This window comes from Micromonospora sp. SH-82 (assembly GCF_051132485.1).
Classification (GTDB): Bacteria; Actinomycetota; Actinomycetes; order Mycobacteriales; family Micromonosporaceae; genus Micromonospora.
In genome coordinates this window covers 1,252,365-1,367,707 of record NZ_CP148049.1, presented here as the reverse complement: position 1 = coordinate 1,367,707, position 115,343 = coordinate 1,252,365, and the positions used below count along the sequence as shown (strand labels likewise).

Genomic DNA, 115,343 nt, shown 5'->3' with positions numbered 1-115,343 from the left:
ACGCTCTCCGGGTCCGCGAAGAGCAGCGTCCACTGCCGGACCATCTCCTCGAAGCTGGGTCCCAGCACGGCGCTGAGGTATCGGCGCTGCGACCGCCGCCACACGTCGGCTCCACGGCGCTGCTCCAGAGCGGTCCAGGCGGGTCGCATCACTGCCTGATAGAAGGTGACGAGCGGCTCTGCGATGCGATACCGGCTCCGCCCACTGCGCAGGGGGTCGGGCTCGCGGACGAGCAGACCCGCGTCTTCCAGCACGGTGAGCGGGTGTTGCAGGTCGGTCGACTTGCGCCCGATGTAACCCGCGATGCCACCCCGGGTCGCGTTCCCCTCCGCCACCGCAGCCAACACGGAGTGGTAGAGGCTGGTGTCGCGCAGGTCGGGATCCTCGGCCAGCAGGTACCGCGCTTCTCGAAACAGCGGACGGGCGGGGTTGAGCACCGCCCGAACCACCCAGTCGTCGAAGTCGGCCGGGCCGGTCGGGGCGTCGTCCTGAACGTACTCCCGCCGGTAGGCCGGGGTGCCGCCCACGATCGCGAAGACCTGGACGGCCAGCGTGGGATCGCTGAGGCCCCAGAACTGCGCCGCCGCACGATAGTTGAGGGGCTGGACCGGCAGTTCCAGGCCGGCTCGCCCACGTAGCGGTGCCGAGCCGGCCAGCAACCCACCCATGAAGGACATCGCCGAACCGCAGAGCAGCAAGCGGGTCCTGGACTGCGTACGCTCGGGGCGGCCAGGGGTCAACGCGTGCTGGATCACCGACGGCAGGTCCCGAACGGCCCCGACCAGGTACGGAAACTCGTCGATCGCCACGGTGACCGGGCGGTCACGGCCGAGGGCGAGCAGAGCGTCCACCGCCGCCGCCCAGTCCGGCAGGTGCACCGGCCCCGGCGCTTCGGTGTACCGACCGATCGCCTCGCCGAGCCGCCGCAGCGACTCGGTACCGGTGGCCTCGGTGGCACCGAAGTAGAACCCGTCCGTGACCCGGGCAAGCTCGTACAGTAGGAGGGTCTTGCCCTGACGGCGACGGCCGCTCACCACGCCGAGGGTGGCACCGGCCCGGTCGTCGGCCACGAACCGGCTCAGCTCGGACCACTCCACGTCGCGGTCGAAGATTCCTGTCGGCTTGGACCAGCTCACGACGGCACCCCTTTCGTATAACTACACTTCTTATAAGTGTAGTTATACGAACTGCGTCGAGGGTGGCCGTCGCGTCAGAGGCCGCCGTAGGAGTGCAGGCCCTCGAAGAAGATGTTCACGCCGAACAGGTTCATCAGCATGGTGAGGAAGCCGAGGACGGCCAACCAGGTGGCCACGTTCCGCTTGACGCTCGGGGTGGCCCGGGCGTGCAGGTAACCGGCATACACCACCCAGGAGATGAAGGACCAGACCTCCTTGGGGTCCCAGCCCCACGGCCGACCCCAGGCCGCCTCGGCCCAGATCGCCCCGGCGATCACCGCGAAGGTGAAGATCGGAAAAGCGAAGGCGTGCAGGCCGAAGGTGAGCCGTTCCAGGCCGGCAGCCGCCGGGAGTCGCTTCGCCATCGTGTACGGGAAGCTGCGTCTGCCCTGCTCGTACCCGTTGCGCATGAGGAACGCGACGGCCGGTACCGCGCCGAGGAGGAAGATCCCGGAGGCGAAGACGACTGTGGAGACGTGCACGATGAACCAGTACGAGTTGAGCGCCGGCACCAGGGGCACGATCGGTACGTAGAGCACCAGCTCGGCGGTGGCCAGCAGCAACACCTGGACCAGGGTGAGGAACAGACCGAGCCGACGTAGCGACGGGACCTTCCACAGCACCACGAGCCAGGCGGCCACCCCGATGAACGAGACGGTCAGGACGAACTCGTACAGGTTGCCCCAGGGCATCCGGTTCGCGGCGATCCCCCGGGTGACCAGCGCGGCAAGGTGGAGCAGTGCGCCGAGTCCGGTGACGAGGACGGCGATCCGACCGGCCAGCCGGGCCCGGTTCCCCGGTGCCTTCGCACCGGTCGCCCCCGCACCACCGGACGCCGCACCACCGGACGCCGTTCCAGCACCGGAAGCCGCCCCGGCACCGACCCCGACCAGTTCCCGGGCGGGAGTGGCGGCCCGGGACATCGTCCGGGTGTTGCCGAGGGCGTACTCGACGGCGTGGGCGATCATCGCGACCAGGTACACCAGGATCGCGATCGACACCACCTGATCGGAGAGCGCGGACATCACTCGGTCCCTTCTCGCGTCCGGGGCGGATCCTGATCGACCCGACCCGCACCGGGGTCCTTCCCGCCGTCCCCGATCACCTTGACGAGCTGCGCGAACTCGTCGGCGAACCCGGGCTGATCGGTACGCGGTAGACCACCGGCCTCGACCAAGCTACTACTGCCTGTCGGAGATCCACTCGTGGGGGCCGCACCGACCCTGAAGAACACCCGGCGGCGACGACCGAAGAGCGAACCGAGCAGGCCGACAAGGAGCACCGTGCTGCTCACCAGCGTCATCGTCGCCCCGGGGTCGTGCCGGACGGAGAGGGTGATGTAGCGCCGGGTGCCGAGGAACTCCACTGTCGTACCGTCGTCGAGGGTCCACGACTCACCGGGGCGCATCAGCTTGGCCTCGCCGAGCTGCTCCAGTCTCCCGTTGGTGACCTGACGCTGGTCGAGCTGGTAGATCGAGCCGGGGATACCCGCGTCCAGACCGAGGTTCCCCCGGTACGGGATCAGCAGGACCGCCGGGTTGCGCTCCATCGGGTACTCGGAGCGGACGTACGGCGGCTCCTGCGGAGCCGTCGGCAGGTAGATCCCCTCGAAGGCGACCTGGAGGTCCGGATTGCGCTCCCCGGTCACCGGGTCGACGTTGACGTCCGGGAAGGCCGCCAGCCCCTCGCTGGTCAGCCCCATGTCTCCGGTGGTCAGGAACGGCACGATGCTGGTCTGGGCCCGCCCGTTGCGGTCGGTGTACTTGATGATCGGCGCGTACCCGTGGCCGAGCAGGTAGACGCTGGCCCCGTCGAGGCGCAGCGGGGAGTTCACCGAGAAGTCCGCGGTGCGCACCTCCCGGCCGGGCTCCTCGGCGCTCACCCGCGCGTTGAAGAACTCCGGCTGGCCGGACTCCGTGAACCGGGCCTGGAACTCGTCGAGGGTCAGGCAGAACCCGGGCAGGTCGGCGTCGGTCACCCGGGGTCCCAGGTCGGTCTCGGCGTACTGCTGTCGGGTGTTGCAGAACGCCTTGTCCTCGCCGGCCACCAGCAGACGGTTGCCGCTCCAGCCGTACCAGGAGCTGAGGGCGAAAGTGATCAGTACCGCGACAAGGGAGAAGTGGAACAGCAGGTTGCCGCTCTCCTTCACGTACCCCTTCTCGGCGGAGACCTCGTCGCCACGGACCGCGACCCGCCAGCGCTGCTTGCGCAGGGTCGCGGCGATGGCCTCGACCCCCCCGGCGGGAGCGGCGAAGACGGTGTGCGCGGGCAGCCGGTCCAGCCGCCTCGGTGCGGCGGGCGGCTTCGCCCGCAACGCCCGGACGTGGTCGCGCAGGCGGGGCACGATGCAGCCCACCAGGGAGGTGAACAGCAGGAGGTAGATCGCGGAGAACCAGATCGAGCCGAACGCGTCGAAGGCACCGATGCGGTCCAGCACCGGAGCCAGATCCGGGTACGTGGCGTAGTAGTCCCGGACGTCCTCCGGGTTGACGCCCCACTGGGGCAGCACCGACCCGGGGATGGCGGCCACCGCGAGCAGGAACAGCAGGACCAGCGCGGTACGCATGCTGGTCAACTGCCGCCACGAGTTACGCAGCAGCGCCACCACGGGGTTGGCCCGCCGCCGGGGTCCCGGGGGCGAGTCGCTCGTCCGGTCCTGCACGGCGGTCATCAGATGCTCACCTCACCCACCCCGACGGTGGTCTGCAACCAGATCACGAAGTTCTGCCAGCCACCTGTCACCAGGGCCAGACCGATCAGGATCAGCAGGGCGCCACCGGCCCGGGTGACCCACCGGCTGTTGCGGCGGATCGCCTTGAACACCCCGAGCAGACGCTGGAAGCCCAGCCCGAAGATCACGAACGGCAACCCCAGCCCCACGCAGTACGCCACCGCCAGCACCACCGCCCGGTCGGTCTGTCCGCCGACCGCGCCCATCCCGAGCACCGCCCCGAGGGTGGGTCCGACACAGGGTACCCAGCTCAGCGCGAAGACCGCCCCGAAGACCGGGGCACCCAGCAGACCGGCCGAGGGAAGTTTGGTGATCCGGAACTCCCGTTGCAGGCCCGGTACGACCCCGAGGTACCCGAGACCGAGCACGACGATCAACGACCCGACGACGATCTCCACGATCCGGTCGTACTCGAAGAGCAGCCGGCCCGCCGAGGAGACCACCACCGCCGTGGAGACGAACACGACGGTGAACCCGGCGATGAACAGCAGGGTCCCGGCGAGGACCCGACCCTTGACAGCCGCCGCCCGCCGCTCGCCGCCGGGCCGCTCGTCGCCGGGCCGCTCGTCTGGCCGCTCGTCGACGGGCCGCTCGTCCAGAGCGACACCCCCCGTCGTCGTCCCGGCTGCCGTTGTCGCCCCCGCTGCCGCCGCCGCCGTCGGTCCGGTGCGAGGAGGGCGGCCCCTACCTGCCGGGCGGCCTTCCAGGTCGGCCCCGGCCAGGCCGGTGACGTACGAGAGGTAACCAGGCACGAGCGGGAGGATGCACGGGGAGAGGAAGCTGACCAGCCCGGCGAGCGCCGCCGCCCCGATCGCCAGCAGCAGGGGGCCGTTCTGGGCGAGTTCCCGGAACGTCTCGCCCATCAGCGGGGACCGGCCATCGCGGCCTGCTCGGCGACGACCTTCTCCACTGCGGGCTGCAGCCGCTCCTGGGTGACCGCCATCCGGATCACCGTGGCGATCCGACCCTCCCGGTCCAGGACGAAGGTGGCCGGGATGCTGTTCGGCGCGATGTCGAAGCGCAGCGCCAGGCGGCTCGCCGGGTCGAACACGCTCGGGTAGGTGACCTTGTAGGTCTCCTCGAAGGCGATCGCCTTGTCCCGGTCGTCCTGCACGTTGATGCCGAGGAAGGCCACCCCGGAGTCCCGGGTCGCCTGGTACGTGTTCTCCAGGTCGTCGGCCTCGGCCCGGCACGGGTTGCACCAGGAGCCCCAGAAGTTGACCACGACGACCTGTCCCCGCGCGTCGGCCAGGTCGTACGCGGTCCCGTCGAGCAGTTCACCGGTCACCTCCGGCACCGTCGAGCGCTCCTCGGGGGCGCACTCGATGATGCCGTCGGTGTTGACGCAGCGCTCCTCGCCCCGCTCGGCGGAGCAGCCGACGAGCCCCGCCGAGACCGTCACGGCAGCCAGCAGCCCGGTGATCCACCTGCGGGCTCGCATCATCAGGCGCCCTTTGCCGTCCGGGCTGTCGAGGACATGGCGATCAGGTGCGCGGCCGGTTCGGTGTACCCGACCCCCACCACCTTGGCGCCGTCGAAGTGGAACGAGGTGAGGCTGGCCAGGGCGCACTGCCGGCGACGGGGGTCGTGCCAGAGTCGCTTGCGCTCGACGTACCGGCGCAGGGTCCAGATGGGCAGCTGGTGGGAGACCAGCACCGCCTCCCGCCCCTCGGCGGCGACCCGGGCGGCGTGCAGGGCGGCGAACATCCGCTCCGCGATGACCATGTACGCCTCGCCCCAGGAGGGGGTCACCGGGTCGCGCAGCACCCACCAGTTGCGGGGGTCGCGGAACGACCCGTCGCCGGGGGAGACCCGCTTGCCCTCGAACCAGTTGGCGCTCTCGATCAGCCGCTCGTCGACCCCGACCGGCAGCCCGAACTGCGCGGCGATCGGCTCGGCGGTCTGCTGGGCGCGCTCCAGCGGGCTGGCCACCACGTGCACGACGTCCCGCTCGGCGAGGCCCTCGGCCGCCGCCTTGGCCATCTGCACGCCCAGCTCGGAGAGGCGGAAGCCGGGCAGCCGGCCGTAGAGGATCTGGGCCGGGTTGTGCACCTCGCCGTGCCGGAGCACGTGGACGACCGTACTGCTCACCGCTACCTACCCCCCGGAGCCTGCCGCTGCCGCTGCCGTCGCCGCCGCCGGGAGCGCCCCGGCGATCTGGTCCAAAGCGGCCTCGTCGAGCGCCGCCGATACGAACCACGCCTCGAACGCGCTCGGCGGGAGATACACCCCGGCGGCGAGCATGGCGTGGAAGAACGCCTTGAACGCCGGCACCTGCTGGGTGCGGGCGGTGTCGTAGTCCACGACGTCGGCGTCGGTGAAGAAGATCGAGAACATGTTCCCGGCCGACGAGAGCCGGTGGGGCACCCCGGCGGCGGCGAGCGCGTCGGTGGCGAGCCTGCTCACGGTGGCTGCCGTCTCGTCCAGCCGACGGTAGAGCGCGTCGTCGGCGAGCCGGAGGGTGGCCAGGCCGGCCGCGCAGGCCAGCGGGTTACCGGAGAGGGTGCCGGCCTGGTAGACCGGGCCGGCCGGGGCGAGCTTCGACATCACGTCGGCCCGTCCGCCGAAGGCCGCAGCGGGGAGGCCACCCCCCATGACCTTCCCGTACGTCCACAGGTCGGCGTCGCAGGGGTCGACCCCGTGCCAACCGGCGCGGGACACCCGGAACCCGGTCATCACCTCGTCGACGACGAGGAGGGCGCCGTGCGCGTGGGCGATCCGGGCGAGGGACTGGTTGAACCCGTCGCGGGGTGCGACAACGCCCATGTTGCCGGCGGCGGCCTCGGTGATGATCGCCGCGATCTGCTGCCCCTCGGCGGCGAAGACCGCCTCCACCGCGGCGATGTCGTTGTACGGCAGCACGATGGTGTCCCCGGCCGCCGCGCCGGTCACCCCGGGCGAGTCGGGCAGGCCGAAGGTGGCCACGCCCGAGCCGGCGGCGGCGAGGAGTCCGTCGGAGTGACCGTGGTAGCAACCGGCGAACTTGATGATCTTGGACCGGCCGGTGAACCCCCGGGCCAGCCGCAGCGCCGACATGGTCGCCTCGGTGCCCGAGTTGACCAACCGGACCTGCTCGACCGGGGTCCGGTCGACGATCTCGGCCGCCAACTCGACCTCACCGGGGGTCGGCGCACCGAAGCTGGTGCCCCGGGTCGCGGCGGCCTGCACCGCCGCCACCACCTCCGGGTGGGCGTGACCGAGCACCAGGGGACCCCAGGAACAGACCAGGTCGACGTAGCGCCGGTCGTCGGCGTCGTACAGCCAGGGGCCCTCCCCCCGGACCATGAAGCGCGGGGTGCCGCCGACGGCGTGGAAGGCGCGCACAGGCGAGTTCACCCCGCCCGGCACCAGGGCTCGGGCGCGGTCGAACAGGGCCTCGGAGGCCGGCGCGTCGGCCGGGTAGCGGCCGGATCCGGCGGGAAACATCTGCGTCACGATGACGCCATTGTGTCAGCGTCGGAGAGCGAATCGGCAGGCACCCCGCATCGAGGTGCCCAGGCTCACCCCGAAGACACCGCTTCCCACCTGGTCAACGGCGAGCAACGGCGACACGGGCCGGTCGTCGGCGGGAGGATCGTCGCCCGGTCTCACCCACGTATCCGCCTCGTCGGGCCGGAGCCGACAGACCGCGCTAGGCTGGCCGGGTGGATCGTGCCGAACTGTCCATCACGCTACACCGGATCGGGGACGAAGCAGTCCTTCGCCTCTCCGGTGAGATCGACATGCTCACGGCCACCCAGTTGTCGACAGTCGTGAACGAGGTCCTCACCGAGCCGCCGCCGCGCATCGTCCTCGACCTCGGCGGGGTCACCTTCTGCGACTCGCAGGGACTGGGCACCCTGGTCGTCCTGAGCCGCAAGGCCAGTCACGCGCAGAGCCTCCTGGTCCTCACCAACGTGGGTGACTTCCTGATCCGGGTCCTGGACATCACCGGCCTCCGCTCCGCCCTGATGATCCGCAACAACCAGTCCACGTCCTGACCCCACCGGCGCGGGCCGGGGTCAGGGGGTGGGTCCCCAGCGGGCCTGTTCGAGGAGTTCCACGGCGCGGGTACGAGCCTCGGGGGTGGTCCCGCGCAGCAGGGTGGTGGCCTCGTCGACGGCGTCGGTGAGGGTGCGCCACTGGGCCTCGCGCTCGCGGACCAGATCCGACTGGGCGGCGAGTTGCCGGGTCTTCACCCACAGCTCGACGAAGACCGAGACCTTGGCCCGCAGGACCCACGGGTCGAACGGCTTGGTGAGGTAGTCCACCGCCCCGGCGGCGTACCCGCGCAGGGCGAGCTGCGCGTCCCGGTCGGCGGCGGTCAGGAAGATGATCGGTACGTGCCGGGTCCGCTCCCGCCGCTTGATGTGACCGGCGGTCTCGAACCCGTCCATGTCGGGCATCTGGGCGTCGAGCAGGATCACCGCGAAGTCGTCGACGAGCAGTTGCTTCAGCGCCGCCTCCCCGCTCTCCACCGCCACCGACTGCACCGGCAGCCCCTGGAGGATCGCCTCCAGTGCCATCAGGTTCTCCCGGCGGTCATCGACCAGCAGCGCCTTCGCCATCTGGGTCACGAACTCTCCTTGCTACCTCGGCTACTGCTGCTGATCCAGTTCGACATCAGCTCGATCAACTGGTCCAGGTCCACCGGCTTGGTGATGTAGTCGCTGCCACCGGCGGCGAGCGCCGACTCACGGTCCCCCGGCATGGCCTTCGCCGTCAGGAAGACCACCGGCAGGTCGGCGAAGCGGTGGTTGCGTCGGATCTGCCGGGTGGTCTCGTAACCGTCCTGGTCCGGCATCATGGCATCCATCAGCACGATGTCCACCTCCGGATGCTCCGCAAGGACCCGGACGCCGTCCGCCCCGTTGTCCGAGTACAACACGGTCATCCCGTGCAGCTCCAGGGCACTGGTCAGGGCGAAGACGTTCCGGACGTCGTCGTCGACGATGAGGACCGTCGCCCCGTCCAACTGCCGGGTGGCCGGGGTCTCCGGTGCCGGCGGCAACTCCAACGTCGGCATCAGCAGCGACGACGGCAGCCCGGCCCGTGACGGTGACGGCGGCAGCGGGGCCACCACCGCGTCCGGTGCCAGGACGTCCGGCACGAAGAGGGTGAAGGTCGACCCCTGCCCCGGCGCCGAACTCACGGTGATGGTGCCGCCGAGCAGGCGGGCCAGGTCCCGGCTGATCGACAACCCGAGGCCGGTCCCGCCGTAGCGGCGACTCGTGGTCCCGTCGGCCTGCTGGAACGCCTCGAAGATGAGCGACAGCTTGTCGTCGGAGATGCCGATCCCGGTGTCGATCACGGTGAACGCGATCACCTGCTGGGCGTTGGTCAACGCCGGCACGTCGAAGATCGCGTTCTCCGCGGCGGGCCCGATCCGGAGGGTCACCGCCCCGTGGTCGGTGAACTTGACGGCGTTCGACAGCAGGTTGCGCAGGATCTGCTGGAGCCGCTGCGCGTCGGTGACCAGCGCCGACGGCAGCTCCTTGGCGAGGCGTACCTGGAGGTCGAGGCCCTTGTCGTGGGCCTGGGGAGCGAAGGCCTGCTCGACGTAACCGCGGATCTCGGCGAACTGGATCTCGCTCGGCTCGACGTCCATCCGTCCCGCCTCGATCTTGGACAGGTCGAGGATGTCGTCGATCAGACGCAGCAGGTCCGACCCGGACCCGTGGATGGTCCGGGCGAACTCGATCTGCTTGGCGGTCAGGTTCCGCTCCGAGTTCTCCATCAACAGCCGCGCCAGCAGCAGCAGCGAGTTCAGCGGCGTACGCAGCTCGTGGCTCATGTTGGCCAGGAACTCCGACTTGTACGCCGACGCCCGGGTGAGCTCCTTGGCCTTGTCCTCCAGCCCGAGCCGGGCCAGCTCGATCTCCCGGTTCTGCGTCTCGATGTTGGCCTTCTGCTCGCTGAGCAGCTTCGCCTTCTCCTCCAGTTCGGCGTTCGTACGCTGGAGTTCGGCCGACTGTTCCTGCAGCTCGTGGGCCAGGCGCTGGGACTGGGCGAGCAACTCCTCCGTACGCCGGTTGGCCTGGATGGTGTTGACGGCGATGCCGATGGTGGCCACCAACCGCTCCAGGAACGACAGGTGCAGCTCGGAGAAGGGGCTGACGCTGGCGAACTCGATCACGCCCAGCAGCTCCCCCTCGAAGAGGACCGGGAGCACCACCAGGTCGGCCGGGGGCGTCTCGGCCAGACCGGAGCGGAGCATCAGCCGCCCGTCCGGGACCGCGCCGACCCGGATCGTCCGGCGGGACAGGGCGGTCTGTCCGACCAGTCCCTCGCCGGGACCGAAGGTGACGTCGTGCCCCCGGGAGACGTACCCGTAGGAGGCGGTGAGCCGCAGACGGGTCGACCCGTCGGGGGTGTCGGCCAGGAAGAACGCGCCGAGCTGCGCGTCTACCAGCGGGGTGACCTCCATCATGATCATGCGGCAGACCTCACCGAGGTCGCGCTGCCCCTGGAGGAGCCCGCCGATGCGGGCCAGGTTGGAGTCGAGCCAGCCCTGCTCGGCGTTCTTGTGGGTCGTCTCCCGGAGGGTGACGATCATCTGGTTGATGTTGTCCTTCAGCTCGGCGACCTCGCCCTGGGCCTTGACGGCGATCCGCTGGGTCAGGTCCCCCCGGGTCACCGAGGTCGACACCCGGGAGATCGCCCGCAGCTGGGTGGTCAGGGTGGAGGCGAGCTGGTTGACGTTCTCGGTGAGGTCCCGCCAGGTGCCCGAGACCCCCTTCACCTGGGCCTGACCGCCGAGCTTGCCCTCGATTCCGACCTCTCGGGCGACCCGGGTCACCTCGTCGGCGAACGACGACAACTGGTCGACCATCGTGTTGACGGTGTTCTTCAGCTCCAGGATCTCGCCCTGGGCGTCGACGGTGATCTTCTGCGACAGGTCACCCTTCGCCACCGCCGTGGTGACCGAGGCGATGTTCCGGACCTGCGACGTCAGGTTCGACGCCATCGAGTTCACGTTGTCGGTCAGGTCCCGCCACGTACCCGAGACGCCCTTGACCTGGGCCTGACCACCCAACTTGCCCTCGGTGCCCACCTCCCGGGCCACCCGGGTCACCTCGTCGGCGAACGACGAGAGCTGGTCGACCATGGTGTTCACGGTCGACTTCAGCTCCAGGATCTCGCCCCGGGCATCCACGGTGATCTTCTGCGACAGGTCACCCTTCGCCACGGCGGTGGAGACCTGGGCGATGTTGCGGACCTGGGCGGTCAGGTTCGACGCCATCGAGTTCACGTTGTCGGTCAGGTCCCGCCAGGTGCCGGCGACGCCCTTGACCTGGGCCTGACCACCGAGCTTGCCCTCGGTGCCCACCTCTCGGGCGACCCGGGTCACCTCGTCGGCGAACGACGACAACTGGTCCACCATCGTGTTGACGGTGTTCTTCAACTCCAGGATCTCGCCCCGGGCGTCCACGGTGATCTTCTGCGACAGGTCACCCTTCGCCACCGCCGTGGTGACCGAGGCGATGTTCCGCACCTGCGACGTCAGGTTCGACGCCATCGAGTTCACGTTGTCGGTCAGGTCCCGCCACGTACCCGAGACGCCCTTGACCTGCGCCTGACCACCCAACTTGCCCTCGGTACCGACCTCCCGGGCCACCCGGGTCACCTCGTCGGCGAACGACGACAACTGGTCCACCATCGTGTTGACGGTGTTCTTCAACTCCAGGATCTCGCCCCGGGCATCCACGGTGATCTTCTGCGACAGGTCACCCTTGGCCACCGCAGTGGAGACCTGGGAGATGTTGCGGACCTGGCTCGTCAGGTTCCCGGCGAGCTGGTTGACGTTCTCGGTGAGGTCCCGCCAGGTGCCCGAGACTCCCCGGACCTGGGCCTGACCACCCAACTTGCCCTCGGTGCCCACCTCCCGGGCCACCCGGGTCACCTCGTCGGCGAACGACGACAACTGGTCCACCATCGTGTTGACGGTGTCCTTGAGTTCCAGGATCTCGCCCTGCGCGGCGACGGTGATCTTCTGCGACAGGTCACCCCGGGCCACCGCGGTGGAGACCTGGGCGATGTTACGGACCTGGGCGGTCAGGTTCGACGCCATCGAGTTGACGCTGTCGGTCAGGTCCTTCCAGGTCCCGGCGACGTTCGGCACCTCCGCCTGGCCGCCGAGCTTGCCCTCGGTGCCCACCTCCCGGGCCACCCTGGTCACCTGCTCGGCGAAGAGCCGCAGCGTGTCGGTGAGCGAGTTGAAGGTGTGCGCGAGTTCGGCGACCTCACCCCTGGCCGACACGGTGATCTTCTGCGACAGGTCACCCTTCGCCACCGCCGTGGCCACCTGTGAGATGGACCGCACCTGGTGGGTCAGGTTCGACGCCATCGTGTTCACCGAGTCGGTGAGGTCCTTCCAGGTGCCGGCCGCACCGCGTACGTCGGCCTGGCCGCCCAGCTCACCCTCCGTGCCCACCTCCCGGGCCACCCGGGTCACCTCGCTGGAGAACGAGGAGAGCTGGTCGACCATGGTGTTGACGGTCCGGCCGATCCGCAGGTACTCCCCGCGCAGTGGACGGCCGTCCATCTCCAACGCCATGTGCTGGGAGAGGTCCCCGTCGGCCACCGCCACGATCACCCGGGCGATCTCCGTCGTCGGCCGCCCCAGGTCGTCGATGAGGGAGTTGACAGCCCGTTGCCCCTCGACCCAGGCGCCCTCCAACCCCTCCTCGTCCAGCCGCTCGGTGAGCCGACCGTCCCGACCGACGACCCGACTGATCCGCCGCAGGTCGAGGTGCTGCCGCTCCTGAAGCGCCACCACCTCGTTGAACGCGTCGACGACCTCACCGGCGGCACCCGAACGGCGGGACAGCCGCACCTTCAGGTCGCCGTGACGGACCCGCCGCAGCGCCGCCGCCAACTCGTCGAGCACCGCGTCACGCTCCGGAGCGGAGTCCGGGGCGACGGGCTGTTTCGCCGTGGTCATCATTCCTCGCAAAGCTCGGGACTTCGGGCGGAGGCCGGCACGCCGACCCATCCCATCATTGTGCCCGTGACCGCGCCCACGCCATCCGACCTGCCCGGCCGCCACGCTGACCACGGCCCTCCGACGAGAACCGGCGGGGTGGATCCAACAGAGATCAGCTTGGCACCCCGGCGTCCGCCGGGCAGGATATGAGAGATGTCAGCGGAGGCGGGGGCCGCAGAGGACGGGGGCCCGGACGAGCACGTCCGACGGGTCCGGCTGCCCGCAGACCGGCGTACCCCGGCTGCGGCCCGGGCACTGGTCAGGTCGGTCCTCACCGAGGCCGACCTCGACGGGCTGGTCAACGAGGCGCTGCTGCTGACCACCGAACTCTCCACGAACGCTGTCGAGCATGCCGGCACCGACCTGGACATCGAGGTCGTCGCGGACGACGTCGGGCTGACGGTGACGGTGTCGGACTTCGCCTCCGGGCCCGTCGACGAACTCATCGTCGGGGTCCGCAACGACACCACCGAGATCAACGAGGTGTCGGAACGCGGCCGGGGCCTGCTGCTGGTGGACCACTTCGCCAGCCGATGGGGCACCACGTACCTCCCGACCGGGAAGGGGGTCTGGTTCCGGCTCGAACGCGCCGGCAGCCCCCGGTCGGGCGGACACCGGCCGGAGGCCCCCTCCGCCGCCCCCCGTGTGACGACCTCCGAGGGGTCGACCCCCAGCGCCGCCGCCATGAGCGAGCTGATGCAGACCATGCCCGACCCGTACTCCGACGACCCGCTGCCCGAGTTCGCCACCGACCTGCTCGGCCGGGTGGGCGAGATGATCGGGGCGGCCGGTGGGATGGTCCACCTGGACCGGGGCGACGGGCAGGGTTCCCAGGTGCTCGCCCGGTACGGCCGCCACCCCCGATCCGGGCAGGACCTGCTCCGGGTGCCGTTGGCGGTGCACCGGCCGTACGTCGGGGAGTTGGAGCTGGACGCGGCGCCCTCCGGGTACGCCCGCCCCCTGGCCGTGCTCGCCGCCGAACGGCTCTCGCTGCACCTGGAGAACGACAGGCTGCGCCGGGCCGACGTCCGCCGACGGGCCTGGCTGACCTTCCTCGCCGAGGCGAGCGAACTCCTCGCCCACTCCCTCGACGTGGAACTGACGATGGCGCTCATCCCCCAGCTGGTGGTGCCCAGGTTGGGTCAGTGGTGCGCGGTGCACACCACAGACGAGTGGGGCCGGTTGAAGCTCGCCGCCGCCAGTCACGCCGACGAGTCGGTCCTTCCGCAGCTGCACCAGGTGTTGCGGGAGACCGGGCCGGAGTCGATCCAGGCCCGGCTGAAGGAGGCCACCCGCAACGGCTCGCAGGTCCCGCTCAGCGCGCCGACCGAGGGCTTCGCCGTGCCGCTGATCGCCCGGGGCCAGCGCCTCGGCACCCTGGCCGTGGGGCGGCACCAGCGGCACCGGCACGACCCGGACGAGGTCGCCGTGCTGGAGGACGTCGCCCGGCGGGCGGCCCTGGCGATCGAGAACGCCCGGATCCACGCCGAACGCCGCCGGATCGCCCAGGCGCTCCAGCAGTCACTGCTGCCGCCGACGCTCCCGGTGGTGGACGGGATCGGCTTCGCCGCCGAGTACGTCCCCACCGGCGACGACGCCGACGTCGGGGGCGACTTCTACGACGTCCTGCCGTTGCCGGACGGAGGATGGCTCGTCGTGATCGGCGACGTCTCCGGCAAGGGGGTGCAGGCGGCGACGGTGACCGGACTGGTCCGGGACGTCATCCGGGTGCTGGTCGGCGACGGCAAGCCCCTGCCGGAGGTGCTGTCCCGGCTCAACGAGACGCTCGTCGACAGGGGCGGTGGCAGGTACTGCACCCTCGCCCTGGCGTCGATCGGGCCGGGCGACGGCGATCGGCTCGACGTCTCGCTGCACCTGGCGGGACACGACCGGCCGGTGCTGTTGCAGGCTGACAGCGGGGCGGCCTTCATCGGCACCACGGGCACCGCGCTGGGGCTGCTCGACTCGATCACCTCCCCCACGACGGAGCTCTCCCTCGCCCCCGGCGACTCGCTGATCTTCTTCACCGACGGGGTCACCGAGCGGCGTCGCGGCCGGGAGCTGTTCGGGGCGGACCGGCTCCGCGACGCCGCCGCCCCACTGGCCGGCTACTCCGCCGACGTGGTGGCCGCCCGACTGCGAGCCACCACGATCAACTTCTCGGTGGAGGCACCCCGCGACGACATCGCCATCCTGGTGCTCCGAAACGACGCCATCTGACCGGCAGCGACGTGACCACCGGGTCAGTGGCCGCCGGGCAGACGACCGGGGGCGAGTCGGCGGGCCGGGTCGATCCGCTCCTTGATCTCGCCGAGCCGGGACAGGCCGGGCAGGCCGCCCCACAGGTCGACCAGCTCACGGATTCCGGACGGTGCCGCCACCACCACGCACGTGCCCTCCCGCAGCAGGAGCAACCGACGGAGCACCTCGACGACCGAGACCACCCGTTCGGCGGCGACGAAGGGGCTCGGTAGGACGGCGTACACCACCCCGGCGGCCACCGATCCCCGGATCGGCACCGGGGTCCGCAGGTGGTCGACGAAGGCGTACATCGCGGAACTCAGGTGTCGGGGCTCGGCTTCGATCCGCAACACCACGTCGCCGGCGCCGAAGGGGTACCGCCCCCACCAGCGCGGCGCGGTCGGGCTCGTCGTCACCCGGCCGCCCAGGACCCGGCGCAGTCTCCGCACCCGGTCGTCGACGTCGGCCCGCTCCCCCTCGACCAGCACCACCAGGCTGCCCGCGCCGAGGACGGTCCGACCGGCCACCGAGGGGTGTTCGGCGTTGACGAACTGGCTCAGCTCCGCGCCGCCGGCCAGGTCCAGCTCGATCGCCGACTCTCCCACGTCTGCGGCCCGCACCTCACCGACCAGGTCGGACACCTCAAGGGGGTTGGCCACCGGCCGGGCGACGTAGATCTGGGTCTCCGGAAGGGGTTGGGTCCGCAGGGTGGCCTGCACCACCAGCCCGAGCCCGCCGTTGGAACCGCAGAGCAGGCCCAACTGTTCACCGGCGTCGGTCGGCCACCCACCGGTGTCGGCGTTCGACCAGGCGGAGTCGACGCGGACGTCGGGCGGCAGGTTGGTGGTCGTCGGACGGGAGCGGTGTGCTCCGCGCCCAGGGCCGCCGACGTCGGTGCGGACGACCCGCAGGACCCCGTCCGGGTTGAGGTGACGCAGCTCGGTCACCTGGTCGGCGGGGCCGCCGTAGCGCAGCCGGAGCGGACCGGCCTCGCCGGCGGCGAGCACCCCGCCGAGGGTGGCACCCGTCGACGGCGGATCGAACGACAGCCGTTGGCCGGTCCGGGCCAACCGGTCCTGGATCGAGCGGAACGGGGTGCCCGCACCGACCTCGATCTCCGAGGGGTTTTCACGATGATGACCGAAACCGGCGAGCCGGCCGGTGTCCAACACGATGTCGACCCGGGCCGGAGTGGATCCCCAGTCGATTTTGGTTCCGGCGCCGCGCGGCACCACGCTCAGTTCACACTCGGCGGCGAGGCGGAGGACCTCCGTCGCCGCCGACACGTCACCGGGTGCCGCCACCCAGTGGCCCAACCCGCCCGCGACCTCGTCCGCCGCCCCGGCAAGGCGGGCGAAGGACTGACCGCAGATGTCCCCGAGCCGATCGGCCACCTTCGCGGACAGCGACCGCCCCATCGACGAACTCGTTGCTCCCGACATGCCGGTCATCGTACAGGTGTACGAAGGTTGATGACGAACCGTATCGATCTCATGACTGAAAGCACCCCCACTGGGTTCACGTCACACCACCACCGTCGTCCACTGTGACCGATCGATGCCCCCGGCGCGACCCCGCAACCGGCGGCAGAACCCCCGGTGATCCGGAATCGGACGACGGATCGTCGGACACCCGACGACTGCCGACCGTGATCGGGGAGTCACCCGCCGGTGGCCGTCGTGCGCGGAAACCGGTGGGACCGGCCGGTAACGTGACGCCGTGACCACCGAGATCCCCGTACCCGTCGCCAAGCGGGTACCCACCGAACGCACCCACCACGGCGACACCGTCGTCGACGAGTACGCCTGGCTCACCGCCAAGGACGACCCGGACACCGTCGCCTACCTGAAGGCCGAGAACGCCTTCGCCGAGGCGCGCACCGCCCACCTGGACGGGCTACGGACGGAACTGTTCGAGGAGACCCGCCTGCGGACCCAGGAGACCGACCTGTCGGTGCCCACCCGCAAGGGCGGCCACTGGTACTACACCCGCACCGTCGAGGGTCAGCAGTACGGCGTGCAGTGCCGCCGGGCGGTCCGCGACGGCGAGACCGAACCGCCGGTGAGCGTCGACGGCGCCCCGCTCGACGGTGAGGAGGTGCTGCTCGACGGCAACGTCCTCGCCGAGGGGCAGGACTTCTTCGCCCTCGGGGCCTTCGACGTCAGCCCGGACGGCCGGTGGCTGGCGTACTCCACGGACTTCTCCGGGGACGAGCGGTTCACCCTGCGGGTGAAGGACCTGGCCACCGGCGAGGTGCTCGCCGACGAGATCCCCGGCACCTTCTACGGCACGGCCTGGTCGGCGGACGCCTCGGTGCTGTTCTACGTCACGGTGGACGAGGCGTGGCGGCCGGACCGGGTCTGGCGGCACGTGATCGGCACCCCTGCCGACCAGGACGTGGTGGTCCACGCCGAGGCCGACGAACGGTTCTGGGTGGGGGTCGAGCTGACCCGCTCGGAGCGGTTCGTCCTGATCGACATCCACAGCAAGATCACCAGTGAGGTGCTGGTGATCCCGGCGGGGAACCCGACCGGCGAGCCGGCCGTCGTCGCCCCGCGCCGACAGGGCGTCGAGTACTCGGTCGAGCACCACGGGCACCGGTTCCTGATCCTGCACAACGACGGGGCTGAGGACTTCGCCCTGGCGTACACCTCGGCGGACGCGCCGGGCGACTGGACGCCGCTGATCGAGCACACCCCCGGCACCCGACTGGAGTCGGTCGACGCGTTCGACAACCACCTGGTGGTCTCGTTGCGCAGCAACGGACTGACCGGGCTCCGGGTGCTCCCGGCGGGCACCTCCGACTCGTACGACATCGACTTCCCGGAGCCGATCTACAGCGTCGGGCTGGACAGCAACCCGGAGTACCGCACCGGCAGCGTCAGGCTGCGCTACTCCTCGCTGGTCACCCCGGACTCCGTCTACGACTACGACCTGGTCACCCGGGCGACGGTGCTGCGTCGACGCAAGCCGGTCCGTCCCGGCCCGGACGGACGGGAGTTCGACCCGGCCGCGTACGAGCAGCACCGCGACTGGGCGGTCGCCGACGACGGCACCCGGATCCCGATCTCCCTGGTCTGCAAGGCGGGTACCCCACGGGACGGCTCCGCCCCGTGCGTCGTCTACGGGTACGGCTCGTACGAGGCGAGCATGGATCCCTGGTTCTCGATCACCCGGCTCTCCCTGCTGGACCGGGGGGTCGTCTTCGCCGTCGCGCACATCCGGGGCGGGGGTGAACTGGGCCGCCGCTGGTACGAGGAGGGCAAGCTCCTGGCCAAGCGGAACACCTTCACCGACTTCGTCGCCTGTGCCCGGCACCTGGTCGGGGCCGGGTGGACGAGCACCGACCGGCTGGTGGCCAGGGGCGGCTCGGCCGGCGGCCTGCTGATGGGGGCGGTGGCCAACCTGGCCCCGGACGCGTTCGCCGGGATCGTCGCCCAGGTGCCGTTCGTGGACGCGCTGAACACGATCCTCGACCCCTCGCTGCCGTTGACGGTGACCGAGTGGGAGGAGTGGGGCAACCCGCTGGCCGACCCCGAGGTGTACGCGTACATGAAGTCGTACACGCCGTACGAGAACGTCGCCTCGGTGGACTATCCCCCGATCCTGGCGGTGACCAGCCTCAACGACACCCGGGTCTTCTACCACGAGCCCGCCAAGTGGATCGCCCGACTGCGGGCCACCGCCCCGCAGGGCGACTACCTGCTCAAGACCGAGATGGGGGCCGGTCACGGCGGCCCCAGCGGCCGGTACGACGCCTGGAAGGAGGAGGCGTTCGTCAACGCCTGGACCCTGGACCGGCTCGCCGCGAAGTAGGGGACCGTCTTTGCGGGCAAGCTACTCCCCACCGACGCCGATCCACTGCTCGGGACCACGGACACCGCCGGGCTGCGCCCGGCGGTGTCCACCCGGGATGAGGTGTCGGCCACGGATGGAGCGAGGCCTGACCTCACGGGGATACCCGGACGGTCAGGGACGCGGCCCAGCCTGGCGCTGCATCCCCGTGGAGGTCCCGGCGGCCGCCGCAGTCGCCGACCCCGACGGGCCCGAGTCCCGTCGAACGGGATTCAGCGCCATCTCCACGTCGTTCAGCATCGCCGCCGCCTTGGCCTGCTCCTTCTTGTCGAGATATCCCTCGTAGCTGTTCACGGCCACGGTGGCGAGGCCGGCCGCCGCTGCCACCCCCTTGTGTTCTTCGAAGATGTTCAAGACGTTGACCCCCATCACGCCGAGGTGGCCGGCGTTGAGCGCCATCCGCTCCTTGTCTTCCGCTCGCCATGCCTTGTAGAGCCCGTCCAGGGCCGTCGCCCCCGTCAGGGCCGTGCCGGCCACCTGCATCGGCTTGTTGTCGACAAGTGCCCCGATGGTGGCGAGCACGTTGCCGCCCGTCTCGATCCTGGCCGGCTTCGACGGAAGATACTGGCTGACCTTCGCCTTGAAATCGGCGAAGTTCTTGAAGCCCGCCTGCCAGGCGCTGGTGTCGAGCTCCTCTCCGGACGGTCGGCGGGTCGGGGGCACCTCGACGGGCCGGCTGTCGCGGCGGACCGGCGCCCCCCCGGGGGTGACCATGCCCTGTCTCGTCGCAGCGCGCTGAAGCTCCTCGCCGTCGTACCCGTATAGGGCTTCCTCCCCTGGCATAAAGAAGGTCTTCCGTCGCTTCAGGCCGGGCGTGGGATCGGCTTGATACGACGACGCGGCAACGGCCGCGAGTGAGGGCAGATCCGGCACGACGCCACTTGATCCGTCACGACGATGCAGACCGCGGGGATCCGCCGCGAACCTCATATCCGGCAAGCTCTGCATCATGGTCGGATCCGTCGACTGCTCAGAGTCCCCCGACCCCGCTCGTCGAGGGAAGGTCTCCCCATGACGGAGAGGCGGGTTGCCCGAGTCCATGGTGTCCGGCTCGGCGGTGAAACGCGTGTTCTGCACTGATGCTCCTCGTCAGGTCGACGCCCTCGGTGGCCCCGAACGGCGGTCACCAGCCAGCCACCACCGACGCGGTGGCGAATCTCCTGGTGACAGCATCACTACGGATGGCTACCCGATCGGTTCATCCAGAACCCCGAAAAAACGCATCAGACCGGACGGCAATCTCACACGAAGAGTTCGGTCACGCACCTATAGTCACAGTGACCAGGCAGAATGCCGCCCGGCAAGGCAACGAAGGCGGTCGAATGCCGAGCGCTCGGCGCAGGGCGGTAGCGGGTCAGCGGCGGCGCAGGGCCACGACTGCGACGTCGTCGTGGATCTCCGGCGGGGCCAGCTCGACCAGGAGGCGCTGACAGAAGGCGTCCAGGTCGTCGTCGACGACCGTCGCGGCGGCGGCGAGGGCGGCCATCCCCTCGTCGATGGTGGCGTCCCGGCGTTCGATCAGCCCGTCGGTGTAGAGCACCAGCGTCGACCCCCGGGGCAGGTCGAACTCCAGGTCGTCGGGGCGGGGGGCACGGACCCCGAGCAGCGGGGCGGAGTGCTCGACGTAGTCGACCTTGCCGTCGAGGCTGATCAGGGCCGGCAGGTGCCCGGCGCTGGCCAGCCGGACCCGACCGGTCCCCGGGTGCAGCAGCAGGATGCAGAGGGTGGCCAACTCGGCCGGGAGCAGCTCCCGCATCAACTCGTTGACCAGGTGCAGGATCTGGCTCGGCTGGTGCCCCTCCACCGCGTACGCCCGCACCGCGTGACGCAGCTCGGCCATCACCGTCGCCGCGTGCAGGGAGTGCCCGGAGACGTCACCGATGGCCATCAGGAGGTGCCCGTCGAGCATCACCAGCTCGTAGAAGTCGCCGCCGACCTCGGTCTGGGCGCTCGCCGGCTCGTACCGCACGGCGAGGTCCAGTCCCGCGATCTCGGGGATCCGGCGGGGCAGGAGGCTGCGTTGCAGGGTGACGGCGATCCGGTGTTCCTCGTCGAAGGAGCGCTGCGCCTCGACCGCCGCCGCCACCGCCTGGGCCAGCTGCACCAGCACCGGGGTCCCCCGGGTCTGGGTGGCGGTGGGCACCACCACGTAGAGCGGGGCGCGGTCCTCACGGAGCCGGGCCGCGGCGACTGTGACAGTCTCCCCGGCGGGCCACTCGACCAGCCCCCACCGCTCGGGGCCGACCACCTCGACAGTGGATCCGGTCGGTACGCCGGTGTCGTCAACGATCCACGGGACGACCGACACCTCGGCGTCCGCCCCGGCGCTGATCCCGGCCAGGCAGTCGCCGTCGGAGGACTCGGCCACCACGGCGACCGGGCACTTGAAGATCCGCGCGGCACCGGCCGCCGCCGCCTGCAGCAGCTGGGCGAAGGTCGGCGCGGCGTGCACGGCGACCGAGGTGTCGGCCAGGAGGGTGAGCCGTTCGGCGAGCAGCTCCGCCCGCTGCCGTGCCTGGTAGTAGCGCAGGACAGCGTGGGCGGTGGCGACGAGTTCCTCAGGCTCGATCGGCTCGGCCAGGTAGGCGTCGGCCCCCCGGGTCAGCCCCCGTGCCCGGTCCACCACGTCCACGGCGTGCGCCGACACGTGGATCACCGGCATCGCGGGGTGGTCGGCCTTGATCCGTTCGCAGACCTCGAACCCGTCCAGGTCGGGCAGGCGTACGTCGAGCACCACCAGGTCGATCGGATCCCGGGCGACCCGTTCCAGCGCATCGGTGCCGGTCTCCGCCTCGACGACGTGGAAACCGGCCCGGGTCAACCAGCTGACCAGGAGGTAGCGCTTGGTCTGGCTGTCGTCGACCACCAGGATGGTCGCCGGTGCGCCGTCCACCGTCACGCTCCGCCCGCGGGCAGCACGACCGTGAAGCGGCTGCCACGGCCCGACTCGCTGGACAGTTCGAGGGTGCCGCCGAGCAGGGTCACCAACCGCCTGGCGTACGGCAGACCGAGCCCTGTCCCGTTGAACCGCGAGGTTCCGGGGACCTGGTAGAACTCCTCGAAGATCCGCTCGTGCAGCTCCGGTGCGATGCCGACACCGGTGTCGGTGACCGACAACTCCCAGCGGCCGTCCCGCCCCTCTGCCCGCATCCGTACCTCACCCTGCTCGGTGAACTTGAGCGCGTTGTGCAACAGGTTACGCAGCACCTGGGCCAGCAACACCTCATCCGTTCGGACGACCGACGGCTGGGGCGGTTCCTCGACCGTCAGGGCCACCTCGGGGCGGGTGGCCAGCGCCCGTACCGTGCCCCGGAGCTGACCGAAGAGCACCCGCAGGTCGACCTCGGACCAGTTCGGCTCGATCCGGCCGGACTCCGCCTTGGCCAGGTCGAGCAGTTCGTTGACCAGGGAGAGCAGGTCAGCCGCGGAGGACCTGATCAGATCGACCTGTCGGGTCTGCTCGGTGGTGAGCGGATCGGAGCCGGAGTCGGCGAGCAGCCGCCCCAGCCCGATGATGGCGGTGACCGGGGCGCGCAGCTCGTGGCTGACGTTGGCCAGGAACCGGCTCTTGGACTCGCTCGCCGCCCGCAGCTGGGCGGACTTCTCGTCCAGCTCGGCGTAGAGCGCGACCACGCCCTGGTTGGTCGCCTCCAGCTCCTCGGTGAGCTGGTTGTAGAGGGCCATCACCCCCCGGTTGGTCGTCTCCAGCTCCTCGTTGAGCACTGCCAGCTCGTCACGCTGGCTGCGGACCTCGTCGAGGGCGGCGATCAACTGGTCGTTCTGGGTGGTGAGCTCCTCCAGGGCGGTGCCGGGGGCAGCGTGTTCCAGCTCGCTGCGAAGCTCGGCGAGGCGCTGCGGGTCCGGCTCGGAGGCGCTCGCAGGGGCACGTCGGGACATTCTCACGACGGTAACCTCACCAACTGTCGTCACGCTCAGGACGTCGACCAGCCGGGCCACCGCCCCCGACTGCGGCTGGTAGACCCCGTCGGGCAGCGGCCGGACCGGAGCCAGGTCGATCTGGAGCGAGAACCGGCCGTCCGGGTGACCCACCGTGGCGAAGGTGACGTCGGCCCCGCCGCAGCAGGCGAGCAGGTCCCGGGCGACCTCGCTGAGGGCGGTGGCGATCCGGACCTGGTCCTGGTGGTCCAGGCCGACGGCGGCCGCCACCTCCCGGCCCCGCTGGCGGACCAGGAAGATGTCGTGCTCCACCCGCAGGGTCAGGCGCAGCAGGGCGTTCCCCGCCTCGTCGGTCACGACCAGCTCCGCGCGACCAGGACGCACGCGTCGTCGCGTCGGACCCCGGCGTCGCGGAGCAGGGTGGCGGCCACCACGGTCGGGGCCCGCGACGCCAGCCCCGGATAGTCGTCCAGGGACCAACGGTCGACCACGCCGTCGCTGTGCATCACCAACGAGGCGCCCCGCTCGAACGGGTAGTCGTACTCCCGCACCGTCGGGCGCTGGTGTCCGGCGATCCCGGGCAGCGACACCAGACCACGGCGTCGACCGCCCTCCACCGCCACGGTGGCGGTGATGTTGCCGAGCCCGGCGTACCGGAGCGTCCCGGCCTCCGGGTCGAGTTCGGCGACTGCCAGTGCGGCCCCCCGGGTGTGCGACATCGACCGGTGCAGGTGCTGCACCACCACGCCCGGGGACGCGGCCGGGGCGGTCCGGAAGGCGGTGAGCGCTGCGTCGCTGGCGGCCGAGGCGAGCGGGCCGTGGCCGAGCCCGTCGCAGACCAGCACCTGGTGTCGTCCTTCGAAGACCCGGACGGCGTACGCGTCACCGCTGACCGATTCGCCGCTCAACGGTCGGGTGATCCCGTCCGCCCAGGTCGGCAGCGGAGCGGTCGTCGGCCAGACCTGGACGGCGAAGACGGTGCCCCGGCCGGTCCGGGAGTACCCGTCGGACCAGCTCGCCTGCCTGACGATGGCCCCGAGGCCGATACCGAGCGTGCCGGTGGTGGAGTGACCGTCCCGGGAGGAGACCGTCAGGTCGGCCATGCCCGGTCCGGTGTCGACAGCCACCAGTTCCACACCGGCCTGCCCGGCGCTGCGTACCGGACGCAGCAGCAGACTGCCCTCGTCGGCGTGCTTGACCAGGTTGCTGGTCAGCTCGGCGGCGACGATGGCCAGGTCGGCGGTACGGGTGTCACCGAGTCGGAGCTGGTCGCCGAGGCGTTCGGCGGCCCGGCGGACCGCGCTGGCCGCGCTGCTGCTCTCCACCCGGAACCAGATCCCCCGGTCGGGGACCACGTCCGGGTTCACCTCGACCACTTGGTCACGGTGATCCGGGTGCCCTGTCCCACTGCGGTGTCGATGTCGAACTCGTCCACCAGGCGTCGGGCACCGCTGAGCCCGAGACCGAGCCCGCCACCGGTGGTGTAGCCGTCGGTGAGGGCCAGGTCCAGGTCGGGGATGCCGGGTCCGGAGTCGGCGAAGACGATCCGTACGCCCTGCCGCCGACCGTTGTCGGCGGTCCGTACCTCGACGGTGCCGCCTCCGCCGTAGACGAGGGTGTTGCGGGCCAGCTCACTGGCGGCGGTGACCAGTTTGGTCTGGTCGACGAGGGAGAGCTTGACCGCCACCGCGACGGTACGCACCAACTGGCGGACCCGGACCACGTCCTCGTCGGCGCGGACCGCCTGGGTCTGCGGCTGCCCCAGGTCGACGCCGATGGTCATCGTGATGCCGTCGTCTCGCCGTCGGGGCCGGTGTCGTCGACGAACCAGTCGCGGTCGGCTCGGGCGGCGATGAGTTCCATGCCGCGCTCGACGTTGAGGGCGGTCCGGATGCCGTTGAGGGACAGGCCCAGTTCGACGAGGGTGATGGCGACGGCGGGCCGCATCCCGACCACCACCGTCTCGGCGTCCAGCACCTTGGAGATCGAGGCGATGGTGGAGAGCATCCGGCCGACGAACGAGTCGACGATGTCCAGGGCGGTGATGTCGATGAGCACCCCGTGGGTGCCGGTGGCGACGATCCGCTCGGCCAGGTCCTCCTGGAGCTGGACGGCTGTCTGGTCGGACATGTCCAGCTGGATCGAGACCAGCAGGATGTCGCCGATCTTGAGGATCGGTACCCGATCCATCAGGACTCCCTGCGCGCCCGACGGGCGGTCTCGACCCCGGTGAGCCGGAGCACGTGCCGCAGGGCGTCGGCCAGGCTCGCCTTGGTGGCGATGTCGCCGAACTCGATGCCGAGGGCGACGATGGTCTGCGCGATCTGCGGACGGATGCCGGAGATGATGCAGTCAGCGCCCATCAGCCGGGCGGCCACCACGGTCTTGAGGACGTGCTGGGCGACCTGGGTGTCGACGGCCGGTACGCCGGTGATGTCGATGATCGCGTACGGGGAGCCGGTGTCGACCAGGGTCTGGAGCAGCCGTTCCATCACCACCTGGGCGCGGGCCGAGTCCAGGGTGCCGACCAGCGGCACCGCGACGACGCCCTCCCAGAGCTTGACCACCGGGGTGGAGAGTTCGAGGAGCTGTTCGGCCTGGTCGGCGATGAGGCTTTCCCGGGTCCGCACATAGCTCTCGAAGGTGAACAGCCCCATCTGGTCGATGAGCCGGGAGTAGGCGACCCAGTCGCGCAGTGCGTCCGAGGCGTTGTCGATCTCCATCACCTCGAGCAGGACGTCCTTGAGGGCGAAGACGCCGACAGCGGTCTCGGTGGCGGAGAAGCCCTGCCGGGCCCAGCCCCGGGACAGCTCGGACAGCTCGGCGCGCAGCTCACCGGCGCGCTGGTCCTCCAGGTCGACGAGCCCCTGATCACCGAGGTTGATCATGCTACGGTGCAGGTCCTGGACGTGCCGGAGCAGTTCGGCCTGGCTGAGCCGACCCTGCAGGTGGGCAGCCACGGCCTCGGTCCACCGCTGCGTGATCCGCTCGGCGTGATCCCGGAGCAGGCCGATCAGTCGGCTGCTCTCCTCGGCGGTCAGCGCCATGGTTTCCTCCTTGACCTGGACCGGCCGGACTCTATCACCGGCACGGCGTCAACTAGTTGCCGCACGGCAAAGAAATGATCAGCGCCATCGTTGCGCGGCTCCGGCTCTGCATACCCCACTGCGGTGGGATACCGTTCCCCCGATAACAGGAGGTCTTCGAATGTCCTTGACGGTGCACACGGAACAGCGCGGCGACGTGGTCGTCGTGTCGGTCGCGGGCGAGCTGGACATGGCGACGGCACCGCAGTTGCAGGACCAGATCACCGACCTGCTCGACAAGGGCCGTAGCCGCCTGGTGTTCGACCTGGCGGAGGTGTCGTTCTGCGACTCGACCGGGCTGTCCGTCTTCGTCCGCGCCAAGAACAGCTGTGACGAGGCCGGCGGCGTGGTCAGGCTGGCCGCCCCGCAGCGCGGAGTGCTGCGCATCCTGGAGGTCAGCGGCCTGGTCGAGGTGCTGCACACCTACCCGACAGTCGAGCAGGCGGTGGCCGGCGACCCCACGCCGACCTCCTCCTGAATCCCGTCACTCACCGCTCGTCCTCGATGAATCGGGGACGAGCGATCGCTGTACCCGCTGCCGTCTGGACGGCCAGGGCGACCAGCAGGACACCGATCGGCGCGGTCCACGCCCCGGTCGCCTCGTAGAAGACCCCGACCAGCAGCGGGCCGAGGGCACCGATCACGTATCCGATGCTCTGCGCGAACGCGGAGAGCGCGACGGTGCCGTCGGCGGTCCGGGCCCGGAGCCCGATGGTGGTCAGGATCAACGGGAACGCGCCGTGCCCGACGGCGAGCAGCGCCACCCAGAGCAGTGCCCCGCCGCGCGGGGCGAGGGCCATGCCCAGGTAGGAGATCGCCGAGGCGGCGGTCAGCGCGAACACCAACGGGTTCAGGCTCCGCATCCGACCGGCCAGGGTGGGCATCAGCAGCGCCACCGGCACCCCGAGCGCTGTCAACCCGGCGAGTAGCAGCCCGGCGTCCTGGGGCCGGAATCCGGCGTCCCGGAAGAGCTGTGGCAGCCAGCCCATCACCGCGTACCCGCTCAACGACTGCGCCCCGAAGTACACGGCCATCGCCCACCCGAGGCGGGTCCGTTGGGGGCGTACCCGGATCCGGGTCACCGGGGACGTCCGGGTGGTGCCGCGTCGGGCGGCCCGGGCCCGCAGTGCCAGCGGCACCCACGGGAGCACCGCCAGGGCGGCCAGGACGGCCCAGACTCCCAGCCCGGCCCGCCAGGACCCGAAGGCGTGCGCGATCGGCACCGCCGAGGCGCTCGCCACCGTCGTGCCGATGGCGAGCGCCATCGTGTACGCCCCGGTGACCGCCCCGGTCCGGTGCGGGAAGTACTGCTTGACGAGCATCGGCAACAGGATGTTCGCCACGGCGATGCCGGCCAGGGCCAGTGCGCTGGTGACGACGAAGAACACCACCGAGTCGGTGACCACCCGCAGCGCCTGACCGACGGCGAGCGCGATCATCGCGACGACGAGCACCCGGGCCGGGGCGAACCGTCGGACCAGCCACGGGGAGAGGGCGCCGACCCCGGCGAAGGCGATGGTGGGCAGGGTGGTGATCAACCCGGCCATCGCCCCGGACAGGGCCAGGCCGGTGCGGACCTCGTCGAGGAGGGCGCCGAGGCTGGTCACCGCCGCCCGCAGGTTCGCCGCGACGAGCAGCATCCCGGCCAGGACCAACAGCCCGCCGGTGACCGGTGAGCGGGGTGGACCGGTCCGGGTCTCCGGCGGCGCGTCGGGGACGTCGGGGAGGGTCGCCGCGGCGAGCGCGGCGGCGCCGTCCGGGCCGGCAGGCACGGTCGTTGGCGGGGTCATGACCTCGAACCTACAATCATGGGATGAATTTCAGACGGGAGGTGTAACCAGTGACACCGTCGACCGGTTCCGCCGACGCCCCGCCGGCCGCCCCCACCACGCCGCCCGTCGCCGTGCCCCCGCGTGGGCGTCGGGTGGCCGAGACCATCGCCTCGCTCCGGGAACGGATCCTGGAGGGGCAGTGGCCGGTGGGCGGTCGGATCCCGACCGAACCCCAGCTCGTCTCCGCACTCGGCGTCGGGCGCAACACCGTCCGGGAGGCGGTCCGCGCCCTGGTGCACGCCGGGGTGCTGGAGTGCCGACAGGGTTCCGGCACGTACGTGGTCTCCACCGACGAACTGGCACCGGTGGTGGCCCGACGCATCGACTCCGACCGGATCGACGAGGTGGTGGAGGTCCGCCGGGCCTTCGAGGTGGAGGCGGCACGGCTCGCGGCGCTACGGCGTACCGCTGAGGATCTCGCCGCGTTGGACGCGGCGCTGGCCGACCGGGAGGCCGCGTGGCACGGCGGCCGGGTGGCGGAGTTCGTGGAGGCCGACGCCGCGCTGCACACCGCCGTGGTCACCGCCGCCCACAACGGCATGCTCGCCGAGTTGTACGCCTCGCTCGGTGCCGCCCTGCGTCGCACGATCGCCCGGACCATGGGCGAGGAGCTGACCCCCGACCGGTACGTCGACCACTGCCGACTCGTCGAGGCGATCCGGGCGGGCGATCCCGTCCGGGCGGCCCGGGAGGCCGGTGCGTACCTGGAGCCTCCGCCGGGAGGATAGGTTGCCCCCGATGGAAGACCGGTTACCACGGGAGTATCGATGCTCAAGGGCTTCAAAGACTTCATCATGCGCGGCAACGTCGTCGACCTGGCGGTCGGCATCGTCATCGGGGCCGCGTTCACAGCCGTGGTCACCCAGCTGACCGAATCCTTCCTCAAGCCGCTGATCGCACTGGTCAGCGTCTTGATCACCGGAAGTGACGAGGGGTTCGAAGGTGCCGCCTGGACGGTACGCAACGTCCCGTTCGACTGGGTGAGCTTCATCAACGCGCTGATCACCTTCGTGCTCACCGCGGCGGCGCTCTACTTCCTGGTCGTGTTCCCGATGAACAAGCTGGCCGAACGGCGGCAGCGGGGTGAGGAGCCGCCCCCGGCGGCACCCAGCGAGGAGGTCAAGCTGCTCACCGAGATCCGGGACGCCCTGGTGGCCGCCGGTCGGACCACCCCGGCGCAGCAGCGGGGGGCGCTCGACGACGTGTTGGGGCGTGACCCGGAGCCGCCCGCCCAGCGCTGAACGGATCCGTACGCACATCGGCCCCTGCGGGAATCCCGCAGGGGCCGACTCCTTTCGTACACATGTTCGATAGGGTGCTCCCATGGAGCAGCGGAAGCACTGGTGGAACGGCAAGTGGGGGCGGCTCGCCCGACGGGACGTCTTCCTCCGGGTGGACGCCGACCACTGGTACGTGGAACAGCGGGCCGGTGGCGCCGAGGGGGTGTCCCGCTTCTACGAGCACACCGGCCCCGACGAGGCGGAGGAGACGGTCCGTGCCCTGCTCGACGGGACGGACACCTGGCGGGAGCTGTCCCCACGTCCCTCCGGTGCCCCGACGCCGTCCGGCGACAGCTGACGACGGGGTCGACCCCGGGCTTTTCCGCCCCGCACCGGACAGGCGTTCGTCGACGCACCGGACAGGCGCACCGGACGGCGTTCGGCACCGCACCGGACAGGCGCACCGGACGGCGTTTAGCGACGCACCGGACAGGGAACCGGCCGAGCATGAGCCAGCAGGACACCGAGCAGCAGGCGCCCCTCTCCCGGGTCACCACCGGCATGTGGGTGGTCGACTCCACCGGCACCGAGATCGGCACCGTCGATCTGGTCCAGCGCGGCGACCCGAACGCGGTGACGGTGCAGGGCACGCCGAACGCCGACCCGGGGAGCAGCCTCGACGAGCTGATCGAGTCGACGGCGGTCGAGGAGCCGGACGTCCCGGCCGACCTGGCCGCGCGACTCCTGCACAGCGGCTACCTCAAGGTCGCCACCGAACTGGTGCCCACCGGGGCGGTGTACGTCCTCGCCGACCGGATCGACGCCGTCGCCGAGGGCCGGGTGCGGCTCACCGTTCCCGCCGCAGACCTCCCTGCGGAGGAGTGACCACCCCGCCCGAGGCATCCGACCCGACAGCCGGCTGCACGGCTCCGACAGCCGGTGCGGTGGCCTGCCCGGGCGTGACGGCCCCGCCGGAGCCGTCAGGCCCGGCGGGCGGTGCCGGGCGGCGGCGGAACAGCAGGAGCATGAGCCAACCGGCGAGCAGCCCCCAGAAGGCGCCGCCGACACCCAGGAGGGTCACCCCGGCGGCGGTGACGACGAAGGTGACCACCGCGGCCTCCCGGGAGTCCGGTTCGGCGACCGCCGACGAGATCGCGGTGGCCAGGGCGGCGAGCAGGGCCAGGCCCGCGACCGCCTCGATCAGCACCGGGGGCGAGAGCGCGACCAGGGCGGTGGCCAGCCCGGCCCCCAGTCCGAGCACTGCCAGTCCGGCTCCGGCCGTCACCGAGGCGATCCACCGGCGGTCGGGGTCGGGGTGGGCGTCCGGGCCGGCGGCGAGGGCGGCGCTGATGGCGGCGAGGTTCACCGCGTGTCCACCGGCGGGGGCGACGGCCAGGGAGGCCAGGCCGGTGGCGCGCAACGCGGCCCCGAAGGGCGGACGGTAGCCGTAGCCGACCAGCACCGCCATCCCGGGGACGTTCTGCGCCGCCATGGTGACCAGGAACAGCGGCAGGGCGAGCCCGACCACCGCCGGGACCGTCAGGGCGGGGGCGGTCACCTCGAACACCGGCCACACCCGCAGCCCTCCGGCCGCCCCGGCCCCGGGGGCGGTGAGCGCGATGGCCACCACCGCCACGGCCAGCGCGGCGGGAACCGCCCACCGTCGGGCGTACCGGTGCAGGACCACCCAGGTGAGCACGACGGGGGCGGCGAGGGCCGGCTCCTCGACGAGCGCCCGTACCGGCGCGGTGCACAGCGGTAGGAGGACCCCGGCGAGCATCGCCGCCGCGATGGGCCGGGGGATGGCCTCGACGGCCCGGCTCAGGGCCGGGAAGAGGCCGGCGGCCACGATGAGCGCCCCGGAGACCAGGAAGGCACCGACCGCCACCGGCCAACCGCCCGGGATCGGGCCGGTGGCGACCAGGAGCGCCGCGCCCGGGGTGGACCAGGCGACACTGATCGGGATCCGGTGTCGGAGCCCGAGCCAGGCGGCGGTCAGCCCGGAGCCGACGCAGAGCACCAGCAGGCCGGAGGCGGCCTGGGCGTCGGTGGCACCGACCGCCTTCAACCCGGCCAGCACCACTGTGAACGAGCTGGCGAACCCGACCAGGGCGGTCACCACCCCGGCCACCAGCGGCTGCGTCCGTCCGGCCATGACCACCCTCCCCACCACCGTTCCGTTTACGGAACGACGCCGTGTAGCACCATAGCGGCATGGACCAGCCGCCACCACAGCGCCGTCGGCCCCTCGACCCCGCCGCCGACGAGGTGGGCCAACGGGTACGCGCGCTGCGCGAGGAACGGGGCCTCTCCCTGTCCCACCTGGCCCGCGCCGCCGGGGTGGGCAAGGCGACCCTCTCCGGGCTGGAGAACGGCACCCGCAACCCCACCCTGGAGACGCTCTACGCGATCACCGCCCAGTTGGGCGTACCGCTGACCGCAGTCCTCTCCGGCCCCGCCACCGAACCCGAGGTACGCGGCGCCGCCGTCACCGCCACCCTCCTGGAGGTCTTCACCGACAGCGACGCGACGTACGAGCTGTACCGGCTGCGGATCGCCCCCGGCCCCGGGCAGCTCTCCCCGGCACACCAGCACGGGGTCACCGAACACGTCACCGTCTTCAGTGGAGTGTTACGCGCCGGACCTGTGCAGGAACCCGCCACCGCAGCCGCAGGAGGACATCTGCGCTGGACATCCGACGTACCGCACAGCTACGAGGCGATCGGTGACGAGGAGGTCCAGGCGAGCCTTCTGCTGCGGTATCCCACAAAAACCGACCGACGGCGGTAGTGCGTGGAGACGACGGACGAGGTTCTTGGCAAGCTTGACCCCATGACGCTGATCCTCCGCTCGGCCATCATCAACGACGTCGGCCTGGTCCGGACGAACAACGAGGACTCCGCCCTCGCCGGAGACCGCCTGGTCGCAGTGGCCGACGGGATGGGCGGGCTGCCCGCCGGGGAACTGGCCAGTGAGATCGTCATCCGGATCCTCGACGAACTGACACCCCCGACCGGCCCCACCGAGGCCGCCGACTCCCTGGCCGCCGTGGTCAGCACCGCCAACCAGCGCATCCGGGCCGCCATCACCGCCGACCCGGCCCGCGAGGGCATGGGTACGACACTGACCGCCGCCCTGCTCGCCGGGGACACGCTGGTGCTGGCCCAGGTCGGCGACTCCCGGTGCTACCTGCTGCGCGACCACGAACTGACCCAGCTCACCCGGGACGACACCTTCGTGCAGGCGCTCGTCGACCAGGGGGCGCTCACCCGCGCCCAGGCCCGGCAGCACCCCCAGCGGTCCCTGGTGACCCGGGCGGTCCAGGGCGCCGACGCCCCACCCGCGATCGGCACCCTCACCGTGTACGAGGCGGACCGCCTCCTGCTGTGCAGCGACGGTCTCTCCGACTACGTCGACGACGAGGCGATCCTCGCCGCCCTGGGGACGTACTGCGACCGTCAGCACTGCGGCGAGCAGTTGGTGAAGCTGGCCCACCAGGCCGGTGCCCCGGACAACGTCACGGTGGTGGTCACCGACGTCACCACCGCCTGACCCGCCGAAGTCCCCCGAGCCCACTCCACGACCTTGGTCAATCCAGTTGCACCCCTGCTCAGGTGCGCTTTGATGAGCTGATGACCATCCGTCGGGTGACCGCAGACGACTACACGAACACCAGCTTCCCCCTGCTGACGTACGCCTTCTACCGCTCCCCGGTGCCGGCCGGGCGGGCGGACGAGCAACCGACAGCACCCGCGTACCTCACCGGAAACCGGACACTGGTCGCCGAGGAGGACGGCGAGACCCTCGCCACCGCCAGCGCCATCCCGATGCGGCAGAACCTGCACGGCACCGTACGCCCGACGGCCGGTGTCGCCGGGGTGACGACCCACCCGCTGGCCCGACGCCGGGGACTCGTACGCACCCTGCTCCACCAGCTCCTCGACGAGATGCGCGACGAGGGACACCAACTGAGCGCGCTCTACCCGTTCCGCCCCTCCTTCTACGCCAGGTTCGGCTACACCGGGCTGCCCGCCCCGCGTACCGTCACCTTCTCCCCCGCGAACCTCGGACCGCTGCTGCGCGCGGACCTCCCCGGCGAGGTGACCTGGACCCGGATCGGGGCCGGATACCCGGCCTACCAGGAGTTCCTCGACAGGTACCTGCACCACCGGCACGGCTTCGCCGTCTTCCCCGAATACCGGGCGGTCCGGTTCCGCGACGACGACGACCGGTGGCTGGCCGCCGCCCGGGTCGACGGACACACCGTCGGGACCCTCACCTACCGGATCGACGGCCACGGCGGCGACCTCGTCGGCGACGAACTCCTGACCACCGACGCGTACGGGCGGGCGCTGCTGTTGCAGTTCCTCTCCCGGCACGTCGACCAGGTGGCCCGGACCAGCGTCCGGGTCCCCCCGGACGAGCTGCCCGAACTCTGGCTCACCGACCTCGACGTCCAGATCGAGGCGAAGGCCGCCGGACCGGACTGCGCCGCCCCGATGGCCCGCCTGCTCACCCTCGACGCCCTGACCGGGCTGCCCGCCGGGCCGGGCCGGGTCCGGATCGAGCTGACCGGGGACCGGTGGCTCGCCGGTGAGCACCTCCTCGACGGAGGCTCCGGCACCCTGGAGGTCACCCCGGCCAAGGGTCCGGTGTTGCCGGTCGGTGGTTCGTCGACGGCTGCCGGTGGTTCGGGGACGCCGGTGGCGACGCTGACCGCCGCCGGGCTCTCCGCCCTCGCCTACGGGGTCCTCGACCCGGTGGAGGTGCAGCTCAACGGCCTGGGGACGGTACCTGTCGACGCCGCCGAGCAGCTCCGCCGGATCTTCCCGCGCGCCCACCCGTACCTCTGCGCCGACTTCTGACCCGACAACCGCCCGGACCGGCGGTCAGTAGGGGTTCGTCTGTCCGGCGAGCCGCCCCCGGAGCACACCGAGGGGGCGGCCCGCCAAGCCGGACCCGCCCGACATCGGCGGGCTCCCGGTGTGCCGCCGGTACGCCATCCCGGTGAACAGCTCCTTCAACGCGCTCACCGAATCCACTGTCGGGTGCCACCCCAACTCCCGCTCGGCCCGCTCACTGGACATCAGGGGTGCGTTCAACGCCAGCTCCAGCCACCCGGCGTCCACCGGTTGCAGCCGGGCCCGCCAGCTCAACGCGGCGGCGGCCCGCAGCACCGGGGCGGCCACCGGCACCGTCCACCCGTGGAAGTGCCGGGCCACCAGCTCCGGGGTCAACACCGGATCGGCGGCGAGGTTCACCGCCCCACGGACGTCCGAGAAGACCGATCGGGCGTACGCGTCGGCCACGTCGTCGGCGTGCACCGCCTGCATCCGCAGCCGACGATGGGTCGGCACCAACGGCAGCCGGCCGTGCCGGAGCAGCCGCACCGGCACCAGCGGCCCGAGGAAGTACCTGGTCAACTGGGTCGCGGCGGCGGCCTGGAAAATCAAACCGGGACGCAACCGGACCACCCGCAACCCCGGGTGCTCCCGCTCCAACCGATCCAGCAACGCCTCCACCTCGGCCTTGTCCCGGCTGTACGACGACCCGGGCACCCCCGTCGCCGGCCACCGCTCGCTGACCGGCCGGTCCTTCGGCCCCGGGGCGTACGCCCCCACCGACGAGGCGTACACCAGCGACGGCACCCCGGCCCGGACCACCGCCTCGAACACCGCCCGGCTCCCCGCCACATTCGTCCGGTGCAGCATCCGCTGGTCGTGGCTGGGCTGGATCTGCCAGGCCAGGTGCACCACCGCCCCCGCCCCGGCGAACACCTCGGTCAGCCGCTCCACAGCGCCCGGAGCCCCCACGTCACAGGAGTGCCACCGCACCTTGTCGTACGGCTCCCCCGCATCTTCGTCCGGCACCCGACGGGCCACCCCCACCAGCTCGGCCCCCGCCTCCCGACCCAGCCGCCGCAGAATGGCCGTGCCGGAGTTCCCGCTCGCCCCCACCACCACGATCCGCATGAACGGTCCCGTACCCACGGATTCCGCCCCCAACCCCCGCCCCGGGCAGGGCCGACGGGCTCAGCGGTGGGAAGCCGGAAGGCCTCGCTGGTGGAGTTCCGGTAGCCTGAGCGCGCGGGCCGCTAGCTCAATGGCAGAGCTGTGGACTTTTAATCCATAGGTTCAGGGTTCGAGTCCCTGGCGGCCCACTCTTCCCCACTTCGGCGGGCTGTCCGAGCCATGATCCCGGCCCGTACAGCAGCGAAGTACAGCGTCGGGCAGGTGCGAGGCGATACCCACCTACCTGAGGTACGGTTTTCTGTACTCGCCCTGGAGGTTGTCGTGCGGACCGTGAACTTCACCCAACTACGGCAGAACCTGGCCGCCGAACTCGACAGCGTCATCAACGACGCCGAGGAGGTGGTGGTGACCCGCTCCGGCCACGAACCGGTGGTGATCGTGTCGCTGGCCGAGTACGAGTCGATGAAGGAGACCGAGTACCTCCTGCGCAGCCCGAGCAACGCCGCCGCCCTGCGCCGCTCGATCGCGGAGCTTGAGCAGGGCGACGCGGCCGAGCGGGAGCTGACCGACCCGGACGCCGGGCGGAACGCCACATGAGGCTGGTCTTCACCCCGACGGCGTGGAGCCAGTACCTCAGCCACACCGACCGCAAGCTGGTCAAGCGCATCAACGAGCTGATCGCGGACGTGATGCGCAACGGGTACGAAGGCATCGGCAAGCCGGAGCCCCTGCGGGGAGAACTGTCCGGCTTCTGGTCCCGACGGATCGACCGCGAACACCGGCTGGTGTACCGGATCACCAAGGACGATGTCGAGATCGTCGCCTGCCGCTACCACTACGGCGACCGATAGCGGACCGGGTTACAGCAGCAGCGTTCTGCGGTCATCGGCCGAGGGTGCGGCCGAGGCGCTTGAGGGCGTCGCGGGTGGCCGCGGAGGAGACCACCGTGGCAGCTCCCAGCGTTGCGATCCGACTACCCAAGGTGTTCAGGCCGACAGCCTAGAGCGACCCGTGCCCGCTGGTCGACCCGTCCCATGTCACCGTGACATGACCGCTGGCCATGGAACCGAACCCACCTCCGACGGGATCGCCGGTGCATGTCCTTCGATGCCGACAACCCACCCGTCGAACCGCCCACCGGATGCCAACACCGCCTGCTGTGGCGACTGGCCCGCGCTCTCTGGGAGGCGCACCGACCCGACAGCGCCGGCTTCTGCGTGATCGCCGGCTGCTGGCACACCAACCAACGCGACCCCTGCCGCCTGGCCCAACTCGCCCAGGAAGGGATGCGCACTGCCTGCGGCGAACCCACCACCGCCTCCCCACCCTGGATCGCCCTCACCCGGGAACGCCTGGCAGCCGGAGACATCGACCCCAGAGACGCCGTCGCCGAAGCCCTCTGGCACCACCGCCACCCGGCGGTGACCCGGTGGGAGCCCTCTACACCTCGGCCGCCTTCCGGGAATACGCCCAAGCCCAGGTCGACCACGCTGACATCCTGCTCACCAAACACGCCGAAGCCACCCTGAGCCTGTGCCACTGCGGCCGACTCCACCCCTGCGACGAACGCCGACACTGGCTGGAGATGCGTACCCACTTCCGGCAGTTCCTCGGCCGGGATCAGTACAGCAGCGAAGTACAGCAACCCCACCCACCGAACCCGACCCGGAACCACCCCAGCCGCCCGGACGACCTCGGATGAGAACCGATCCGGCCGGTACGCCGGTAATCCATAGGTTCAGGGTTCGAGTCCCTGGCGGCCCACCGACCGCACCATTGTGCGAACCGGTGGTTGTTCATCATGAGTGCCCCCGTCCGGGTTGGGCGGGGGCATCGTCGTGTCGGTGGGGATCTTGAAGACGGGGACGACGCCTTGGTCGGTGAGTCGGACCTCGGCGATGAGGGTCTCGATGGCGGCTTTGCGTTCGGCGGTGGTGCCGCTGGTCATGATTGCGGTGAGGTGGTCCCGGATTCGGGTAATGGTGCCCGGTGGCGGGGCTGTGGGCTGGGTGGTGAGGTCGGTTTCGAGTTCGGCGTGGCGGGTGTGGAGTTGGGTGAGTCGGTGGCGGAGGTCGCGGATGCGGGGCCCGGCGGTGGTGTCGTCCATGGTGCCGTTCTCGAAGGCGGTGTGGTAGCGGGCGATCGCGGCTTCGGTGGTGGTGATCTGGTTGGCGACGGCGGTGAGTTCCGTGGCGCGGTCGGCGGTGGTGGTGTCGCGGTGGAGGCGGGCGCGTTCGATGGTGGCGGTGAGGACGGGTTCGGCGGTGGCGTAGAAGTCGTGGAGGGCTCGCATGATCATCTGGTCGAGGTCGTCGGCGGGTAGCCGGGGTGCCGTGCAGGTGGCGTGTTTGCCGTACCGGGTGCGGGTGAAGCAGGTGTAGTAGCGGTAGCAGCGTGTCCGGCCGTTGGCGGACGTGCCGATGTACCGCTGTCCGCACTGCGGACATGTCATCAGGCCGGTGAGGTAGTAGTCCGAGTCGGACATGGCGCGTTGGGTCTGGGCGTCACCTCGGGCGGTGGCGATGTCCTGGGCGCGTTGGAAGGTGTCACGGTCGATGAGCGCGTGATGGGCGTCGGGGACGTAGACGTCACGGTAGGCGATGTCCCCGACGTAGGCGGGGTTGTCCAGGATCCGGTTGATGGTGTGTCCGGACCACTTCTTGCCGGTGCGGTTGGGGACGCCGCGGGTGTTGAGGGTGGTGGCGATGGCGCGGGTGCCCTGACGGTCGCGGGTGTAGAGGCGGTAGATGTCCCGGAGGATGGGTGCCTCGTCGGGGTGGGGGACGAGGTGGTGGGTGTCGGGGTCGACGGTGTAGCCGTAGGGGCGGGTGCCGCCGGCCCATTTTCCTTTGCTGGCTTTCGCGGTCATGCCACTTTTCACTCGGTCGATGATGATGTTGCGTTCGAATTCGGCGAACACGGCGAGGAGTTGGAGCATCATGCGGCCGAATGGGCCGCCGGTGTCGATGGGTTCGGTGGCGGAGGAGAATCGGACATCCGAGGTTTCGAGGATGGTGACGAGGTCGAGGAGGTCGGTGACGCTGCGGCTGAATCTGTCGAGTCGGTAGACGAGCAGGACGTCGTAGAGGCCGGCTTTCGCGGCGTGGAGTGCCTTCTTGAGTCCGGGGCGTTCGGTGGTGGCGCCGGAGGCGTCGTCCTCGTGTTCGGCCACGATGGTCCAGCCGGGCTGGGATGAGACGTACTTTTCGAGGGCGGCGCGTTGGGCGTCGAGGGAGAAGGGCTGGTGTTCGTCGTCGGTGGAGCGGCGGACGTAGATGCAGACCCGGCGGGGGCCGGCCGGTCGTTCGGTGTCGGTGGTGGGGTGCGCACGTCGGCCGCGTCGTCGGGGTGGGGTGGAAGGTGTGGCTGCCATGCGGTGGGGATCCCTTCGAGGTAGAGGGCCGGTGCCGCTGGCGACCTGGGCCGCCGGCGGTCCGGACGGCTACGGGGTGAGGTCGGGGTGGTCGCTGAGGAAGTGGTTGAGGAGGACGGCGAGAGCTTCGGCGGCGTTGTCGAGGTCGGTCGGGGTCATGGGTATGGTGTCGATCCGCGCGATAACCATCGGGATCTCTTTTGGCTTTCTGTGGGTGCGTTCGGGTTTCGCGCCACTATTGGTGGTGGCACCGGGGTGCGGTTCGTCAGGATAGCTCCGGATGGCGTTTTCGCGGGGCGTGTGAGCCACGGTCCTCCGAAAAGCAGGCAAGCCAACTGGGGTTGGAGTCCTTTGTTCATTCGTCTTCCTTTCCTGGACGGGTCTGGCACTGTCTCTGACAGTTGCCGAGAGCCTGCCGGCCGGATGTAGGGCGGCGGACGGTAGCTCCGGGAACTGTCAGAGGCGAGGGGCGGTTCTGTCAGTGGATGTCATCGGACGGCAGAGTTGGACCGACAGCCGCTGACAGTTCTGACAGGAGCACTGGACGTCGTGGCGGGGAGAGGACCGCTGTTCTGGACACGGCGTCTGCGGTGTTCAGGACAGCGGGTGGGTACCCGCGCCGGTCATGTCGTCGTGACGCTGGTGTCGGGCGGGGCGAGGTCGGCTAGGCGGAGGGGCGGGCCGGGGTGGCGGTGCCGCCACCACACCGCCTGTGCCGGGCGTGTATCCGTGTCGTCGTGGTGCACGGTGGTGGCCACCGGGTAGCGGATGCCGGCGGCGGAGAGCTGCTGGTGCAGGTGGCGTTCCCGGGCGGCCGAGTGCAGGGAGAACAGCACCGGCCAGACGTGGCCGGTGGCGTGGGCGAGTTCGTGGTAGCCGTCCAGCTTGTCGACCAGCCGGGATAGGGGGCGCTCGGTGCCGGTGTCGTACTCCAGGAAGAACGGCACCTTCCGGTCCCCGTCGAACCAGATGCCGTGACCGTCCGGCCGGGCTCTCGGCGTATGGGCGAAGGCGGTGACGCTGTCGCCGGGTTCGGCGAAGGCACCGGTCTGCTGGCAGCGGCTCGCCGGCCACCAGCGCACGAGTTGGGTGTCGGGGTGGGAGCGGGCGTGGGCGGCGAGGTCGGCGAAGAAGCCGTTGACGCCGAGCAGGTGGGGCAGGTTCGCCCGTCGGGTGAGATGCCAGCGCCGCCTGCGGGCCTGGTCCTTACGCGGTGGTTCCTCGCCGCGCTGGGCGGCGACGACTTCGACGCCGAGTTGGGTCAGGACGTAGTGATAGGGGTAGGAGCCGCCGTCCGGCTTCTGCGGCCGGAACCGGTCGGTCACCTGAAGCTTCTGGGAGAGGACGCGGAGGCGTTCCTGGGCGTAGTCGACCGAGGGGAACAGGGCGTGGGCGATCTGGAAGGAGGTAAGGACCCCGTGGTCGGCGAGCCACCCGAGTAGGACGAGGTCACGGGTGGTGAGCTGGGACTGGATCCGCAGTACCGGATCAGCCATCCGCCACCGCCGATCCCCGGGGGAGAGACCCGTCCGAAGGGTCAGTCGCAGCACGGCGGTGACCGCTGACAGCGGGGGTGACCTGGGCTGTGAGAGGAGGCAGGGGGTCCGTTCGGGGGTCCTGGTGAAGCGGGACGGGAAGCAGGAGACCCGGCCGGACCGGCAGCGGGAGGTCAAGCCCGGATCCGTCAGCGTGGAACGTCGAGGGTGTGGTGACCGCCAGCGGCGGTGGCGAGGTTCGATGCGTGATCAGGATGGACTCCAAGTCGATGAGAGGAACTTCTGTGTGGCGGTCGGGACGTCGGCCGGCATCGCGGGCGCCCCGACGTGGGCATGCGCGTACGCGCCGGGTGACGCCCGGGCGGGCGGATCTCGACATGCGCGGAGAGACCAGGTGTCACTGTGGAGGTTTCAAGGAACAACCCAGCTCGGGAAGAACGGGGCCGGATTCGGGCAGCGGCGGTCGCGGCGACCTGACCAGCAGGCCGCCGTTCGACGGGAACGGGAAAGCGGCGGAGCCGAGCGCACGAGGGCGGCGGCGACGATCTTTACGGCGTCATCGACGTCGCGGAAAGTCGTCAGCGGGGACTCGCCACGACAGTCGCAGAACAGCAGCTTCTGCCGTGGACAGCGGCTCAACTCGCCGGCGTACGGTCCTTCATCAGCGGTCCTCCCATCACTCAACGCCCTCCCAGGCCAGGAACAGCGTCTGACGGTGCCACGAACGACGACAGGCGCCACCCGACGGTGCCGCCCACGCCATCACGCGACCGAAGCAATCGGGTCGCGCGGGGAAACGCCTATCCAGTACGCCCCGGCAACACACCCCGGGTCAACCCTCTTGCAGGTAACGATTAAATCACGAGACTTGACGGACGGGTCTCTCCGTGCTTCTGAGTCCACCTCCGCTGTTCCGGAGGGTCCCAGATCCTCCTGCGTCCGCCAGAAGCGGGTGTCGTTCCTTGTGGACCGGGACGGAGGCGGCGAAGGTCGTGAGGGTGCAGAGATGGGATCCGCTGAAGGAACACCAACTGCTGTTGTTGCGCCGGATCGGCGAGGGGGACGACCTCAGCGGCCCCGACGGGGTGGACCAGCGCCTCTCGGCCCGGGCACTTCAGACCCGTCGACTCGTTGACGTCAGCCGTCGGGGCGGCGTGTGGCGGGCCCAGATCACTGACGCCGGCCGGTTCTACCTCGACAACGGCGTCCATCCCGACCACCCAGACCGCCTCATGGAGGCCACGACGACACCTCGCCAACTCGGCCGCACCACCACCGGCAAGCAAGGCAAGCCGGCCCAGGGCCAGTCGCGACCCGTCGACGCCGCCACGGCGGCCGAATCGAAGCAATCCGCAGCCACCGCGACGGTCGAGCAGGCCAGACGACTCGTCGAACGCCTCCAGGCGGAGGGCGGAACCGTGCGAGTCGAGAGCCCTGTTCCCGAGGAACGCGCTCTGTACCGGCGGGTGATCCACGCCGCCAAGCAGCATGGCCTCGTGCCCGCAGGGTTCCACCTCAAGCACACCGGACGCGCCGCCGGTGATCTGATCATCCGCCTGTCCAACGACGAAGCCCCGGACGAGACGGACTGGAACCGGATCCGACTCAACACTCGCCGGGTCACCACCGACCCCGACCTCGTTTTCGCCGCGCTGGAGAAGGACCCGGCCGGACTGGAGGTCACGGAGGCATCGGTCTCCAGGGCGCTGGACCTGATCCGTGGCCTCGCCGCCGAGGCCCGAAGACGAGGCCACCGAGTCGGGGTGAACACCAAGACCAAGCATCCCTCCGTCTACCTTCAGGTCGACAAGACCCGGCGAAGGGTCAAGCTGATCGAGGAGTACGACGAGGTCCCACACGTTCCCACCGATCAGGAGACCCGGCGACTGCGACGCCACCCCTGGCTGGTGCTCCCCAAGACCGACAAGGTTGCCTCCGGGCGCCTGCGGCTGGAAATCGCCCGCGCCGGCTGGGATAAGAAAGACACCTGGGCAGATGACAAACGAACCACACTGGAGAAGCGGCTTCCCCGGATCATTCGAGACGTCGAGGCCGGGATCGTCGCTGACGAGGAAGCCCGTGTGGCCGCCCAACGAGCCCACGACGAATACGTCGCCGAGCAGGAACGTCGGGAAGCAGAGAAACGGCTCCAGTGGCAGGCGGCTCTTGACGAGGCCCGCCCCCTGGCCGCGGAACTCCAGCGCAGGAAGGCGTTCCGTCGGGCCTACAACTCCTGGGTCTCCGCCGACGAGATCCGCGCCTTCTGCAACGCACTCGAGCAAGCCGCCCCCGAAGACCCAGCCGACTCGGAGAATCGCGCCCGATGGGTTGCCTGGGCGCGAGCCGCCGCCGACCGCCTCGACCCCACCCGAGGAGACGGCGCCATCGCCGCCATCGACTTCGACATCGAACCCGAGCCCGACGACCTGCGGCCCTTCATCGGCGACTGGAGCCCGCACGAGCCCTACCGCGAATACCGATCCGAGCGCGACAGGCAGGCCATCGAGGATTCTCGACTCCAAGCCGACACCTGGCACCATGGCATGCGCGGACGAGCTACCTGGTGGCGCAAATAGCCGAGATCACTGATCCACGGATTCGATCAGTTCGGCATCGGGTCGTAGCGGCTGAAGTCCACGGCTCGCTTCGAGTTTCCTGCCAAGCACTAGCGTTCTGAGGTTTGTGCCCGAATGGCGCTGCGGTGTAGGTTCGGATCGCCGGTGGGAGCGGTGTTGATGATTGGGGATTGGGATGCGTCAGATCGTACGTAGATCCGTGCGAGCGATCCTCCTGGACGAGCACGACCGTATTGTGCTGATCAAGCGCACAAAGCCTGGTCAGACCCCCTATTGGACGACCCCTGGTGGTGGCCTGGAGCCGACGGACGACTCGCTGGAGGGTGCGCTGCGTCGCGAGTTGCGCGAGGAGTTGGGCGCTGAGGCGGAGCGATTCCATCAGGTTTTTCTGTTCAGCTCGCCAGCCGGGGATGGAGTCTCCGTCCAGCACTTCTTCTCCTGCCGCCTGACGCGAGTCGATGAGACGACGCGCACCGGACCGGAGTTCGATGATCCGGCTCGTGGTGGTTACGCGCTTGACCGGGTGACGGTAGAGATTCTTCCTACCGTGGATCTGAAGCCCGATGCCTTGAAAGGCTTCATTGTTTCGAACGTGGAGGCTCTGCTCTCTGCGTGACCGGCGGCAGGAACCAGACCTTCGCCGGGCAAAGGGGGAAGGCGCGCGCTGCTTGGAACACATCCCCCGCATGCGAAATGCCGGCGCTGATCGCCGCGACAGCCCCAATCAGCAGCCGGTGGGACACGATCAACGTCGTGCCGCCGTCGGTGGCTTGTTCGTGGGCGAGTGAGGCTGCCGCTGCGCGTCGTCGGAACGCTGTCAGGCTTTCGCCGCCGGGCAGCGCCGAGTCTGGATCGCGGCGCCGTGCCGCGCGCCATGCCTGGTACTCGGTCGGGTAGTCGTCGGGTCCCTTGCCGAGTACGCAGTCGGGGGCACGCCATTCGGCGTAGAGCGGGTCCGGTCGGGCGAGTGGGGTGCCGAGCAGATCGGCCAGGATCGCGGCGCTTGCCCTGGCCCGAGGGTGCGGGCTGGTCATCACCATGATTGGCCGGATCCCCCGGTCGCGCAGGTCGCGCGCCGTGGCGGCGATCTGGATCGCGCCGCGGAGGGTCAGCGGCGTGTCGGGGCGGGCGTGGGCTGTGGGACGCAGGATGCCGTCGAGGCTGGTGCCGTGGCGGATCCACAGGACTGAGCCGGTCACGATAGGTGCCAGCCGCCGTCGACATTGATGGCCTGGCCGGTGATGAACCCGGCGTCGGGTGACACGAGGAACGCGACGGCTGCGGCGACGTCGGAAGGTTGGCCTCGTCGTTTGATGCACTGCCGGTCGAGTTGGCGGTTGACCATGGCGGCGTGGTCGGGGACCACGGTGTGCTCGGCGGTGACCTCGATCGAACCGGGTCGTACGGTGTTGACGGTGATGTTGTGGGGGCCGAGTTCCCGGGCGAGGGCACGGACGAGTCCCTCCAGGCCGTTCTTCGCGGCGATGTAGCCGGCGAGGTCGACGCGACCGACCTGTGTCATCACCGAGGAGATGGCGATGATGCGGCCGTACCCGTTGGCGGTCAGGGCCGGTGTGGCCGCGCGGAAGGCGGCAGCGTGGGTGACGAGGTTGAGGTCGAGCTGCGCGCGGAACGCCTCCAGGTCCAGGGCGGGCCAGGGGACGCGGGGATACGCTCCAGCGTTGCTGACGAGGGCCGCCAGGCGAGAGGCGTCGTCGTTCATCGCGGCGCGCAGGGCGTCCTGGGTGTCGGGGAGGGCCAGGTCGCCGGTGACGGTGGCGGTGTGGGCACCCTGCCGGCGAGCTGCCTCAACGACCGTGGCGAGATCGTCGTCCTCATGACGGTGGGTGATGACGAGATCGAAGTCGGCGGCGAGGCGAGTGGCGATGGCGGCCCCGATCCCGCTTCCGGCCCCGGTCACGACGGCGATGGCGCGGCTCATGAGGCAGGCCCCGTCGGTGGCTGACCGGTGAGTCCGAGAAGGTGTTCCAGGTCGGCGTCGGGTGCGTACAGGTCGGTGAGCAGGGCCAGCGACAGCGCGGCGTCGCGGGGATCCAGCTGATGCAGTGGGTAGACGGAGAGTAGACGCATGGCGAGGTAGGGGCGTAGCCAGGTGAGCAGGTCGGTACCAGCGGTGACGGCGAGGGGCATGGCGATGTGCGTGAGGTACTGGGTGATGGTCTCTCGCCGGGCTGGTGACGGTTGGTGTTGGTAGTCGATCCCGATCGCCCGTGGCGAGAGTCGCCTGATGTGGACCATGGGTTCGTTGGCCGTGGCCAGCGCCGCTCGGTGGTCGGCGAAGGCCTCGGCGTTGTAGCGGGGGACGAGCCAGGCCCCGTGCAGCCGTTGGTACCACAGGAAGCAGGCGATCTCGCCGGGCAGGGCGTTGAGCCCACCAGTGTCGTAGTCGAACCAGGTGGGCTGGTTGTCGGTGTCGAGGCCGATGTTGAAGTCGGTGGGATCTCCCTGGGTCATCGCCGCCCAGACCCGCGCCTCCGGGTCGAAGGTGGCGCGGAGTTCGGCGAGGAGGGCGTAGAAGTCCATCCGCCGAGGTTGTCCGTTGATCACGAAAGTGGTCTCGCGCAGCTCCGCGCACCGGATCCTGTCGGTGCCGGTGAGCTTGAGCAGGATCGGGTTCTGGCCGTAGTAGTGGTCGAGTCTGCCTCGTGGTCGGGCCCGGTCGCGGTAGAGCTTGCCGATCGTGCTTGAGGCGGGCATCTGTCGGATGGTCGCGGCGATGGTCCGTTCGTAGCGTTGAAGGATCGCGTCGAGCCCGTGGCGGAGGCTGGTTACCTGGCCCGCGTCGGCGGCCGTGAGGGCGTCGAGGAGGAGGCCGCTGTCCGGGTGGTCGGGCTGGTGCCGGTCGTACAGGCTGACGGTCCAGCGCCCGATTCGACGATGGGTACGCAGGATCGGCAACCGGTAGTGGTCGCGGATCCGCCGGTATCCGGCGATCTCGGCGGCGGCCTCCGCCTGGTTCGGGTTCATCTTGACGAAGAGGCGGTGGGCGCCAACGTCGAGATGCAGGGTGCGGTTCGCGGTGAACCGCCGGTAGCGGCCGAGCCGGATCACTGGCCCCACCAGCCCGCACATTGCCCTGCGAAGTCGGCTATCGCCTGGGCGGGGATGGCGCGCAGGTCGCTCGAGGTGGCCCAGAGTGCGTCGTCGTAGCCGTCACGCACGGGGCACGCGTCGGCGATCGACATCAGGTGGGAGAAGGGTGTGGCCACCGCGTGGTGGTGCGGCGAACCGGTGATCCATTTGGCGTGGCCGTGTCGTCCGTACAGGCCGACCACCTGGGGTCCGCTGCCGTCTGCCCGTGCGGTGAGGGCGGCGAGGTGGGTCAGGCCGGTGTCGTTGCCGATGACGAGCTCGGCGCTGGCGAACAGGTCGACGCAGTCCACGGCCGGTGGACCGTCGATGACCTCGATCTGTGGGGTGGGCTCGGGAGGCTTCCGGTCCGGCGACGTGACCAGGGTGAAGCGCCATGGGCCGGGGCGGCGGTCGGCCAGGCGTTCGGCGATGACGTCGAAGTAGTCGGCGCCGTAGTCCTTGCGCTCCGGACGGCTCGTGGTGGAGACGAACACCACGTGCAGAGGCTCCGGGGCGACGACGGCAGAGCGGAACTTGGGGCACGGATCGGCGTCGGCGGGCAGCCGTACACCGAGGGCCTGCTCGATGTCGAGGTAGTAGCGCATCGACAGCGCCGCGTGGACCTCGACGACGTCAGCGCTGACGAGGTCGAGCATGGTCGGGGGCTTCTCTGGGACGGCGTCGAATTTGTGCATCTGCTCGCCGCCGGTCGTGCCCAGTCGGTGACCAGCTCCGTGGGTGACAGCGACCGGCAGGGTGCATCGGGCGATGAGATCGGCGCGGCTTCCGACGTACTCCAGGGTCCTGAACTGTTCGTGGGTGGCGTTGTGGAGGGCCTGTGCCATGGCGAGGCCGAGTAGCAGGTCGCCGAGTCCTCGCGAGCCGAGGTCGACCTGCCAGCCGTCCCGCCGTACCGTGTCGCCCTCTTCCTGTGGGATCGGCTGCTCACCGTTGGCCCGTTGGTAGGGCAGGAGCCGACCGAGCGGTGCCTGCGCGCGGGGGACGAGGATCGGCCCGCCGCGCCGGTACACCGGGCCGGGGGCGGGGATCAAAGCGTGGTCAGTACGCACAGCGGGACCTCGTTGCTTTCGAGTAGGTGTCGTCCGCCGCCGGTGGTGTCCTCGACCAGGCAGAGCACGCCGGTGACATCGGCTCCGGCGTCGCGCAGTGCGCTGACGAGATTGGTCAGGGTCAGTCCGGTGGTGATCTCGTCATCCACGATGAGGACACGCTGGCCTCTGAAGTCGCCGTAGGCGAAGACCTCAAGGCGTCGGGCGTGCGGCTCGTGGAAGACGAGTTTCTCGGGCAGGTCGAGATTGACCTTCCAGGCGAGGCGGTACTGGCTGTCGCTGGCCCAGGCGAGAGCGATGGTGGGCACGATGCCGCCGGCGTCCAACCCCAGCAGCAGGTCGTGCGGCCGGTACTCCGGGTGCTCACGCCATTGCCGCCACAGGCTACGACCGGTCGCCAGGACCTGGTCTGCCGCGACGTCGGCGCGGATTCCGTCGAGCCCGTGTACGACCCGGACCGGCCGGGTGGTGTCACCGACTCCCAGTCGAGTGACTCGATCGGCGTGGAGGACCTCGTCGAAGGCAGTGGTCATGGTGGGTGTCAGTCCTTTCGAACGGGAGGTGTCGGGTGGTTCGTGCCGGAGTGGCCGAGGGCGTCGTGGTAGGCGAGGATGCTGGCGGCGGCCGCGCGGACCCGCAGGGCGAGGGCCTTGTCCGGGTGCTGTCCTGCCCTGCCGACCTCGACGACGGCCGGTAGATCGACGGCAGCCTCCCGGTGGCCGGCGGCGAAGGCGTGACGGACGTCGTCACTGGCGTCGAGGTCGATCCCGTCGGCCCGAAGGATGATCTTCATGATCAGGACGACGTGCTTGTAGACGGCTCGGACGTCGAGCGCCGGTCTGGCGGCCAACCGTCGTAGCACCATGACGACGAGCGGCAGATCGGCGCGGGCCGCTCGTTCGTCGACGTCCCGGTCGGCCACGTGGAGAACGAGCCCGTTCCGGCGGTAGAGCAGGCCCCGCCCCTCGCGTGCGATCTGGCGCAACGCGTACAGCAGCCGGGGCGGGAGCAGGCCGGAGCACACCTCGTGGGTGGTGAACGCCGACACGGCGATCTTCTCTCCGGCCGGGCCGGCGTCGGGCAACCGCCTGTCCCGGAGCCAGTTCAACGGCAGCGTGTCTCGTACGACGAGCAGGTCGATGTCGCTCCACCCCGGTTGCCAGCCGTCGTAGCCGAGACTGCCGGTGACGGCGACCAGGGCGGTTCCGGAATCCACCAGGGCAGCCGCGCAGTCCGCGAGAAGCGGCTGCACCGGCGCCGGGACGACCGTGTCCAGATGCGGGGGGATCCAGCTCCCCGAGTTCCGGTAGACCACCTCCGCGACCGCTCGTTTCAGGCCGGCAAGACTGCCGCCGTTGTCGATGACCGTGTCGGCGATCGACGCGATGTCGTCCGCGCCGCGACTCCGCTTGATCGCGTCCCGGTCGGCGAGCGAATCGGCCGGCTCGTTGGCACGGTGCAGGCGGACCTGTTGCGGGGCGTCGAGGTACACGACCGTACAGCGGTCGCCCCAGATGCGCCGTAGGTGTGCGGTCGCCTCGAACCTGTGGGCGCTCTCCACGCTGATCCGACGCGACCCTGGATTCAGGGCCGCGAAGCGCAGGACCTCCTCCGAGAGCCGTTGCGCCTCGGTCACCTGATCCCAGGCCAGGTAGGGATCGGCCACACCGAACCGGTCGGCGGCGAGCCGGAGCAGGTAACCGATCTTCAACCGGGTAACGGAGTGATCGGTACGTAGCAGTTCACCGACGGTGCTCTTGCCGCTCTCGGACATGCCGGCGAGCACCCAGAGCCGGTCGACCCGATCCGGTGCCAGAGAGGCGACGGGCACGCCGAACCTGGCCACGGTCTCGCGAATCTGACGCTGCACATCGAGCAGCGGTCTCTCCCCGCGCACGACCACCGCCTGGTAGACCCCGCGGTCGGCCTGGAGCTCGATGGCCTCGGCCAGCCGCCGTTGGTAGGCGGCGTAGCGATCCGTGGCCGGAACCCGGTCACGGGCCAGGGCATAGCCTGCCTCGGCAGCGGATTGGTCCGTGTGCCGCAGCAAAATGTGCACCTCGCGCCGAGCTGCGGAGGTGTGGCGGCTCGCCCTGGCCTCGACCTCGGCCAAGGCCTGGGCGATGGGGATTCCGTCCTTGACGGAGGCCGTCGCCGCGCAGGTCGCCACGAGCATCGGCCAGCCCCGATCCTCCACAGCCAGCGACCCTCCGCCCTTGGCCCGCCCGGCATAAGAGGTGAAGACCAGGTCGACGTGGTCGGCTGTGGTGCTGTCGACGAACCACCACCGGCTGAAGTCGCCTCGCGACACCTCCTCCCACCGACGGTCCCACCGATCGATCGTCCCGGTGAAGATGGCGTCCGGCACGGCCGATGCCAGCCACCGGGCGTTGGTGGTCTTGCCGACGTTGTCTGCCCCGTTGAGCGTCACCGCAGTGTTCATCAGCGCTCCCGGTAACTCTTGAGGGCCCGCCAGCGGGGCACCCGGCGGCGGCCTTCGTGTACGTCGACCGCCAGGACGTCATAGGCGTGCGCGAGTTCGGTGAACTGCCGTAGCGCCAGAGAAGGTCGGATGCCACTGCGCTGGCGGGCATCCAGCTCGACGAGTCGCCGCCAACGAACCCATGCGATGGCCAGCCGGTCGATCACCGAACCGATCGTTTCGGTGTGCAGCGGAGCCGCACCGGATACTCGTACCGTCTTCTCGACCCATGAGTCGACGTCGCTGATCAAGGTCATCCGGACCTCGTTCAGGGTGTCGATCGACCGCTTCGCGGCAGCCACGACGTGGTCGTCGGCGGATGAGTCACGGGAGATCATCTCGGCCGCCCACTGTTCACCGTGGTGCAGGACCAGCAGAGCTGCCGTGCCCAGGGGCGGAGACCCGGTCGAGTGTTGAGCTGTGCAGTCCCGGAAGGCTCCGATGATCAACCGAGAGCCGGGCAACACCAGGCCATCACGGTGAAGGAGCAAAGATTCCGATGAGCTCGTCGCGGAACGAGGGGACACGGTAAACCTCCAGAAAAGGTGGCAGTGCTCTCGCCTGAGGTGGCCGGTTGGGCGGGGTCAGCTCAGGGAGGCGAAAGTCGTGCTTTCCGCGCTCCTTCCTGCTGTTGTGCGGCGGGGAAGGTGCCTGTCAGGCGAGGTGTGCCCGGCCGGTGGGGCTGTCGCGGCCGGTCTCGACGGTGGCGCCGGAGTCGCGCCGTCCTGGCTGACGAGAAGCTCTACGGGGCCGGCAAGGACTGCGACACGGCTGACCGGCCCGTCGTGACACGTCACCGTGACCGCCGCTCCGGTCCCGACGCTCACCCGCACCATCCCCGCTTCGGGTCGCGTAGCCGGAGGCTGACCATTCGCCTCGCAAGAAGAGGGTGCGCTCGTGGAGACGGGGTCGATCGGCACGCCGTCTGGCGTCTCGACCAGGGGTGATTCGACGGGCCGCATGTCGGGGTCGTTGGCGTGCCCATGAATCACGAAGAAGCCGAGTTCGGCGTCCGTGACGTTCCCGAGCACCGCACGCAACGCTGTCCGGTAGCGCGCGAACGGCCAGCGGTGCTCTCCGCGTTCAAGCTTGCCGATATACCGGGCGTCCACGACGAAGTGATGCCGGTGCTGTTCGTACAGGTAGGTGTTGACCGCCTCAGCCAACTCCTGTCGCGACATCGGTCGACCTGATCCCGACGGGGATCGCCTCGCCTGCCGCGCCGCCCGGAGTAGGTTGTTCGGTCCTGGTCGATACCCCACGATGAAAGTCCGTCCCTGATCTCTGCTCGCCTCCGTCAGACCGGCTTGTGTTCAGTCGAAACGAGAGGTTCCTCGGTCCGCCGGCCGAGCCGACAACCAGCCAAAATCACCTCGGCTGACGCCCGCCAACTCCGGACGCGTCGCCCCAGGCCGGCGTCGAGGCAGCCGCGCCGAGAGCAGAAACACCCTGACCGCCGCAACATGCCGGGGACATGGCCCGAGTACGCCGCAGGTCACGCACCGGCCGTCGGCACTGGAGGTGACATGTCTGTCCAACAGGTCCTGCGCGATATCCAGCTGGTCACCACCGGAGTACACCGTCACGATGCCCGGCCCCAGCTCGTCGCATCCGCTGCTGACCGTGTCTGCCGCCGTGATGCCCTACCGTTCGGCGGCGGATCATCATCTGGCTACCCGGCCTGCGGGCAGTGCGTCAAGCTGATCATGCTTCCGCACCCCGGGCACCATCGCTGCGAGCGCTTGAACAGCGCGAATCCCGCCGCGAAGCCGACCAGCAGGGCCGCGCCCGTCATGATCCCGGCCAGGAAACCCACCCATCCCACCTCCCGGTGTGGTCAGGTCCTGCCAGCCGACGGCGTCGGCCCGCAGTCGCCTAGTCCTAGGCGGCTTCTAGTCTTACAGCTCCGACTAGATCGAGACAAGTTGTCTGAAGGAATTCGTCGTTGGCTGTGGCATGCTGTTCCCGTGCCCAACTGGCCTACCGTGAGACGCCGACGGCTCGCCCGCGAGCTGAGCAACCTGCGTCAAGCCATCGACATGACGATCGAGGATGCCGCAGCGAGCGCGGGGATCTCCCCGTCCCACCTCTCCCGGGTCGAGCGTGCCCTGGTCGGCGTTCGCGTGCCGGCGGTGCGGGCCCTGCTTCAGACATACGGCGCGAATGCCTCCACGATGACCAGCCTGATAGAGGTCGCCCAGACCGCCACCCAGCGCGGATGGTGGCACCGGTACGCAGGCAGCATCCCCGACGAGTACGCGACCTACATCGGCTTCGAGGCAGACGCAGCGCGGATATGGAACTTCGAGCTGATATCCATTCCGGGACTGATGCAGACCGAACGATACATCCGGTCCATCCTTCAGGGTGGGGTCGCCCGGCTCACCGAGGAAGAGATCGAGCGCCGGGTCGAAATCCGCATGCGCCGCCAAGCGCTACTTCGTCGCGAGAAACCACCAGGACTGTGGGCCGTTCTCGACGAAGCCGCCATCAGGCGGCAGGTCGGCAGCCCAGAGACCATGGCGGCACAGCTGGATCACCTGGCCGCCATCGCCAGCCTGCCGCACGTGGACATCCAGGTGATCCCGTTCACGGCAGGCGCGCATCCGGGAACCCCCGGCGGCTTCGTCGTCCTCGGCTTCGCTGACCCTGCCGACCGGGAAGTCGTCTACATCGAGACGATGGCTGGGGACCTCTACCCCGAGGGGACCGCCGAAGTGCGAGGGGCGATCCAGGCGTTCGACCGGCTCAGGGCGATGGCCCTCAGCCCGGACGACTCGACCTCGATGATCCGTGCAGTCGCAAAGGAATACTCGTGATCGACTTCACCCAGGCGATATGGCGAAAGAGCACCAGGACCCAACAGAGTGGCCAATGCGTCGAGGTGGCCAGAGTGGGCCGGGTCATGGGTGTGCGAGACTCCAAAGACCCGAATGGCCCCGTGCTGATGTTCTCGACTGTCGAGTTCGCCGCGTTTCTCAGTAGCGCGGCCAGAGGCGAGTTCGGCGACCATCGCTAAATCGTCAAGCGAACTGAACGACAACGCCGCATGCAAGCGAGGACACCCGGCTCGGGACACCATCAGAGCCGGGCATCCTTGCTTGTCCTACTCGCCATGAATCTTGCAGGGTCACATTGCGTGGAACTCGGCGTGGTTCGCTCCTGCGAGAAAGGCCCGCCAGTTCGATCGCGAGAAGCTGAGGACCGCGCCGTCAGGGTTCTTCGAGTCCCTCACCGCCACGCCGTGGGACATGGGTGCCACCTCCACGCAGTCGCCGTTGAGGCTCGCTGAGCTCTTGCGCCAGACCAGGAGCTCGGGTACCTCGGACATGTTGACTCCCTTCGTTGCCTGGGGTCGACACTGCCACAACGCAGCCCTGGAGACTAGTCTTCGGCTTCGACTAGACTTGATCGGCAGGTGGCGACAGAACGGACAGTCCCGATGCAGATGGATGAGCTCCAACGCAGGTTGCGCGAGGTCGAGCGAACGGTGTTCCGGCTGGAGACCCTGAACAGGTACACCGCGCCAGGCGAGGCGGACCTACTGCGCGCTTTCCACGAGGGAGCGCCGATGCCCCGCCGCGCACCGGACACCGATCCGTGGCTACGCATGGTGGCCGACAGCGTGGAATCAGGCAGGCGCTGGAGCCGGGTCCACGTGCTCGACCGCCCGCTGTCGGATTACCTCCGCTTCGAACTCCTGGGTTACCAGGGCAACGTCGCCGCTGGCGAGGACGTGCGGATCGCGGACCGGGCCGAGGTCCCCGAGGCACTGGGTAGACTCACGCGGGACTTTTGGCTGCTCGACGACGTACTCGCAGTGGTCATCGAGTACAACGAGGAAGGCCGACGCGTGGCGATGGAGCCCATCAACGACGTGAAGGACCTGCTCAACCAGCAGGCACTGGCGATGGAACACTCCATGCCGCTGCTGGACTACCTGCCGTTGGTGCAGAGCGAGCTGCGCCGAGCCTGGTGAGCCCACCCGTGGACGACCGGGCGACGCTGGCGTCCAGGCTGCGTGAACTCCGCGACGACGCGGGACTCTCGACCACCCGACTCGCCGCAGAGCTGGGCTGGTCCCAGTCGAAGGTCTCGAAGATCGAGAACCGCCGCACGAAACCCTCGGTCGACGACGTACGAGCGTGGGCGAACGCCACGGGCGCCCCAGCCGACGTCGCCGCCGAACTGATGGACATCGCCGAGTCCGTCCAGGTGGCCTCGATCATCTGGGACAGGAACCTGAGCGGCGGGCGCGCCGCGCACCAACGCACCATCGGTCGTACCCTCGCTGAGTCTGTACGCACGCAGGTCTTCCAGCACGCGGCAGTGCCTGGACTCCTGCAAACCGCCGAGTACGCCCGCAGCATCCTCGCCCTCGCCGACGTGTTCGGGGTCGGCGACACCGCCCGAGCGGCAGCGGCCCGCATAGAGCGGCAGGCCGCCCTGTACGAGAAGGGCCGACGGTTCGACTTTCTCATCACCGAAGCCGCACTGCGGTTCCGTCCGGTGCCTCACGACGCCCTCGCCGCCCAGTACGACAAGATCCTGTCAGTCGCGACCCTCCCCAGGGTGAACATCGCGGTGCTGCCGCTGGGCGCTACACCCTCGGCAGTCCAGGCACATCCCTTCGTGATCTACACGCTGCCCGACAGCACCCACCTCGCCACGATCGAGACCTACACCCGCGAGCTGACCCTCACCGACCCCGAGGAGATCAAGGTTTACTCGCGGGTGTACGACTCACTCGTGGCGGACTCCCTGACCGGCGAGCCGGCCCGCCAGCTCGTGAATGCCCTGCGTGCGGAAGCTGTCAGCTTGATCGATTGATGGTTACTCGGCGGTCCGAGCTTGGAACCCACTCGTTCGCGAAGGTCTCCATCTGACGAAGGACCAAGTCGACGGCGGCCCGTTCATGGTCCGGGGGGTAGTCGTAACGAGCCAGCAGCCGGCGGATGTGGCTGCGGAGCTTGGCGCGTACCGGTTCACGGGAAAACCAGTCCACCGTGATCGATGACTGGATCGACTTGACCAACTCACGGGCAATCTCCGCCAGGGTGCCGATGCCCATCAGCTCCGAGGCGGCGCCGTTCTGCGCTACCGCGTCGTAGAAGGCCAGCTCGGCATGGTTGAGCGGGGGGTCGAACTGTTGGCCGCGCCGGGCGTCCGCAGAAACTTGCTTAGCCAGCTCGACCAGTTCGACGATTAGCTGCGCGCTGGTCAGCTGCTGACGCATGTAGCGGTTCATCAGGTCTTCGAGCTGGGCGGAGAAGCGCTCCTGACGGACCACGTTGTGCTTGGTGACCTCACGCATCTTCCGCTCGATCAGCCGACGCAGCGCCGCAGCGGCCAGGTGCGGGGTCTCCGAGTCCTGCAGGCGCTGTAACGCCACCCCATTGAGCTCGGTGATGTCGACCTTGCCGAGGCCCGCCTCCTCGTAGATGTCGGTGATGTCGGCGGCGTCGACCACCTCGGCGGCGAGCTGGGACAGATAGCGTTCCACCTCGGCCGTGTTGGGCAGGCCCTTGGCCTCTCGGTCGGCGGCCTCCTCCTTGACGATCCAGACCCGCACGTCGCGGAAGTAGCGGATGTCGCGGCGCATCCGCTGGATGTCACCGGCGCGTTCTGCGAAGTCGCGGCTGGTCGCGCAGAGCGTGTAAAAACGTTCCAGCCGGCCCGCCGAGTCACGAAACCGCCGGTGCAGCGGCTTCGTGCCGGGCTCCACGTCGTTGCCGGGGGTCCTGGGGTTGCGCAGGAAGTTGGCGGCCTTCTTCACCGCCCGGCGCCAGCGGGTCGGGTCCTTCTCGTCCTCCAGGATCTCCCGCCACTTGACCGGAGTGAGCATGGCCTCGAGAACGGAGATCTCGTTGTACACCTCACTGATCGCCCGCTCAATCTCACGGCCGAGGGTCTGGTCCTCCTGATCACTGCGCGTGTACTCGGTGAGTGCCTTGCGCAGGTTCTCCGTCAGCGGGGCGTAGCCGACCAGCAGGCCGTCCTGCTTCTCCCGGAACCGGCGGTTGACCCTGGCCAGCGCCTGCATCAGATTGGCGCCCCTCATCGGCCGGTCCATGTAGATGGTGTGGATCGGCGGCGCGTCGTAGCCGGTGAGCAGCATCGAGTGCACAATCAGCAGCTCCAGCTCGTCGTCCGGGTCCTTGGCACGGGCCTGAACGGTCTTTTGCTGAGACGGGCGTAGGTGATGCTGGCGAAGTTCCGCCTCGTCGCGTGGCACCCCATGGAAGACGATCTTCATCTTGCCCTTATCGACGGCAGGGTCCGCCCAGTCGGGTCGCAGCTCCTTGAGGGCGTCGAAGACGCGGACGCAGATCTCCCGGGTCGCGCAGACCAGCATCGCCTTGCCCGGTCCACCGAGCTGCGGCCGCATCAGCTCCCGCCGCTTCTCCCAGTGCTCGACGAGATCCATCGCGAGGGTCTCGACTCGGTCGGGGGCGCCGTAAACAGTGTTCATGGTGGCCGCGTACGCCTCGGCCTTGCGTCGTTCCGCGTCGTCCAGGCTAGCGGTGAGCTGCTCCACCTGTTCGTCGATGCGCTCCGGGTCGATGTCCGGCGGCAGCGACACTGGGATGATCCGCGGCTCGTGGTAGACCCGCACCGTCGCCTCGTCGTCAACGGCACGCTTGAGGTCGTATACGTCGATGTAGTCGCCGAAGACGGCGCGGGTGTTCACCTCGGCGTTGGCGATCGGGGTGCCGGTGAAAGCGATGAACGTGGCGTGCGACAGCGCGTCACGCAGGTGCCGGGCGTAGCCGTCCAGGCTGTCGTAATGGCTGCGGTGCGCCTCGTCGACGATTACCAGGATGTTGCGCCGGTCGGAAAGGAGCGGATGTGGCCGGCCGGCGTCGCGTTCTTCCTTCGTACGCCCGAACTTCTGCAATGTGGTGAAGATGATGCCGCCGGCGTTGCGGTTCGACAGCTTGTCCCGCAGTTCGGCGCGGGTGTCGGCCTGCTCCGGCTTCTGGCCCAGCAGCGTATGGCTATCGAGAAACGTGTCGAAGAGCTGATCGTCGAGGTCGTTGCGGTCGGTGAGCACCACGATGGTCGGGTTCTTCAAGGCGGGGTGGCGGGCGGTCATCGCCGCCGTGCACACCATCTCCTCGGACTTCCCCGACCCCTGGGTGTGCCAGACGACGCCGGCTTTTCCGTCGCTCTGCGATGCCCGCACGATGCACTCGACGGCCCGGATGACCGCGAAGTGTTGGTGTGCCTTCGCGATCCGTTTCGCCTTCGACGTGAAGTTGACGAAGCCGCCGGTGATTTCCAGGAAGCGCCGCTGGTTGAACAGTCCGTAGAGGGCGACGATGATCGCTTCCGGGCCATCGTAGTCTGGCGCGGTGGTGTCGACGCGTTCCCCCTCGTCGTCGATGTTCCACGGCGCGAAGTGCTCGTAGGGCGTGAACGGGGTGCCATACTTCGCGGTGACCCCGTCGGAGATCAAGCACAGGACGGCGTGCCGGAAGGCGAGCGGGAACTCCGCGAGGTACGCCTGGAGTTGGGCGTGCGCGCCCGTTAGGGTGGCGTTCTCGTCGGCGGCGTTCTTCAGCTCGACGATCGCGACCGGCAGACCGTTGAGGTACAGCACGATGTCGAACCGACGCCAACAATCGCCGTCGACGATCGTGACCTGGTTGATCGCCCGGTAGACGTTGCGGCCGGGGTCGTCCAGGTCGGCCAGGCGCACCGTGGGGTTGTGCTCGGCACCGAACGCGTCGGTGTACGTGACCGAGCGGATGCCGTGGACCAGCCGCTCGTGGGCCGCCCGGTTTTCGGCGAACGCCTCCCGGGAGGCCACGTCGGTGGCGGCCCGCACCGCGTCGGCGACCGCCGCGGGCGGCAGGTCGGGGTTGAGCCGCTCGACCGTAGCCCGCAGGTCCTCGACGAGCACCAGATCGGCCCAGGACTGCCGCTGCCCCGACCCCGGCGCGAAATCCTTCCCGGCACCCGGCTCCCATCCGAGCTCCCCGAGGTGATCCAGCGCGAGCGCCTCCCAGTCCGCCTCGTTCATCCACCCACCCGACCCCATCACAACCCCTCCCCGTGAACCGTTTACTTACCTAGACCGCTTCTTCGACAACCTTTTCGGCGTCCCTGACCCGCAACCGGCCGGACATCAACTCCGACAATAGGGTGTCTCGCAACTTGGTAAGGGTTGCGTTCTCGGCTGTGGCGGCCGCGGCCCTTTGGTGTAGTGGGATGGCTTTCCCTGCGAATTCTTTGCGCGCGGCGGGTGTCGGCAGTCGAACGCCCATGGCCTTGAAGTTCTTCCTGCTCAGCTCGAGGAATGTGGATCCATTCGCCAAACTGCGCATCTCGTCGATGCGGTCCCTCATCTCATGGAGCAACCACATCATGAGTTCTTCATCCGGTGTGACCACCACGATGAAGCCCTGGTTTACAGCCATTGGTATCTGCGGAATCGCGAATGCTCCGATAGTGGCCCGCGACGTCATGAAAATTGAGCCAGCGGGATACAGTGCCGATGCGCAGTTGTCGAGGCCCGCATCCGTGACCCTCCGGCTCGTGCCGAAGAGGTATGGTGCTCCTAGCGCTGTTACATCCGACGGTGTCGCCCAAGCAATGTTGCCGTCCCAGTACTCCGGAACCTTGGTGCTTGGCGTCCCACCTCCACCTACCTGAGCGATGGAACCGAAAGTCTCCGGCCTGGTGGAAACCCCCTCCACTGCATCGCTGAAGTGTGCGTCAGCGAGCGCCAGCGAACACTCGGCGATGCGGCCGTTGACCGCAATCTTGCCGTCGATAGCGCTCAGCAGCGTGACGATCCGCCGCTGCTCGGCGAGCGGTGGCACCCGCAGCAGTTCCGCGTCTAAAAACCGCTCGAACTGGAAGTTGCTGATTCCGGTGGACTGGTTCTCGTAGGCGCTCGCCCGGCCCGAGAAGTACATGTCTTGCAGGCCGTAGTAGGCGTACTGGGGTTCGACCAGCGTGATGTCGAACCGGACGACGCGGCAAAAGCTTGCCGGGATTACTGCGCCCGCAAAGTACGACAGCACCTCCTCGCCGATGAACAGCGTTCGGCCTGTCGTCTGGCCACGGGCCGCGCTGCCGCCGGAGATCTCCAGCACTACATCGCCGGGCCGCAGGACACGCTGGGCCAGCTTGGAACGCTTCTCCCACCGTCGCGGCACCGCGTCCACACGACCGGTGCGCACCGAGCCGAAATCGGTGCCGCGAATGATCGACACTTGGTCGTGGTCATCGAGCGGGTTGTCGGACCCCCAGCCGCCACCTCGGGCAAATACCACCAGATCCCGGAACGGGCGCTGACTCATCCGAGCCTCCCAAGCTGCCCACGGAGTTCCTCTTCGAGGCGGCGCGACTCGTCGCAGTGGGCGTACAGCTCCTTGGTCAGGCGTTCGATGCGGTCGGCGAGCGGCTCGGCTTCCGGGTCCTCTTCGGCTTCCGCAGCTCCTACATAGCGGCCAGGGATGAGGACGTGGTCGTGGGCGGCCACCTCGTCGAGCTTCGCGGAGTAGCAGAAGCCGGGGACGTCCTCGTACGTCTGGCCCTTGATTTTGGCGGACCTGGTGCCGCGCCAGGCGCGGTATGTGTCCGCGATCTTGGCGATGTTCTCGTCGGTGAGGATGCGCTCGGTGCGGTCGACCATGGTGCCGAGGGCGCGGGCGTCGATGAAGAGGATTTCGCCGCGCCGGTCGGTCAGCGCCTTGGCGCCCTGTGGTGTCTTGTCCTTGGTGATGAACCACAGGCAGGCGGGGATGGCGGTGGTGCGGAACAGGTTCGGCGGGAGAGCGACCATGCAGGCCACCAGGTCTGCCTCCGCCATCGCACGGCGGATGTCGCCTTCGCCCGACTGCTTGGAGGACATCGAGCCGTTGGCGAGGACGACGCCGGCACTGCCGCGGTCGCCGAGCTTGTAGAGGATGTGCTGGAGCCAGGCGTAGTTGGCGTTGCTCTGCGGCGGCACACCGTAGCGCCAGCGCGGGTCGGTCTCGCGCCGCGCCCAGTCGCTCATGTTGAACGGCGGGTTGGCCATGATGAAGTCGGCTCGCCGGTCGGGGTGCTTGTCGTCGGCGAACGTGTCGGCCCAGCGGTCGCCGATGCCGACTGGGTCCATGCCGTGGATGGCGAGGTTCATCTTCGCCAGCCGCCAGGTGCGCTCGTTGGCTTCCTGGCCGTAGACGGCGATGTCGTGGGTGTGGTCGCGGCCGGCGCGGGCCTCGACGAACTTTTTGGACTGCACGAACATGCCGCCGGATCCACAGCACGGGTCGTAGACCCGTCCCTCGTAGGGCTCGAGTACCTCGACAAGAACTCGCACCACGCTGGACGGGGTGTAGAACTCGCCGGCGCGCTTGCCCTCGGCGCGGGCGAAGCGCTCCAGGAAGTACTCGTACGTCTCGCCGAGGACGTCCTGTGCCTTCCGGTCGCCGTGGCCAGTAAAGCGTGCGTCGCTGATCAGGTCAACGAGTTCCTTCAACCGCTTCTGGTCGACGTTGTCCCGGTTGAAGATCTTCGGGAGGACGCCGGTCAACGCCGGGTTCTCCCGCATGATCGCGTCCATGGCGTCGTCGAGCAGCTCGCCGACGCCGCCGGGCGCGTTCTCTACCAGGTAGTCCCAGCGGGCGTTCTCCGGAACCCAGAAGACGTTGGCGCTGGTGTACTCGTCACGTTCGTCGAGGAACTCGGCGCGGCGGTTCTCTGGGATGTCGGAGAGACTGTCGGCGATCTGGTCGCGGCGCTCGGCGAACGCGTCGGAGACGTACTTGAGGAAGACCAGGCCGAGGACGAACTCCTTGTACTGCGCGGCGTCCATGGAGCCGCGCAGCTTGTCGGCGGCCTTCCACAGGATGTCCTGGATCTGCTTGGTGCTGGACACGCCGAACACCTCGGCCTGTCCGATGGCACGTTTACGTGGGGGCACTATGTGTTCCGTTCTCTCGTTCAGGAGTTCGTACCGTACAGACTCGTGAGGGTGCCGTCCCCGAAGCCGGTCACGACGAGTTCGCGCAACCTCGCCAAGAGGTCGGCCTGCCGCTGCAGTAAAAGCTCGCGAACTTCCAGACGGCGCAGCACCTCGTCCAGGCGGGCTGCCTCGTCAGGGGCTAGGTCGGGAACCATGACGTCCCGCAGTCGCGGGCTGCGCACTGCACCAGGGCTCCGTGCCATGTTGCGGACGGTGCTGAGGAGTGCCGCTAACACTCGGGGGGTGAGGGGGTCGCCAGCTGAGATGCGCAGGCCGCTGGCGGGGAACTCGATGACCGAGAAGCCGTCGTCGAGGAGGACGCCGAATCGAGGAACGCTGGTGACCACGACGTCACCAGGTTCGGTGAGGGCAACCTGCGGGTACTGCGCGGCGAGGGTGAGCCGGTCCATCCAACGCCCGGATTCCTGGGCGAGTACCTCGGCTGCGCCGATGACGCGGTGGTGACCCCGCTGTCCGACATGCTCGGGTTTCAGGCGATGCCCGGTGAGAAAGCGGACCCGACGAGCCGTTCGGAGCGCCCCACAAGAAATCTCCTTAGGCCCGGCTTCATCGCGCTGTACCGCTCCAGTGTTCAGGAAGCCGTGCTCCTTCGCGTACTGGATGGCCTCTTGCTCAGCGTCGGTGAGGCGGCGCTCAACCTCGCCGACAAGCGCCGGACGGTCAGCAGCCAGCCGGGCACGCAAGGTGACCGACGCTGGCCCGGGCGGCCGGAGTGCGGCAGCCCGACGCAGGTCGAGGCTCTCCAGTGGGACGATCCGGCCGGTGCGGGGATCGTGGCCGTCGCTGCGGTGCCCCTCGGCACGCCAGAGGAGGATGTCCTCGGCCGCAGACTCGACAGCAGATTGGTCAAGCGCACGACCGCTGAGGTCGACGAGTAGCACGCGGCCCTTGGCGGCTGGGATCGGATCCCGGGTCAGCAACCACAGGGCAGCAGGGTAGCCCGGCCTGGCCGGGTAAACGCCGCCCGGCAGCCGCACAACCGCCTCGACGATGCCGCTGATCAGCAGCGCGGACCGGCGCAACGCCGCTGGCCCGTCCCGTAGTTGGTCAACGAGGCTGCTGGCGGGGCCGACGATGATGGCCGTGCGGCCGGGACCGAGTAGATCGGCGATCGCTTCGACCTGGTTGAGGTCGGCGAGGGCGTCGCGGCTCTCCGCCGGTTGGTAGGGGAGCCGGGTGACGATGAGGTCCGGTTCGGCGAACTCCTCGTTCAGCTCATCGGCACGCACGTCGAACTGAAACTCGGGCCACTCGGCGAGGAGCAGCTGCCGGCGCACCAGGCGGGCGAGTTCCTCGTTGGCGACGAACGCGTTGACTCGAAGATTGTCGCGGTCCTGGTCGGTTACCAGTGCTGTCAGTAGGTCACCTGCGCCCGCGTTGCCGTCGGCGATGGTGACGGTGCGATGGGCGCGCAGCCGGGTCGGCACGTCGGCCACCCGACGGATCAGGGCCACCGTCGGCGGGGTGAGTCCGTCCGCTGTCAGCTCGGGCCAGCCGAGGCGGTTGGCGGAGCTGAGCAGGAACTGACAGCTGTGCCAGGGGTCGAAGGCTCCCTCGATCAGTTGCTCGACCAGTTGGGTGAGACCGGTCGGTTCAGGGGCGTCGGCCAGCTCGTGTAGCAGAAACTCGTCCTCAGGATCGAGGCGTCGAGCCAGCGGCAGCGGATCGGCTGGCAGTGCCTGGCCGGTGAGGTGGCGGAGGCAGAGCGCGGCGCCGAGAACGACGATCGTGCGTCGGCCGCCGTGCCGCCGGGCGTAGGCCGCCAGCGTGTGCATGGACCGCTCGGCGCGCAGGGTGTCCGGGTCGGCGCGGCCGAGCCCGGTACGGAGTAGCCAAGCCACGACGGCGTCTGCGGGAAAGAGAGGCTGGCCGTCGTTGCCCGGCACGGGGGCAGGGAAGTCGGGGTGCCGCCGGCGCCAAGTGATGACCGCAGGCTTTTTGACGCGCGCGAGCTGCGCGATCTCGCGCTGCGACATTAACTCCGCCTCCATGGCTCACCTCCTTGCTCTGGCGGTCACGGTACGAGTTTTAGGCAGTGAAAGACGACCGCAAATCTGTTATCCCGGGATAGCAGCGTGTAGGGCAGTGTAGGCGACCAATCTGCGGTTCCCTCGATGCGCCAACGACATCAGGGGGTCTGATGAACGACACACTCACGCTCTACCAGGAGCTTGTTGACCGCCTTCAGCGGTCCCAGGTGCCCGGTCCGGTCAGCAACCTGGTCCTTGCCGCCTTCCAGGGCGAGCAGGTCCTCGATGACGTACTGCGAGGTGAGGCCCTTCCGCCGTCGCCCGAACGGGGTGAGACGGGCGACGCCGCGCCGCAGGCCTTCCTGGAAGAAATCCGGGTTGCCGGCTTCCGCGGGATCGGCCAGCAGGTCACGGTCGGGCGGCTGCCCAAGACCGGACTGACCGTGTTCGTGGGCCGCAACGGCTCCGGGAAGTCCAGCATCGCCGAGGCCGTCGAGTACGCGCTGACCGAGGACTCCCTGCGCTGGGCGCAGCGCCCGCCGGCCTTCCGCGAGGGCTGGCGGAACCTGCACCACGACGGCGCATCGGAAATCCGCCTCAGCCTCCGGCTCGACTCCGGCCAGCAGGTGACGACCCACCGCACCTGGCCGGCCGGGGCCACCGATCTGACCTCCGCAACGGTCACCACGACCACGGGTGGCGCCGCGATGCCGCTCGGTCAGGTGCCGCAGTGGATCGGTCAGGCCGCCAGGTACCGGCCGTTCCTGTCTGCCCGCGACCTCGAACGGGTCATCACCGCGAAGCCGACCGAACTGTACGACGCGATCGCGCCGATCCTCGGCCTGGGCCCGCTACGCGACACCGACGCCCGGCTGCAGCGGCGGCGCAAGGTCTACGACGACCGAGCCAAGGCGCTCAAAGCGGCCTTCACCGAGCTGCGCGAACAGCTCGGCCGGATCGACGACGACCGGGCCCGCGACGCCTTGAGCGCGCTCGGCGCCCGTCCGCTCCGCGCAGACCTGCCCCTGCTGACCGACCTCGCCTGCGGCGGCACCGCCACGTCGGAGGAGCCTGCAGCGGCAGCCGTCCGGCGGCTCACCGAGCAGGAACTGCCCGACCTGGGTGCGGCGTTGGCTGCCCTCGCCGAGTCCGCGGCGGCGATGCGTAAGGCGACCGAGACGGACAGCGGTGCCGCGGATCGGAGCGCCCGGCTGCTACGGGCCGCGCTCGACGTGCACAACGATCGTGGAAATGGCCCTTGCCCGGTGTGCCGCGTCGGGAGCCTGGACCAGGACTGGCGTACGCAGGTTGAGGAGGAACTCGCCTCGATGGCCGCGGTCGCTGCGGCGGCACGGGCGGCCCAGCAGGCTCACGCGCACGCCCGGCGCACGGTCGACGGGTTGCTCGGTGACATCCACCGGCTGCTGGGACCGGCCGCCGCCGCGCTGGCACCCCACATCCCCGGGGAGAGCGCGGCGATGCGCGAAGCTCTCGCCGACCTCGGCCCCGATCGGGCCGCTTGGGACAGTGTCGTCGCGGCGCACACCACCTTCGTGAAGGCGGCGGCCAGCTGGCTCACTGAGCGTCACGACGCCTGGCGCGAGCCCGGCGCCGCGATCCGCCGCTGGGTCGACGTCGCAGCCGTGGTCCGCGCCGAGGCGCCGGCCCTGGCTTTGCTCACCAAGGCTCGTGCGGCTCTCGACACCGCCGAAAAGGCGATCCGCGCCGACCGGCTGAGCAGCTTCGCCGCCCAGTCGGACCGGGTGTGGCAGAAGCTGCGCCAGGAGAGCAACGTCGAGCTGCACCGGCTGCGGATGGAAGGAGTGAACAACACCCGCCGGGTCCTGTTCCCCGTTGCCGCCGACGGCGTCGAGACCAGCGCGCTCGCGGTGATGAGCCAGGGTGAGCTGCACGCCCTCGGCCTCGCGGTCTTCCTGCCCCGGGCCTGCGCCGAGACCAGCCCGTACCGGTTCGTGATCATCGACGACCCCGTGCAGAGCATGGACCCCACCAAGATCGACGGCCTGGCCGAGGTGTTGCGGGAGGTCGCCCTGACCCGGCAGGTCATCGTGTTCACTCACGACGACCGGTTGCCGGAAGCGATCCGCCGCCTCGAAGTCGAGGCAGACGTCCGCGAGGTCACCCGCCGCGAGGGCTCGATCGTCGAGGTTCGCAGGGTCTACGACCCGGCGGACCGCTACCTCGACGATGCCCGCGCACTGGTCGCCGCAGAGATCTCGGACGAAGCCAAGTACCTGATGGTCGCCGGGTTCTGCCGGTCCGCGATCGAGTCGGTGAGCATGGATCGCTACCGAGCCGTACAGCACCAGCGGGGCATCCCGTACCAGCAGATCCAGGAGGGGCTCAGTAGCGCGCATACCGTCAAGGACCGGCTCAGCCTCGGGCTCTTCGGCCGTGTTGTGTCCCGGCCGGATCTCTTCGCCCGGCTCGACCGTGACTACGGCGCTGAGACCAGCCGAACGGTCCAAGCTGTTGCAAAGGCGCTCCACGGACATCGAACTATGCCTGTACGGACGATGGTCGCCAACACCGTCGCGTTCATTGGGCGGTTGCGATGACGATATCCCCCTATCTCGCCACCGCCGACCGGATGCTCACCAGTGTCATCCGAGGCGCCCGGGGCGCATGGCCCCGAGCATGCGCCTGGCTGCTGCGTCATGAACTGGAAGCGGCGATGGACCGCTACTGGGCCCGGGTCTGCCCCGAGATCGGACGAACCCGGGTACAGCGGCCGAAGCTGCTCCTGCTCGCCCACTACGCCGGCCCCCACCTCGGAGGCCGAGCCAGCTACCTCTGGTGGGCGCTGTCCCGCGCCGGTCACCACCACCACTACGAACTCGGCGTCACCGCAGCCGAGCTGACTCGGCTCCGCGCCGAACTCCTCGACATCGTTGCCCTCCTCGATCAGGCGGAGACCCCTACATGCTGAAGCGAGATCACGCCCTGGTGCTCCTGGGCGTCGAGGCGCTGGCCATCGTCGGCGTCGTCTACTACCTCGTCACGCTCGACCTCGTCAGCTTCGCCTGGTCGGCGTCGATCGCGATCGCCATCCCGGCCTGGCTGCTCGCCGTGAAGGCCCCGACGACATGCGGCGTGACCACCCAGATCGGCGGCCGGTGCGGACGCAAGGTCAACGGAGTGATCTTCGGCTGCGGGCGGTCGAATCACACCTGGGCCAAGTTCTTCGTCCGGTTCGGCTGGCGCCGCCAACCTGACCCCGGCGTTCGGCGGAACCGGACGACCGTGGACGCGGGAAACACCGAGGTGGTGACCGTGAAGATCGCCGAGGACTGGAAGGGCACTGCGGTGTTCTGGCTTGCCCTCACCGCGACGACGTGCGCCCTGGTCAGCGCCACCGTCGATGCCACCAACTTCGTTCGCAGTCATGAATCGCCGAAGCCCTCGGCCACCGTCTCCCGCTGACGCCTGGCTTCCTCCCGAGCCCAGTTTTGGTGAGGATCGCCTGCTACGGCCTCTCCCGCGCCGCAGAGCACCTGTGGGAACTGGCCTTCATCGGCGTTGAACCGCGCCCCCGGCACCGCAACATCCCGGCCTGCCCGATGAGTCGACAACGGCACGGAGGTACTCCAAGCGATGAGGTGGAGGTTACTAAGTGGGGTCGTTCCGATGACGTCGATGTCGGAAATCCGATGCATGAATGAGCCTGTCATGCGCCCTATTCTGGAGGGCTTTGCCTTGGGCCGACGGCCCGGCGGATCAGCACTGGTGTACGTCGACTGACTTGGAGACGAGATGCTGTTGACCCAACCGGATGTACTCCACCTCGTCCAACAGGCCGCCGGTCGGTGGGCAGACCAACTGATCGACTTCGGCCCACGTAATACGCTGCTCTACTTCAAGGAGAGACAGGCCACCACCCTCGATCTTGCGGAGGCATCTGCCAGCGCGGTCACCGACCTGCTCCGGGGACAGAAGGTTCGCCTGCGGACGTTGTTCCCGGACCAGGACCGGCACAACGCCGCCTGCAATACTGCGCGCAGCCTGCGTCGGAAGCTGGTTGAGCTGGAGGAGGAGCAGGGCATCCAGGCCGGTTGGGTGACCCGTGGTCTGCTCTGCATGGTCGGTCCGTACACCCGCGGTTCCGTGCCGATGCAACCGCTGCGGGCACCGCTGATCCTGCAGCAGCTTGGGCTGGACAGCAGAACGGCGACCGAGAACGACTTCACGCTGGAGCTGCCGGAGTCACCCGAGATCAACCCCGTCCTCCTGTATGCGCTAGAACGGCAGTACGGCGTGGAGGCGGACATCAGCGCCCTCGGCGAAAAGCTGAGCGCGATGCTGTCCGAGATCGCTGACCCGGATCAGCAGCTCAGTGCCGCCTACGAGCTGATCGCCGAGGCAGTAGCTCCCAGCGGCCTGTCTCTCCGGCTCGAGCCCGCAGTGGTTGCCGGCGTCTTCAGCTTCGACAAGCTCGCCATGGTCAAGGACCTCCGCAACTCGGCCGAACTGCTGGCATCACACCCGGTGATCGGTGCAATGGCGGGCGACCGCGACGCTCGGCAACAGTTGCGTACCGAGCAAGCTCAAGGCTCCAGCTCCAGTGCCGACCGGATCGATGCGACCAAGGAGTTCCTGGTCCACGACGCGGACTCGTCTCAGCAGTCGGCGATCGACGCGGTGCTGTCTGGCCGACATGTGGTCATCGAGGGCCCACCCGGCACGGGCAAGAGCCAGACGATCGCGAACATCATCGCGTACATGGCCGCGATGGGCCGCAGCGTCCTGTTCGTGTCCGAGAAGCGGGCCGCCATCGAAGCGGTGATGAACCGCCTTGGCGACGTCGGGCTCGACAACCTGGTGTTCGACCTGCACGACCGCAAGATCAGCAAGCGGCAGGTCGCCCAGCGCATCGCCAACGTCCTCACCCAAGCCGGCGCCGAACCACCCGTCGACACGGACGAATTGCACCGCCGCCTGCACAGCCGCCGGGCTGCGGCGAAACGGCACCCGGCCGAGCTGCACGAGGTACGGCAACCCTGGGGCGTGAGCGGGTTTCAGGTCATCGAGCAGCTTCTCGCGCTTCCAGCTTGCGACGTCAGCGGCTACAACCTGCGCGCATCCGAGCTGCGGAACCTTGACCGGTCGAGGCTTGAGTCCGTGCGGGAGGACCTTCGGACGTTCGTGGATCGTGGCGGCCTGAGGATCTGGCGCGGGGAGTCGCCGTGGGCGAAGGCCGCCATCCGCACCCCAGACGATGTCGGCAAGGTGCTTGTGCATCTCGACGAACTCGCGGCCGGCGCCCTGCAGGGCGCACAGCGCCAGATCCGGGACTTGGTCGACCGCGCGGGGCTGGACGTACCCGACGACCTCGCTGCGTGGAGAGATCTGTTCGACCTGCTCAGCGAGGTCGACCGCACCATCGCCAGCTATGGCGAGCAGGTCTTCGGCCCGGATCTGGAAGACTTCGTATACGCGACAGCACCAGGGCGATCCCGGCCTCGCCGGGCGGAGCCACTCAGGATCTTCCGCCGGCTTCAGCTTCGTCGCGAGGTGCGGCGGACCTGTCCGGCCGCTCCCCGAAAGCGAGCCGAGATGTACCAGGGCCTGGTCGCCGCAGTGGACCAGCGTGAGCGGTGGCGGAAGCTCAGCCGTCAGGACAGCGCGCCCACTGCTCTGGCGGGCGCCGACCTGTGCATGTCTTCCTTCACGCAGGTGCGGAACCATCTCGCTGCGGTGGCGGCATGTGCCCGAATCGACGGCCTTGAGCGTGGATCGACAACCACCGCGGCCAACACCCTCGCCGAGTTGAATGCCGACCGCGAGACGTTGTTCCTGATGCCCGACCTGAACAAACAGCAGCAGCTGTTCCGCTCCCTGGGGCTAAGCCACATGCTCGATGACCTGGCCACCCGGCAGGCCTCGAGCGACGAGGCAGCCGACACCCTGTTGCGATCCTGGTTGCAGGTGGTTTTCGACGAAATGCGCATGCGGGTCCCGTACCTCGGTCAGTTCGTCGGACAGCAGCATGCAGCAGTAGTCCAGGACTTCCGCGCTGCGGACAGCCGGCACATCGAGATGGCAGCCCGGCACGTGCGCCGCAACGTGGCGGTGAACCTGAGGAAGGCGCGAGACGCCAATCCCGACCAGAATGGCCTCGTCCGGCGGGAGGCCGCCAAGAAGAGCCGGCACCTATCCCTCCGGAAGCTGCTCAGCAGCGCACCGGAGGTGCTCCTCGCCGCGTTCCCGTGCTGGGCCATGTCACCGCTCGTGGTCAGCCGCATCCTGCCGCCCGAGCGGTCGTTCGACGTGGTGATCTTTGACGAGGCGAGCCAGATCGAGCCGCACGACGCGGTCGCCTCGATCATGCGTGGCACCCAACTCGTCGTGGCCGGCGACCCGAAGCAGCTCCCACCCACGCCGTTCTTTCGGCGCCTCATTCAGCAGAACCCGGCTGGCGAAGACGATGATCTCGGCGACGAAAGCCTCGAGGATTACGAGTCCGTTCTTGACGTCCTCGGTGGCCTGATTTCGGACCGGTACCGCTTGACCTGGCACTACCGCAGCCGAGACGAGCGCCTGATCGCGTTCTCGAACGTCGAGATCTACGACCGGTCCCTCGTCACGTTCCCTGGCGTGCAGGTCGACAGCCCGCTGCGCTTGGAGACGGTGGATGGCCGTGTCGCCCCCGGGCAAGGCGGCTCATCAACGGAGGAGGTCAGCCGGGCGGTCGAGCTGATTCTCGAGCACGCCGAGCAGCGACCGAACGAGAGCCTCGGCGTCATCACGATGGGGCAGAAGCACGCCCTGCGGATCGAGGCGACCCTGCGCAGCCGACGCCGAGAGCATGAACACCTTGACGACTTCTTCTCCCAGGACTTGGCCGCGAGCCAGCGGTTCTTCATCAAGAGCCTTGAGAACGTTCAGGGCGACGAGCGGGACGCCATCATCCTGAGTATCGGCTACGCCAAGACCAGAGACGGTCGACTTCCGCTGCGCTTCGGACCGCTCAACCAGCAGGGCGGTGAGCGGCGCCTCAACGTCGCGGTCACTCGAGCGCGGAGTCGGATGACCGTGGTGAGCGCCTTCTCCCATCACGACATGGACCCGAACCAGACCGCGGCGACACGGAACCGCGGACCCGAACTGCTCCGCCGCTACCTGGAGTTCGTCGACCTCGGCGGCGACCTGGGCGCGCGACAGCACACCGGGGTCGAGCTCAACGGCCTCGAACGCAGCGTCCTGAGGGCTCTCCAGCAGCAGGGCATCAACGCCGTGCCGCAGTGGGGCGTCTCCGGCTACCGCATCGACCTGGCCCTCGCCCACCCGGACCAGCCCGGCCGCATGGTCCTCGCCGTGGAGACCGACGGTCACTCGTACCACCAGGCACACAGCGCCCGGGACCGGGACCGGTTGCGCCAGCAGCACCTCGAGCGCCTCGGTTGGGAGTTCCACCGCATCTGGTCGACCGACTGGTACGTGGATCCGGCAGGCCAGACAGCCCGACTCATCGCCCGCTGGAAGCAGGCGGTCGACCGCGCCGACCACGCCGCGAGGAGCCACCCCGTACCGCCGGCACGCCGGCACGCCGCGCCATCGACGCCGCCGGCGACCCGCCGTGGCCCCCGCCCCGACGTGCCGATCGGTCTGCGGATCACCGAATACACGCGGGAACAGCTGGTACAGATCTGCACCTGGCTTGTGAGCGACCAGCTTCAGCGTGGTCGGGATGAGCGCCTCCAGGAGGCCATGAGCGAACTTGGCTTCCGCAAGCGCGGCTCAATCATCCTCCAGCGCCTGACCGAAGCACTCGACATCGCGCAGCAGCGCGCCGACCGGGAGGTATCCCGATGATTGCCCTCGACCCGCTCACTCTGGAACGCGTCGCCCGCCTGATCTGCGACGTCGATGGTCCCTACGAGCGGACCGGTACGCAGGTCGAGCGGTTCCTGCACCGGGTCCGGTGGCCTGGCGATCCGCAGTACGACGGCTCTCCGCGGATCCCCTGGCTGACTGAAGTACTCAATTGCCATGCCGATGACGCCGCCGCCCTCGACCGGTTGCTTTGTCGCATCGGTGATCCGCTGGAGTACGACGGCGGCGTCGAGGCCGCCGAACCGATCGCGCAGGAGCTGAACCGCCTCCTGGCTCCCGAGCAGCTCACCATCACCTACGTCGGCGGGCGCCCCGTGCTCGGTCAGATCAGCCAGAGCAGCGACGTTCCCCTGTACGGGCCGCCGCCGGACCTCCACGAGCGGGTGCGACGACTAACCGGGAACGGCAAGGCAGTCGACATCCTCATGGCGCGTGCCGACGAAGCGTCCATCTGCCAGAACAACGGGGCCTACGCGCTGGCGATCATCGGCATCGGCAGCTTCGTCGAAGGCCTGTTGCACGTCGTGGTAACTGACCGCGACGAAACCGTGCGAAGGAACGGCCTGGTCGGCCGGAACGGCCGACGGGTTCCGGCCGAACGAGCGGGCCTTCACCTGCTCCTCGAGTACGCGCATCGACAAGAGTGGGTCCAGACCGACGCCAAGGACTTCATGGAGAAAGTCCGGGACTACCGCAACTTCGTGCACCCCCGCCACCAGATCGACTACGGGCTCGTGCCCGACCTGGACACGGTGCGGATGTGCTGGGCGCCTGTACACGCGCTTCTCAACGACCTGGAATCCGCAACATGATCAACAGCTCATCTCGGTGACCAGCAAGCAAGCGGATAGACCTCTCCTTGTCCAGATGCCGACCTCGACACCGCCGCTGCTACTCCAGCTTCCGAACCAAGACCAGGTGCTGGAGTAGCAGACGGAGGTCAGCGGGGCCGCATCGAGCGAGTGCGGCGACGCGTTCGGCGCAGTCCTCTCGCCTGTAACCCTCGGGACGGTGCAATGCTCGGTTTCAGGTCTGTGTTCACGACCCACCGCGAACGGAACCATCTGCAGCCACTGGTACGGGAACAACTCGACCGTTGGATCGCGGGCCCCAAGGGCTGGGATCCTTCTGCGCTTCAAGAGAATCAGTGGGCGACCATCGGCGACAACGTCAGGGCCCTCCTAGTGCAGCACGAGGGGCAGGATGGATCGACGTCAACGCGCGTACGGATCGTCGAAACGAAGCCGGACGGGCAGTGGATCATCCAACTGACCGTACATTCGCCCAACGCGAGAGAGCGGGCGGCGTGGGCCTGGATCGACATCGAATCCCCCGACCCCGACAGCGAGGACCCAAGCAGCCGCCCCCGCCTCGCAGGCACCCCTCGCTTTCTCGCGCCCATGCTCGAAATCATCGATGCCTGGGACGGTGCCGCACGTCTGACGACGCGACCAATCGTCATCCGGGGCGACGAAGTCGACGAGGTCCACCGAGCCCTCATCGACACCGAGCGACGAGGTGTCGTCTTCGTCGCAGGCAACGACGACTCGCTGCCCTCAGTCCCATGGACTAACCGAATCGCCAACCTGACCCGGTTCACCATCGGCATGGCCTCGTGCTACGTGCTGGACGGGGAGGCCACACAGTTGCTCAACGACCGGCTCGGCCAGGCCCACCTCGTACTGCCCGGCCGACTTCGTACCTTTCGCTCCCAGGTGCAACCAGACTCCGTCGTCGACGGGCTGCGGCACCGTGTGCTGAGCGCCGAACGGATCGCCGACGACAACGAACAGCCCCGGCTCGCGCGGGTCCTCGCCTCCAACGCCCAACTGCAGGCTCTCGAACAACCGCTACCCGCATCGGTGGCGCGGGTACACCGGATGCTGGAACGTATCGCCGACGACATGTTGGTGCACCGGCTCGGCGACGTCAGTTCGAGGCGGCCATCGCTCGTTCCGTCGCAGCCCCGGGCGGCGACCGTCGAGACGCGAGAGAGTGATCGCCGACAAGATGACGCCAGCGCGCAGCAAGGCATGTTGCTGGACTACCTGAAGATCAAGGTAGGGGTCGATGAACTGACCGTCGACGGGATCGACGAGATCGTGCGTCTGATCGAGGTCGGTCAGTCATCGCAGGAGGCGCAGAAGGACATCGCAGCCCGCTTCGCGCAGCTCCAGGCCGAACTCGATGAGACACAGAAGGCGTATCACGACGTCAAATGGCAGCTGGATGATGAGCAGATCGAGAACCGGGACGCGGTTGAACGCCTGACCCGGTCCGCGGAGACTGAGCGGACGCTGCGCCACCGGCTCGCCTCTATTGGGCAAGCAGAGGTGGCCTGGGCGGCACAGCCATCGGAAGCGGACGTCTCCCGGCCGGACAGCTTCGGCGAGTTGCTCCGTTGGCTGCCAAGACTCCAGCACATCGTGTTCACGGGCGATCCCGACTGCGCTGAGGAACTCGACAGCAACGACCCCCTGGGCGCCTGGGCTTCGAAGACCTGGGATGCGTTGTTGGTGCTCCAGGACTATGCAGCGGCGAAGGCAGACGGGCGCTGGGCCCGGGACGTGAATGGCTTCCTGGAGAACACTCCGGATGGCTGCCACCAGTGGTCGACGCGTCGACACGCCCGTGACGAGAGCGAGGAGGTCCGAACCAACCCGGCGTTCTGGAGGAAGCGGGTGCTGCCCGTGCCGGTCTCCGTCATTCCGGCGGGCGAGATCTTCATGGGTGCGCATTTCAAGATCGCTCAGTTCGCGATGATCAGCCCCCGCCTGCACTACTACGACGATACGGCGCAGGGCGGACGGATCTATGTCGGCTACATCGGCCGGCACCTTCCGACCGGGCAGACCAATTGACCCAATGGACGCGGCCAGAGCAGCACCAACGGCGGCCACGTTCGCCTATCGCGATGCCGAAACGCACCATGCTCAGACCCGTCTACAACCGTTCGTAGGATCGCTCAGCGGGATGTTGACGGATACATTGCGTAGATGGATTGGGCTATCATTCCTCCTTCGGTAACCAGCTCGGATAGGAACGGAGCATCGCCGCCTGTCGCGCACAGACTTAATAAGCTGTCCATGTCTACAGTCTGCGGCGTAGACATCTCGGATGCCACCCTTGTGTCTGGCTCCAAACTGCGCGGCACGCTTACAGTGTGCGAAGAGTGTGAGCAGAAGCGGCGCCAGCGGCTTGAGAGGCGGCGCCGTGATGAGATTTGGCGCCGTGAGAGGATGGCTCGCGATGGCTATGTGCCGAACGCCGGCCCGGTCGGTCTGGGTAGGCGTCGGTAGCGCCCCAAGTCACCAATGTCAACCAGCGATGGACTTCCTGCCGCCTACCTGCATCTTTGTCTAATTGGCAGGCTGCATCATAATAACGATTGATCCCGCCACTGCGGTCTCTTGTCGCATCGCGGAGAACGGCTGCATATCCATCCCGGTCGGCCCACTCGATTTGCCTGACGCGGTAGTCACTTCGCGCTGTTGGCTATGCGGCGTTCTTGAAGATTTGCTTTTGGAGATCGAGGTGGCGACGTAGGTCCAAGACAACATCGCCGTCAGGCGGGTGGGCTAGCTCTCGAAGATCGCTCGCCTTGACCCGATTCGCTTCGGCGAGTCTCCTCGTGTAATTGGCCACCAGTTGAACGAACGCCTTCCATTGGCCGATTGAGAAATCAACGGTGATTCTGCCACTATCGGATTCCGCTTCGACCGCATCCAGATCCGAAACCAGGCGTTCGACGTCCTTCTCGTCGAGGCGTCCGTCGCGAGCCGCGTCCAAGTACGCACGCAGCGAGAAGGTGAACCTCTGGATGCAGATCGGCATCTCCAGCTCGGCACCCTGGGGACTGCCCTGCTTCTTTACCCTCGTTGCAGCCGCCAACACCGCGACACCGACCGCCGCCAACGCCGCGACGCCCAGCCCGACAGCGGTGACCTTGGAGCTTTTCCGAACTGTCGCGGCACCCTTCGCGACTGCTCGCTGCGTCTCCGCCGAACTTAGCCCGTCCTTCAGGTGCACCAAGATGGCACCCGCATGGTTCCGCACCACACCGCCGTACCTGGTCAGGTCACCGGCCGTGATACCCGCGAAGATGTCATCCGGCACGTCGAGCGGAACGTTGATGATGGGCACGGTTCTCCCCGGTCTCACGGATCGCGAGTGATTCGGCTACCGCGCGATCGTACGGTCCCGTGTCGACAATCGGCGATCACCAGGAGAGGGTCTCTACGGTCAACGTGAGTCAAGGACGACCTGCTTCGCCTTCCGCCTTCCCGGCCTTGGCTGCAACAACGAGGCGTCGGACATGACGTTCGGATACCCCTGCGGCCGACGCCAACTCCGGCAGGCTGGCCTGGGGGCGCTCGGCGCGCAGCCGGGCTACAACATCTACCGTTCGCTGCCCGCGCTCGGCCGGTTCGCTTCCGTCGTTCAGTGCGCTGGGGCGCAGATCCTGGCACCTGACGAGTCGCCGAACCGCCGACGGCGCCAGCTCGCGCGTTTCCGACCGGAGGCAAGAGGTCCGTTAGGCGCGACTTCGATGGCACGGGCGCAGCGCCGGAGGCCAGCGGCTCTTTCTGCGGGTAAGCAGCCCTCGTCCCGCCTTGGCTGTCACTTGAGACCGGTTGCGCTCTGGTCAGCATCTCCACGACCAGCAGCAGCGCCACCGCCGGCCACGCCGCCACGATCCGCGCTCCGAGGCTTGGCTCGGCGGCGGCGATGTTCGCCGCCACACTGGCCGCCACCCCAACGGCGAACGCCGTCCGAGCCGACCAGCGCACCCGACGATCGGCGCGCTTGTCCTCGACCATGGCTGCCGACGCGACAACCAGCATTCCGTCGACCGATAGCGGCAGCACGTAGGCGACCTCGGGACGCTCCCCGAACCTCAACGCCACGGCGACCATGTGACTCCACGACGACCAGGCAGCAATCCCGGCCACCGCCACCGTGCTCACGTCTCGGGCAAGCCGGGTCGGCGTCATCGAACCACCCCCAGCCCGAAACGTCGCTCGATGGCCCGGACCTCGACGGGACCCACGGACGGACGTCCGCCGATGTCCAGCTGCGTCTGGACATCAGCCCATCGCCGCCACCGTCGGCCGATGTCGCTCGCGCCGAGGCCGGTCGCTCGCACGATGTCCGGTAGGTCCGCACCCGCCCGCAGGGCAGCGTGGATCATCGAGGGTTGCCAACGAGTCCACCAAAACACCATCGCACCGGACAACGCCAGCTCCGCCAGGACATCATCGAGTCCGGATTCCGGCGTGCGAGCGACGGCATGGTCGGGAAGATTGAGAAGGAGTTGGAACGGGTTGATCTCTTCCGATCGGCGAATCGCACCGGTGGATCGGTCGGTCGGGCCGGGTTCATCGGGCACCCTCCGGTGCCCGTGAGCTAGGCAAACGCAGGGGTAGCGGGTCACCAGCGATCGTGGCGGTGTGGTTCGCATGGTGGTACCTCCGGCCCACCGACCGCACCGCACCATGGGTCGTTCCTCATGAGCGCCCCCGTCCGTTTCGGGCGGGGGCATTGTCGTGTCGGTTGGATGGGGTTGCACATGCCGTAGCGGCATGTGGTGGGGTCGGGCCACCACAACACGAAAGGCTCTGTCTGCGATGTACCCCTCCCTCACGCCTCCCCGGCAGGTCAAGATCGGTGATGCCGCTACGTTCGCCGGGATCACCCCACGCGCCATCCGCCACTACCACGAGATCGGTCTGCTGCCGGAGCCCGAGCGCGGCGGTGACGGCCGCCGCCGCTACGGCTATGACGACATGACCCGCCTGCTGTGGATCCGCAAGATGGCTGATGCCGGTATCAGCCTGGACGACATGCGGGCCGCCTTCGGCGAAGCCCGGGACGAAGCCCTGGATATCGAGTCGGTCCTGAGCAGGCTGGAGGGCACCTTGGCGGCGCAGGAGGCCGCCGTCAAACGTCGGCGCGCGGCCGTCCAGCGTCTGCAGGCGGTGGGAAGCCCGCTGGGGCTGCTCTCCGAACTGGTCACGGACCGGCTCAGCCACCTGCCCCCGGGCGCGTTGCGCCCCTCCGATCTGGACGCCCTGCTGGTCACAGAACGGATCTTCGGGCCGCTGGGCGCCGCCATCCAGGCCGGCACGTTCATCGTGCTGGCCACCCACCCCGACCTGCGAGCCGAGGAGGATCGTCTTGAGGCGGCCGAGGCTGCCCTCGACGACGGCGTCGAACCCGACGACCCGCGCGTCGAAGAGCTCGCCGTACAGCGATGCGCTCACCTGATGGCCCTGAATCAGGCCATCGAGGCAGCTGGACTCGACGCGGCCGAGGAGAAGATCTTCGAGAGCTATGACGCCGACCTGACAGGGGAGGAAGGCACACAGATGAGTGCCGCCACGGCGATCACCAAGATGCCTTACGGCTTCTCGCCTGCCCGGATGCGCTGCGTGGAACTCGCTGGACGGCTCTTCGGGGAGGCCCTCGCCGACGCCTCCGCGGACATCTGATCGCCTGTGCCTGGCACCGACGTGCGCTTGACGAGGTCGACGATATTTCAGGTTTGACCATAATTACGACCGGTCGCTAAAAATGGCTCCCATGGAGATCATTCCAATCACCGAGGCCAAGGCCCGGATCGCCGTACTCGCCGACCGGGTCGCCCGGAAGCACGACGCGGGGTCGACCCACTACGGCCTTGTCCCCCACTTCACGATCAGGCGCAACGGCCGGGCCGATGTCCTGCCAATCTCGGAGTCGATCCGGGAGACGCTCGACCTGCTCTCCGACGACGAGGCTCGGGCGGACCTGCGCCAGTCGCGGGAGGACTTCGTCGCCGGAGACACGTTCTCGGTGGACGAGGTCTGCACTGAACTGAAGCGGCGTCGAAGCAAGACAGCCTGATGCCTCGCAGGGGCAGGTGGGCGGGACGACCGCACCAACGAAACGCAACCCGACTAGTGTCAGGGGCGTGAGGGCACGTGCTGCGAGGTATGAGCCGCTGACAGTGGCGCGCCTCGGCATCCTGCTCGTCGGGGCCGACGAGACGCGACGGTGGCGGTTGGTGGCGGAGTTCCTGGAAGAGTACCGATGGGAGCCGTCCGAGATTCGCCCTGGTCTGCTGGAACAGGAACCCTCCCCGACGGGGGACGAGCACTGGGACGTGTTCCTTGCAGCGTTGACCGAGCATCTGGCGGCCAAGGACGGGCGTGGTGCGCCGTCGTGGGCCGAGACCCGGTCGCTACGGCGTTTCTGGTTTCCCTTCAACACCCCCGCTGCCCGGGTCGACGCTGTGGTGCACGCTCCGGCAGCGTTCCGACGCCGCGGCGTGTACGTGTCGCCGCAGGAGCTGAACGTCGCATGAGCCTCGATGATCCGCTGATAAACCTCGCCACGATCGAGGATGCCCTTCGTCGGAGATCTGTCCCGAGGAGGAGATCCCAGGTCGGGCCAGGCTGATGCTCGACGCTGTCGTTCGACGGCGATCAGGAGAGTCGGCGGCTCAGTCAGCGGTGCTGTAGTACGCGATCTTCTCGTCCAGGACCGAGATCGCGGTTTCGATATGGGCGGCGCGTCGTTGCAGTTCGCTGCGATGTCGGGTGAGGAACCCGACCCGGTCACCTGCCGCGTCTCCCGCGCGCAGCATCGACGTGAACTGTCTCAGGTCGGCGATGCCCAGGCCGGCGTCGCGGAGGCAGCTGATCAGCCCGATCCAGAACACGTCGTCGTCCGAGTATCGGCGCTTCCCGCCGGAGGTACGGTCGACGGGACCGATCAGTCCCTCGCGTTCGTAGTACCGCAGCGTGTCCAGTGTGAGACCGGTCCGCTCGGCCACCTGCGCCGGAGGCAGCGATGCCGTCATCGTGGGCTTCCGTTCCTGATCAGCGGGCGGCGGCCAGGCGGGCCATCTGCTCGTCGTCCAACTGCACGTCCACCGCGCCGACGGCCTCGTCGAGCTGCGCGAGGCTGCTCACCCCGACGATGGGCTGGATGTCCTGCCGCAGCAGCCAGGCGAGGACCACCTGGTTGCGGGTCGCTCCCGTCTCGACGGTGACCTCGTTGAGTACGCCGAGAACCCGGATGGTCCCGGGGTGGTCGTACGCCTCGGGGAAGGGCTTGTCTGGGCGTACGTATCCGCCGTGGATCAACGGGGTGTACGCCCACACGTCCAGGCCCTCGGTGCGCGCGTAGTCGAGGTCGTCGGCGGCGAGGAGCTTGTGGCCCTGGTCGGGCAGTGTGGCGCCAGGTCTGGGCTGCACCAACGAGTGCCGCAGTTGCACAGCCGACCACTGTGTCACTCCCTCGTCTCGCGCCAGGGCACGCGCCTGCTCGACTCGCCACGACGCGTGGTTCGCCGCACCCACCCGGTGTACGTCCCCACTGTCGACGAGCCGACCGAAAGCGCTGACGGTCTCGGAGAGCGGCACGGTCCGATCTTCGGCGTGTGCCCAGAGCAGATCGACGGCGTCGACGCCGAGCCGGGACAGGCTACCGGCGACACCCTTGGCGATCGCCCCTGCCGACAGTCCCTCTGCGGACTCGGGCCAGCGGTGCGGGATCAGCGGGTCCTGCCGGACCTTCGTCGCGATCTTCACTCGTTCCCGCACTCCCGGGCGCGCACCGAGCCACGCCCCGATGACGCGCTCACTCGCCCCGCCGAGACCGTCCGGGTCGGTCCAGAACGCGTAGCAGTTGGCGGTGTCGAGCCACTCTCCGCCGACCTCCACGAACCTGTCCAACAGCGCGAACGCGCGATCCTGGTCCACCAACGTGCCGTAGCTCATCGTCCCCAGCACCAGCCGGGCGACTCCCGTGTTCGCTGCCATGTCGTGGACTCTGCCACCTGGAGCGCGCTCCAGGTCAAGCCCTCGCACCCCGACCAGGGTCACGACCGACAGCCCCTCAACGACCGGACAGGGCCTGCCCCTTCCTTGTGCTGGGAAACTTCGCGCGCATTCACGGGGTACCCGCGCACTCGACACCTCGGAGTCGACACGCTGAGTGGCGATCGGTGCACCGTCCGATGTGGTAACCCGTCGGTGTGGAAGTGGGCGTGGTCGTCGCTTCAGCCCTTCTTTGCGGGAGTCGGCCGTGTCGCCTATCGCTGATCCGCGTTTCGGTGTGGAGCTTCGTCGCCTACGGACGGAGGCCCGCGTCTCGCTTCGCGCCCTCGCTCAGGTGGTCTTCCAGAGCAAGAGTCAGCTTCACGACGCGCCGGGGTGGTGTCCGTCGGCGGCGGAGGTGCACCGGCACGTCGGGCACGCGTGGTTGACGTTCCAGCACGGTCACTACGCCCAGCTGGTACGGATGTTGCCGGGTCTGCTCCAGGCCGCCCAACGGCTGCACGCCGTCGACCCGAGGCAGGGGGTTGGGCTGCTGGTCGAGGCGGACCGCCTCGCGGCGGCTGAGGTCCGGTGTCGGCCGGTCGGGCGGACCGTCCTCGCCGAGGTGTACCGGGACGGGCCACCCTCGGCCGGGGTGGCGCGGCTGGTGACGGCGATCGGAGTGGTCCGACCACCCACGTTCAGGGGGATGGCCGGACCGTTCACCAGGTCGTTCGGAGCGGCCGGTCAGGACCGGGGGCGACCGTCCGAGGGGCAGTAGAGGATCATGTCGACCCAGGTCGCGCTGCGGTTACGCTGCCACACCCCATTGGCGCAGTTTCCGTCGTACTTGGCAATGAGGCTGCCGTCGTACGTGCTGATCCGCTGGACGACTCCGCCGGCACAGCTCCAGTACTGCTCCCGGGGAATGGTCTCCGTCCCCGTCCGCGTGCTCCAGCACTTCCAGATCTCGGTCGCGCTGTCTGCGGAGGCCGCCGACGCTGGCGCCGCCAGGGGAGAAGCGATGAGCATCGCTGCACCGACAAGCCCGAGGGCGAACTTTCTCACTGTTGTACCTCTCGTTGACCGGAATGGTTGGTGGTAGATCGAACGCTCTCGGTCGCCGCGCAGCCGTCGTCACCTCCAGCTCCAAGAAAGGAAACATGAAGACAATTATTGCAAGCCAGCATTAGGTCCGGAGAGATTCCAGGAACCATTCACCGAATCGTTCGGATGGGCCGGTCAGGACCGGGGGCGGCCGTCCGAGGGGCAGTAGAGGATCATGTCGACCCAGGTCGCACTGCGGTTACGCTGCCACACCCCGTTGGCGCAGTTCCCGTCGTACTTGGCGATGAGGCTGCCGTCGTACGTGCTGATCCGCTGGACGATTCCACCGACGCAGCTCCAGTACTGCTCACGGGGAATGGTCTCGGTGTTCCCCCGCGTGGTCCAGCACTTCCAGATCTCGGTTGCACTGACCTGTGCGGGGACCGCCGACGCGGGGGCAGCCAACGCTGGCGCCGCGAGGGGAGAAGCGATGAGCATCGCTGCACCGGCAAGCCCGAGGGCGAACTTTCTCAACTGATGCACCTCTCATTGATAGGGGTGTTTCCGATAGATCGAACGCTATCAGCCGCCGCGCGGCCGTCGCTACCCCTCAACCATGGACAGGGTGGGTGCAACAACTCTCACACGTCAATTTATCGCCAATCTGACCTGCACTTTCACGCAGTGCCGGAGACTGCCCGGAAACACTGTGGGTACCAACATCGACGTAGATGCGGTAGTGTCCCGCGCCGGCGATGCCGTCGACACCCACGAGGCATATTCGTTTTCCGACACAGACGTCCGTCAGACTTCCTTCAGGCAGCTCCCAGGAACACTTCGGCAGTGATGCCGCATCGCCGTCACGCGCACACCGGCCCGCCCAGCCCCGCCACCGGCACCGGCACCGGCACCGGCACCGGCGAAAACGGGCAAAGCATAATCAAGCATGTCAGATTCGGTCATAATCCTGACAGTCATCGTTGTCTGTGAGGAGTCACCTGTGCTCGCGTCCCGACTTCAGCGCGCCCGTCCGACCCCACTGTCGGAGCGCTACTCGGCCCGGCGAAACGCGTTCGGAACGCTGCGGGTGGCGTTGGCCGTCGGCGTGATCGTCGCCCACGCCTGGCCACTTGGATTCGGTCGACCCGCTCCCGGGCACGGCCTCTCGTCCGGGCAGAGCGACCTCGGCGCGCTGTCGCTGTACGGCTTCTTCTTCGTCTCCGGGTTCCTCATCACCGACAGCGGGCTCCGCTCCTCGTTCACCCGGTTCGTCAGGGCCCGGCTGCTTCGGGTCTTCCCGGGGCTGTGGGTCTGCCTCCTGGTCACCGCGTTCGCCTTCGCCCCGTTCGTCGCCCTCGTCGAGCGCGGCACACTTCGCGGCTTCTGGAGTCACCCGCAGGGACCCGTCGAGTACGTCCGGACCAACTGGTTCGCCTCGATGGAGCAGTTCACCATCTCCGGGCTGCTCACCAGCACGCCGTTCGGCCAGGTCGGCGGCGGCCCCAGCGCCTTCGACGGATCACTCTGGACCCTCCGCTACGACCTCGCGTTCTACGCCGTCGTGGCCGTACTGATCGGGACGGCGGTGCTGTCCCGGGCACCCCGGGCGGTGTTGGTCCTCACCGGGGGCTGCTACCTGCTGATCCTGCGCGACGTCCTCACCGCACCCGACTGGACGAGTCGCCCACCGGCACACGGTGCGGTGGGTCCGTTCCCGCTGATCGGCTCGTTCGCCGCGGACTGGATGCTCCACCTCGGCTTCCTCTTCCTGCTCGGGGCGGTGCTGCGGCTCTACGCGCACCGGGTTCCGATGGACGGCCGGATCGCCACGGTGGCCGCAGTGGTGACAGTCGGGACGTTGGGATGGGGCGGGTTCTACGCCTTCGGCCTGCCGGCCTTCACGTACCTGCTGCTCTACGTCGCGGTCGCGGCACCGGACCGGTTCACCCGCCACCTCCGCCGGCACGACTACACGTACGGCCTCTACATCTACTCGTTCCCGGTTCAGCAGGTGATCGCGCTGCTGGGCGGCAACCGGTTCGGGATCACCGCGTACGTCCTGCTCAGCGTGCTCGGCAGCCTGCTGTTCGCCGTACCCTCGTGGCATCTGGTGGAGCGACCGGCCCTGCGGTGGAAGGCCGCCGCGCTCCCCGGCCGGCACCGGCAGCGTCACCACCCCGTGCCGACGGTCGCGGAGGGGGACCGCCGGCCCGCGCAGACGGTCGCGGAGCCGGTGGGTCCGTTCGCCTCGGCCCAGACCACCGGCCGGTCCTGACCGGATGACCTCCGGGTCCGCCCGGCCCGGTCGGCAACCCGCCGACCGGCCGTGTCGTTGATCCGGTTGCGACCGTCGGTGGTGGGCGCGACCGTGGCGACGAACAGAGGGGGTACGCCGTGACCGGTGCACGCAGGACCGTCGAGGTGGACGAGGTCCTCTTCCGGGCGGTGTACGACTCCCCCGCGAGCCTGCCCGGTCGACACCGGTGGGTCACAGCCGAAGCCGACGTACGCCGGATCGAGAAGCAGCTCGGGATGCCGCCGCGCACCATCGGCGCCCCGCTCTGGGTCAGCGGCGACGAGCCGGACTGCCCCAAGTGCGGCCGACGGGTCAACTGGCTCGACATCGTCTCGTCGGCGCTCTCCGGGGTGCACGACCGGGCGATGATCGCCCGGGTGATCCTCGGTGACCGGCGGTACGTCAACACCGAGGTCCCGGCCGCCATCGCCGGGGTGTACTGCGTGGACTGCCGTACCCCGATCGGCGGGCTGCGCAGCTTCAAGTGCCACAACTGGGCGTACGCCTTCGAGGCCCTGGAAGGGGTCCTGGCGAGGATGTCCGGCCTGCCCGCACCGGCCGTCCCCGCCGACTGACGGTGCCCCTTCCCTATCGGCGGGAGGGGCGGAGGGTGGGCGGGCTCGCAGGCTCGGGGCCGTGGTCGGGCAGGTCGGGCAGCGGCCGGGTGACCGGGGCGGCGGCGGTGACCCGGAGCTGTTCGCCGTGGTGCCGGAACTCCACCTCGGCCCCGGGCTCGGCGTCGGGCAGCTCGTACCGGGCGCCCGCCGGGGTCACTGTCACCTGGAGCCGGTGTCCCCGCCACCGGAGGCTGAACACCAGCCGGTCGACCCGGTCGGGCAGTCGGGGGTCGAAGGCGAGGAGTCCCTGGTCGTCGCGCATGCCGCCGAAGCCCTGCACCACTGCCAGCCAGGCCCCGGCCAGGGAGGCCAGGTGCAGGCCGTCGCCGGTCTTGTCGCCGAGGTCGGCGAGGTCCTGGAGGGCGGTCTCGGCGAGGTAGTCGTACGCCAGGTCCAGGTGGCCGAGTTCGGCGGCGACGATCGCCTGCGCGGACGCCGACAGGGACGAGTCGCGGACGGTCCGGGCCTCGTAGTAGGCGAAATTGCGGGCCTTGGCCTCGGCGTCGAAGTCACCGGGGAATCGCTGCACCGCCAGCACCAGGTCGGCCTGCTTGACCACCTGCTTGCGGTACAGCTCCAGGTAGGGGAAGTTCAGCAGCAGCGGATAGTCGTCCTCGGTCATGGCGTCGAAGTCCCATTCGGGCAGTTCGGTGAAGCCCGCCGACTGCTGGTGCACCCCCCGCTTGCGGTCGTAGGGCACGTGGACCGCGTCGGCGGCGGCCCGCCAGTCGGCGATCTCGGCCGGTTCCACGCCGAACCGGGCCGCCACCTCGGGGTGGGCCTCGGCGGCGTCGGCCGCCCCGCGCAGGTTCCGCCGGACCATCAGGTTGGTGAAGACGTTGTCGTCGACCAGGGCGGTGTACTCGTCGGGGCCGGTGACCCCGTGGATGTGGAAGCTGCCGGTGTCGGAGAAGTGTCCGAAGCCGTGCCAGAGTCGGGCGCTCTCCACCAGCATTTCCAGCCCGGCCTCGGCGAGGAAGTCCTGGTCGTCGGTGGCGGCGACGTAGCGCAGCACCGCGTCGGCGATGTCGGCGTTGACGTGCATTCCGGCGGTCCCGGCGGGCCAGTACCCGGAGCACTCCCGGCCGCCGATGGTCCGCCACGGGAAGGTGGCCCCGGTCAGCCGCAGCTCGGCCGCCCGGTCCCGGGCTTCAGGCAGGTGGGCGTGGCGCCAGCGCAGGGCCGAACGGACCATGGCGGGAGCCAGGTAGGTCAGCACCGGCAGGACGTACCCCTCGGTGTCCCAGAGCACGTGCCCGTCGTAGCCGTTACCCGTCAGCCCCTTGGCCGGGATGGTCCGGTCCACGTCCGGGCGACCGGCCTGGAGCAGGTGGAACACCGAGAACCGGATCGCCTGTTGCAGCTCGTCGTCGCCGTCGAGGACCACGTCGGCGGTCCGCCAGGCGACGTCGAGGGCGGCCCGCTGGTCGGCGCGGAGGGCGTCGAACCCCTCGGTACGGGCCGCCGCCGCCTCCTCGGTGACGTGGTCGGCCAGGTCCCGGTCACCGGTGCCCCCCGCCGTCGACGTCCACTCGTACGCGGCGAACTTGTCGAGCCGGACCCGCCGGCCGGGGGTCAGGGTGCCGGTGAGGGTGACCCGGAACCGGTCGTCGGTGAGGTCCACGTCGGTGTGCCACTCGTCGGGGGTGTCGACCACGTGGGCCACCCCGACGGCGACCCGCTGTCGGCTGTGTTCGGTGCGGTGCACGAGGACGCCGTCGACGCCGTCGTGGTGCCGGTACTCGCCGGTGAGGGGGTCGGTGATGATCGAGGCCGCCCGGGGGTCGTCGGAGCGTTCCGGCACCCGCTCGTTGGCCTGGAGGTCGGAGGTGATCCGCAGCTCGACCGGCCCGTCCAGGGGCTCCACCTCGTACCGGACGGCGGCGATGGGATGCCGGGAGAGGGAGACGAGCCTGGTGCTGCGGATGCGTACGCCGTGCCCGGCGGGCGAGATCCACTCGGTGAGCCGTTCGACCACTCCGGCCCGCAGGTCCAGGGTTCGTTCGTGGTGGCGCAGGGTGCCGGTCCGCAGGTCGAGTGGTTCGTCGCCGACCCGGAGCCGGACCAGGGCTGCGTTGGGCGCGCTGATCACGGTGTCGCTGCTCTGCGGGAAGGCGTACCCGTCCTCGGGGTAGGTCAACTCGCGCTGCTCGTGGAAGCCGCTGAGGTAGCTGCCGGGCATTCCGTACGGCTCGCCCTCGTCGAGCGTCCCGCGCCAGCCGATCCACCCGTTGCTCAGGGCGAAGATCGATTCGGTCTCGGCGAGTCGGTCGAGGTCGGACTCGGTACGCCGGATCCGCCAGCTCTCCTCGTCCGCCGCATCGGGCAAGGTCGCCTGCCCATCGACGGTGGGGCTGCTCTGCACGTCGCCTCCAGCTCGGGAGTTCCACTCGTCGCCGGCCAGCCGGGGCTGACCGAGCGGCCACTGAGTCTCAGGTGAGGTTTCCGGTTCACCAGTGAACGCTGGTGGTGAACGGAGATGATTTCCTGCGGTGCCGTGCGGTAAACAGACGCTGAACGCATGATGGGATAGGGTATGTTTCACACCAGCGTGACGGATGTTCCCGACATCAGCACTGATTTGTACCAGGACGTCGTGGAGTTCGCCGACGCCAATCCCACAGCCGCCCAGTGGTTCATGGTCCACTTCACCGAGGCGTCGATCATCCTGCTCGGCCTGCTCCTGCTCTTCGCCGCCTGGCGGCGCCTCGGCGGCAGCCCCGGGGACAAGGCTCTCGTCCTGGTCGTCCCGGCCACTGTGGTCTTCGCGTACGGGCTCAGCGAGGGACTCAAGCTGGTGATCACCCAGAGCCGCCCCTGCCAGGTCCTCACCGACGTGGCCATCGTCGCCTCGGAGTGCCCCACGGTGGGTGACTGGTCCTTCCCGAGCAACCACTCGACGATCGCCGGTGCGCTGGCCGCCGGCACCTACCTGCTGCACCGCACCCTCGGGTGGTACGCACTGCCGATCGCGGCGTTCTCCGCCTTCTCCCGGGTCTACGTCGGCGTGCACTACCCGCACGACGCCCTGGTCGGCGTCATCCTCGGCGCCACAGTGGTCCTCCTGCTCGCCCCCCTCCTGGTCACCCCCACCACGAACCTCATCCGCCGCCGCACCCACCGCAGCCAACAACCCGTCCCCACCCACACCCCCCACTGACCCCACCCACCCCACCCCGCCGCCCTCCGCCCGCGAGGGGCCGCCCCGCTGCCACAAGTCCCGTGATCAAGGGGTTTGCGTCACCGACGGACCGCCCACTGACACAAACCCCTTGATCACGCGGGCGGCCGGGCGGGCGGCCGGGCGGGCGGCGGGCGGCCGGGGAGGGGAAGGGAGGGGAGGGTCAGGGGGGTGGGTCAGTGGGGTAGGAGGAGGAGGGTGGTGAGGGTGGCGAGGGTCAGGTGGGGGCCGAAGGGGAGGTGGGTGGACCAGGTGGCGCGGCGGGCGGCGAGCAGGGCCAGGCTCACCAGGGCGGAGAAGCCGAACGCCAGCAGCATCCCGACGACCAGCGCCGACCACCCGTACCAGCCGAGCAGCAGGCCCACGCCGAGCGCCAGTTTGGCGTCACCGAGGCCGAACCCGCGTCGACCCAGCAGGAGTGTGGTGGCGGCGAAGGACAGCGCCAGGACGAGCCCGGCGGCGGTGGCCCGCAGCCAGGGTGCCGCCCCCGCCCCGGTGACGGCGGCGAGCCCGAGCAGGGTCCAGGTGCCGGCCGCCGCCGGATAGGTCAGCCGGTCGGGCAGTCGGTGCACCGCCAGGTCCACCAGGGTCGCCGGCACCACCCATCCGAGCCACCACAGCAGCGCCACCGTCGGCAGGGGCGGTGCTCCGATCAGGATCACCGCCGCCACCGCCGCCACGACGGCCGCCTCGACCACGCCGGGCGGCGCGCCGACCCGGGTGCCGCACCGCCCGCACCGCGCCACCGGGCTCAACGCCGGCCACGGCCGGTCCAGGCCGATCGGGGCGGCACAGCCCGCGCACCCGGCCCGCCACGGCGACCCCACGGGTACGGCGTGCCGCACCACCGCCAGCCGGAGCAGCGGTACGACGGCCAGGGCCGCCGACACCCGTACGCCCCGAGACGTGGGCGATGTCTCCCGGGGTTTCACAGGCATGTCGGGGCCGCCCCCACCCCCGGGCCACCCAGCACGTTCCGTAGTCGCGGCGGGGCCTGGTTGTTGCGGATGGCGCGAGAAGTGACCGGATTGCATCGACGTTGACCAGCGGATCTCCGGACACCCGAAGCCTTTTCGGCTGCACTGCGTCCCGTTTTGGCCCACCGCTGATCGGACCACCGGAACGCACCGTGATCTGCCACCCGACACCTCCCCCATCCATCACCGTGCGTATTCGGGCGAATTGCCTCTGTTGTATCGGCGGGCGTCAGCTTATGCTCGCCCCCTAGGCACTACGCAACCCCGAGAACCACAGGCGCACGAGGCTGACCAGGACGAACACAACCCCTGCAATTTCAAGATCCGTACAGGTGAATGTGGAACAGGCGCATCGGTTCCGAATATCGGGATCCGGAGACACTGCCGCATGCCCGGAGGTCGTCGACGATCCCGGGCCACCCTCGGGTCGATCGAGGAGGCACCCGTTGTCGCGCGCACGACAGCCCCGTCGACGCAGCGCCGGCCTGGTCGTGCTGGTGGCGCTGGGAGTGGCTGTCGGCGGATGCGGCACCGATCCGCCTCCCGTCGACCCGTCGCGGGCGACCGGTGCCGCCACCACGGCCCGCCCCTCCGCCCAGGAGGAGTCGGCGGCCCGAAAGGACGCCCTGGCCGCGTACGAGGGATATCTGGAGGCGACCAGGATGGCCAGCCGTACCAGTGACCCGCAGCATCCGGAGTTGACACGACATCTCGCCGACCCCCTGCTGACCCGGGTTCGACTGACGATTCGCCAAGCCAAGGAGAACGGCGCGATGCGTACCGGGAAACTGGTTTCCGATCCCACGGTGACCGGCGTCGACCTGGAGGCCGACCCCCCGACGGTGGAGATCCAGGACTGCCTCGACACCACCGGATATCGGCTGGTCTACACCAAGGACCGCAAGGTGGTGCCGGGTTCGGCCGGCAGTCGACACCTGGCCACCGCCACCGCCGTCAGGTATCCCGACGGCAGGTGGCGGATCAGCAGGGGCAACGCCCACCAGGACCAGCCGTGCTGACCCGGGGTCGGACGTCGGCGGTGTTCGCCGCGCTGCTGCTCGCGGCGGCCCTGGTCGTGGCCCCGTCCGCCGGTGGCGACCGGCCCGGCGGGGCGGCCCGGGCCGCCGGTCGGGCCGACCCGGGCGCGGAGTGCCCGCCCGGGCAGGACGACTGCAACGTCTGGGACGACGACCCGGGTACGCCGGGTGACCCCGGCGGTGGCGGGGACGGCGACGACGGTGGGGACGGCGGCGGGCGTCCGGGCGGCGGCGGCCCGGCCGCCAGGTGCCAGTGGGAGGGACAGGAGTACCCCTGCCACGACAGCGTCCTCGGCTCGTTCAACAACGGCGACGGCTGCTACTACCGGGTCTCCGAGCCGCAGCCCACCGAGGTCGAGGGCAGCCTCTGGTACACGGTCACCTGCGTCGACGACCCCGGTTCCCAACGGCAGGAGCTGCGCGACGTCCCGCCCCCCGGCTTCGGTGCCCCACCGGACCCGGAGGAGCTGGCCCGCCGGGCGCTCGCCTCGATCAGTCTCCGGGAGCCCAACATCGCCGTCGCCCCCCGCCGGGGCAACGGCCCCGGCCTGGTCGGGCTGCCGGTGTGGATGTGGGCCAGCCGTGGGCCGAACTACTTCGGACCGATCAGCGCCTCCGCCTCGGACCGGGGGCTGACCGTCACCATCACCGCCCGGGTCGACCGGACCGTCTGGAACATGGGCGACGGGGAGAAGCGCACCTGCCTCGGCCCCGGAACCCCGTACCGGGCCGACGGCCCGCACGCCGGTGGGCCCTCCCCCGACTGCGGATACGACGACGGGTACCCGAAGGCGGGCCGGTACCGGATCAGCGCCACCACCTTCTGGACCGTCAGCTGGAGCGCCAGCAGTGGCGGGGCGGGGGACTCCTTCACCCTCACCCGGACCAGCAACGCGACCACTATCGAGATCGACGAACTTCAGGTGGTGACCAGGTGAGTGTGGTGACGCGCAGCGGTACCGGCCCGGTGGACGCGCCGGTCGTACCGCCGAAGGTGCTCCGACAGCGCCGGATGCGTCCCGGGCTGCTCGGCCTGGCGGTCCTGCTGATCGCCCTCGGCGGGCTGGGGGCCGCGTTCGCGGTGACCTCGGTCCGGGCCACCGGCACCTACCTCGCCGTCGCCCGCGCCGTCGAGGTGGGCCGGGAGGTGGGCGCCGACGACCTCGTCACCGTGCAGGTGGCCGGCGGGCAGGGGCTGTCCCCGGTGGCCGCCGACCGGATCGGGGAGGTGGTCGGCAAACGGGCGGCGGTGTCGCTGACCCCGGGCACCCTGCTGACCATGGCCCAACTCACCGACGACCCGCTGCTCGGCTCGGGGCAGCAGCAGATCGCACTCGGCCTACCCCCCAGTGAGGTGCCCGCCCGGAAGCTCAGCCCCGGCGACGAGGTCCTGCTGGTCACCACCCCGGACCGCAACTCCGACGGCAAGGGTCCCGGCACCCGGTTCGAGGCCACCGTGATCGACACCGCCACCCCGGAGACCGGCAGCGTGGTGGTCTACCTGGCGTTGGCCAACCGGGACGTCCCGGCGGTGGTGGTGCTCGCCGCCCAGAAGCGGATCGCCCTCGTCCTGACCAGGGCGGCCTGAGACGTGGCGATCGTCGCGCTGGTCTCCGCCAAGGGGTCGCCCGGTGTCACCACCACCGCGCTGGCCTGCGCGCTGGCCTGGCACCGTCGCCTGATCCTCGCCGAGTGCGACCCGGCCGGGGGTTCGGTGATGGCCGGTTACCTGGGCGGGGTGCTCAACGGTCCTCGGGGCATCGGCGAGCTGGCCGTCGGTGAGCTGCGCGACGGCAACCTGGAGCAGGCGTTCTGGTCCCAACTGGTCGACCTGGACGCGCCGAAGCGGGAGCGGCTGCTGCTGCCCGGGGTGGTCGACCCGGCCCAGGCGGGCAGCGTCACCCCGCTGTGGCAGCGGTTCACCGACTTCTTCGCCGACCTGGAGAAGGGGCGACCGCCGTACGACGTCCTCGTCGACTGCGGTCGGCTGCACGTGTCCGGCCCGCCCTGGCCGGTCCTGCGGGCGGCCACAGTGGTCCTCCTGGTCACCCGGGCGAACCTGCCCGACCTGTCGGTCACCCGGTCCGTGGTCCGGGCGATCGAGCGGGACTTCGTCGAGCACCGGGTGCCCTCGGGCACGCTCCGGCTGCTCCTGGTCGGCGACGGACACTCCGACGCCGAGATCGCCAAGGCGCTGCGGGTCCCGGTGATCGCCCGGATACCCGACGACAGGCGTACCGCTGAGGTCCTCACCCTCGGTGGGACCGTCCGGGCCGGTCGGCCGCTGATGCGGGCGGCGCGGGGGCTGGAGGGTCCGGTCCGGGCGATGCTCGAACACCGTCGGGCCCGGGTCGCCTGGCCGGCGGAGGAGGTGCCGGATGCGGTTTGAGCCGGTCCAGCACGACCCGCGCGGTCCGCAGCCCGGGGTGACCTCGATCGCCCCACCGTTGACGGCCCCGAACGGGCATCCCCCGCCGCCCCAGAATCCGGCTCCCACCCCCGCCGCACCGCCTCCACCTGCGGAGACGCCGTCCCGCCGGGCCGACTTCGCAGTGGTACGGGAGCTGCGCCGGGAACTGAGCGAGCGGCTGACCCTCTGGCAGCGCGGCCGGGAGTTCACAGTCGAGGAGGAGGACGTCGAGCGGGCCCGGCTCGCCGTCGACGTGGTCGCCGGGTACGCCGACGCGGTCCGTCGGGCCGGCACCCCCATGCCCGCCGGTGAGGAGCGGATCCTGCTCGACCAGGTGACCGCCGAACTGGTCGGGCTGGGCCGGTTGCAGACCCTCCTCGTCGACACCTCCATCGAGGAGGTGCACATCCTCGGCTGCGACCAGATCCGGATCACCCGGCACGGCGGCGGGGTCGACTGGGGGGAGCCGATCGCCGACAGCGACGCCGAACTGGTGGAGATCCTCCAGGCGGCGGCCCGTCGGGCCGGGGCGACCGAACGGTCCCTGTCGACCTCCAAGCCCACGCTCGACCTGCAACTGCCCGACGGGAGCCGCCTCGCGGCGGTGTTCCTGGTCAGCCAGCGCCCGTACGCGGTGATCCGCAAGCACAACACCCTCGACGTCACCCTCGACGAACTGGCGGGTGGCCGGGCCGACCTCGACGAGATGGTCGACCCGCTGCTGCGCGACTTCCTCCGGGCGTCGATGCGGGCCGGGCTGAACATCATGGTGGCCGGGCTGGCCGGGGCCGGGAAGACCACTGTGCTGCGGGCCCTGATGGCGGAGATCCCCCCGGACGAGCCGTTCGTGCTGTTGGAGGAGAGCCGGGAACTGCTGCCGACCCGCGACGGCGGACGGCACCGGGCGGTGATGAGCTTCGAGGCCCGGGAGGGGCACGGCGAACGCGGACTCGACGGGCGACCGGCGGGTGAGGTGAGCATCGCCGACCTGATCCCGGTCTCCCTGCGGATGGGCGTGCTCCGGATCATCGTCGGGGAGGTCCGGTCCCGGGAGATCGTGCCGATGCTCCAGGCGATGACCACCAGCCGGGGGTCGCTCTGCACCATCCACGCCCGTACCCCGGCGGGAGTGAGCGAGCGGATCATCGAGCTGGCGCTCTCCCACGGGCGGGAGATGACAGTCGAACAGGCCCGCCGGATGGCCGGCAACGCCCTGGACCTGATCGTCTACGTCAGCGTCGAGGACGAGACCGCGATCGGGGGTCGCAAGCACCGGTTCGTCTCGTACGTCGACGAGGTGGTCGGGGTGGGCGAGGGGAACCGGATCGTCACCACCGCCGTGTTCGCCCCCGGCCCGGACGGCCGTGCCGTCCCCCGGCACCTCCCCGAGCGGGTACGCGAACAGCTGCTCCGGGTCGGCTACGACGCCCGGTTGCTCAGCCGGTGGATCGACGCGGGCGCCGGGGCCTGGCGTCGTCCCCGCCACACCCGACTGGCCCGGCGGTGAGACGGCCGTGACCAGCAGCATCGAACTCGTCGCGGTGTTCTCCGGGGCGGCCTGCGTCGCCGGGATGATCCTCGCCGTCGTCGCCCTGGTCGGCACCCGTCGTCCGGCCCGCCCCGCCACCGGAGCCGGGCTGCGCCGCCTCTGGGTCGGCCCCGGCACCGGTCGACGGGAGCAGCGTCGACACCAGCGCCTCCTGATCGGCGCGGTGGTCGTCGGGGCGGTGGCCTTCCTGCTGACCGGGCTGCTGATGGTGGGGCTGCTGGTCGCGATCGCGGTGCCCGGGGTTCCGTGGCTGTTCTCCGTCGGCCGGGCCGAGCAGCAGGCGATCGCCCGGGTCGAGGCGGTCGGCGAGTGGACCCGCCGACTCAAGGACGTCTCCGCCGTCGGCCAGGGTCTCCAGCAGGCGATCATCGGGACCGTCACCACCGTCCCGGAGCAGATCGAGGACGAGGTACGCGTCCTCGCCGCCCGACTCCAGGCCGGTTGGTCGGCGCGGGCCGCCCTGCTCGCCTTCGCCGAGGAGATCGGGGACCCGGTCGGCGACCAGGTGGTGGCGGCGCTGATCCTGCACCTGACCGATCGGGGGGAACGCCTCGGCGACGTACTCGGGTCGATCGCCGCCGCCGCGTCGGCCGAGGTGGCCACCCGACGGGAGGTGGAGGCCAAGCGGACCCAACCCCGGTTCGCCGTCCGGTTCCTCACCGGGATGACCCTGGCGACCCTGGCGTACGGGCTGCTCAACGCCGAGTACATGCAGCCGTACGGGACCCCGACCGGGCAGCTGGTGATGATCGTCCTCGGGGCCGGTTTCATCGCCCTGCTGGTCTGGGTCCGCACCATGAGTCAGCCGCCTCCACCGGCCCGGTTCCTGCCCGCCCCCGACCCGGAGGAGGCGCTGCGGTGATCCTCAGTTGGCAGCTCACCCTCGCCGTGGTCGGTGGTGGGGTGGTCGGGTTGGGCCTGTTCCTCCTCGTCCAGGAGGCCCTGCCGGCCACCCCGGCGCTGGGGCCGGCGCTGCGTCGGCTGCACCAGCCCCCGGGGACCGGCCGGTCCACCGGCAGCCGTCGGCTGGACTGGCTCGGTGGGGCGGCCCGGTGGGTCCGGCCACCGCACCGGGAACTGGCCCTGATCGACCGGACCCCGGAGCAGTACACGCTGTCCCTGCTGCTCTCCGCCCTCATCGGGTTGGCCGCGCCGACAGTGCTCGGGACCGTCGCCTTCCTCGCCGGGATCGGGATGCCGCTGGCCCTGCCGGTCTTCGGGGGGATCGGCGCGGCCGCCCTCTGCGCGCTTGTCGCCCACCGGGACGTACTGAACCGGGCCGACCGGGCGCGGGCCGAGTTCCGCCAGGCGGTCTGCGCCTACCTGGACCTGGTGGCCCTGCAACTCTCCGCCGCGCACGGGCCGGTGCAGTCCCTGGAACGGGCGGCGATGGTCTGTGACGGGTGGGTCTTCGACAGGTTGCGGGAGTCGCTGCGGATCGCCCAGATGCAGATGCACTCCCCCTGGGACGAGCTGCGGGACCTGGCCGACAAGTTGGGCATCCCGGAACTCGGCGACGTCGGGGCGATCATGCGGGCCTCCGGCAGCGAGGGTGCCCAGGTGCACGAGACCCTGCGCGCCCGGGCGGACTCGCTGCGCGACCAGATCCGCACCGACAACCTGGCCCGGGCCGAGGGGATCACCAGTCGGTTGGACATCCCCGGTGCGCTGCTGGTCTTCGTCCTGCTCGGTTTCGTCGCCTACCCGTTCGTCGCCCGTCTCTAGCCCCTTCCATCCCTAGGAGCAACCCATGCGTCTCGTCGCCTACCTGCACGTCGTGCTCTTGACCCGCCTCACCGAACTGCGCCGGGCCGGTGACCGGGGCGACAGCCCGGTCCCCACGGCCGTGATCATCTTCGGTCTGGTCGCCGCTGCGGCAGCCGTGACCCTGGTGGTCCGGAGCCGGGTCGACTCCTGGATGAACGCCGTCCCCGGCCCGCCCGCGCCCTAGCGACAGTGCAGAAGTCGTCGCGGTCCCGTCCGCTCCGAGGCGTCCACCGCCGGGTCACGGCAGCCCTCCGCCCGGCGCGGGAGCACCTCCGTGCCCGGTCCGACCAGGGTGCCAACCCTGTCGAACTGGCAGTGGTCATGCCGGTGATCCTGGTGCTGCTGTTCGCCTCCATCCAGGTCGCCGTCTGGTTCGTGGCCCGCTCCACGGCGCTGCACGCCGCGCAGAGCGGGGTCAACGCGCAGCGGGTCCACCAGGCGCAGCCGGGGGCCGGTGAGGCCCGGGCCGTCGGGTTCCTCGACGTCGCCGGGGACTGGCTCGTCGACTGGGACCGGCCGGGACCGGTCTGCACCACCACCACGACCACTGTGACCTGCACTGTCACCGGCCGTTCCCTGTCGGTGGTGCCGGGGGTCGACTTCCCGGTCCGGCAGACCGCCCACGGCACCCGGGAGCGGTGGACCACAGGGGACACCCCATGAGCCGGACGCCCACCGGGGGACGGCAGGACACCGGCCGGGGACGGGACCGGGGCTCGGTCTCGGTCGAGGTGGCGATCCTCGCCCCGGCCTTCTTCGCGCTGATCGCCCTGGCCGGGGTCGCCGGGCGGACGGCGATCGCCGCCGAGGCGATCGAGTCCGCCGCCCACGACGCCGCCCGCGCCGCCTCGATCTCCCGGGACCCGGTCACCGCCCGGTCGGCGGCAGCCGACGCCGCCCGGGTCCGACTGGACTGGTCGGAGCTCGACTGCACCGAGCCGCCGGCCCTGCGGTTCACCGGCTCGGTCGGGGGCCGGACGGCCCCCTTCGACGCGGCCTTCGGCACCACCGCGAACCAGTCCAGCGCCGTGTCCGTCCGGGTCACCTGCGTCGTGTCGTTCGCCGACTTCCGGCTACCCGGAATGCCGGGGATGCCCGTCCGGCGTGCCGTCTCGGCGGAGTTCACCTCCCCCCTGGACCGCTACCGGAGTCGGGGATGACCGGGCACCCGCGCCCGTCGCCGTACGACGACAGCGGGCGGGTCAGCCTCTTCCTGGCGGTCGCCCTGACCGGCGTACTCGCCATCATCGGGTTGGCCTTCGACGGCGCCGGTCAGCTCCGGTCGACGCAACGGGCGCAGAACCTGGCGGCCGAGGCGGCCCGCTCCGGCGGCCAGTCCATCGACCGGGCCAGGGCGATCGCCGGGGGCAGCAAGGAGATCGACGAGGACGACGCCCGCGCCGCCGTCCGCAGCTACCTCGCCGCCGCCGGGGTGACGAGCCACTCGGTGACCTTCCCGGTCGTCGACGGCGAGAAGCACATCCGAGTACGGGTCGACGTCGGCTACGACCGGTTCCTGCTCGGCCTCTTCGGCTTCGGTGACCGGGTCACCGTCTCCGGCGAGGCAACCGCCCGCACCCTCACCGAAGGTCCGTAGGAAGGAACGCAGCCATGGTCGCACCGCGTGGCACCGCCGTACGGCGGACGGGACAGGTCCTCACCGGACTCGGCGCGCTCACAGTGCTCGGCGCGGTACTGGTCGGCGGCCCGCTGGCGCTGATCGCCCTCGCCGGCAATCCGCTCCCCGACCACGTGCCCACCCTCGCCGAGGTCGGCACCACCCTCACCAGCCGGGACGACGGGCAGCTCTTCCTGCGGGCACTGGCCCTGGTCGGGTGGTTCGGGTGGGCGACGTTCGCCCTGTCGGTGCTCGTCGAACTGCTCGCCCAGATCTTCCGCCGTCCGGCGCCCCGGATCCCCGGGATGGGCCGCCAGCAGAAGGCCGCCGCTGCCCTCGTCGGCGCGATGGCGCTGATCATCGTCGCCAGCCCGGCGGCGACCGCCGCCACCTCCCTGGCCGACCCGTACGCCCCCGCCGGGACCTCGCAGGCCGCACCGGCGGCGGTCACCCAGTCCGCCCCGGTCGCCTCGACGCAGGCCGCCGCCGGACCGGGCGGGCTCACCGTGAACCTCGCCGGTGCCGGGGCGGACCGGTCCGGTTTGGGTCCGGCCGAACCGGCGGTGAGCCCGGTCTACCGGGTGGCGAAGGGCGACTACCTGGGCGCCGTCGCCGAACGGTACCTGGACGACTTCGCCGACTACCGCGAGGTGGCCGAGCTCAACCGGTTGAAGAACCCGGACCGGATCCGCCCCGGCCAGCTGCTGAAGCTCCCCGCCGAAGCCGACGACCAGGGTGCCCGGGCGCACGCCGCCGGTCGGCTCGTGGCCCGGCCGACGACCCCCGCCGCCCCGGTCGCGCCCGACCACGACGCCCCGCCCGGCCACGACGCCCCGGCCGAGTCGCCGACCCCGGACGCCGCCGCGCCCCCGGCCGACCAGCCGCACCCGGACTCGCCGGACCACGAGTCGGGTACCCCGCCGCTGTTGGCCGCCGGGGCCGCCCGGGGCAACCACGACGACGGGGTCAACAGGCCGCTCGCGGTCTCCGCAGTCCTCGCCGTGGCGAGCATCGTGGGCGCGCAGATCGGTGCCGTCCTCGGGCTGCGCCGCCGACCGGCGGTCCCCCGCGCGACGAGCGGTTCCGGCGGCGGCCCCAGCGGTCGACACCGCCGCGACTGACACCGGCCGTCCCGGCCGCGAACCGACGGTGGCGTCCCCCGGCCGCGACCGACGGTGGCCGGAACGGGCCGCGACCGACGGTGGCCGGGACTGCTCCGGACCGGCCGCCCGTCAGGGCAGCCGGGTCTCCAGGACGCCGTCGACCACCCGGGTCGGCAGGGTCTGCTGGTCGTTGCCGGACGGACCGTGGACGACCTCACCGCCGTTGAGCCGGAACGCGCTGCCGTGCCAGGGGCAGACCACACAGGCGTGCCCGTCGATCTGCTGCACCTCGCCCTCGCCGAGCGGGCCGCTCTGGTGCGGGCAGCGCTCCAGCATCACCGTGACCTCGTCACCGTGCCGGTAGAGGATCACCGAGACGTCGTCGACCTGCCGGGTGAGCAGTTCCCGCTGCGGGAGGTCGGACAGGTCGGCCAACGGGTGCCAACCGTCGCTCATCCGGTGCAGCTCGGAGACGCTCTGGTTGACCTGCGCCCCCTGCTTGTACGCCAGATGCCCGCCCAGGTACGCCCCGGCGCCGGCGGCGGTCAACCCGAGATAGCTCAACGTACGGCCCAGCCCGTGTCGGCCGTTGAGTCGGGCGATCGACGAGCCGGCGTACAGCGTCAACCCGACGATGTTGGCGCCGGCGTGGACCAGCCCCACCCGACGTTGGTCACGGGAGAGCGCCGCCCAGTCGTTCCACCCGGCCACCGCCGCCGGTACGGCGCTCACCGTACCCAGGGTGACCAGGGCGGTCGCCGCCCGACGTTGCCCGGGCAGGAGGTCGACGACGGCGGCACTGAGCCACGCCCCGACCGGCACCTGGACCATCGCCGGATGCAGGGGGTGGCCCAACCACACCCCGTGCAGGAAGTCGCGCACCCGCTGGGGACGCAGGGTTGACTGGACCACCCTCTGCATCCGGTCGCCCACCCGGTCCAGTCGGCTGGCCTGCTCGATCCTCGTCAGCAATGCTCGCACCCGTACCGACTTCCCGGCGATCGGCGCGGCAAACCGGTCACGGACGACCAAATCCGTCGGGCGGCCGACGGGGGCAGGGTTTCGGGGCTCTGCCAAGCTTGCCGGATGACCGTACCGATGGAAGGTGCCGCGATCCGGTCCGTCGTCGACCCCGGTCGACGCGGGCTGCTCGTGGTGGCGGCTGCCGCGCTGCTCGCGCCGTCGGGCTGCGCCGCCGGACGGCGACCGGCCGACCCCCCGCCGACGGTGGACCCGGAATCCCTGATCGGCGAGGTGATGGCGGGCCTCTCGCCCACCGGGCCGTACCGCGATCCGGACGCCGGGGAGCAGCGGCAGGCCCGCGACGCCGCCGGGTCGCTGCTCGACCCGGACGACCGGGCGGGCCAGGAACGGGCCTTCGGCGGGCTCGGCTTCCGGTTCGGGTACGGCGTCGACCCGGTGACCGACCGTCCCACCACCGCGTTGGCCGCCGACGGCTCCGACGATCGCACCTGGGGGGTGGTCCTCGTCGACCGGAGCGCCCCGGTACGGCGGGTGATCGAGGTGCCCCATCCGGGCTTCGACATCAACACCGAACTGATCGGGCTGGACCTGTACCGGCGGGTCCCCGGAAGCGTCCTGCTGATGGCGGGGGCCCACCGTCGGGCGGCGGACGGCGCTGCGGACGTGGCCCACAACGACCGGTCGTTGTTCCACCTCCTGGCGGTCGAGTTCGCCCGGGCCGGTCTGGCGCAGGTGCAGGTGCACGGGTTCGCCGACCGGAACCTTCGGGGGGCCGAGGCGGTGGTCTCGACCGGGTCGGCGGCGCGCAACGCCCTCGCCGAGCGGATCGCCGACGGGTTGGCCGGTGCCGGGATCTCCCCGTGTCGGGCCTGGGTGCAGCGGTGCGGGCAGTTGGAGGGCACCCGCAACCAGCAGGGCCGGGCGGCGGCCGAACTGGACGCCGTCTTCGTCCACCTGGAGCTGGGCTGGTCGGTACGGCGCAACGCGGCCGGACGGGACCGGGCGGCGGCCGCCATCGCCCCCCACCTCGACGCCTGACCACCGACGCCTGACCACCGACACCCGACACCCGGACCCGGCCGGGTGCCCCGGACACCCGGATCAGAGTCGGCGGGCGGTACGCCAGCGTTGTGCCCAGTAGCCGGTCCCGTCGAGGGTCGACTCGCCACCCAGGTCGCCCATGGTCGGACCGTTGGCGGTGGTCCGGCTGGAGATGAAGCGGTGGTGCCCCCGGTCGTCCACCCCGAGGTAGATCCCGGAGTGCTCGATGTTGGCCCCCTGGACCGGCCCGGCGTTGAAGAAGAGCAGGTCACCGGGGAGGAGCCGGTCGAGTTCCCGGGCTCGCCGACCGGTGTTCTGCATCAGCAGGGTCCCCGGGCCCACGGACGCCATCGCGGTGGCCCGCCGGGGCAGGCCCGGCCCCTTCTCGTTGGTGCCCAGCAGGGGGTAGCCGAGCCGGTATCCGTAGACCATCCGGAGGAAACCGGAGCAGTCGAGACTCAGGAAGTGCGCCGGTGCGGGCTTCTCCTCCTTGTCGGGGAAGCTCCACGGGATGCCGAGGTAGTCGTAGAAGTCCGAGTTCTCCGCCCGCCCGTCCGGGTCCAGGTCGGACAGCGGCCCGAAGGCGGCGTCACCCGAGTACTGTCGACCGTCGGCGTCCTTCTTCGGCGCGCCCAGGTAGGTGTACTCCATGGCCACGGCCAGCACGTCGGCCGACCGGTCCCGGCGGGCCTTGGTGAGCCAGTCGGCGAACCACTTCTCGTTCTCCGCCCCCGCCCGCCAGGTCCGGGGGGCGAGCCGTACCCAGTGGTCGAGGTGGACCTTCGCCTTGGTGAAGCGGGGTTCGGCGAGCGTCCGGCGCGGACCGGCGAGGTGTGCCGTCCGGGACCCGTCGGTCATGATCGCCACGGTCGCCCCCGAGGCGTCGACGATCTGGGTACGGTCCGGGGCGGTGAGCCGTCGGTAGCTCAGTCCCGGGCCGGTCGGGGCGGCGGTCGCCGGCCCCTCGGTGCCGAGGGTGAGCACGTACTTCGGGGCGGGCGGGCGGGCCACCGCGTACAGGACGGTGCTGCCGCCCACCAGCAGGGCGAAGGCCCCCACGGTGAGCAGTACGGCCTGCCGACGGGAGTAGGTCCGGTAGTTCACTGTTCTCCGAAGGGTCAGGTGACCGGGACGAAGCCGGCCACGACACCGCTGAACGCCACCCCGTAGGTGATGGCGGTGACCAGTGCGGTGGCGATGACTGTGGCCCGGGGCGGCTGCCGGACGAGCTGGTACGCGATGAGCCCCGGCGCGACGAAGCCGAGGGTCTGGTGGGCGAAGAGCAACGGCAGCTCCCCCTGGACCAGCACGAAGAGGCTCATCTGGAGGAACACGCTCAGCAGCACGATCGCCGCGAACAGGCGCTTGCCGTAGAGGATGACCATGCGTTGCATCAGCCGGGTGAGGCCGTACGTCACCACCGTCATCACCACGATCACCCCGGCCTGGAGCGGATCCTCGATCAACGCGAGGGCGATCCACCCCGGCGTGATCATCCCGCCGGGGGACAGGTTCGTGGTCAGGTAGCACAGCAGCGCGAAGACCAGACCGATGCCGAGGCAGGCGGTCGCCAGTTGGGCGCTGAGTTCTCCCCCGAAGGTCACCGGCGGATCCTTTCCATCAGGGGTACGGTCGCGGCGTCCACGTCGGGGCGGGGCATCGTCGGGGTCCGCAGCATCGACTCGGCCCGGCCCTGGTCCTGGGGGTCCCAGCTCGGCAGGGCGGCCAGTTCGTGCAGGAGCACCTCGCCCTGACCGTGGATGTTGCCCACCGCGACGATCGAGGAGTCCTGCCCGGTGGCGTCGAGGACCTCGGTCAACAGCCGGTCAGGGGGGATCTTCCCGCCGAGGTCGACCACCCGGTCCTGGAGTTCGGCCGGGACGTTGGTGCGGGCGCTGCGGGTCATCTCCCCGATCAGCACGATGCTCTCCGGGCGTACCCGGCCGCTGAGGGCGCCCATCTGACCGTTGCGTTCCATCCGGTCGGGTCGGCAGTTGACGACCATGGTCAGCGGACGACCGATGAGCCCCTGCTTCTCCAGCTGCTCGATGTTCATGAACGTCGACTCCGGGTCGTTGGCGGCGAAGATGTTGGCGAACCGGACCCGCTTGGTCCCGTGCAGCACCCGGGCGACGGAGAGCACCCCCGGGTCGGGCGGGGCGGCCCACATCCCGGCGAGGGCGCTCTGCCTGTCGACGCCGAGCTGTTCGGCCACTGCCAGCGCGATGGCCACGTTCTCCTTGAACGTGATCCACCCGAACCCCGCCATCTCCCGGTCGGTCACCGTCTCCGGGTCCACCGCCAGCAACCGGCAGTCCCGCTTGGCGGCCTCCTGTTCGAGGATGGCCAGCCGGTCCTTCTCGGCGGTGATGCACACCCCGCCGACCGGCATGGACCGGGACAGGGACCGGGCGACGTCGTCGAGAGTCGGACCCATCTCGGCGAGGTGGTCCTCCCGTACGTTGCACAACACCCCGATGTTCGACCGGATCAGCTTGCTCTGGTTGATCTCCTGGAGCGCCGGCATCACCGCCATGCACTCGATCACCAGGGCGTCGGGGTGGTACACGGCGGCCCGGCGGACGATGCCGATCTGTTCGACGACGTTGGCGATGCCGAACTTGCGGTGTACCGGCTCCTCGCTGGCGTCCGGGAAGATGAACCGGGCCGCCGTCCCGGTCGTCTTGGCCACCACGACCCGGTTGCCGCCGCGCAGCGCACCGGCACAGAGGCGGGTGATCGAACTCTTTCCCCGGATGCCGTTGACCAGGACCCGATGCGGGATCCGCTCCAGGTTGCGGTAGTGGTTGCGCTGTTCGATCACCCCGGCGACGAGCAGGGCCAGGCAGCAGAGCCCGTAGACGGTGTAGAGGTAGGCCACCGGTCAGCCCTTCCTGGCCGCGGTCGCGGCCGGCCGCTGGACCCGGGGCAGCACTTTGGTGAAGTTCGCCTCCGAGCCTCGGATCCGGATGGTGCCGCCGAACCGGGCGGATCCGGTGTGCCGCACCTGGCGGCAGATCTCCAGACACATGGCGACCGCCCCGATGTCGTCGTGGCGTTGCGGGGGGACGGGGACGTCCACCGAGCCGTCGGCGATCCGGTCCGCGACGGCGGCCAACCGGCGCAGCGGCCGGACGAAGATGTAGAGCTGCCACATCTGGGTGAGCAGGACGATGCCGACCACCGCGCCGGCCACCAGCAGCGTCCAGCGCCGCTCGATGAGCTGCGGCAGGCGGAGGGCGGCGACCTGCTGCTCGACCACCACCGACCATTCCAGGTGGGCGACGGTCGCCGGAGCGGCCAGACCGGCGGCGGCGATCAGGACCGGTTCGCCGTCGGCGTCGACGGATCGGCTGACGGTGTCCCCGGGCAGCGCCTCGACCGCCACCTCCCGGGCCGTGTCGCCTTCGAGGAGCTGGAACGCCTGGTATCCCACCGAGTCGAGGACGGTCCGCAGCTCCGAGTCGACCACCCGGACCCGGCCGTCGATGCGCCGGACCAGACCGAGGAGGCGGTCCGGGTCGAACTCGCCGATCAGCGCGTGGCCGTCGCCACGGACACGGTGGTACGCGTACACCACCGGCAGCCGGGTGACCGACGGGTCCAGGTGCACCCCGGTCTCGCCGGGAACCGGCCCGGTGGTGCGCAGCGGCTCCCGACCGGCTCGTACCAGCACCTTGCCGTCCCGGTCGACCAGGTAGAGCGCCCGGAGTCGACGCTCGTCGGCGAGTCCCCCCTCGATCACCCGGGTGGCGCCCGACCGGTTCCCCGGGTCGACCGAGCGGGCGGCCTGCCGGACGGCCTGGAGGCCGCCGTCGAGGGCGTTGCCCAGTGCGCTGCTCGCCTCCTCCGCCCGGTTCTCCTTGTCGTTGACGAGTTGGGCCGGGATCGAGGTGGCGGGCATCCGAAGCGTCACCACCACCGCCGCCACCGGCCAGAGCAGGGCGATCACCACAGCGACGGTGAGCCCCTGGAGGACGGTGGGACGCCACCGACGTCCCGGGGCCAGTCCCGCCCCGGAGGTGAGGGCGAGGGCCCTGTCGATCCGGTACGCCTCGGCGATCCGGTACGTCGGTCGGGTCGTGGTGGTCGCGCCACACGCGTCGGCCTTGGCCTGCCGCAACAGTGCCCGCACCGGCCGGACCAGGAACATCCGCATCAGCAGGAAGGCCGGGGCCGCCACGGCGAGCAGGCTCAGCCCCAGGAGCAGCCCGGTCACCGCCGACGTCCCCTCGGTCACGTCGGCGGTCAGGACGGAGGCGACCACCAGGCCGGTGCCGCGTACCGGTGCCGACGAGACGACGAGCCGACGGTCGGACCACTCCTCGACGAGCACCTCACGGCTCTGCCGGGAGGTCGACTCGGGTAGTCCTTCCAGGATCTTCGGCAGGTGCGTCGCGTCGACCGCGTTGGCCCCCTGCATCAGGCTGGTGCCGCCGCCGGGGGTGAGCATGAAGATGCCGTGTCCGGCGTCCGGGTTCAGCCGAAGGTTGCGCATGGTCAGGGGCTGGACGGCCAGCAGCGTCCGATCCGGGTCCAGGACGACTCCCCGTACCAGCATCGGGTCGTCGGGGGTGGTGACGGCGACGGTGCTACCCGCCGGCAGGACGGCCGGCAGCAGGTCGATCGGCACCTCGGCACCTCGGGTGGCGGCCGGACGCCGGTCCGCGTTCGCCACGATCGCCGCCCCGATCCACGGGCCGCCGTCGGCGACCACCCGGGCGAGGAGGTCCTCGTCGGTCGCGCCGCCCCGCCCGGCGACGGTGCCGTCCAACTCCTCGGCTGTGGTACGCGCCGAGGTCTGGATCGCCGCCGCCAGGCGGGACACCAGGTCGAGTTGGGAGTCGACGACGGCCGGCGGTACGGCGCGGTCGGCGTTCACCGAGAACCCGAGGATCGCCACGGCCACCACCAGCATGGTGGCCCAGAGGTAGGCCAGGGAGGGTGCCGTCGTCCCGGCCGGGAAGGCCGCTGCCGGCAGCTGCTGGTCGAGGGCCCGCCGACGCCAGGCGAGCAGCTGTTCCGGCGAATCGTCGGGGGATCGGGGTGCGAAGCGCCGCTGGTTGTCCAACACCGAACCTCGTCGCCCTCCCGGTCGGACCCGACCGACCGGACGGATCACCGGCAAGATCGACCGGCGCCGGAATGCTAGCAATCCCCAGTGGCCGGTTCGAGAGGTACGACAGAACTGTTTGTTTGATTGTCGTCACTGACCCGGCGTCGGTGTCGCCCGCACCACCAGACCTGCTTCGTCGGCGGATCTGGTGAGCAGATTTCCCTGGATCCGCTCGACTGCCGCTTCGTAGATTCGCCGCCGTCCGGGCGTCAGGGACGCATCGGCCAATTCGCGTTCCAGATCGACCAAACGGATATCCGGATTCAGATCCACAAAGGTGGGGATCGCCTCGATGGCCACCACTTTCCACCGATCGGCGGCAGACTTCGAACCGAAGGTCACCCGGATCATGACCCCGTCGCGGTTGGCGTTGACCGGCTCGGCGTGCCGTGCCAGCTGGTTACCCATCCCGTAGACGATCCACTTGCCGTTGACCTGCTCGACCGGCTGGACGACGTGCGCGTGGTGACCGAAGACCACGTCGACGTCCCGGATCGCCGCCACCCTGCGGGCCCAGGTCTGCTGGTCGACGTCGGGCTCGTGCTCGTACTCGGTGCCCCAGTGCAGGCTGACCACGACGATCTCGGCACCGGCGGCCCGGAGGCGGCGGGCGTCCTGCTCGATCCGGTCCGGGTCGATGAGCTGCGCGACCCAGCCCTGCCCGGGCTTCGGGCGCAGCCCGTTGAAGCTCTTGGTGTAGCTCAGATGACCGATCCGCACCCCCTCCGCACGGTAGATCCGCAGCTGGGTGGACTCCTTGCGGCTGCGGTAGCTGCCGGTGTGCCCCACCTCCGCCCGGTCCAGGGCGTCGAGGGTCCGCCGGACACCGTCGAGTCCCTGGTCGATGGTGTGGTTCGAGGCGGTCGAGCAGCCGTCGTACCCGACGTGCTTGATGCCCGCGATCACCTCCTCGGGGACACTGAACGTGGGAAATCCGACGTAGGGCCCCCCGGGCGGGGCGACCGGGGTCTCCAGGTGACACAGGGCCAGGTCGGCCTCCGACACCGTGGAACGGACTCCCGCCATCATCGGCCGGAAGTCCAGGTAGCCGAAGGAGCCGTCGCGGCGTGCCTGGTCCCACAGCTGCGGGTGGACGAGGATGTCACCCGCCCCGAGCACCGAGACCGTACGACCGGAGACCGAGACCGGTGCTCCGACCGGCCGGGCCGGACCCAACTGCGGTTCCTCGTCGGACGACCACGGTCCGACGTACCAGATCGTCGCGGCGGCGACAGCCACTGCCGTCAGGCAACCGAGGGTCGCCCGGGCCGGTTCCGGAAGTCGCGTGAGGAAAGAGGTTCTGCTCGACACCGCGACAGGCTATTACGGTCGCCCGCCGACACATATCGCACAGCCAGCCGACAATTTGTCCAATTGTATCGGAATATGCAGCGATACTGCGGTCACCTGAGGTCGCGCAAGGCGTCCTCGATGGCCCGGTGAAAAGTGGGATAGGCGTAGATCATGTGGCGGAGTTGACTGATCGGAACCGCCGCGTGGATCGCCACCACCAGACCGGACAGCACCTCCCCACCCGCCGGACCGACCGAGGTGGCCCCGACCAACACCCCCTGGTCGGCGTCGGCGACCAGCTTGATCAGGCCGTCTCCCCGGTGGATCCACCCCCGGGTGGACGACTCCAACCGCCCCACCCCGACCTGCACGTTGACCCCACGCTCACGGGCCTGCCGTTCGGTGATGCCCGTCGCACCGACCTCCGGATCGGTGAAGGTGACCCGGGGCAGCGCCCGGTAGTCGGCCCGGGGAACCGTACCGGCGGCGGCACCACCGACCGCCCCGCCCACCGCGCTGACCGCCCCCACCGCTCCCCCGACCACACTCGACGTACCGCTGGCGTCCGGCCCGGCCTCGGCCCGGCGGGCGTGGTCGAGCACGTCGGCGACGACGATCGCGGCCTGGTACATGGCGATGTGGGTGAAGGCCCCCTCACCGGTCAGGTCACCGACGGCCCAGATCCCGTCCGTGACGTGCATCCGGTCGTCCACAGGCAGGTACCGCTGGTCGGCGGTGACCCCGACGGTGTCCAGCCCCAACTCGTCCAGGTGCGCCCGGCGACCCGTCACCACCAGCAGCCGCTCGCCGGTGAACCGCCGGCCGTCCTGGGCGTACACGGTGAACCGGGACCCGTCGTGGTCGACCCGCTCGGCGCGGACGCCGGTCTCGATCTCGACCCCGTCGGCGCGCAGCGCGTCGGCGACGACGGCGGACGCCTCCGGCTCCTCGACGGCCAGGACCCGGTCGGACGCCTCCAGGACCGTCACCCGGACCCCGAACCGGGCGAAGACCTGTGCCAACTCCAACCCGATCGCCCCACCGCCGAGGACCACCAGCTCCGTCGGCAACTCCTCGACCTCGATCGCCTGATGGTTCGTCCAGTACGGCGTCTCGGCGAGCCCCTCCAACGGCGGGATCGACGGCCGGGTCCCGGTGCCGAGGACGATCCCGTGCCGGGCCTGGAACACCCGGTCGCCGACGCGGACCCGACCCGGTCCGTCGAGTCGACCCGCACCCCTGACGAACCGACCCCCCTTGCCGACGAACCGGTCCACGGCGGCCCGGTCGTCCCAGTCGTCGGTCGCCTCCTCGCGGATCCGCCTCGCCACCGGCGCCCAGTCCGGGCTGACCTGCACCGTCCCGGCCAACCCGTCGACCCGACGGGCCTCGGCGAGGGCGTTCGCCGCCCTGATCATCATCTTGCTCGGAATGCACCCCCAGTACGGGCACTCCCCGCCGACCAGGTCGCGTTCGACCCCGACGACTGTCAGACCGGCCTCGGCGAGCTTCCCGGCGACCTCCTCGCCGCCCACGCCCAGCCCGACCACGACCACGTCCACCAGCTCCGGCTCAGCCATCCCGCCAGCATCACCCATCGACAGCCGTTCCAGCCACCGTTGTGCCCGAATTCCTTCGGCGGGAGTCAGGTCCGGTCGACCGCGTCGTAGCGGGCTTCGACCAGGACCCGCACCCGCAGGCAGCTTTCGCAATTGGGCAGAGCCGACACCTTGTCCAGGTTGGCTGCGGACGCCGGACCAGTCGCGGCGGCCGACATCGTCGCCGTGAACGGTGACCCGATCACCCCAGTCAGTCGGGAGAACCCACAAGCGCCCTACCCCGGGGGAATTCCGACGCGTGTGAGTACACGGTCCTCCGGCTGGGACTGCACCGCCGCATTCGGCGTGCGCAACGCCTCCGGCACCGAGTTTCTCCTAACGGCTGAGCACTGCTACAACGTTGGAAACAACGTACGGGCCATGAACGGAAACAATATCGGCAACGTTCAGGCAGTGGACGTCGAGTTTGACGCCGCGCTCATCCGGGCTGACGCTCAGTCCGGGGTTTGGGTGAATGACGACTACATGTTCCAGGTCCGTTCCCAACAGTGGTCCTTCGAAGGCGAGTACGTCTGCCAGAGCGGATACACGAGCTATCCGAATCGGTGTCAAATTCAGATCGTCAACGACTACATCCAATACGATCTCGGAGATGGGAAGGGCACGCGTACCGGCGTCGAGGGGTGGCAGTGCAGTGGCTGCAGCTCTGTTGCCCACGGCGACAGCGGCGGACCTGTCTGGTCGATCCGGTCCTCGGACGGGTATGTCGCCGCACGGGGTGTCGTCAGCGCGGGAAGCACCCCGGTGACGCCCGGCCTCTCCTATGAGACCATCGTTTTCACCGAGGTGCCCTACATCACCGCAGTGATGGGTCTGACGCTGCAGACGTCGTAGAGGAACCGCTGGCGAGGTGAATGGGGCTGCTGGCGGGCGGCTCCATTCACCTCGCACAGGTAACAGGAGTGGAGCGGAAGTGAGAGTCAGAACAGGCGCTTTCGGAGTCGTGGTCCTGGCAGCTTGCGTGAGCGTGTTCTCGGTGGTCGCCACCCCCTGGGCCTGGTACGGCACGACCGGGATCGACGTCTGGCGACTCCCACACTGGGGCCTGCACCTGACAGCAGTCACTGTGACGTATGCCTGTGCCCTGTGGGTGCTGCTCACCTCCCCGCGCCGGGTGACAGCGCTCGTCCTGGCGGCAGGTACAGGTGGTGTGGTCGTCGGAGCCACCGTCTTCGTGGCACTCGGCTACGACAACGCGCCAGCAATGTTCGGCGACTGGATTCCCATGGTGAATCCCCGGCTCGGCACCGGGCCGCTCGTCGCGGCCCTGGCGGCCCTGACCGCCCTGGCTGCCGGCGTCCTCGGAGCCGGTACCCGGACACAGGGCCGACCGGTCCGCCGATGAGAACGAGGCGCGAAAGCGCGACGCAACGTGAGAAACCGGACGTCGTGGCACGGGCGCCACGACGTGGCGTGAGACGCGAGCCACTGCTCAGCCGTCGTCGCGCACTGCAACAGGGTGTGGGCTACTGGCTTCTTCCGCTCCGGCGCGGTTCGGGCGTCCGATTGGTCGGCTTGCTGCTCGAAGGGCCGCCCCTGTGGTCTCGGCGACCCGGAGCGGATGCGGCGGCCCACTGTTGCGTCTCGCGGTTGAACACCGGCGGGGACTTCAGTGCCATCGCCGAGGAAAACGGTGGGACAGTGCTCAGGCGACCCTGCGGACGGGGCCCCTCGGCCTGCGCCTGCGACAGCAGCTCGGTGGCGGGAGTGCTCGGCGATGGGCTCTCCGGAACGTCGAGGAAACCACCCACATACTCGTTGAACTCACGCCTCTTCGCCTTCAGAAGAGCGACGGCACCCGAGTGGTCGACAGTGGAGGAATGCGCCTGATCGCCTGCCTCCAGGCGTCCACAGAGATCGCTGACCTTCTTCAGTTCCTGGATGTACTCTCGGGTCAGTTCACTCTGTGCGATCTCGGCTTTATCGTAATTTCCAAATTGGAGATCAACATTCTCCCTTACGGACTTGCCGAGCCAGGCTCTCATCTCGGCGATCGCGTCCTGGTCCGATAGGAAGACGCCGGACGACGTTGCGGATGAACCTTGGTTCGGCTTGTCTGTCTGCACGGGATCGCCTGCTTTCTGGGTGGCTACGGGTCGGACGTCGTCACTACGGATGGACGCCCCTCACGGTTCACCGCAGCCAGGGCGGGGGTGGGCCGGGGGGCGGCAGCGGGGGCGGATAGTCCAGCCCCTTGCGCTGCGCCTCGGGCAGTCGCCACGGCTGGTGGATGGCGACCCCGTCGACCGACGCCAGTTCCGGTAGCCACCGGCGGACGTACGCGCCGTCGGGGTCGTACCGCTCGGCCTGTCGAACGGGGTTGAATCCCCGGTACGGGCGGGTGTCGGTGCCCGTCCCGGCCACCCACTGCCAGTTGCCGGAGTTGTTTGGTACGTCGCCGTCCAGCAGCCACCTGCCGAAGACCGCCAACCCGGCTCGCCAGTCCAGTTTGAGCTGCTTGGTGAGGTGGCCGCCGGTGATCAGTCGGGCCCGGTTGTGCATCCACCCCTCGGCGCGCAGTTGCCGCATCCCGGCGTCCACGATCGGGACTCCGGTCCGCCCCTCGGTCCAGGCGTCCAGGACGTCGGTGTCGTACCGCCAGTCCTCGGTGGCCCCGGAGCGGTAGGCGGTCCGGGCGAGGTCGGGGAAGGCCCCGGCGACCTGGTAGTAGAAGTCCCGCCAGCAGACCTGCCTGACGAACGGGTGTTCCCGGTCTCCGACCCGGTCGGCCACCTCCAGTGGGGAGAGGCAGCCGAACCGCAGGTACGGGCTCAGCCGGGAGGTGTGGTCACCGGCCATGTCGTCGTGGGTGTCGCCGTACCCGTCGTGGGTGGGCAGCCAGTCACGCAGCCGGGACCGGGCGACGGTCTCGCCCCCGACGGCGGCGTCGGGGGACTCCCCGGCGGGGAGGGCCGGCAGCCGACCCACCGACAGCCCACCAGCGAGGTCGATCTTCTCCGGTGCGGCCAGTCCGGTCCGCCAGTCGGTGGCCTGCCAGGCCCGGAAGTAGGGGGTGAACACCTTGTAGTGGTCGCCGCTGCCGGGTTGCAGGGCACCCGGGTCCACGACCGTCAGGCCTGGGAAGAGCCGCAGGTGGAGGCGGTGCTGTTCGCACTCGGCGCGCAGCCGGCGCTCGCGGCGGCGGGCGTACCGGCTGACGTCGGCGGAGAGGGCGACCGCCTCGGCCCCCACCTCACCGGCCAGCTTGATCGTCTCGGCCACCGGGTCGCCGTGTCGCACCACCAGGTCCCCGCCGAGGCCGCGCAGGGTCTGCCGGAGGTCGGCGAGGCTCTGGTGGAGGAACCGGGTCCGGTTCGGGGACCGGTCGGCCAGGGTGGGGTCGAGGACGTAGGCGGGGACCACCCTGTCGAACGCCGCACAGGTGGTGGCGAGCGCCGGGTGGTCGTGCACCCGCAGGTCGCGGGTGAAGAGCACGATCGCGGTACGCACCACCGTCACCCGACTGCCGGTCGGGGCACCGGTGCCACGTCCACCACCGTCGACGACACGGACGGCGAACCCTTCTGCGGTGCGACGGCCGGTGCGTCGATTCGGGGGGTCCGGTCGATGGACGGCGGTTCGCCGGTCAGCTCGGGGCCGGGCACCACCACCGGGGTGCCGGTGGGGGTGAGCAGGGATCGGGCGGCCACCGACATCCGGCGGCGCTGCGGCACGGTGGCCCGCCGGACGAAGACGTCGTAGTCCTGCGCGGCCACCTCGTCGAGGATCCCGCCGTAGAGCGCGTACGCGGTCCGCATGCAGGCCTGCGAGGCGGGGTCGAGCAGGGTGATCCCGGGGGCGGCGGCGAGGTAGTGCGCCTGGGCGCGGGCGACCTCGTACCGGATGAGTTCCCTGATGGGTTCGGTGGTCCGGCCGCGCTGCCGGGCCGCGAACAGGTCGTCGCGGGTGACCCCGAAGGCGGCCAGGTCCTCGTCGGGCAGGTACGTCCGCCCCCGGTCGAGGTCCTCGGCGACGTCCCTGACGAAGTTGGTCAGCTGGAAGGCGAAGCCGAGCTGGCGGGCCGGTTCGCGGGCCGCCGCCCGGTCGGAGCTGCCCAGGATCGGCAGCATCATGGTGCCGATGACCGCCGCCGAGCCCTCCATGTAGTCGAGCAGGGCGTCGTAGGTGCGGTAGGAGGTGACGGTCAGGTCCATCGCCATGCTCTTGAGGAAGGACGCGAAGTCGTCGCGGTCCAGGTCGAACACGGCGATGGTGTGCAGGACGGCGGGGAGCAGCTCGTCGTCGACCTGTTCGCCGTGCAGCCCGGCCAGGAACCGTCCGGCCCAGTCGTCGAGGCGGGCGGCCCGCTCGGCGGGGGGCAGGTCCTCGGTCCGGTCGACGATCTCGTCGGCGTACCGGGTGAATCCGTACAAAGCGTGCACATGCCGCCGTTTCCAAGCGGGCAGCAGCCGGGTGGCGAGATAGTAGGTACGGCCGTGTCGTCGGTGCAGCTCACGACAACGGTCATAGGCGGCGGTGAGGTCCATGTCCACCGGCTCTCCTCAAATTCGACGCACCAATCGACGCAACTCGTAACCCTAGGGTACGCTCGCCCGCATGGCCAACGACGCAGTTGCGGGTAATGCGCTCCGCCTGGCGCCGGCGAAACCGGCCGAGGGCGACGATCCGGTCCGCGCGGTCCTGGCCGCGTACACCCAAGACCTGGTCACGGCGGTGGACGACACCCTCACCACCTTCCTCACCGCCGAAGTGGATCAACTCACGGAAATCGACGCAGCGATGGGTGGCTTCGCCGCGACCGCACGTGACTGTGTGCTCTCCGGCGGCAAACGGGTCCGGCCGACCTTCGCCTACTGGGGCTGGCGCGGGGCGGCGGGCAACGACGACTCCCTCCCCCCGGTCCTGCCGGCCCTGGCCGCGCTGGAACTCCTGCACACCTTCGCGCTCGTCCACGACGACGTGATGGACGCCTCGGCGACCCGTCGGGGCCGACCCACGGCTCATGTCGCACTGGCCGCCCAGCACGCCGCCGCCGGACACCGGGGGGACTCCGGCCGGTTCGGGGAGGCGGTCGCGGTCCTCGTCGGCGACCTGTGCATGGTCTGGGCCGACCGGCTCATGTCCCACGCCACCGTCCCCGCCGACCGGCTGCTCGACGTGCGTCGCTGCTACGACCAGATGCGGGTCGAGACCGTCGCCGGGCAGTACCTCGACGTCCTCGGCGAGAGCGACGCGGCGAACTGGTCGGTGGACCGGGCGCTGCGGGTGGCCCGCTACAAGACGGCCAGCTACACCGTCCAACGACCGCTGCTCTTCGGGGCCTACCTGGCCGGGGTCACCGCCGACGATCCCCTGGTCTCGGCGTACACCCGGTACGGGCTGGCCGTCGGCGAGGCGTTCCAACTCCGCGACGACCTGCTCGGGGTCTACGGCGACCCGGCCACCACCGGCAAGCCGGCCGGCGACGACCTGCGTACCGGCAAGCCCACCACGCTGTTGATGCTGGCCCGGCAGCTTGCCACCCCGGCACAGCGACGGCTCTTGGAACAGGCCGGCACCGAACCCGACGACCCGACGACGGCCGGGCTGGCCGAGGTCGTCCTGGCCACCGGGGCGGTCGACCGGATCGAGCAGATGATCACCGATCGGGTCACCGACGCGCTGGCCGCACTGGACGCCGCGTCGATGGACGAGACCGCGCGGACCGCGCTGACAGGTCTCGCCGCCACCGCCACCCGGCGGCAGGCATGATGAGCAGTCTTCGTGACAGGAGGTGGTCCCGGGTGCGGACGGTGAGCGGGCGTACGGACCGGGTGGTGGTCGTCGGTGCCGGTCTGGGCGGGCTGGCCGCCGCGCTGCACCTGGCCGGCAGCGGCCGACAGGTGACCGTCGTCGAGCGGGAGCCGGTGCCGGGCGGACGGGCCGGGCGGCTCTCCGTGGACGGGTACGAGTTCGACACCGGCCCGACGGTGCTCACCATGCCCGACCTCATCGCCGAGGCGCTCGGGGCCGTCGGCGAGGAGCTCTCCGACTGGCTCGACCTGACTCCGCTGGATCCGGCGTACCGGGCCTACTACCCGGACGGGTCGACCCTCGACGTGCTCACCGACACCACCCGGATGGCCGCCGAGATCTCGAAGCTCTGCGGCCCCCGCGAGGCCGACGGTTACCTGCGTTTCGTCGACTACTCCCGGGAGCTGTGGCGGCTGGAGCGGACCGACTTCATCGAGCGCAACCTGGACGCCCCGACCGACCTGCTCACCGGCAACCTGTTGAAGCTGCTGGCCTCCGGCGCGTTCCGTCGACTCCAGACCAAGATCAACCAGTTCTTCCGGGACCCCCGTACCCAGCGGATCTTCTCCTTCCAGGCGATGTACGCCGGGCTCGCCCCCCACGACGCGCTCGCCATCTACACGGTCATCGCGTACCTGGACTCGGTGGCCGGGGTGTACTTCCCGCGCGGCGGCATCCACGCGGTCTCCAAGGGCATGGCCGGCGCCGCCGAGAAGCACGGCGTCCAGTTCCGGTACGACACCACCGTCGAGCGGGTGGAGACCCTCAACGGGCGGGCCACCGGGGTCGTCACCACCGACGGTGAGCTGATCAAGGCCGACGTGGTGGTGCTCAACCCCGACCTGCCGGTCGCCTACCGGGACCTCCTCCCGCCGACCCGGACCCGCCGCCTCACCTACTCCCCCTCCTGCGTGGTGCTGCACGTCGGCTCGAAGCAGGGCTACCGGAAGATCGCCCACCACAACATCCACTTCGGCCGGGCCTGGAAGGGGACCTTCGACGAGGTCATCCGCCGGGGACAGCTGATGACCGACCCGTCGCTGCTGGTCACCAACCCGAGCCGGACCGATCCGACCGTCGCACCGGCCGACCGGCACACGTACTACGTCCTCGCCCCGGTGCCCAACCTCGACCGGGCACCCTTCCAGTGGCGCGGCGACCTCACCGAACGCTACAGCGACCAGCTCATCGGCACCCTGGAGGAGCGCGGGTACGTCGGGTTCGGCGACGGCGTGGAGGTGCTCCGGGCGGTCACCCCGGCCGAGTGGGCCGACCAGGGCATGGCGGCGGGCACCCCGTTCGCCGCAGCGCACAGCCTCTTCCAGACCGGGCCGTTCCGTCCGTCCAACCTCCACCGCACACTGTCCAACGTGGTTTTCGTAGGCTCGGGGACCCAGCCCGGGGTCGGCGTACCGATGGTGCTCATCTCCGGCAAGCTGGCCGCCGAACGCATCACCGGAGGTACCCGATGACGTCCCGGGAGGGACACCCGGTCGAGTTGGTCGACGACGCCGGTACGCCGCTCGGTGCCGCGAGCGTGGCCGACGCCCACCACCCGCCGGGTCGGCTGCACCGGGCCTTCTCGGTGCTGCTGACCGACGCCGCCGGGCAGGTCCTGCTGCAACGCCGGGCGGCGGTGAAGACCCGCTTCCCGCTGCGGTGGGCCAACTCCTGCTGCGGGCACCCCCGACCGGGCGAGTCACCGGTCACCGCCGCCAACCGTCGACTCACCGAGGAGCTGGGCATCGGCCCGGTCGACCTGACCGAGGTCGGGGTGTACGTCTACCGCGCCGAGGACCCGGAGACCGGGCGGGTGGAGTTCGAGTACGACCACGTCCTGCGGGGCGAACTCCCGGCCGACGTGGTGCCGGACCCGGAGCCGACCGAGGTGGCCGAGCTGCGCTGGGCCGACCCCGGCGAGGTGTCGGCGGACCTGGTCGCCGAACCTCAGACGTACGCGCCGTGGCTGGGCGGGGTGATCGACAGGTTCCTGCACCCCACGGACCTTCCCGGTCGACCCACCGGCCCGGAGGGGACGGCGGGTGGTACGCCTCGGGCCATTGACGGTGCGGAGCCGTCGGGTGGCCGATGAGGCGCTGAGCGCGGGCGCTGTCGCCCGCCGGTTGGGCGTGGCCGTCACCACGCTGCGCACCTGGCACCAGCGGTACGGGCTCGGCCCCAGCGAGCACACCCCGGGTCACCACCGGCGTTACACCCCCGCCGACATGGCCCGGTTGGAGATCATGAGGCGGCTGACCGCCGACGGGATCAGCCCGGCGGAGGCGGCCCGCTGGGCGCGGCAGGCCCCCGACCTGACCGCCCCCGGCATCGCCGCCTCGACCCGGATCAACGGCGTACGCGACGAGGGCGCGACGACTGTCACGCTCGGCCGGGCCGCTGTCGAACGGATCCCGGTCGGGCGGGCCGGTGGTGGGACCACGATCCCGGTCGGCCGGGCCGGGCCGGCCGCCCGGGGGTTGGCCCGCGCCGCGATGCGCCTCGACACGGTGGCCGTCGCCACCACCATCTCCCGACACCTGGCGGACGAGGGGGTGATCGCCACCTGGGAGGGGTTGCTCCGTCCGGTGCTCGCCGGGATCGGCGAACGGCACGCCGCCACCGGCGGGTTGATCGAGGTCGAGCACCTCTTCTCCCGGTGCGTCTCCGAGGCGTTCGCCACCGTGATCCGCACCGACACCACCACCGGACCGGCCCGGATCCTGCTCTCCTGCGCCGATGAGGAACAACACACCCTCCCGCTGGAGGCGCTCGCCGCCGCGCTCACCGAGGCCGGGGTGGCGTACCGGATGCTCGGTGCCCGGGTCCCCCCGGCCGCGCTGGTCGAGGCGGTGAACCGGACCGGGCCGGCGGGGGTGGTGGTCTGGTCCCATCTGCGGGCGACCGCGGAGCCGGGTCAGCTCGTCGCCCTCCTGGCGGTGCCCCGCCGACCCCTGCTGGTCCTCGCCGCCGGGCCGGGCTGGCGGGCCGACACCCTGCCCGCCGGGGTGGTCCGACCGGTCGACCTGGCCGAGGCGGTCTCGCTGGCCATCGCCCTCTGTGACTCCCTCGAACAATCCTCGTGACCGGCCCTGCCGGTACCGGGGGTGCCTCCACTAGCGTCTGAGGGTCCGCGCACCCGACCCCTCGGAGCGATGATGTCTCGCGCCGCCCTCGTGTCCGCTTTCTGCCTGCTGCTCATCGTCACCGGCTGTGGGCAGGCCGGCACCGGACCCGACCCGGCAGCGGCCCCGCCCACCC

At 69.9% G+C, this 115,343-nt stretch carries 105 protein-coding genes, 1 tRNA gene and 3 pseudogenes (2 of these 109 cut by a window edge); 55 read left to right on the top strand and 54 right to left on the bottom strand.

Annotated features, from left to right (window positions below; translation table 11 throughout):
- The 7 genes from WHN02_RS06375 to hemL all read right to left on the bottom strand — a co-directional run.
- A protein-coding gene (locus WHN02_RS06375) for an AAA family ATPase (protein ID WP_434742490.1) crosses the window boundary here: on the bottom strand, positions 1-1,136 show its 5' portion. Its footprint begins 346 nt before the window's first position; only the first 1,136 of its 1,482 coding nucleotides appear in the window; it begins with the start codon at positions 1,134-1,136; the stop codon falls past the left edge of the window.
- Positions 1,137-1,210: 74 nt separating this feature from the next.
- Entirely contained in the window at positions 1,211-2,200 is a 990-nt protein-coding gene (gene ccsB, locus WHN02_RS06370; protein WP_434742489.1) for a c-type cytochrome biogenesis protein CcsB, read from the bottom strand.
- Positions 2,200-3,846, bottom strand: a complete 1,647-nt coding sequence (gene resB, locus WHN02_RS06365; RefSeq protein ID WP_434742488.1) for a cytochrome c biogenesis protein ResB — start codon at positions 3,844-3,846, stop codon at positions 2,200-2,202. The genes ccsB and resB overlap by 1 nt, the downstream gene beginning before the upstream one ends.
- On the bottom strand, positions 3,846-4,769 hold the full coding sequence (locus tag WHN02_RS06360; RefSeq protein WP_434742487.1) for a cytochrome c biogenesis CcdA family protein: 924 nt from the start codon (positions 4,767-4,769) through the stop codon (positions 3,846-3,848). The genes resB and WHN02_RS06360 overlap by 1 nt, the downstream gene beginning before the upstream one ends.
- Positions 4,769-5,347 (bottom strand): TlpA family protein disulfide reductase, encoded by a 579-nt coding sequence (locus WHN02_RS06355; protein ID WP_434743840.1) that lies wholly within the window; start codon positions 5,345-5,347, stop codon positions 4,769-4,771. The genes WHN02_RS06360 and WHN02_RS06355 overlap by 1 nt, the downstream gene beginning before the upstream one ends.
- Positions 5,348-5,349: 2 nt before the next feature.
- Entirely contained in the window at positions 5,350-5,997 is a 648-nt protein-coding gene (locus tag WHN02_RS06350; RefSeq protein ID WP_434742486.1) for a histidine phosphatase family protein, read from the bottom strand.
- 6 nt (positions 5,998-6,003) lie between these two features.
- Complete coding sequence (hemL, locus tag WHN02_RS06345) at positions 6,004-7,341, bottom strand: glutamate-1-semialdehyde 2,1-aminomutase (RefSeq protein WP_434742485.1); 1,338 nt, start codon at positions 7,339-7,341, stop codon at positions 6,004-6,006.
- Between the two features lie 209 nt (positions 7,342-7,550).
- Between hemL and WHN02_RS06340 the strand changes: the two genes are divergently transcribed.
- On the top strand, positions 7,551-7,886 hold the full coding sequence (locus WHN02_RS06340; protein ID WP_350899717.1) for an STAS domain-containing protein: 336 nt from the start codon (positions 7,551-7,553) through the stop codon (positions 7,884-7,886).
- A gap of 21 nt (positions 7,887-7,907) precedes the next feature.
- Here WHN02_RS06340 and WHN02_RS06335 read toward each other — a convergent pair whose 3' ends face one another.
- Positions 7,908-8,462, bottom strand: coding sequence for a response regulator (locus tag WHN02_RS06335; protein ID WP_350899719.1), 555 nt, complete (start codon positions 8,460-8,462; stop codon positions 7,908-7,910).
- Complete coding sequence (locus WHN02_RS06330) at positions 8,459-12,832, bottom strand: HAMP domain-containing protein (RefSeq protein WP_434742484.1); 4,374 nt, start codon at positions 12,830-12,832, stop codon at positions 8,459-8,461. The genes WHN02_RS06335 and WHN02_RS06330 overlap by 4 nt, the downstream gene beginning before the upstream one ends.
- A gap of 192 nt (positions 12,833-13,024) precedes the next feature.
- On the opposite strand from WHN02_RS06330, the gene WHN02_RS06325 reads away from it, so the two are divergent.
- The gene (locus WHN02_RS06325) at positions 13,025-15,091 is read left to right on the top strand and encodes a SpoIIE family protein phosphatase (protein ID WP_434742483.1); all 2,067 of its coding nucleotides are present in this window, start codon (positions 13,025-13,027) and stop codon (positions 15,089-15,091) included.
- A gap of 23 nt (positions 15,092-15,114) precedes the next feature.
- Here the strand turns inward: WHN02_RS06325 and WHN02_RS06320 are convergent, their stop codons facing one another.
- A complete protein-coding gene (locus tag WHN02_RS06320) occupies positions 15,115-16,554 on the bottom strand; it encodes an FAD-binding oxidoreductase (protein WP_434742482.1) in 1,440 nt (479 codons plus the stop codon).
- A 277-nt stretch (positions 16,555-16,831) separates the two neighbouring features.
- On the opposite strand from WHN02_RS06320, the gene WHN02_RS06315 reads away from it, so the two are divergent.
- On the top strand, positions 16,832-18,928 hold the full coding sequence (locus WHN02_RS06315) for a S9 family peptidase (RefSeq protein WP_434742481.1): 2,097 nt from the start codon (positions 16,832-16,834) through the stop codon (positions 18,926-18,928).
- A 153-nt stretch (positions 18,929-19,081) separates the two neighbouring features.
- On the opposite strand, the gene WHN02_RS06310 is transcribed toward WHN02_RS06315, so the two are convergent.
- From WHN02_RS06310 to WHN02_RS06280, 7 genes are all read right to left on the bottom strand, one after another.
- Positions 19,082-20,044 carry a hypothetical protein gene (locus WHN02_RS06310; RefSeq protein ID WP_434742480.1) on the bottom strand — a complete coding sequence of 321 codons (963 nt, stop codon included), beginning with the start codon at positions 20,042-20,044 and terminating at the stop codon, positions 19,082-19,084.
- Positions 20,045-20,321: 277 nt separating this feature from the next.
- Positions 20,322-21,860 (bottom strand): SpoIIE family protein phosphatase, encoded by a 1,539-nt coding sequence (locus WHN02_RS06305; RefSeq protein ID WP_434742479.1) that lies wholly within the window; start codon positions 21,858-21,860, stop codon positions 20,322-20,324.
- 2 nt (positions 21,861-21,862) lie between these two features.
- Complete coding sequence (locus WHN02_RS06300; RefSeq protein WP_434742478.1) at positions 21,863-23,221, bottom strand: sensor histidine kinase; 1,359 nt, start codon at positions 23,219-23,221, stop codon at positions 21,863-21,865.
- Positions 23,218-24,231 (bottom strand): SpoIIE family protein phosphatase, encoded by a 1,014-nt coding sequence (locus tag WHN02_RS06295; RefSeq protein ID WP_434743839.1) that lies wholly within the window; start codon positions 24,229-24,231, stop codon positions 23,218-23,220. The genes WHN02_RS06300 and WHN02_RS06295 overlap by 4 nt, the downstream gene beginning before the upstream one ends.
- Entirely contained in the window at positions 24,228-24,647 is a 420-nt protein-coding gene (locus WHN02_RS06290; RefSeq protein ID WP_434742477.1) for an ATP-binding protein, read from the bottom strand. Before WHN02_RS06290 ends, WHN02_RS06295 begins: the two co-directional genes overlap by 4 nt.
- On the bottom strand, positions 24,644-25,054 hold the full coding sequence (locus tag WHN02_RS06285; protein ID WP_434742476.1) for an STAS domain-containing protein: 411 nt from the start codon (positions 25,052-25,054) through the stop codon (positions 24,644-24,646). The genes WHN02_RS06290 and WHN02_RS06285 overlap by 4 nt, the downstream gene beginning before the upstream one ends.
- The gene (locus tag WHN02_RS06280; RefSeq protein ID WP_434742475.1) at positions 25,054-25,911 is read right to left on the bottom strand and encodes an STAS domain-containing protein; all 858 of its coding nucleotides are present in this window, start codon (positions 25,909-25,911) and stop codon (positions 25,054-25,056) included. The genes WHN02_RS06285 and WHN02_RS06280 overlap by 1 nt, the downstream gene beginning before the upstream one ends.
- A 160-nt stretch (positions 25,912-26,071) precedes the next feature.
- On the opposite strand from WHN02_RS06280, the gene WHN02_RS06275 reads away from it, so the two are divergent.
- Positions 26,072-26,428, top strand: coding sequence for an STAS domain-containing protein (locus WHN02_RS06275; protein WP_350898005.1), 357 nt, complete (start codon positions 26,072-26,074; stop codon positions 26,426-26,428).
- 10 nt (positions 26,429-26,438) lie between these two features.
- Here the strand turns inward: WHN02_RS06275 and WHN02_RS06270 are convergent, their stop codons facing one another.
- Positions 26,439-27,740: an MFS transporter gene (locus WHN02_RS06270; protein ID WP_434742474.1), complete on the bottom strand. Its 1,302-nt coding sequence runs from the start codon at positions 27,738-27,740 to the stop codon at positions 26,439-26,441.
- A 50-nt stretch (positions 27,741-27,790) separates the two neighbouring features.
- Between WHN02_RS06270 and WHN02_RS06265 the strand changes: the two genes are divergently transcribed.
- From WHN02_RS06265 to WHN02_RS06250, 4 genes are all read left to right on the top strand, one after another.
- Entirely contained in the window at positions 27,791-28,510 is a 720-nt protein-coding gene (locus tag WHN02_RS06265) for a FadR/GntR family transcriptional regulator (protein ID WP_434742473.1), read from the top strand.
- Between the two features lie 39 nt (positions 28,511-28,549).
- The gene (mscL, locus tag WHN02_RS06260; protein WP_434742472.1) at positions 28,550-29,023 is read left to right on the top strand and encodes a large conductance mechanosensitive channel protein MscL; all 474 of its coding nucleotides are present in this window, start codon (positions 28,550-28,552) and stop codon (positions 29,021-29,023) included.
- Positions 29,024-29,105: 82 nt separating this feature from the next.
- A complete protein-coding gene (locus tag WHN02_RS06255) occupies positions 29,106-29,360 on the top strand; it encodes a hypothetical protein (protein WP_434742471.1) in 255 nt (84 codons plus the stop codon).
- A gap of 149 nt (positions 29,361-29,509) precedes the next feature.
- On the top strand, positions 29,510-29,887 hold the full coding sequence (locus tag WHN02_RS06250; RefSeq protein WP_434742470.1) for a hypothetical protein: 378 nt from the start codon (positions 29,510-29,512) through the stop codon (positions 29,885-29,887).
- Here WHN02_RS06250 and WHN02_RS06245 read toward each other — a convergent pair.
- Positions 29,850-31,157 (bottom strand): benzoate/H(+) symporter BenE family transporter, encoded by a 1,308-nt coding sequence (locus WHN02_RS06245; RefSeq protein ID WP_434742469.1) that lies wholly within the window; start codon positions 31,155-31,157, stop codon positions 29,850-29,852. The genes WHN02_RS06250 and WHN02_RS06245 overlap by 38 nt on opposite strands.
- Positions 31,158-31,216: 59 nt before the next feature.
- Here WHN02_RS06245 and WHN02_RS06240 point away from each other — a divergent pair, with 59 nt between their 5' ends.
- The 3 genes from WHN02_RS06240 (at position 31,217) to WHN02_RS06230 (ending at position 33,867) form a co-directional block, all read left to right on the top strand.
- On the top strand, positions 31,217-31,792 hold the full coding sequence (locus WHN02_RS06240) for a helix-turn-helix domain-containing protein (RefSeq protein WP_434742468.1): 576 nt from the start codon (positions 31,217-31,219) through the stop codon (positions 31,790-31,792).
- Between the two features lie 42 nt (positions 31,793-31,834).
- Positions 31,835-32,554: a PP2C family protein-serine/threonine phosphatase gene (locus WHN02_RS06235; RefSeq protein ID WP_434742467.1), complete on the top strand. Its 720-nt coding sequence runs from the start codon at positions 31,835-31,837 to the stop codon at positions 32,552-32,554.
- A gap of 95 nt (positions 32,555-32,649) precedes the next feature.
- Positions 32,650-33,867 carry a GNAT family N-acetyltransferase gene (locus WHN02_RS06230; RefSeq protein WP_434742466.1) on the top strand — a complete coding sequence of 406 codons (1,218 nt, stop codon included), beginning with the start codon at positions 32,650-32,652 and terminating at the stop codon, positions 33,865-33,867.
- 24 nt (positions 33,868-33,891) lie between these two features.
- On the opposite strand, the gene WHN02_RS06225 is transcribed toward WHN02_RS06230, so the two are convergent.
- Positions 33,892-34,974 (bottom strand): NAD-dependent epimerase/dehydratase family protein, encoded by a 1,083-nt coding sequence (locus WHN02_RS06225; RefSeq protein ID WP_434743838.1) that lies wholly within the window; start codon positions 34,972-34,974, stop codon positions 33,892-33,894.
- Positions 34,975-35,090: 116 nt separating this feature from the next.
- On the opposite strand from WHN02_RS06225, the gene WHN02_RS06220 reads away from it, so the two are divergent.
- From WHN02_RS06220 to WHN02_RS06200, 5 genes and pseudogenes are all read left to right on the top strand, one after another.
- Positions 35,091-35,162, top strand: a tRNA-Lys gene (locus WHN02_RS06220).
- Between the two features lie 133 nt (positions 35,163-35,295).
- Positions 35,296-35,571: a type II toxin-antitoxin system Phd/YefM family antitoxin gene (locus WHN02_RS06215; RefSeq protein ID WP_434742465.1), complete on the top strand. Its 276-nt coding sequence runs from the start codon at positions 35,296-35,298 to the stop codon at positions 35,569-35,571.
- The gene (locus WHN02_RS06210; protein WP_434742464.1) at positions 35,568-35,825 is read left to right on the top strand and encodes a Txe/YoeB family addiction module toxin; all 258 of its coding nucleotides are present in this window, start codon (positions 35,568-35,570) and stop codon (positions 35,823-35,825) included. The genes WHN02_RS06215 and WHN02_RS06210 overlap by 4 nt, the downstream gene beginning before the upstream one ends.
- Positions 35,826-36,071: 246 nt before the next feature.
- Positions 36,072-36,389, top strand: a pseudogene (locus WHN02_RS06205) (hypothetical protein); the annotation flags it as partial.
- 14 nt (positions 36,390-36,403) lie between these two features.
- Positions 36,404-36,676, top strand: a complete 273-nt coding sequence (locus tag WHN02_RS06200; protein ID WP_434742463.1) for a hypothetical protein — start codon at positions 36,404-36,406, stop codon at positions 36,674-36,676.
- A 36-nt stretch (positions 36,677-36,712) separates the two neighbouring features.
- Here WHN02_RS06200 and WHN02_RS06195 read toward each other — a convergent pair whose 3' ends face one another.
- Both WHN02_RS06195 and WHN02_RS06190 read right to left on the bottom strand, forming a co-directional pair.
- Positions 36,713-38,347 carry a recombinase family protein gene (locus WHN02_RS06195; protein ID WP_434742462.1) on the bottom strand — a complete coding sequence of 545 codons (1,635 nt, stop codon included), beginning with the start codon at positions 38,345-38,347 and terminating at the stop codon, positions 36,713-36,715.
- A gap of 623 nt (positions 38,348-38,970) precedes the next feature.
- A complete protein-coding gene (locus WHN02_RS06190) occupies positions 38,971-39,843 on the bottom strand; it encodes a replication-relaxation family protein (RefSeq protein ID WP_434742461.1) in 873 nt (290 codons plus the stop codon).
- Positions 39,844-40,841: 998 nt separating this feature from the next.
- On the opposite strand from WHN02_RS06190, the gene WHN02_RS06185 reads away from it, so the two are divergent.
- A complete protein-coding gene (locus WHN02_RS06185; RefSeq protein ID WP_434742460.1) occupies positions 40,842-42,419 on the top strand; it encodes a hypothetical protein in 1,578 nt (525 codons plus the stop codon).
- Between the two features lie 175 nt (positions 42,420-42,594).
- Positions 42,595-43,035: an NUDIX hydrolase gene (locus WHN02_RS06180; protein ID WP_434742459.1), complete on the top strand. Its 441-nt coding sequence runs from the start codon at positions 42,595-42,597 to the stop codon at positions 43,033-43,035.
- On the opposite strand, the gene WHN02_RS06175 is transcribed toward WHN02_RS06180, so the two are convergent.
- The 9 genes from WHN02_RS06175 to WHN02_RS06135 form a co-directional block, all read right to left on the bottom strand.
- Positions 42,998-43,618 (bottom strand): histidine phosphatase family protein, encoded by a 621-nt coding sequence (locus tag WHN02_RS06175; RefSeq protein WP_434742458.1) that lies wholly within the window; start codon positions 43,616-43,618, stop codon positions 42,998-43,000. The genes WHN02_RS06180 and WHN02_RS06175 overlap by 38 nt on opposite strands.
- A complete protein-coding gene (locus WHN02_RS06170; protein ID WP_434742457.1) occupies positions 43,615-44,361 on the bottom strand; it encodes an SDR family NAD(P)-dependent oxidoreductase in 747 nt (248 codons plus the stop codon). The genes WHN02_RS06175 and WHN02_RS06170 overlap by 4 nt, the downstream gene beginning before the upstream one ends.
- Positions 44,358-45,500 (bottom strand): hypothetical protein, encoded by a 1,143-nt coding sequence (locus WHN02_RS06165; protein ID WP_434742456.1) that lies wholly within the window; start codon positions 45,498-45,500, stop codon positions 44,358-44,360. Before WHN02_RS06165 ends, WHN02_RS06170 begins: the two co-directional genes overlap by 4 nt.
- The gene (locus WHN02_RS06160) at positions 45,488-46,582 is read right to left on the bottom strand and encodes a glycosyltransferase family 9 protein (protein ID WP_434742455.1); all 1,095 of its coding nucleotides are present in this window, start codon (positions 46,580-46,582) and stop codon (positions 45,488-45,490) included. The genes WHN02_RS06165 and WHN02_RS06160 overlap by 13 nt, the downstream gene beginning before the upstream one ends.
- On the bottom strand, positions 46,561-47,115 hold the full coding sequence (locus WHN02_RS06155) for a phosphoribosyltransferase (protein ID WP_434742454.1): 555 nt from the start codon (positions 47,113-47,115) through the stop codon (positions 46,561-46,563). The genes WHN02_RS06160 and WHN02_RS06155 overlap by 22 nt, the downstream gene beginning before the upstream one ends.
- A gap of 8 nt (positions 47,116-47,123) precedes the next feature.
- Positions 47,124-49,025 (bottom strand): hypothetical protein, encoded by a 1,902-nt coding sequence (locus WHN02_RS06150; protein ID WP_434742453.1) that lies wholly within the window; start codon positions 49,023-49,025, stop codon positions 47,124-47,126.
- A complete protein-coding gene (locus tag WHN02_RS06145) occupies positions 49,025-49,402 on the bottom strand; it encodes a DUF4254 domain-containing protein (RefSeq protein WP_434743837.1) in 378 nt (125 codons plus the stop codon). Before WHN02_RS06145 ends, WHN02_RS06150 begins: the two co-directional genes overlap by 1 nt.
- Positions 49,403-49,648: 246 nt before the next feature.
- Positions 49,649-50,245 (bottom strand): hypothetical protein, encoded by a 597-nt coding sequence (locus WHN02_RS06140; protein ID WP_434742452.1) that lies wholly within the window; start codon positions 50,243-50,245, stop codon positions 49,649-49,651.
- Between the two features lie 491 nt (positions 50,246-50,736).
- On the bottom strand, positions 50,737-50,880 hold the full coding sequence (locus tag WHN02_RS06135) for a hypothetical protein (protein ID WP_434742451.1): 144 nt from the start codon (positions 50,878-50,880) through the stop codon (positions 50,737-50,739).
- A 151-nt stretch (positions 50,881-51,031) separates the two neighbouring features.
- Between WHN02_RS06135 and WHN02_RS06130 the strand changes: the two genes are divergently transcribed.
- Positions 51,032-51,883, top strand: coding sequence for a helix-turn-helix domain-containing protein (locus tag WHN02_RS06130; protein ID WP_434742450.1), 852 nt, complete (start codon positions 51,032-51,034; stop codon positions 51,881-51,883).
- The gene (locus WHN02_RS06125; RefSeq protein ID WP_434742449.1) at positions 51,880-52,083 is read left to right on the top strand and encodes a DUF397 domain-containing protein; all 204 of its coding nucleotides are present in this window, start codon (positions 51,880-51,882) and stop codon (positions 52,081-52,083) included. The genes WHN02_RS06130 and WHN02_RS06125 overlap by 4 nt, the downstream gene beginning before the upstream one ends.
- 111 nt (positions 52,084-52,194) lie before the next feature.
- On the opposite strand, the gene WHN02_RS06120 is transcribed toward WHN02_RS06125, so the two are convergent.
- The gene (locus WHN02_RS06120) at positions 52,195-52,395 is read right to left on the bottom strand and encodes a DUF397 domain-containing protein (RefSeq protein ID WP_434742448.1); all 201 of its coding nucleotides are present in this window, start codon (positions 52,393-52,395) and stop codon (positions 52,195-52,197) included.
- A gap of 111 nt (positions 52,396-52,506) precedes the next feature.
- Here WHN02_RS06120 and WHN02_RS06115 point away from each other — a divergent pair, with 111 nt between their 5' ends.
- Both WHN02_RS06115 and WHN02_RS06110 read left to right on the top strand, forming a co-directional pair.
- The gene (locus WHN02_RS06115; protein ID WP_434742447.1) at positions 52,507-53,043 is read left to right on the top strand and encodes a DUF6879 family protein; all 537 of its coding nucleotides are present in this window, start codon (positions 52,507-52,509) and stop codon (positions 53,041-53,043) included.
- Positions 53,044-53,051: 8 nt separating this feature from the next.
- Positions 53,052-53,894, top strand: a complete 843-nt coding sequence (locus WHN02_RS06110; protein WP_434742446.1) for a helix-turn-helix domain-containing protein — start codon at positions 53,052-53,054, stop codon at positions 53,892-53,894.
- On the opposite strand, the gene WHN02_RS06105 is transcribed toward WHN02_RS06110, so the two are convergent.
- The 4 genes from WHN02_RS06105 to WHN02_RS06090 form a co-directional block, all read right to left on the bottom strand.
- Positions 53,878-57,108 (bottom strand): type I restriction endonuclease subunit R, encoded by a 3,231-nt coding sequence (locus tag WHN02_RS06105; RefSeq protein ID WP_434742445.1) that lies wholly within the window; start codon positions 57,106-57,108, stop codon positions 53,878-53,880. The genes WHN02_RS06110 and WHN02_RS06105 overlap by 17 nt on opposite strands.
- A gap of 31 nt (positions 57,109-57,139) precedes the next feature.
- Entirely contained in the window at positions 57,140-58,375 is a 1,236-nt protein-coding gene (locus WHN02_RS06100; protein WP_434742444.1) for a restriction endonuclease subunit S, read from the bottom strand.
- Positions 58,372-59,940 carry an N-6 DNA methylase gene (locus WHN02_RS06095; protein ID WP_434742443.1) on the bottom strand — a complete coding sequence of 523 codons (1,569 nt, stop codon included), beginning with the start codon at positions 59,938-59,940 and terminating at the stop codon, positions 58,372-58,374. The genes WHN02_RS06100 and WHN02_RS06095 overlap by 4 nt, the downstream gene beginning before the upstream one ends.
- Before the next feature lie 65 nt (positions 59,941-60,005).
- Positions 60,006-62,039: an SAM-dependent DNA methyltransferase gene (locus WHN02_RS06090; RefSeq protein WP_434742442.1), complete on the bottom strand. Its 2,034-nt coding sequence runs from the start codon at positions 62,037-62,039 to the stop codon at positions 60,006-60,008.
- 149 nt (positions 62,040-62,188) lie between these two features.
- Between WHN02_RS06090 and WHN02_RS06085 the strand changes: the two genes are divergently transcribed.
- From WHN02_RS06085 to WHN02_RS06060, 6 genes are all read left to right on the top strand, one after another.
- On the top strand, positions 62,189-64,597 hold the full coding sequence (locus WHN02_RS06085; protein WP_434742441.1) for an AAA family ATPase: 2,409 nt from the start codon (positions 62,189-62,191) through the stop codon (positions 64,595-64,597).
- Complete coding sequence (locus WHN02_RS06080) at positions 64,594-64,968, top strand: hypothetical protein (protein WP_434742440.1); 375 nt, start codon at positions 64,594-64,596, stop codon at positions 64,966-64,968. Before WHN02_RS06085 ends, WHN02_RS06080 begins: the two co-directional genes overlap by 4 nt.
- A complete protein-coding gene (locus tag WHN02_RS06075) occupies positions 64,962-65,462 on the top strand; it encodes a hypothetical protein (protein WP_434742439.1) in 501 nt (166 codons plus the stop codon). The genes WHN02_RS06080 and WHN02_RS06075 overlap by 7 nt, the downstream gene beginning before the upstream one ends.
- Positions 65,463-65,792: 330 nt before the next feature.
- Positions 65,793-69,851 (top strand): AAA domain-containing protein, encoded by a 4,059-nt coding sequence (locus WHN02_RS06070; protein WP_434742438.1) that lies wholly within the window; start codon positions 65,793-65,795, stop codon positions 69,849-69,851.
- The gene (locus WHN02_RS06065; protein WP_434742437.1) at positions 69,848-70,684 is read left to right on the top strand and encodes a hypothetical protein; all 837 of its coding nucleotides are present in this window, start codon (positions 69,848-69,850) and stop codon (positions 70,682-70,684) included. Before WHN02_RS06070 ends, WHN02_RS06065 begins: the two co-directional genes overlap by 4 nt.
- Before the next feature lie 204 nt (positions 70,685-70,888).
- Entirely contained in the window at positions 70,889-72,733 is a 1,845-nt protein-coding gene (locus WHN02_RS06060; protein WP_434742436.1) for a hypothetical protein, read from the top strand.
- 634 nt (positions 72,734-73,367) lie between these two features.
- Here the strand turns inward: WHN02_RS06060 and WHN02_RS06055 are convergent.
- From WHN02_RS06055 to WHN02_RS06045, 3 genes and pseudogenes are all read right to left on the bottom strand, one after another.
- Positions 73,368-74,015: a hypothetical protein gene (locus WHN02_RS06055; protein ID WP_434742435.1), complete on the bottom strand. Its 648-nt coding sequence runs from the start codon at positions 74,013-74,015 to the stop codon at positions 73,368-73,370.
- Between the two features lie 14 nt (positions 74,016-74,029).
- Complete coding sequence (locus tag WHN02_RS06050; RefSeq protein ID WP_434743836.1) at positions 74,030-74,788, bottom strand: DUF2637 domain-containing protein; 759 nt, start codon at positions 74,786-74,788, stop codon at positions 74,030-74,032.
- 74 nt (positions 74,789-74,862) lie between these two features.
- Positions 74,863-75,254, bottom strand: a pseudogene (locus WHN02_RS06045) (hypothetical protein).
- A gap of 245 nt (positions 75,255-75,499) precedes the next feature.
- Here WHN02_RS06045 and WHN02_RS06040 point away from each other — a divergent pair.
- From WHN02_RS06040 to WHN02_RS06030, 3 genes are all read left to right on the top strand, one after another.
- Positions 75,500-76,363 (top strand): MerR family DNA-binding transcriptional regulator, encoded by an 864-nt coding sequence (locus WHN02_RS06040; protein ID WP_434742434.1) that lies wholly within the window; start codon positions 75,500-75,502, stop codon positions 76,361-76,363.
- Between the two features lie 91 nt (positions 76,364-76,454).
- Positions 76,455-76,757 carry a type II toxin-antitoxin system Phd/YefM family antitoxin gene (locus WHN02_RS06035; protein ID WP_434742433.1) on the top strand — a complete coding sequence of 101 codons (303 nt, stop codon included), beginning with the start codon at positions 76,455-76,457 and terminating at the stop codon, positions 76,755-76,757.
- 67 nt (positions 76,758-76,824) lie between these two features.
- Entirely contained in the window at positions 76,825-77,217 is a 393-nt protein-coding gene (locus WHN02_RS06030; RefSeq protein WP_434742432.1) for a hypothetical protein, read from the top strand.
- Between the two features lie 138 nt (positions 77,218-77,355).
- Here WHN02_RS06030 and WHN02_RS06025 read toward each other — a convergent pair whose 3' ends face one another.
- Positions 77,356-77,715 (bottom strand): MerR family transcriptional regulator, encoded by a 360-nt coding sequence (locus WHN02_RS06025; protein ID WP_434742431.1) that lies wholly within the window; start codon positions 77,713-77,715, stop codon positions 77,356-77,358.
- 19 nt (positions 77,716-77,734) lie between these two features.
- A complete protein-coding gene (locus tag WHN02_RS06020; protein WP_434742430.1) occupies positions 77,735-78,679 on the bottom strand; it encodes an aldo/keto reductase in 945 nt (314 codons plus the stop codon).
- A gap of 265 nt (positions 78,680-78,944) precedes the next feature.
- On the opposite strand from WHN02_RS06020, the gene WHN02_RS06015 reads away from it, so the two are divergent.
- On the top strand, positions 78,945-79,457 hold the full coding sequence (locus WHN02_RS06015; protein ID WP_434742429.1) for a hypothetical protein: 513 nt from the start codon (positions 78,945-78,947) through the stop codon (positions 79,455-79,457).
- Positions 79,458-79,918: 461 nt separating this feature from the next.
- Here the strand turns inward: WHN02_RS06015 and WHN02_RS06010 are convergent, their stop codons facing one another.
- Complete coding sequence (locus WHN02_RS06010; protein ID WP_434742428.1) at positions 79,919-80,257, bottom strand: hypothetical protein; 339 nt, start codon at positions 80,255-80,257, stop codon at positions 79,919-79,921.
- A gap of 466 nt (positions 80,258-80,723) precedes the next feature.
- Between WHN02_RS06010 and WHN02_RS06005 the strand changes: the two genes are divergently transcribed.
- A complete protein-coding gene (locus WHN02_RS06005) occupies positions 80,724-81,998 on the top strand; it encodes an acyltransferase family protein (RefSeq protein ID WP_434742427.1) in 1,275 nt (424 codons plus the stop codon).
- Positions 81,999-82,117: 119 nt separating this feature from the next.
- Positions 82,118-82,594, top strand: a complete 477-nt coding sequence (locus WHN02_RS06000; protein ID WP_434742426.1) for a hypothetical protein — start codon at positions 82,118-82,120, stop codon at positions 82,592-82,594.
- Positions 82,595-82,607: 13 nt separating this feature from the next.
- On the opposite strand, the gene WHN02_RS05995 is transcribed toward WHN02_RS06000, so the two are convergent.
- Positions 82,608-85,001, bottom strand: coding sequence for a glycoside hydrolase family 65 protein (locus WHN02_RS05995; RefSeq protein WP_434742425.1), 2,394 nt, complete (start codon positions 84,999-85,001; stop codon positions 82,608-82,610).
- Between the two features lie 171 nt (positions 85,002-85,172).
- Between WHN02_RS05995 and WHN02_RS05990 the strand changes: the two genes are divergently transcribed.
- Entirely contained in the window at positions 85,173-85,796 is a 624-nt protein-coding gene (locus tag WHN02_RS05990) for a phosphatase PAP2 family protein (protein WP_434742424.1), read from the top strand.
- A gap of 197 nt (positions 85,797-85,993) precedes the next feature.
- On the opposite strand, the gene WHN02_RS05985 is transcribed toward WHN02_RS05990, so the two are convergent.
- Complete coding sequence (locus WHN02_RS05985) at positions 85,994-86,755, bottom strand: prepilin peptidase (protein WP_434742423.1); 762 nt, start codon at positions 86,753-86,755, stop codon at positions 85,994-85,996.
- Between the two features lie 485 nt (positions 86,756-87,240).
- On the opposite strand from WHN02_RS05985, the gene WHN02_RS05980 reads away from it, so the two are divergent.
- The 12 genes from WHN02_RS05980 (at position 87,241) to WHN02_RS05925 (ending at position 96,296) form a co-directional block, all read left to right on the top strand.
- Entirely contained in the window at positions 87,241-87,813 is a 573-nt protein-coding gene (locus WHN02_RS05980) for a hypothetical protein (RefSeq protein ID WP_434742422.1), read from the top strand.
- Positions 87,807-88,769 carry a hypothetical protein gene (locus WHN02_RS05975; RefSeq protein ID WP_434742421.1) on the top strand — a complete coding sequence of 321 codons (963 nt, stop codon included), beginning with the start codon at positions 87,807-87,809 and terminating at the stop codon, positions 88,767-88,769. The genes WHN02_RS05980 and WHN02_RS05975 overlap by 7 nt, the downstream gene beginning before the upstream one ends.
- 74 nt (positions 88,770-88,843) lie before the next feature.
- On the top strand, positions 88,844-89,419 hold the full coding sequence (locus tag WHN02_RS05970) for an SAF domain-containing protein (protein ID WP_434743835.1): 576 nt from the start codon (positions 88,844-88,846) through the stop codon (positions 89,417-89,419).
- 3 nt (positions 89,420-89,422) lie between these two features.
- Positions 89,423-90,220, top strand: coding sequence for a ParA family protein (locus WHN02_RS05965; RefSeq protein WP_434742420.1), 798 nt, complete (start codon positions 89,423-89,425; stop codon positions 90,218-90,220).
- Positions 90,210-91,748 carry a CpaF family protein gene (locus tag WHN02_RS05960; RefSeq protein ID WP_434742419.1) on the top strand — a complete coding sequence of 513 codons (1,539 nt, stop codon included), beginning with the start codon at positions 90,210-90,212 and terminating at the stop codon, positions 91,746-91,748. Before WHN02_RS05965 ends, WHN02_RS05960 begins: the two co-directional genes overlap by 11 nt.
- Positions 91,749-91,812: 64 nt before the next feature.
- On the top strand, positions 91,813-92,652 hold the full coding sequence (locus WHN02_RS05955) for a type II secretion system F family protein (RefSeq protein ID WP_434743834.1): 840 nt from the start codon (positions 91,813-91,815) through the stop codon (positions 92,650-92,652).
- A complete protein-coding gene (locus tag WHN02_RS05950; RefSeq protein WP_434743833.1) occupies positions 92,652-93,515 on the top strand; it encodes a type II secretion system F family protein in 864 nt (287 codons plus the stop codon). The genes WHN02_RS05955 and WHN02_RS05950 overlap by 1 nt, the downstream gene beginning before the upstream one ends.
- 25 nt (positions 93,516-93,540) lie before the next feature.
- Positions 93,541-93,741, top strand: coding sequence for a hypothetical protein (locus WHN02_RS05945; RefSeq protein ID WP_350897507.1), 201 nt, complete (start codon positions 93,541-93,543; stop codon positions 93,739-93,741).
- Between the two features lie 125 nt (positions 93,742-93,866).
- Complete coding sequence (locus WHN02_RS05940; RefSeq protein ID WP_434743832.1) at positions 93,867-94,220, top strand: TadE family protein; 354 nt, start codon at positions 93,867-93,869, stop codon at positions 94,218-94,220.
- Positions 94,217-94,717 (top strand): TadE/TadG family type IV pilus assembly protein, encoded by a 501-nt coding sequence (locus tag WHN02_RS05935; protein ID WP_434742418.1) that lies wholly within the window; start codon positions 94,217-94,219, stop codon positions 94,715-94,717. Before WHN02_RS05940 ends, WHN02_RS05935 begins: the two co-directional genes overlap by 4 nt.
- Positions 94,714-95,154 (top strand): Tad domain-containing protein, encoded by a 441-nt coding sequence (locus WHN02_RS05930; RefSeq protein ID WP_434742417.1) that lies wholly within the window; start codon positions 94,714-94,716, stop codon positions 95,152-95,154. The genes WHN02_RS05935 and WHN02_RS05930 overlap by 4 nt, the downstream gene beginning before the upstream one ends.
- A gap of 14 nt (positions 95,155-95,168) precedes the next feature.
- On the top strand, positions 95,169-96,296 hold the full coding sequence (locus tag WHN02_RS05925) for a LysM peptidoglycan-binding domain-containing protein (RefSeq protein ID WP_434742416.1): 1,128 nt from the start codon (positions 95,169-95,171) through the stop codon (positions 96,294-96,296).
- 111 nt (positions 96,297-96,407) lie between these two features.
- Here the strand turns inward: WHN02_RS05925 and WHN02_RS05920 are convergent, their stop codons facing one another.
- Entirely contained in the window at positions 96,408-97,259 is an 852-nt protein-coding gene (locus tag WHN02_RS05920) for a Rieske 2Fe-2S domain-containing protein (protein WP_434742415.1), read from the bottom strand.
- A gap of 105 nt (positions 97,260-97,364) precedes the next feature.
- On the opposite strand from WHN02_RS05920, the gene WHN02_RS05915 reads away from it, so the two are divergent.
- Positions 97,365-98,300 (top strand): hypothetical protein, encoded by a 936-nt coding sequence (locus WHN02_RS05915; protein ID WP_434742414.1) that lies wholly within the window; start codon positions 97,365-97,367, stop codon positions 98,298-98,300.
- Positions 98,301-98,363: 63 nt separating this feature from the next.
- Here WHN02_RS05915 and WHN02_RS05910 read toward each other — a convergent pair whose 3' ends face one another.
- The 6 genes from WHN02_RS05910 to WHN02_RS05885 form a co-directional block, all read right to left on the bottom strand.
- Positions 98,364-99,407, bottom strand: a complete 1,044-nt coding sequence (locus tag WHN02_RS05910) for an NlpC/P60 family protein (protein WP_434742413.1) — start codon at positions 99,405-99,407, stop codon at positions 98,364-98,366.
- 14 nt (positions 99,408-99,421) lie between these two features.
- On the bottom strand, positions 99,422-99,907 hold the full coding sequence (locus WHN02_RS05905) for a poly-gamma-glutamate biosynthesis protein PgsC/CapC (RefSeq protein ID WP_434742412.1): 486 nt from the start codon (positions 99,905-99,907) through the stop codon (positions 99,422-99,424).
- Positions 99,904-101,184 carry a poly-gamma-glutamate synthase PgsB gene (gene pgsB, locus WHN02_RS05900; protein WP_434742411.1) on the bottom strand — a complete coding sequence of 427 codons (1,281 nt, stop codon included), beginning with the start codon at positions 101,182-101,184 and terminating at the stop codon, positions 99,904-99,906. Before pgsB ends, WHN02_RS05905 begins: the two co-directional genes overlap by 4 nt.
- Before the next feature lie 3 nt (positions 101,185-101,187).
- Entirely contained in the window at positions 101,188-103,377 is a 2,190-nt protein-coding gene (locus WHN02_RS05895) for a HAMP domain-containing protein (protein ID WP_434742410.1), read from the bottom strand.
- 132 nt (positions 103,378-103,509) lie between these two features.
- The gene (locus WHN02_RS05890; RefSeq protein ID WP_434742409.1) at positions 103,510-104,730 is read right to left on the bottom strand and encodes a CapA family protein; all 1,221 of its coding nucleotides are present in this window, start codon (positions 104,728-104,730) and stop codon (positions 103,510-103,512) included.
- 92 nt (positions 104,731-104,822) lie between these two features.
- Positions 104,823-106,292: a dihydrolipoyl dehydrogenase family protein gene (locus tag WHN02_RS05885; protein WP_434742408.1), complete on the bottom strand. Its 1,470-nt coding sequence runs from the start codon at positions 106,290-106,292 to the stop codon at positions 104,823-104,825.
- 159 nt (positions 106,293-106,451) lie between these two features.
- On the opposite strand from WHN02_RS05885, the gene WHN02_RS05880 reads away from it, so the two are divergent.
- Both WHN02_RS05880 and WHN02_RS05875 read left to right on the top strand, forming a co-directional pair.
- Positions 106,452-107,165, top strand: coding sequence for a hypothetical protein (locus WHN02_RS05880; protein WP_434742407.1), 714 nt, complete (start codon positions 106,452-106,454; stop codon positions 107,163-107,165).
- A 127-nt stretch (positions 107,166-107,292) separates the two neighbouring features.
- Positions 107,293-107,676: a hypothetical protein gene (locus WHN02_RS05875; RefSeq protein ID WP_434742406.1), complete on the top strand. Its 384-nt coding sequence runs from the start codon at positions 107,293-107,295 to the stop codon at positions 107,674-107,676.
- Between the two features lie 121 nt (positions 107,677-107,797).
- Here WHN02_RS05875 and WHN02_RS05870 read toward each other — a convergent pair whose 3' ends face one another.
- The 3 genes and pseudogenes from WHN02_RS05870 to WHN02_RS05860 all read right to left on the bottom strand — a co-directional run.
- A complete protein-coding gene (locus WHN02_RS05870; protein ID WP_434742405.1) occupies positions 107,798-108,397 on the bottom strand; it encodes a hypothetical protein in 600 nt (199 codons plus the stop codon).
- Between the two features lie 67 nt (positions 108,398-108,464).
- Entirely contained in the window at positions 108,465-109,781 is a 1,317-nt protein-coding gene (locus tag WHN02_RS05865) for a cryptochrome/photolyase family protein (protein ID WP_434742404.1), read from the bottom strand.
- Positions 109,782-109,918: 137 nt separating this feature from the next.
- Positions 109,919-110,824 (bottom strand): annotated as a pseudogene (locus tag WHN02_RS05860) (phytoene/squalene synthase family protein); the annotation flags it as partial.
- Between the two features lie 64 nt (positions 110,825-110,888).
- On the opposite strand from WHN02_RS05860, the gene WHN02_RS05855 reads away from it, so the two are divergent.
- From WHN02_RS05855 to WHN02_RS05835, 5 genes are all read left to right on the top strand, one after another.
- Positions 110,889-112,043: a polyprenyl synthetase family protein gene (locus tag WHN02_RS05855; protein ID WP_434742403.1), complete on the top strand. Its 1,155-nt coding sequence runs from the start codon at positions 110,889-110,891 to the stop codon at positions 112,041-112,043.
- Positions 112,044-112,075: 32 nt separating this feature from the next.
- On the top strand, positions 112,076-113,557 hold the full coding sequence (gene crtI / locus WHN02_RS05850) for a phytoene desaturase family protein (RefSeq protein WP_434742402.1): 1,482 nt from the start codon (positions 112,076-112,078) through the stop codon (positions 113,555-113,557).
- A complete protein-coding gene (idi, locus tag WHN02_RS05845) occupies positions 113,554-114,177 on the top strand; it encodes an isopentenyl-diphosphate Delta-isomerase (protein WP_434742401.1) in 624 nt (207 codons plus the stop codon). The genes crtI and idi overlap by 4 nt, the downstream gene beginning before the upstream one ends.
- Positions 114,167-115,168 (top strand): MerR family transcriptional regulator, encoded by a 1,002-nt coding sequence (locus WHN02_RS05840; RefSeq protein WP_434742400.1) that lies wholly within the window; start codon positions 114,167-114,169, stop codon positions 115,166-115,168. The genes idi and WHN02_RS05840 overlap by 11 nt, the downstream gene beginning before the upstream one ends.
- Positions 115,169-115,237: 69 nt before the next feature.
- Positions 115,238-115,343 carry the beginning of a polysaccharide deacetylase family protein gene (locus tag WHN02_RS05835; protein WP_434742399.1) on the top strand. It continues 686 nt past the right edge of the window, so 106 of the gene's 792 nt are visible here — the first part of the coding sequence; the start codon lies at positions 115,238-115,240; its stop codon lies off the right edge, out of view.

What these genes read in the sequence shown, in the direction of transcription:
- ccsB (WP_434742489.1), bottom strand. Translation starts at nt 2,200, where the DNA reads ATGTCCGCGCTCTCCGATCAGGTGGTGTCGATCGCGATCCTGGTGTAC.
- resB (WP_434742488.1), bottom strand. Translation starts at nt 3,846, where the DNA reads ATGACCGCCGTGCAGGACCGGACGAGCGACTCGCCCCCGGGACCCCGG.
- WHN02_RS06360 (WP_434742487.1), bottom strand. Translation starts at nt 4,769, where the DNA reads ATGGGCGAGACGTTCCGGGAACTCGCCCAGAACGGCCCCCTGCTGCTG.
- WHN02_RS06355 (WP_434743840.1), bottom strand. Translation starts at nt 5,347, where the DNA reads ATGCGAGCCCGCAGGTGGATCACCGGGCTGCTGGCTGCCGTGACGGTC.
- WHN02_RS06330 (WP_434742484.1), bottom strand. Translation starts at nt 12,832, where the DNA reads ATGATGACCACGGCGAAACAGCCCGTCGCCCCGGACTCCGCTCCGGAG.
- WHN02_RS06325 (WP_434742483.1), top strand. Translation starts at nt 13,025, where the DNA reads ATGTCAGCGGAGGCGGGGGCCGCAGAGGACGGGGGCCCGGACGAGCAC.
- WHN02_RS06320 (WP_434742482.1), bottom strand. Translation starts at nt 16,554, where the DNA reads ATGTCGGGAGCAACGAGTTCGTCGATGGGGCGGTCGCTGTCCGCGAAG.
- WHN02_RS06290 (WP_434742477.1), bottom strand. Translation starts at nt 24,647, where the DNA reads ATGACCATCGGCGTCGACCTGGGGCAGCCGCAGACCCAGGCGGTCCGC.
- WHN02_RS06285 (WP_434742476.1), bottom strand. Translation starts at nt 25,054, where the DNA reads ATGGATCGGGTACCGATCCTCAAGATCGGCGACATCCTGCTGGTCTCG.
- WHN02_RS06280 (WP_434742475.1), bottom strand. Translation starts at nt 25,911, where the DNA reads ATGGCGCTGACCGCCGAGGAGAGCAGCCGACTGATCGGCCTGCTCCGG.
- WHN02_RS06275 (WP_350898005.1), top strand. Translation starts at nt 26,072, where the DNA reads ATGTCCTTGACGGTGCACACGGAACAGCGCGGCGACGTGGTCGTCGTG.
- WHN02_RS06270 (WP_434742474.1), bottom strand. Translation starts at nt 27,740, where the DNA reads ATGACCCCGCCAACGACCGTGCCTGCCGGCCCGGACGGCGCCGCCGCG.
- mscL (WP_434742472.1), top strand. Translation starts at nt 28,550, where the DNA reads ATGCTCAAGGGCTTCAAAGACTTCATCATGCGCGGCAACGTCGTCGAC.
- WHN02_RS06255 (WP_434742471.1), top strand. Translation starts at nt 29,106, where the DNA reads ATGGAGCAGCGGAAGCACTGGTGGAACGGCAAGTGGGGGCGGCTCGCC.
- WHN02_RS06250 (WP_434742470.1), top strand. Translation starts at nt 29,510, where the DNA reads ATGAGCCAGCAGGACACCGAGCAGCAGGCGCCCCTCTCCCGGGTCACC.
- WHN02_RS06245 (WP_434742469.1), bottom strand. Translation starts at nt 31,157, where the DNA reads ATGGCCGGACGGACGCAGCCGCTGGTGGCCGGGGTGGTGACCGCCCTG.
- WHN02_RS06240 (WP_434742468.1), top strand. Translation starts at nt 31,217, where the DNA reads ATGGACCAGCCGCCACCACAGCGCCGTCGGCCCCTCGACCCCGCCGCC.
- WHN02_RS06235 (WP_434742467.1), top strand. Translation starts at nt 31,835, where the DNA reads ATGACGCTGATCCTCCGCTCGGCCATCATCAACGACGTCGGCCTGGTC.
- WHN02_RS06225 (WP_434743838.1), bottom strand. Translation starts at nt 34,974, where the DNA reads ATGCGGATCGTGGTGGTGGGGGCGAGCGGGAACTCCGGCACGGCCATT.
- WHN02_RS06210 (WP_434742464.1), top strand. Translation starts at nt 35,568, where the DNA reads ATGAGGCTGGTCTTCACCCCGACGGCGTGGAGCCAGTACCTCAGCCAC.
- WHN02_RS06195 (WP_434742462.1), bottom strand. Translation starts at nt 38,347, where the DNA reads ATGGCAGCCACACCTTCCACCCCACCCCGACGACGCGGCCGACGTGCG.
- WHN02_RS06190 (WP_434742461.1), bottom strand. Translation starts at nt 39,843, where the DNA reads ATGGCTGATCCGGTACTGCGGATCCAGTCCCAGCTCACCACCCGTGAC.
- WHN02_RS06180 (WP_434742459.1), top strand. Translation starts at nt 42,595, where the DNA reads ATGCGTCAGATCGTACGTAGATCCGTGCGAGCGATCCTCCTGGACGAG.
- WHN02_RS06170 (WP_434742457.1), bottom strand. Translation starts at nt 44,361, where the DNA reads ATGAGCCGCGCCATCGCCGTCGTGACCGGGGCCGGAAGCGGGATCGGG.
- WHN02_RS06155 (WP_434742454.1), bottom strand. Translation starts at nt 47,115, where the DNA reads ATGACCACTGCCTTCGACGAGGTCCTCCACGCCGATCGAGTCACTCGA.
- WHN02_RS06150 (WP_434742453.1), bottom strand. Translation starts at nt 49,025, where the DNA reads ATGAACACTGCGGTGACGCTCAACGGGGCAGACAACGTCGGCAAGACC.
- WHN02_RS06145 (WP_434743837.1), bottom strand. Translation starts at nt 49,402, where the DNA reads ATGATCTCCCGTGACTCATCCGCCGACGACCACGTCGTGGCTGCCGCG.
- WHN02_RS06140 (WP_434742452.1), bottom strand. Translation starts at nt 50,245, where the DNA reads ATGTCGCGACAGGAGTTGGCTGAGGCGGTCAACACCTACCTGTACGAA.
- WHN02_RS06120 (WP_434742448.1), bottom strand. Translation starts at nt 52,395, where the DNA reads ATGTCCGAGGTACCCGAGCTCCTGGTCTGGCGCAAGAGCTCAGCGAGC.
- WHN02_RS06115 (WP_434742447.1), top strand. Translation starts at nt 52,507, where the DNA reads ATGCAGATGGATGAGCTCCAACGCAGGTTGCGCGAGGTCGAGCGAACG.
- WHN02_RS06105 (WP_434742445.1), bottom strand. Translation starts at nt 57,108, where the DNA reads ATGGGGTCGGGTGGGTGGATGAACGAGGCGGACTGGGAGGCGCTCGCG.
- WHN02_RS06100 (WP_434742444.1), bottom strand. Translation starts at nt 58,375, where the DNA reads ATGAGTCAGCGCCCGTTCCGGGATCTGGTGGTATTTGCCCGAGGTGGC.
- WHN02_RS06090 (WP_434742442.1), bottom strand. Translation starts at nt 62,039, where the DNA reads ATGGAGGCGGAGTTAATGTCGCAGCGCGAGATCGCGCAGCTCGCGCGC.
- WHN02_RS06085 (WP_434742441.1), top strand. Translation starts at nt 62,189, where the DNA reads ATGAACGACACACTCACGCTCTACCAGGAGCTTGTTGACCGCCTTCAG.
- WHN02_RS06080 (WP_434742440.1), top strand. Translation starts at nt 64,594, where the DNA reads ATGACGATATCCCCCTATCTCGCCACCGCCGACCGGATGCTCACCAGT.
- WHN02_RS06075 (WP_434742439.1), top strand. Translation starts at nt 64,962, where the DNA reads ATGCTGAAGCGAGATCACGCCCTGGTGCTCCTGGGCGTCGAGGCGCTG.
- WHN02_RS06070 (WP_434742438.1), top strand. Translation starts at nt 65,793, where the DNA reads ATGCTGTTGACCCAACCGGATGTACTCCACCTCGTCCAACAGGCCGCC.
- WHN02_RS06065 (WP_434742437.1), top strand. Translation starts at nt 69,848, where the DNA reads ATGATTGCCCTCGACCCGCTCACTCTGGAACGCGTCGCCCGCCTGATC.
- WHN02_RS06060 (WP_434742436.1), top strand. Translation starts at nt 70,889, where the DNA reads ATGCTCGGTTTCAGGTCTGTGTTCACGACCCACCGCGAACGGAACCAT.
- WHN02_RS06050 (WP_434743836.1), bottom strand. Translation starts at nt 74,788, where the DNA reads ATGGTCGCCGTGGCGTTGAGGTTCGGGGAGCGTCCCGAGGTCGCCTAC.
- WHN02_RS06040 (WP_434742434.1), top strand. Translation starts at nt 75,500, where the DNA reads ATGTACCCCTCCCTCACGCCTCCCCGGCAGGTCAAGATCGGTGATGCC.
- WHN02_RS06035 (WP_434742433.1), top strand. Translation starts at nt 76,455, where the DNA reads ATGGAGATCATTCCAATCACCGAGGCCAAGGCCCGGATCGCCGTACTC.
- WHN02_RS06025 (WP_434742431.1), bottom strand. Translation starts at nt 77,715, where the DNA reads ATGACGGCATCGCTGCCTCCGGCGCAGGTGGCCGAGCGGACCGGTCTC.
- WHN02_RS06020 (WP_434742430.1), bottom strand. Translation starts at nt 78,679, where the DNA reads ATGGCAGCGAACACGGGAGTCGCCCGGCTGGTGCTGGGGACGATGAGC.
- WHN02_RS05990 (WP_434742424.1), top strand. Translation starts at nt 85,173, where the DNA reads ATGTTTCACACCAGCGTGACGGATGTTCCCGACATCAGCACTGATTTG.
- WHN02_RS05985 (WP_434742423.1), bottom strand. Translation starts at nt 86,755, where the DNA reads ATGCCTGTGAAACCCCGGGAGACATCGCCCACGTCTCGGGGCGTACGG.
- WHN02_RS05970 (WP_434743835.1), top strand. Translation starts at nt 88,844, where the DNA reads ATGCGTCCCGGGCTGCTCGGCCTGGCGGTCCTGCTGATCGCCCTCGGC.
- WHN02_RS05960 (WP_434742419.1), top strand. Translation starts at nt 90,210, where the DNA reads ATGCGGTTTGAGCCGGTCCAGCACGACCCGCGCGGTCCGCAGCCCGGG.
- WHN02_RS05955 (WP_434743834.1), top strand. Translation starts at nt 91,813, where the DNA reads ATGATCCTCGCCGTCGTCGCCCTGGTCGGCACCCGTCGTCCGGCCCGC.
- WHN02_RS05945 (WP_350897507.1), top strand. Translation starts at nt 93,541, where the DNA reads ATGCGTCTCGTCGCCTACCTGCACGTCGTGCTCTTGACCCGCCTCACC.
- WHN02_RS05935 (WP_434742418.1), top strand. Translation starts at nt 94,217, where the DNA reads ATGAGCCGGACGCCCACCGGGGGACGGCAGGACACCGGCCGGGGACGG.
- WHN02_RS05930 (WP_434742417.1), top strand. Translation starts at nt 94,714, where the DNA reads ATGACCGGGCACCCGCGCCCGTCGCCGTACGACGACAGCGGGCGGGTC.
- WHN02_RS05925 (WP_434742416.1), top strand. Translation starts at nt 95,169, where the DNA reads ATGGTCGCACCGCGTGGCACCGCCGTACGGCGGACGGGACAGGTCCTC.
- WHN02_RS05915 (WP_434742414.1), top strand. Translation starts at nt 97,365, where the DNA reads ATGACCGTACCGATGGAAGGTGCCGCGATCCGGTCCGTCGTCGACCCC.
- WHN02_RS05885 (WP_434742408.1), bottom strand. Translation starts at nt 106,292, where the DNA reads ATGGCTGAGCCGGAGCTGGTGGACGTGGTCGTGGTCGGGCTGGGCGTG.
- WHN02_RS05855 (WP_434742403.1), top strand. Translation starts at nt 110,889, where the DNA reads ATGGCCAACGACGCAGTTGCGGGTAATGCGCTCCGCCTGGCGCCGGCG.
- idi (WP_434742401.1), top strand. Translation starts at nt 113,554, where the DNA reads ATGACGTCCCGGGAGGGACACCCGGTCGAGTTGGTCGACGACGCCGGT.